At 54.5% G+C, this 84,664-nt stretch carries 79 protein-coding genes, 3 tRNA genes and 4 rRNA genes (1 of these 86 only partly in view); 49 read left to right on the top strand and 37 right to left on the bottom strand.

Annotated features, from left to right (window positions below; all coding sequences use genetic code 11):
- The 5 genes from FNY10_RS22445 to rrf (FNY10_RS22425) form a co-directional block, all read left to right on the top strand.
- Positions 1-402, top strand: a 16S ribosomal RNA gene (locus FNY10_RS22445); the annotation flags it as partial.
- Positions 403-633: 231 nt separating this feature from the next.
- Positions 634-3,540 (top strand): 23S ribosomal RNA (locus FNY10_RS22440).
- A gap of 198 nt (positions 3,541-3,738) precedes the next feature.
- Positions 3,739-3,854: ribosomal RNA gene (gene rrf / locus FNY10_RS22435) — 5S ribosomal RNA — on the top strand.
- 130 nt (positions 3,855-3,984) lie between these two features.
- Positions 3,985-4,060: transfer RNA gene (locus tag FNY10_RS22430), tRNA-Thr, on the top strand.
- A 35-nt stretch (positions 4,061-4,095) separates the two neighbouring features.
- A 5S ribosomal RNA gene (gene rrf / locus FNY10_RS22425) occupies positions 4,096-4,211 on the top strand.
- 235 nt (positions 4,212-4,446) lie between these two features.
- Here the strand turns inward: rrf (FNY10_RS22425) and FNY10_RS22420 are convergent.
- The 12 genes from FNY10_RS22420 to FNY10_RS22365 form a co-directional block, all read right to left on the bottom strand.
- Positions 4,447-4,668, bottom strand: coding sequence for a lipoprotein (locus FNY10_RS22420; protein WP_160704347.1), 222 nt, complete (start codon positions 4,666-4,668; stop codon positions 4,447-4,449).
- A gap of 908 nt (positions 4,669-5,576) precedes the next feature.
- The gene (gene fis / locus FNY10_RS22415) at positions 5,577-5,873 is read right to left on the bottom strand and encodes a DNA-binding transcriptional regulator Fis (RefSeq protein ID WP_000462905.1); all 297 of its coding nucleotides are present in this window, start codon (positions 5,871-5,873) and stop codon (positions 5,577-5,579) included.
- A gap of 25 nt (positions 5,874-5,898) precedes the next feature.
- Positions 5,899-6,864 (bottom strand): tRNA dihydrouridine synthase DusB, encoded by a 966-nt coding sequence (gene dusB / locus FNY10_RS22410; RefSeq protein WP_032690532.1) that lies wholly within the window; start codon positions 6,862-6,864, stop codon positions 5,899-5,901.
- A 359-nt stretch (positions 6,865-7,223) separates the two neighbouring features.
- A complete protein-coding gene (gene prmA, locus FNY10_RS22405; protein ID WP_141963270.1) occupies positions 7,224-8,105 on the bottom strand; it encodes a 50S ribosomal protein L11 methyltransferase in 882 nt (293 codons plus the stop codon).
- A gap of 11 nt (positions 8,106-8,116) precedes the next feature.
- Positions 8,117-9,568: a sodium/pantothenate symporter gene (gene panF / locus FNY10_RS22400; protein WP_160704349.1), complete on the bottom strand. Its 1,452-nt coding sequence runs from the start codon at positions 9,566-9,568 to the stop codon at positions 8,117-8,119.
- Entirely contained in the window at positions 9,558-9,800 is a 243-nt protein-coding gene (locus FNY10_RS22395; RefSeq protein WP_100684890.1) for a YhdT family protein, read from the bottom strand. The genes panF and FNY10_RS22395 overlap by 11 nt, the downstream gene beginning before the upstream one ends.
- 111 nt (positions 9,801-9,911) lie before the next feature.
- Positions 9,912-11,261 carry an acetyl-CoA carboxylase biotin carboxylase subunit gene (gene accC / locus FNY10_RS22390; protein WP_100684889.1) on the bottom strand — a complete coding sequence of 450 codons (1,350 nt, stop codon included), beginning with the start codon at positions 11,259-11,261 and terminating at the stop codon, positions 9,912-9,914.
- 10 nt (positions 11,262-11,271) lie between these two features.
- Positions 11,272-11,736 carry an acetyl-CoA carboxylase biotin carboxyl carrier protein gene (accB, locus tag FNY10_RS22385; RefSeq protein WP_100684888.1) on the bottom strand — a complete coding sequence of 155 codons (465 nt, stop codon included), beginning with the start codon at positions 11,734-11,736 and terminating at the stop codon, positions 11,272-11,274.
- Between the two features lie 22 nt (positions 11,737-11,758).
- Positions 11,759-12,211 (bottom strand): type II 3-dehydroquinate dehydratase, encoded by a 453-nt coding sequence (aroQ, locus tag FNY10_RS22380; protein WP_100684887.1) that lies wholly within the window; start codon positions 12,209-12,211, stop codon positions 11,759-11,761.
- Positions 12,212-12,444: 233 nt separating this feature from the next.
- On the bottom strand, positions 12,445-13,044 hold the full coding sequence (gene msrQ / locus FNY10_RS22375; protein ID WP_160704351.1) for a protein-methionine-sulfoxide reductase heme-binding subunit MsrQ: 600 nt from the start codon (positions 13,042-13,044) through the stop codon (positions 12,445-12,447).
- Positions 13,044-14,045 (bottom strand): protein-methionine-sulfoxide reductase catalytic subunit MsrP, encoded by a 1,002-nt coding sequence (gene msrP / locus FNY10_RS22370; protein ID WP_100684885.1) that lies wholly within the window; start codon positions 14,043-14,045, stop codon positions 13,044-13,046. The genes msrQ and msrP overlap by 1 nt, the downstream gene beginning before the upstream one ends.
- Before the next feature lie 77 nt (positions 14,046-14,122).
- Positions 14,123-15,097: an MDR family oxidoreductase gene (locus tag FNY10_RS22365; protein ID WP_131048447.1), complete on the bottom strand. Its 975-nt coding sequence runs from the start codon at positions 15,095-15,097 to the stop codon at positions 14,123-14,125.
- Between the two features lie 219 nt (positions 15,098-15,316).
- Between FNY10_RS22365 and csrD the strand changes: the two genes are divergently transcribed.
- From csrD to tldD, 8 genes are all read left to right on the top strand, one after another.
- A complete protein-coding gene (csrD, locus tag FNY10_RS22360) occupies positions 15,317-17,257 on the top strand; it encodes an RNase E specificity factor CsrD (protein WP_131048448.1) in 1,941 nt (646 codons plus the stop codon).
- A 304-nt stretch (positions 17,258-17,561) separates the two neighbouring features.
- Complete coding sequence (gene mreB, locus FNY10_RS22355; RefSeq protein ID WP_002918653.1) at positions 17,562-18,605, top strand: rod shape-determining protein MreB; 1,044 nt, start codon at positions 17,562-17,564, stop codon at positions 18,603-18,605.
- 70 nt (positions 18,606-18,675) lie between these two features.
- Positions 18,676-19,668, top strand: a complete 993-nt coding sequence (mreC, locus tag FNY10_RS22350; RefSeq protein WP_141963280.1) for a rod shape-determining protein MreC — start codon at positions 18,676-18,678, stop codon at positions 19,666-19,668.
- Positions 19,668-20,156, top strand: coding sequence for a rod shape-determining protein MreD (gene mreD, locus FNY10_RS22345; RefSeq protein WP_004868276.1), 489 nt, complete (start codon positions 19,668-19,670; stop codon positions 20,154-20,156). The genes mreC and mreD overlap by 1 nt, the downstream gene beginning before the upstream one ends.
- 7 nt (positions 20,157-20,163) lie before the next feature.
- Positions 20,164-20,745 (top strand): Maf family protein, encoded by a 582-nt coding sequence (locus FNY10_RS22340; protein WP_100684881.1) that lies wholly within the window; start codon positions 20,164-20,166, stop codon positions 20,743-20,745.
- A 2-nt stretch (positions 20,746-20,747) separates the two neighbouring features.
- Entirely contained in the window at positions 20,748-22,217 is a 1,470-nt protein-coding gene (rng, locus tag FNY10_RS22335) for a ribonuclease G (RefSeq protein WP_032690542.1), read from the top strand.
- A gap of 127 nt (positions 22,218-22,344) precedes the next feature.
- A complete protein-coding gene (yhdP, locus tag FNY10_RS22330; protein ID WP_160704354.1) occupies positions 22,345-26,139 on the top strand; it encodes an AsmA2 domain-containing protein YhdP in 3,795 nt (1,264 codons plus the stop codon).
- 88 nt (positions 26,140-26,227) lie between these two features.
- Positions 26,228-27,673 carry a metalloprotease TldD gene (tldD, locus tag FNY10_RS22325; RefSeq protein ID WP_100684879.1) on the top strand — a complete coding sequence of 482 codons (1,446 nt, stop codon included), beginning with the start codon at positions 26,228-26,230 and terminating at the stop codon, positions 27,671-27,673.
- Positions 27,674-27,747: 74 nt separating this feature from the next.
- On the opposite strand, the gene aaeR is transcribed toward tldD, so the two are convergent.
- Positions 27,748-28,677 (bottom strand): HTH-type transcriptional activator AaeR, encoded by a 930-nt coding sequence (gene aaeR / locus FNY10_RS22320; protein ID WP_100684878.1) that lies wholly within the window; start codon positions 28,675-28,677, stop codon positions 27,748-27,750.
- 130 nt (positions 28,678-28,807) lie between these two features.
- Between aaeR and aaeX the strand changes: the two genes are divergently transcribed.
- The 4 genes from aaeX to FNY10_RS22300 all read left to right on the top strand — a co-directional run bounded on the left by aaeX (position 28,808) and on the right by FNY10_RS22300 (position 32,359).
- The gene (aaeX, locus tag FNY10_RS22315) at positions 28,808-29,011 is read left to right on the top strand and encodes a p-hydroxybenzoic acid efflux pump operon protein AaeX (RefSeq protein WP_004868260.1); all 204 of its coding nucleotides are present in this window, start codon (positions 28,808-28,810) and stop codon (positions 29,009-29,011) included.
- Between the two features lie 7 nt (positions 29,012-29,018).
- The gene (aaeA, locus tag FNY10_RS22310) at positions 29,019-29,951 is read left to right on the top strand and encodes a p-hydroxybenzoic acid efflux pump subunit AaeA (protein WP_100684877.1); all 933 of its coding nucleotides are present in this window, start codon (positions 29,019-29,021) and stop codon (positions 29,949-29,951) included.
- A gap of 5 nt (positions 29,952-29,956) precedes the next feature.
- A complete protein-coding gene (aaeB, locus tag FNY10_RS22305; protein ID WP_141963284.1) occupies positions 29,957-31,924 on the top strand; it encodes a p-hydroxybenzoic acid efflux pump subunit AaeB in 1,968 nt (655 codons plus the stop codon).
- A gap of 159 nt (positions 31,925-32,083) precedes the next feature.
- Positions 32,084-32,359 (top strand): barstar family protein, encoded by a 276-nt coding sequence (locus FNY10_RS22300; RefSeq protein ID WP_160704356.1) that lies wholly within the window; start codon positions 32,084-32,086, stop codon positions 32,357-32,359.
- A 49-nt stretch (positions 32,360-32,408) separates the two neighbouring features.
- Here the strand turns inward: FNY10_RS22300 and yhcN-B are convergent, their stop codons facing one another.
- The 3 genes from yhcN-B to argR all read right to left on the bottom strand — a co-directional run bounded on the left by yhcN-B (position 32,409) and on the right by argR (position 33,865).
- Positions 32,409-32,675 (bottom strand): DUF1471 family stress response protein YhcN-B, encoded by a 267-nt coding sequence (gene yhcN-B / locus FNY10_RS22295; protein WP_160704358.1) that lies wholly within the window; start codon positions 32,673-32,675, stop codon positions 32,409-32,411.
- A gap of 102 nt (positions 32,676-32,777) precedes the next feature.
- The gene (yhcN, locus tag FNY10_RS22290) at positions 32,778-33,041 is read right to left on the bottom strand and encodes a peroxide/acid stress response protein YhcN (protein ID WP_100684874.1); all 264 of its coding nucleotides are present in this window, start codon (positions 33,039-33,041) and stop codon (positions 32,778-32,780) included.
- 353 nt (positions 33,042-33,394) lie between these two features.
- On the bottom strand, positions 33,395-33,865 hold the full coding sequence (gene argR, locus FNY10_RS22285) for a transcriptional regulator ArgR (RefSeq protein ID WP_100684873.1): 471 nt from the start codon (positions 33,863-33,865) through the stop codon (positions 33,395-33,397).
- A gap of 414 nt (positions 33,866-34,279) precedes the next feature.
- Here argR and mdh point away from each other — a divergent pair, with 414 nt between their 5' ends.
- Positions 34,280-35,218 carry a malate dehydrogenase gene (mdh, locus tag FNY10_RS22280; protein ID WP_100684872.1) on the top strand — a complete coding sequence of 313 codons (939 nt, stop codon included), beginning with the start codon at positions 34,280-34,282 and terminating at the stop codon, positions 35,216-35,218.
- Between the two features lie 57 nt (positions 35,219-35,275).
- Here the strand turns inward: mdh and degS are convergent, their stop codons facing one another.
- The 3 genes from degS to zapG all read right to left on the bottom strand — a co-directional run bounded on the left by degS (position 35,276) and on the right by zapG (position 38,362).
- Positions 35,276-36,334: an outer membrane-stress sensor serine endopeptidase DegS gene (gene degS, locus FNY10_RS22275; protein WP_100684871.1), complete on the bottom strand. Its 1,059-nt coding sequence runs from the start codon at positions 36,332-36,334 to the stop codon at positions 35,276-35,278.
- Positions 36,335-36,421: 87 nt separating this feature from the next.
- Entirely contained in the window at positions 36,422-37,789 is a 1,368-nt protein-coding gene (degQ, locus tag FNY10_RS22270) for a serine endoprotease DegQ (RefSeq protein ID WP_141963286.1), read from the bottom strand.
- 174 nt (positions 37,790-37,963) lie between these two features.
- Complete coding sequence (zapG, locus tag FNY10_RS22265) at positions 37,964-38,362, bottom strand: Z-ring associated protein ZapG (RefSeq protein ID WP_100684869.1); 399 nt, start codon at positions 38,360-38,362, stop codon at positions 37,964-37,966.
- A 192-nt stretch (positions 38,363-38,554) separates the two neighbouring features.
- Here zapG and zapE point away from each other — a divergent pair, with 192 nt between their 5' ends.
- From zapE to sspB, 5 genes are all read left to right on the top strand, one after another.
- Positions 38,555-39,682 carry a cell division protein ZapE gene (gene zapE / locus FNY10_RS22260; RefSeq protein ID WP_141963288.1) on the top strand — a complete coding sequence of 376 codons (1,128 nt, stop codon included), beginning with the start codon at positions 38,555-38,557 and terminating at the stop codon, positions 39,680-39,682.
- Between the two features lie 277 nt (positions 39,683-39,959).
- On the top strand, positions 39,960-40,388 hold the full coding sequence (gene rplM, locus FNY10_RS22255; RefSeq protein ID WP_004868222.1) for a 50S ribosomal protein L13: 429 nt from the start codon (positions 39,960-39,962) through the stop codon (positions 40,386-40,388).
- A gap of 15 nt (positions 40,389-40,403) precedes the next feature.
- Positions 40,404-40,796: a 30S ribosomal protein S9 gene (gene rpsI / locus FNY10_RS22250; RefSeq protein ID WP_003025138.1), complete on the top strand. Its 393-nt coding sequence runs from the start codon at positions 40,404-40,406 to the stop codon at positions 40,794-40,796.
- 313 nt (positions 40,797-41,109) lie between these two features.
- Positions 41,110-41,748 carry a stringent starvation protein SspA gene (gene sspA, locus FNY10_RS22245; RefSeq protein ID WP_004868218.1) on the top strand — a complete coding sequence of 213 codons (639 nt, stop codon included), beginning with the start codon at positions 41,110-41,112 and terminating at the stop codon, positions 41,746-41,748.
- Positions 41,749-41,751: 3 nt separating this feature from the next.
- Positions 41,752-42,249, top strand: a complete 498-nt coding sequence (sspB, locus tag FNY10_RS22240; RefSeq protein ID WP_004868216.1) for a ClpXP protease specificity-enhancing factor — start codon at positions 41,752-41,754, stop codon at positions 42,247-42,249.
- Positions 42,250-42,572: 323 nt separating this feature from the next.
- On the opposite strand, the gene FNY10_RS22235 is transcribed toward sspB, so the two are convergent.
- Both FNY10_RS22235 and gltB read right to left on the bottom strand, forming a co-directional pair.
- Positions 42,573-43,991: a glutamate synthase small subunit gene (locus tag FNY10_RS22235; protein WP_160704360.1), complete on the bottom strand. Its 1,419-nt coding sequence runs from the start codon at positions 43,989-43,991 to the stop codon at positions 42,573-42,575.
- 9 nt (positions 43,992-44,000) lie between these two features.
- A complete protein-coding gene (gene gltB / locus FNY10_RS22230; RefSeq protein ID WP_160704362.1) occupies positions 44,001-48,461 on the bottom strand; it encodes a glutamate synthase large subunit in 4,461 nt (1,486 codons plus the stop codon).
- A gap of 672 nt (positions 48,462-49,133) precedes the next feature.
- Here gltB and FNY10_RS22225 point away from each other — a divergent pair.
- The 4 genes from FNY10_RS22225 to mtgA all read left to right on the top strand — a co-directional run bounded on the left by FNY10_RS22225 (position 49,134) and on the right by mtgA (position 54,101).
- Positions 49,134-50,069, top strand: coding sequence for a TIGR01212 family radical SAM protein (locus FNY10_RS22225; protein WP_100684894.1), 936 nt, complete (start codon positions 49,134-49,136; stop codon positions 50,067-50,069).
- Positions 50,070-50,153: 84 nt separating this feature from the next.
- Positions 50,154-52,493: an aerobic respiration two-component sensor histidine kinase ArcB gene (gene arcB, locus FNY10_RS22220; protein WP_160704364.1), complete on the top strand. Its 2,340-nt coding sequence runs from the start codon at positions 50,154-50,156 to the stop codon at positions 52,491-52,493.
- Between the two features lie 232 nt (positions 52,494-52,725).
- On the top strand, positions 52,726-53,379 hold the full coding sequence (gene elbB, locus FNY10_RS22215; RefSeq protein ID WP_160704366.1) for an isoprenoid biosynthesis glyoxalase ElbB: 654 nt from the start codon (positions 52,726-52,728) through the stop codon (positions 53,377-53,379).
- Positions 53,376-54,101: a monofunctional biosynthetic peptidoglycan transglycosylase gene (gene mtgA, locus FNY10_RS22210; protein WP_160704368.1), complete on the top strand. Its 726-nt coding sequence runs from the start codon at positions 53,376-53,378 to the stop codon at positions 54,099-54,101. The genes elbB and mtgA overlap by 4 nt, the downstream gene beginning before the upstream one ends.
- A gap of 61 nt (positions 54,102-54,162) precedes the next feature.
- On the opposite strand, the gene npr is transcribed toward mtgA, so the two are convergent.
- The 11 genes from npr to FNY10_RS22155 all read right to left on the bottom strand — a co-directional run bounded on the left by npr (position 54,163) and on the right by FNY10_RS22155 (position 62,061).
- Positions 54,163-54,435 (bottom strand): PTS phosphocarrier protein NPr, encoded by a 273-nt coding sequence (npr, locus tag FNY10_RS22205; RefSeq protein ID WP_004868176.1) that lies wholly within the window; start codon positions 54,433-54,435, stop codon positions 54,163-54,165.
- Positions 54,432-55,286, bottom strand: coding sequence for an RNase adapter RapZ (gene rapZ, locus FNY10_RS22200; protein WP_004868172.1), 855 nt, complete (start codon positions 55,284-55,286; stop codon positions 54,432-54,434). The genes npr and rapZ overlap by 4 nt, the downstream gene beginning before the upstream one ends.
- A 45-nt stretch (positions 55,287-55,331) precedes the next feature.
- Positions 55,332-55,820, bottom strand: coding sequence for a PTS IIA-like nitrogen regulatory protein PtsN (ptsN, locus tag FNY10_RS22195; protein WP_015585655.1), 489 nt, complete (start codon positions 55,818-55,820; stop codon positions 55,332-55,334).
- 72 nt (positions 55,821-55,892) lie between these two features.
- Positions 55,893-56,180 (bottom strand): ribosome hibernation promoting factor, encoded by a 288-nt coding sequence (gene hpf / locus FNY10_RS22190; RefSeq protein WP_004868168.1) that lies wholly within the window; start codon positions 56,178-56,180, stop codon positions 55,893-55,895.
- A gap of 22 nt (positions 56,181-56,202) precedes the next feature.
- A complete protein-coding gene (rpoN, locus tag FNY10_RS22185; RefSeq protein WP_131048464.1) occupies positions 56,203-57,636 on the bottom strand; it encodes an RNA polymerase factor sigma-54 in 1,434 nt (477 codons plus the stop codon).
- 47 nt (positions 57,637-57,683) lie between these two features.
- Entirely contained in the window at positions 57,684-58,409 is a 726-nt protein-coding gene (gene lptB, locus FNY10_RS22180) for an LPS export ABC transporter ATP-binding protein (protein WP_004206203.1), read from the bottom strand.
- Between the two features lie 6 nt (positions 58,410-58,415).
- On the bottom strand, positions 58,416-58,961 hold the full coding sequence (gene lptA, locus FNY10_RS22175) for a lipopolysaccharide ABC transporter substrate-binding protein LptA (protein ID WP_100684859.1): 546 nt from the start codon (positions 58,959-58,961) through the stop codon (positions 58,416-58,418).
- A complete protein-coding gene (lptC, locus tag FNY10_RS22170) occupies positions 58,930-59,505 on the bottom strand; it encodes an LPS export ABC transporter periplasmic protein LptC (protein WP_100684858.1) in 576 nt (191 codons plus the stop codon). The genes lptA and lptC overlap by 32 nt, the downstream gene beginning before the upstream one ends.
- Entirely contained in the window at positions 59,502-60,068 is a 567-nt protein-coding gene (gene kdsC / locus FNY10_RS22165; protein ID WP_131048465.1) for a 3-deoxy-manno-octulosonate-8-phosphatase KdsC, read from the bottom strand. The genes lptC and kdsC overlap by 4 nt, the downstream gene beginning before the upstream one ends.
- A gap of 14 nt (positions 60,069-60,082) precedes the next feature.
- Positions 60,083-61,087: an arabinose-5-phosphate isomerase KdsD gene (gene kdsD, locus FNY10_RS22160; protein WP_407081244.1), complete on the bottom strand. Its 1,005-nt coding sequence runs from the start codon at positions 61,085-61,087 to the stop codon at positions 60,083-60,085.
- Entirely contained in the window at positions 61,084-62,061 is a 978-nt protein-coding gene (locus tag FNY10_RS22155) for a calcium/sodium antiporter (protein ID WP_100684855.1), read from the bottom strand. The genes kdsD and FNY10_RS22155 overlap by 4 nt, the downstream gene beginning before the upstream one ends.
- 211 nt (positions 62,062-62,272) lie before the next feature.
- Between FNY10_RS22155 and mlaF the strand changes: the two genes are divergently transcribed.
- From mlaF to murA, 7 genes are all read left to right on the top strand, one after another.
- On the top strand, positions 62,273-63,091 hold the full coding sequence (gene mlaF / locus FNY10_RS22150) for a phospholipid ABC transporter ATP-binding protein MlaF (protein WP_100684854.1): 819 nt from the start codon (positions 62,273-62,275) through the stop codon (positions 63,089-63,091).
- Positions 63,091-63,873 carry a lipid asymmetry maintenance ABC transporter permease subunit MlaE gene (mlaE, locus tag FNY10_RS22145; protein WP_032690569.1) on the top strand — a complete coding sequence of 261 codons (783 nt, stop codon included), beginning with the start codon at positions 63,091-63,093 and terminating at the stop codon, positions 63,871-63,873. Before mlaF ends, mlaE begins: the two co-directional genes overlap by 1 nt.
- A gap of 4 nt (positions 63,874-63,877) precedes the next feature.
- A complete protein-coding gene (mlaD, locus tag FNY10_RS22140) occupies positions 63,878-64,429 on the top strand; it encodes an outer membrane lipid asymmetry maintenance protein MlaD (protein ID WP_100684853.1) in 552 nt (183 codons plus the stop codon).
- 18 nt (positions 64,430-64,447) lie between these two features.
- A complete protein-coding gene (gene mlaC, locus FNY10_RS22135) occupies positions 64,448-65,083 on the top strand; it encodes a phospholipid-binding protein MlaC (RefSeq protein ID WP_100684852.1) in 636 nt (211 codons plus the stop codon).
- Entirely contained in the window at positions 65,083-65,373 is a 291-nt protein-coding gene (gene mlaB / locus FNY10_RS22130; RefSeq protein ID WP_100684851.1) for a lipid asymmetry maintenance protein MlaB, read from the top strand. Before mlaC ends, mlaB begins: the two co-directional genes overlap by 1 nt.
- Before the next feature lie 136 nt (positions 65,374-65,509).
- Positions 65,510-65,764: a BolA family iron metabolism protein IbaG gene (ibaG, locus tag FNY10_RS22125; protein WP_015585657.1), complete on the top strand. Its 255-nt coding sequence runs from the start codon at positions 65,510-65,512 to the stop codon at positions 65,762-65,764.
- Between the two features lie 54 nt (positions 65,765-65,818).
- Positions 65,819-67,078, top strand: coding sequence for a UDP-N-acetylglucosamine 1-carboxyvinyltransferase (gene murA, locus FNY10_RS22120; protein WP_131048467.1), 1,260 nt, complete (start codon positions 65,819-65,821; stop codon positions 67,076-67,078).
- A 79-nt stretch (positions 67,079-67,157) separates the two neighbouring features.
- Here murA and sfsB read toward each other — a convergent pair whose 3' ends face one another.
- Entirely contained in the window at positions 67,158-67,430 is a 273-nt protein-coding gene (gene sfsB / locus FNY10_RS22115) for a DNA-binding transcriptional regulator SfsB (protein ID WP_100684849.1), read from the bottom strand.
- A gap of 199 nt (positions 67,431-67,629) precedes the next feature.
- Positions 67,630-68,601, bottom strand: coding sequence for an octaprenyl diphosphate synthase (gene ispB / locus FNY10_RS22110; protein ID WP_100684848.1), 972 nt, complete (start codon positions 68,599-68,601; stop codon positions 67,630-67,632).
- Positions 68,602-68,861: 260 nt separating this feature from the next.
- Here ispB and rplU point away from each other — a divergent pair, with 260 nt between their 5' ends.
- The 4 genes from rplU to cgtA all read left to right on the top strand — a co-directional run bounded on the left by rplU (position 68,862) and on the right by cgtA (position 71,705).
- Positions 68,862-69,173, top strand: a complete 312-nt coding sequence (gene rplU / locus FNY10_RS22105; RefSeq protein ID WP_004106123.1) for a 50S ribosomal protein L21 — start codon at positions 68,862-68,864, stop codon at positions 69,171-69,173.
- 19 nt (positions 69,174-69,192) lie between these two features.
- Entirely contained in the window at positions 69,193-69,450 is a 258-nt protein-coding gene (rpmA, locus tag FNY10_RS22100; protein WP_003861831.1) for a 50S ribosomal protein L27, read from the top strand.
- A gap of 95 nt (positions 69,451-69,545) precedes the next feature.
- Entirely contained in the window at positions 69,546-70,511 is a 966-nt protein-coding gene (locus FNY10_RS22095; protein ID WP_131048469.1) for a DMT family transporter, read from the top strand.
- A gap of 15 nt (positions 70,512-70,526) precedes the next feature.
- Positions 70,527-71,705, top strand: a complete 1,179-nt coding sequence (cgtA, locus tag FNY10_RS22090) for an Obg family GTPase CgtA (RefSeq protein ID WP_100684846.1) — start codon at positions 70,527-70,529, stop codon at positions 71,703-71,705.
- 110 nt (positions 71,706-71,815) lie between these two features.
- Here cgtA and dacB read toward each other — a convergent pair whose 3' ends face one another.
- Positions 71,816-73,249 carry a serine-type D-Ala-D-Ala carboxypeptidase gene (dacB, locus tag FNY10_RS22085; RefSeq protein ID WP_100684845.1) on the bottom strand — a complete coding sequence of 478 codons (1,434 nt, stop codon included), beginning with the start codon at positions 73,247-73,249 and terminating at the stop codon, positions 71,816-71,818.
- 235 nt (positions 73,250-73,484) lie between these two features.
- On the opposite strand from dacB, the gene greA reads away from it, so the two are divergent.
- Entirely contained in the window at positions 73,485-73,961 is a 477-nt protein-coding gene (greA, locus tag FNY10_RS22080) for a transcription elongation factor GreA (protein WP_004868107.1), read from the top strand.
- Positions 73,962-74,113: 152 nt separating this feature from the next.
- On the opposite strand, the gene yhbY is transcribed toward greA, so the two are convergent.
- The gene (gene yhbY / locus FNY10_RS22075; protein ID WP_004139797.1) at positions 74,114-74,407 is read right to left on the bottom strand and encodes a ribosome assembly RNA-binding protein YhbY; all 294 of its coding nucleotides are present in this window, start codon (positions 74,405-74,407) and stop codon (positions 74,114-74,116) included.
- Between the two features lie 124 nt (positions 74,408-74,531).
- On the opposite strand from yhbY, the gene rlmE reads away from it, so the two are divergent.
- The 6 genes from rlmE (at position 74,532) to FNY10_RS22045 (ending at position 80,212) form a co-directional block, all read left to right on the top strand.
- Entirely contained in the window at positions 74,532-75,161 is a 630-nt protein-coding gene (gene rlmE / locus FNY10_RS22070; protein WP_004106110.1) for a 23S rRNA (uridine(2552)-2'-O)-methyltransferase RlmE, read from the top strand.
- A 99-nt stretch (positions 75,162-75,260) separates the two neighbouring features.
- A complete protein-coding gene (gene ftsH / locus FNY10_RS22065; RefSeq protein WP_100684843.1) occupies positions 75,261-77,195 on the top strand; it encodes an ATP-dependent zinc metalloprotease FtsH in 1,935 nt (644 codons plus the stop codon).
- Between the two features lie 103 nt (positions 77,196-77,298).
- On the top strand, positions 77,299-78,147 hold the full coding sequence (folP, locus tag FNY10_RS22060) for a dihydropteroate synthase (RefSeq protein WP_141963304.1): 849 nt from the start codon (positions 77,299-77,301) through the stop codon (positions 78,145-78,147).
- Positions 78,140-79,477 carry a phosphoglucosamine mutase gene (glmM, locus tag FNY10_RS22055; protein ID WP_100684842.1) on the top strand — a complete coding sequence of 446 codons (1,338 nt, stop codon included), beginning with the start codon at positions 78,140-78,142 and terminating at the stop codon, positions 79,475-79,477. Before folP ends, glmM begins: the two co-directional genes overlap by 8 nt.
- 304 nt (positions 79,478-79,781) lie before the next feature.
- The gene (secG, locus tag FNY10_RS22050) at positions 79,782-80,111 is read left to right on the top strand and encodes a preprotein translocase subunit SecG (RefSeq protein ID WP_100684841.1); all 330 of its coding nucleotides are present in this window, start codon (positions 79,782-79,784) and stop codon (positions 80,109-80,111) included.
- A 14-nt stretch (positions 80,112-80,125) separates the two neighbouring features.
- Positions 80,126-80,212, top strand: a tRNA-Leu gene (locus tag FNY10_RS22045).
- 358 nt (positions 80,213-80,570) lie between these two features.
- On the opposite strand, the gene argG is transcribed toward FNY10_RS22045, so the two are convergent.
- The gene (gene argG / locus FNY10_RS22040) at positions 80,571-81,914 is read right to left on the bottom strand and encodes an argininosuccinate synthase (RefSeq protein ID WP_160704370.1); all 1,344 of its coding nucleotides are present in this window, start codon (positions 81,912-81,914) and stop codon (positions 80,571-80,573) included.
- Positions 81,915-82,368: 454 nt separating this feature from the next.
- On the opposite strand from argG, the gene FNY10_RS22035 reads away from it, so the two are divergent.
- The 4 genes from FNY10_RS22035 to infB form a co-directional block, all read left to right on the top strand.
- Positions 82,369-82,445, top strand: a tRNA-Met gene (locus tag FNY10_RS22035).
- Positions 82,446-82,651: 206 nt separating this feature from the next.
- Positions 82,652-83,104 carry a ribosome maturation factor RimP gene (rimP, locus tag FNY10_RS22030; protein ID WP_004868075.1) on the top strand — a complete coding sequence of 151 codons (453 nt, stop codon included), beginning with the start codon at positions 82,652-82,654 and terminating at the stop codon, positions 83,102-83,104.
- 27 nt (positions 83,105-83,131) lie between these two features.
- Positions 83,132-84,619: a transcription termination factor NusA gene (gene nusA, locus FNY10_RS22025; protein ID WP_032690584.1), complete on the top strand. Its 1,488-nt coding sequence runs from the start codon at positions 83,132-83,134 to the stop codon at positions 84,617-84,619.
- A 24-nt stretch (positions 84,620-84,643) separates the two neighbouring features.
- Positions 84,644-84,664, top strand: the 5' end (the start) of a protein-coding gene (gene infB, locus FNY10_RS22020) for a translation initiation factor IF-2 (RefSeq protein ID WP_100685546.1). It continues 2,664 nt past the right edge of the window; the window shows 21 of its 2,685 coding nt (coding positions 1-21); it begins with the start codon at positions 84,644-84,646; its stop codon lies off the right edge, out of view.

Genomic DNA, 84,664 nt, shown 5'->3' with positions numbered 1-84,664 from the left:
CGGGAACTCAAAGGAGACTGCCAGTGATAAACTGGAGGAAGGTGGGGATGACGTCAAGTCATCATGGCCCTTACGAGTAGGGCTACACACGTGCTACAATGGCATATACAAAGAGAAGCGACCTCGCGAGAGCAAGCGGACCTCATAAAGTATGTCGTAGTCCGGATTGGAGTCTGCAACTCGACTCCATGAAGTCGGAATCGCTAGTAATCGTAGATCAGAATGCTACGGTGAATACGTTCCCGGGCCTTGTACACACCGCCCGTCACACCATGGGAGTGGGTTGCAAAAGAAGTAGGTAGCTTAACCTTCGGGAGGGCGCTTACCACTTTGTGATTCATGACTGGGGTGAAGTCGTAACAAGGTAACCGTAGGGGAACCTGCGGTTGGATCACCTCCTTACCTGAAGAACCTGCCTTTGTAGTGCTCACACAGATTGTCTGATGAATGATAAATTTCAAAATGTACTGCGAAGTGCATTGTGAAATTTTGCTCTTTAAAAATCTGGATCAAGCTGAAAATTGAAACGACACACTGTTTCCTTTCTCCGTAATAAGAAAGGAAGAAAGGTGTGTCCGAGTCTCTCAAATTTTCGCAACACGAACCGTTTTACGAAACAGTTTCGGGTTGTGAGGTTAAGCGACTAAGCGTACACGGTGGATGCCCTGGCAGTCAGAGGCGATGAAGGACGTGCTAATCTGCGATAAGCGTCGGTAAGGTGATATGAACCGTTATAGCCGGCGATTTCCGAATGGGGAAACCCAGTGCAATTCGTTGCACTATCGTTAAGTGAATACATAGCTTAACGAAGCGAACCGGGGGAACTGAAACATCTAAGTACCCCGAGGAAAAGAAATCAACCGAGATTCCCCCAGTAGCGGCGAGCGAACGGGGAGCAGCCCAGAACCTGAATCAGTTTGTGTGTTAGTGGAAGCGTCTGGAAAGTCGCAGGGTACAGGGTGATACTCCCGTACACTAAAATGCATATTCTGTGAGTTCGAAGAGTAGGGCGGGACACGTGGTATCCTGTCTGAATATGGGGGGACCATCCTCCAAGGCTAAATACTCCTGACTGACCGATAGTGAACCAGTACCGTGAGGGAAAGGCGAAAAGAACCCCGGCGAGGGGAGTGAAAAAGAACCTGAAACCGTGTACGTACAAGCAGTGGGAGCCTACTTGTTAGGTGACTGCGTACCTTTTGTATAATGGGTCAGCGACTTATATTCTGTAGCAAGGTTAACCGAATAGGGGAGCCGCAGGGAAACCGAGTCTTAACTGGGCGTTAAGTTGCAGGGTATAGACCCGAAACCCGGTGATCTAGCCATGGGCAGGTTGAAGGTTGGGTAACACTAACTGGAGGACCGAACCGACTAATGTTGAAAAATTAGCGGATGACTTGTGGCTGGGGGTGAAAGGCCAATCAAACCGGGAGATAGCTGGTTCTCCCCGAAAGCTATTTAGGTAGCGCCTCGTGAACTCATCTTCGGGGGTAGAGCACTGTTTCGGCTAGGGGGTCATCCCGACTTACCAACCCGATGCAAACTACGAATACCGAAGAATGTTATCACGGGAGACACACGGCGGGTGCTAACGTCCGTCGTGAAGAGGGAAACAACCCAGACCGCCAGCTAAGGTCCCAAAGTCATGGTTAAGTGGGAAACGATGTGGGAAGGCACAGACAGCCAGGATGTTGGCTTAGAAGCAGCCATCATTTAAAGAAAGCGTAATAGCTCACTGGTCGAGTCGGCCTGCGCGGAAGATGTAACGGGGCTAAACCATGCACCGAAGCTGCGGCAGCGACACGATGTGTTGTTGGGTAGGGGAGCGTTCTGTAAGCCGTTGAAGGTGGCCTGTGAGGGTTGCTGGAGGTATCAGAAGTGCGAATGCTGACATAAGTAACGATAAAGCGGGTGAAAAGCCCGCTCGCCGGAAGACCAAGGGTTCCTGTCCAACGTTAATCGGGGCAGGGTGAGTCGACCCCTAAGGCGAGGCCGAAAGGCGTAGTCGATGGGAAACAGGTTAATATTCCTGTACTCGGTGTTACTGCGAAGGGGGGACGGAGAAGGCTATGTTGGCCGGGCGACGGTTGTCCCGGTTTAAGCATGTAGGCGGAACGATTAGGTAAATCCGGTCGTTTATTCAACGCTGAGGTGTGATGACGAGGCACTACGGTGCTGAAGTGACAAATGCCCTGCTTCCAGGAAAAGCCTCTAAGCATCAGGTAACATCAAATCGTACCCCAAACCGACACAGGTGGTCAGGTAGAGAATACCAAGGCGCTTGAGAGAACTCGGGTGAAGGAACTAGGCAAAATGGTGCCGTAACTTCGGGAGAAGGCACGCTGATGGTAAGTGAAGTGACTTGCTCATGGAGCTGAACTCAGTCGAAGATACCAGCTGGCTGCAACTGTTTATTAAAAACACAGCACTGTGCAAACACGAAAGTGGACGTATACGGTGTGACGCCTGCCCGGTGCCGGAAGGTTAATTGATGGGGTTATCCGTAAGGAGAAGCTCTTGATCGAAGCCCCGGTAAACGGCGGCCGTAACTATAACGGTCCTAAGGTAGCGAAATTCCTTGTCGGGTAAGTTCCGACCTGCACGAATGGCGTAATGATGGCCAGGCTGTCTCCACCCGAGACTCAGTGAAATTGAACTCGCTGTGAAGATGCAGTGTACCCGCGGCAAGACGGAAAGACCCCGTGAACCTTTACTATAGCTTGACACTGAACACTGGTCCTTGATGTGTAGGATAGGTGGGAGGCTTTGAAGCGTGGACGCCAGTCTGCGTGGAGCCAACCTTGAAATACCACCCTTTAATGGCTGGTGTTCTAACGTAGACCCGTCATCCGGGTTGCGGACAGTGTCTGGTGGGTAGTTTGACTGGGGCGGTCTCCTCCCAAAGAGTAACGGAGGAGCACGAAGGTTAGCTAATCCTGGTCGGACATCAGGAGGTTAGTGCAATGGCATAAGCTAGCTTGACTGCGAGCGTGACGGCGCGAGCAGGTGCGAAAGCAGGTCATAGTGATCCGGTGGTTCTGAATGGAAGGGCCATCGCTCAACGGATAAAAGGTACTCCGGGGATAACAGGCTGATACCGCCCAAGAGTTCATATCGACGGCGGTGTTTGGCACCTCGATGTCGGCTCATCACATCCTGGGGCTGAAGTAGGTCCCAAGGGTATGGCTGTTCGCCATTTAAAGTGGTACGCGAGCTGGGTTTAGAACGTCGTGAGACAGTTCGGTCCCTATCTGCCGTGGGCGCTGGAGAATTGAGGGGGGCTGCTCCTAGTACGAGAGGACCGGAGTGGACGCATCACTGGTGTTCGGGTTGTCATGCCAATGGCATTGCCCGGTAGCTAAATGCGGAAGAGATAAGTGCTGAAAGCATCTAAGCACGAAACTTGCCCCGAGATGAGTTCTCCCTGACTCTTTGAGAGTCCTGAAGGAACGTTGAAGACGACGACGTTGATAGGTCGGGTGTGTAAGCGTAGCGATACGTTGAGCTAACCGATACTAATGAACCGTGAGGCTTAACCTTACAACGCCGAAGCTGTTTTGGCGGATTTGAGAGAAGATTTTCAGCTTAGATTCAGGGTTGAGTACGCAATAATTTGCGCAGCAGCAAGGCGACAAGCGAAGTAAAGGAAGGAGCATACTGAAGTATGTGACTGACTTTACGAGCGCAGGCAACGCGGCTGATGCGATAAAGAATTGCGTATTGAGCACCAAGAATTTGCCTGGCGGCACTAGCGCGGTGGTCCCACCTGACCCCATGCCGAACTCAGAAGTGAAACGCCGTAGCGCCGATGGTAGTGTGGGGTCTCCCCATGTGAGAGTAGGGAACTGCCAGGCATCAAATTAGCAGTATGGCACTGAATTTCGAGGCAGTTTGCTATTCGACAGAGTAGCAGAGCAAAAGCGAAAGCTTTTGAACGTTGCGAAGCAACGGCCCGAAAATTATGCCCGGTACCAAATTAAGCGTGCTGATATGGCTCAGTTGGTAGAGCGCACCCTTGGTAAGGGTGAGGTCCCCAGTTCGACTCTGGGTATCAGCACCACTTTTTAAGTTAGAAATAGTATTTTAAAGAATTTGCCTGGCGACAACAGCGCGGTGGTCCCACCTGACCCCATGCCGAACTCAGAAGTGAAACGCCGTAGCGCCGATGGTAGTGTGGGGTCTCCCCATGTGAGAGTAGGGAATTGCCAGGCATCAAATAAAGCAGAAGGCTCAGTCGAAAGACTGGGCCTTTTTGCTTTTCAGTTTTATCACGCCGAGAGCAATACTTTTACAGTAGATCGGCGATCTCTATCTCTGTACTGCCTGGTGAATGGCTGCCGAGAATCGTAGGAAACGGACGGTTATCGAACAAAAAGGGCTCAGTCTTCGACTGAGCCCTTTGTTTTGGCGGCAGTTTATTCGCGCTACGTGATGCCAGGGGGGGATTTAGCGGGTCAGGGCCACAATGCCCAGCGTCAGGCCTGCAACCGCTGCAGCGCCTCCTGCAATGGCGCCAGCGGTCTCCCAGTTATCCTGGGTGGTGCCTTTCATACAGGTATTTGTATGGACTAATCGCCCCTGAGAATCATAGACCGGTACGCAGGGAGAGTCATGGGCACAGCCGGCGAGAAATGTTGTCAGCAGCGTCACTAAAATAAATTTTTTCATGGTAGGCCTCTATAATCCGTCGGGTTGTACCGGTGTCGATATATGACGGCATAGCCTATTTTACCATTGGCCATATAAAGGCCTGTGGCCGAAATAATATCAATTTATGATCAGCGTAAATATCATGGAGAACACGCGGGAATGATGAGGAAAATATGCAGAATAAAATAACGAAAGAGAAGTGAGAGCCGTATTATTCATCGGCTGATAATCTAACAAATTGATTTTTAACTTGTCCGTCTACGGGTTGACTGGCGGAAAAGGTGCGAAGTGGCTCCCGCTCGTGAACGGAGATCTTACTCATGTCGGCGGCATTGTCCATCCCGTTTACTGTCCGTAACTTAACGCCAAAGCCAAATGTAACCCCCATAAATAGCGGCGCAGACGCTACCACAACAGGACGCCAGGTCTGAGATGAAATCTGCATCGAAGGCAGACCATCAGCGCGCTACGGGCGTATCAGAGAGGGTTTTATTGCACCTGGAGAGCAAGGGTTGTTCCTGGCGGATATCAAACCGGAGAGACGGCGTGTCCTCAATCCCTTTTAGCGAGCGGGCCTGCTATTCCGTGACGTTGATTACAGGCGCTGTGTCAGCGCGGTAAGACTGGTTACGCGAGCGATAAGCTTAAGGGACAGACTGGCGAGAGATGTGCAGCAGCTTCTGCTTTCGCGTCATCTTCGATGAGGTTCGGGAAGGTGGCAGGTGCAATTTGATAAAACGGCTGCCCGGATTTGCAATCATACTCTTCGACAAAGCAGTCATGCCGCTGACCAGTATCCACATTCCAGCGATGCGCAATGCCGATGTCCGCTCTGGCAGTCGGAGACGTTCGCTATATCAGAGAATAAAAAGGCGCTTCCCCATGCCGAAGAGCGCCTTTTATAACAAGCAATTAACTGATTAGTATCAGTTCATGCCGTATTTTTTCAGTTTCTTACGCAGAGTACCGCGGTTGATGCCCATCATCAGGGCCGCGCGGGTCTGGTTACCACGGGTGTATTGCATCACCATGTCCAACAGGGGCTGTTCAACTTCAGCCAGTACTAGCTCATACAGGTCATTCACATCCTGACCATTCAGTTGAGCAAAATAGTTCTTCAGTGCCTGTTTAACCGAGTCACGCAGGGGTTTTTGAGTTACCTGATCCTGAGAGTTAACGGTAGAAACGGTCAGTACGTCAGAATTTACGCGTTGTTCGAACATAGTTCTGTCAGCTCTTTATTTCTGTTTACGCAAAATTTTCGAAGTATGCCTCCAACGCCTCCAGCTGATCGCTGGCATCCTCTATGGCGTTGAATGTGCGCCGAAACTGGTCATTTGGGGCGTGCTCCTGTAGATACCAGGAGACGTGTTTACGTGCAATTCGGTACCCTTTTGCCTGGCCATAAAAGTCATGCAATTCCCGAACATGCGCGCAAAGCAAACGCTTAACCTCTGCCAATGGCAGCGGGGGCAGCAGCTCCCCAGTGTCCAGATAATGCTGGATTTCCCGAAAGATCCAGGGTCTTCCCTGAGCTGCGCGGCCTATCATAAGGGCATCAGCCCCCGTATAGTCGAGCACAGCTCTGGCTTTAAGCGGGTCAGTAATGTCACCATTCGCGATAACCGGAATGGAAACTTTCTGCTTAACTGCCCGAATACTGTCGTATTCAGCGTCTCCGTTAAACAAGCAGGCGCGGGTGCGTCCGTGAATAGTCAGAGCCTGAATGCCACACTCTTCAGCCAGTTGGGCAATTTCTACACAGTTACGGTGTTCCGGCTCCCAACCGGTGCGAATCTTGAGTGTCACGGGAACGTCCACTGCCTTGACGACCGCCGTCAGGATTAACTTCACCTGATCGGGATACTGCAAGAGGGCTGAACCTGCGAGCTTACGATTCACCTTTTTCGCCGGGCACCCCATATTAATATCAATAATCTGGGCACCGCTTTCCACGTTAATACGGGCGGCTGCGGCCATCTCTTCCGGTACGCTCCCGGCGATTTGCACGGTACGAATACCGGGCTCATCCACGTGCACCATCCGTAAACGGGATTTGTCGCTCTCCCAAACCTGCGGGTTAGAGGACATCATCTCGGAAACGGTTAAACCTGCTCCCATCTCGTAGCACAGCGTCCTGAATGGTCTGTCAGTAATGCCAGCCATAGGCGCTGCGATCAGGCGATTTCTGAGCTGATAGTGTCCGATGCGCATGAGTTAAGAAATGACCATACTGTGACTGCAAGGCGGCGTATATTACGCATTTTTTGCACGAGATGAAAGGCCAAACTTTGAGCAATCCTCTGTCACAGATCAATGAACCCAACACTGCCAGAAAAGAGATGGTTAAATTATTATATTAATCATCACCTTAGTTGGTGGTGAATAATTTGTGTCCATTTATAAAATCACAAAACTTCTCGATTTTTCTTAGAAAAAGGGGACTGTTAGCGGTATAAAACGCTGTTTTTGTAGTCAAAAAAGCGCATCGTAATGCGATCTGGCTCCCATTTCTTGACGTCATTCAGCGGCTACTGGAAACAAAAATGCGGCCCGCAGACCGCATTCGAGGGTTACTTTCTGCGGCCGGTGATCCGACACCACTCTTCTTTCTCCACCACCGGGTCGAGGGCAAAGCGATCGGCATAGGCTTCGCAGACGCTTTCAGCCTGGCTGGCGAGAATACCGGAAAGGCCCAGCAAACCGCCTGAAACGGGCAGCACGCTGATTAACGGGGCCAGCTCACGTAATGGCCCTGCCAGGATGTTGGCGACCACCACATCGGCGCTGAGCGCTTCTGGCTGGTCCTGCGGTAAATAGAGCTCCAGACGATCGGAGACGCCGTTACGTTCGGCGTTATCGCGACTGGCCTGAATCGCCTGCGGATCGATATCGATACCGATAGCTTTTGCGGCACCCAGTTTCAGCGCCGCAATCGCCAGAATGCCCGAACCACAGCCGAAATCGATAATCGTTTTGCCCGTCAGATCCAGTCCGTCCAGCCATTGCAGACAGAGAGAAGTGGTCGGGTGCGTGCCGGTACCAAACGCCAGACCCGGGTCGAGCATGACGTTGACCGCGTTGGCATCCGGTACTTCGCGCCAGCTTGGGCAGATCCACAGGCGCTCGCCGAAACGCATTGGGTGGAAATTATCCATCCATTCACGTTCCCAGTCTTTATCTTCCAGCTGCTCGATTTTATGCGTGAAACCGGCGCCCAGCAGCGGATGCTGCTCGAGAATCGCCACGACCTCATGCATATCGCTTTCAGCATCGAACAGGCCGATAACATCGGTGTCTCCCCACAGGCGGGTTTCACCCGGCAGTGGCTCGAACACTGGCGTATCGTGGGTATCCTGGAAGGTGATGGAGACCGCGCCGGCCTCCATTAGCGCGTCGCTGAGCTCTTCAGCATGTGCGCCGGTGGTATTCAGTTTCAGTTGGATCCATGGCATAGCAAAACTCTTTATTTGTCAGTAGTGATAACAGGGGCTGGTGGAACGGGCTGACCAAAACGGTTTCCCACGACAAAAGCCAGCAAACTTAGCAGTAGCGAGGGCACAATAGGATGAAAGCCCAGGTACTGAACATTAAACGTAGCGAGCAGGGCATATAATACCCCGCCCACCAGCATAGCGCTGAGTGCGCCGGCGGCATTAGCACGCTCCCAGTACAAACCCAGCACCAGTGGCCATAAGAACACCGCTTCCAGGCCGCCGAAGGCCAGCAGATTCAGCCAGATGATCATTTCAGGTGGCCGCCAGGCTGCGAGGATCATCAGGATCCCGATGACCAGCGTCGTGGCCGTGGAGATCCGCTTCAGCTTCAGTTCATTGTGCTTTTTGGCGGGCTGCGCGCTTAACCAAAGATCTTTAATGATCGTAGCCGATGCCTGCAATAAATGGGCATTAACGTTTGACATGATCGCTGCCATCGGTGCGGCGAGGAACAGGCCCGCGGCCCACGGCGGCAAAACCTGCACCATCAATGTCGGGATGACCTGATCCGGGACGGTCAGATGTGGCAGAACCGCGCGACCAAGCGCGCCGGCCAGATGCATGCCAAACATCAGCAACGCCACAACCACGGTACCGATGATAATGCCGCGGTGGACGGCTTTACTGTCTTTGTAGGAGATGCAGCGCACGGCAGTATGCGGCAGGCCGATCACCCCGAAGCAAACCAGCACCCAGAACGAGGTCATAAAGGTCGGCGTGAGGATACCATCAACACCTTCTGGCGATATCAGCTGCGGGTCAATCTTTTGCAGCGTGTCTACTGCGCTGTGCAGCCCGCCAGCGGCGTGTACGACGCCGACCAGCAGCACGATGGTCCCTATCAGCATGACCATACCTTGCATGGTGTCGTTCAGGACGCTGGCGCGAAAACCACCGAATGCCGTATACAGCGCAATAGTAATCCCAAAGATCAACAGGCCTGTCTCATATTTTATGCCTGCCGCGGTCTCCAGCAGTCGCGCGCCGCCGATAAACTGTACGGCAATGGCCCCCACGAAGGCGACCAGCAGGCTGATACTGGCAATCCAGGCCACCGCCCGGCTCTGGTAGCGAGCCTGCAACATATCGTTGAGGGTGATGGCGTTGTAGCGACGGGCCAGGATCGCAAATTTTTTACCGAGGATCCCCAGTGAGAGCCAGATTGTCGGCACCTGAATCATGGCCAGCAGGACCCAGCCGAGCCCGTATTTATACGCGGCTCCCGGCCCACCGATAAATGAGCTGGCGCTGATGTAGGTGGCGGTGAGCGTCATAGCCAGCACGAAACCGCCCATTGAGCGGCTGCCGAGGAAGTACTCGCTCAGAAAGCTGCCGTTGCTGCGTTGACGCATGGCATAGATTGACAGCCCGAATACCACGAACAGGTACGCAATCAGGACGACGATGATTTCAAGCTGCATCGTTATCCTCCAGAGGAATATCGCGGAAGATAAAGCGTACCATCGCCCAGCACAGCAAAGTAAACAGCAGGGGTACCAGCAGGCAGGCCATTTCGAACCAGTGCGGCAGCCCGGTGATGCCGATGCCGTTATTCGGCAAATAAGCTGCTGCCAGCCAGGCGGCAAGATAGAGAAAGGTCAGCCACAGCGCCCAGCGCGCTTCTTTGTGGGCCTGAACAAACCGTTTGTCCATTTTCGTGTCCCGGGAGGATGAAGAAAGCGGGGATTGTACCGCATGGTAAAGATGAGGGGAGAGAAAAAGAAAAAAGGCCGGATTATCCGGCCTTCTGCTGTGAATACAGGATTATTTTTCCTGCATACCGAGTTTTTTCTCCAGATAGTGGATGTTGGTGCCACCATGCTGGAAATGCTCGTCATTCATGATGCGAATCTGCAGATCGACGTTGGTTTTGATGCCGTCGATGATCAGCTCCTGCAGCGCATTTTTCATGCGTGAAATCGCCACATCACGGTTTTCGCCGTAACAAATCAGCTTGCCAATCATTGAGTCATAGTACGGAGGTACGGTGTAGCCTGCGTAGATATGAGACTCCCAGCGTACACCAAAACCACCCGGCGCGTGGAAGCGGGTAATTTTACCCGGGCTCGGCAGGAAGGTGTTCGGGTCTTCGGCGTTGATACGGCATTCCACCGCATGGCCGCGAACCTGGACTTCTTCTTGCTTGATGGACAACGGCTGGCCAGCCGCGATGCGCAGCTGTTCTTTGATCAGGTCAACGCCGGTAATCATTTCGGTTACCGGATGTTCAACCTGAATACGGGTGTTCATTTCAATGAAGTAGAACTCACCGTTTTCAAACAGGAACTCAAAGGTGCCTGCGCCGCGATAGCCGATGTCGATACACGCTTTAGAGCAGCGTTCGCCGATGTAGCGACGCAGTTCCGGGGTAATGCCCGGCGCCGGTGCTTCTTCGACCACTTTCTGGTGACGACGCTGCATGGAGCAGTCGCGTTCCGCCAGATAGATAGCATTGCCCTGGCCGTCAGCCAGTACCTGGATCTCAATGTGACGCGGATTTTCCAGGTATTTTTCCATATATACCATGTCGTTGCTGAATGCAGCTTTTGCTTCAGCTTTGGTCATGGAGATGGACTGGGCCAGTTCGGCATCGCTGCGTACAACGCGCATACCGCGTCCGCCGCCGCCGCCGGAGGCTTTGATGATAACCGGATAGCCGATGCGTTTTGCATGAGCGCGGTTCGCATCCATATCGTCGCCCAGCGGGCCGTCAGAACCCGGAACGGTCGGTACGCCCGCTTTCTTCATCGCGGTGATCGCAGACACTTTATCGCCCATCAGACGAATGGTGTCGGCTTTCGGGCCGATGAAGATGAAGCCGGAACGTTCAACCTGCTCAGCAAAGTTGGCGTTCTCGGACAGGAAGCCATAACCCGGGTGGATAGCCACCGCGCCGGTAATTTCCGCTGCGCTGATGATTGCCGGGATATTCAGATAGCTTTTTACGGACGGAGCCGGACCGATACAGACCGTCTCATCCGCTAACAGTACGTGTTTTAAATCGCGATCCGCAGTGGAGTGCACAGCGACGGTCTTGATGCCCAGTTCTTTACAGGCACGCAGGATACGCAGTGCAATCTCGCCTCGGTTAGCGATAACAATTTTATCCAGCATGTTCGCCTCGTTACTCGATGACTACCAGCGGCTCATCAAATTCTACCGGTTGGCCGCTTTCGATCAGAATGGCTTTCACCACGCCGGATTTATCGGCTTCGATCTGGTTCATCATTTTCATCGCTTCTACGATGCACAGGGTGTCGCCCACGTTAACTTTCTGACCGACTTCCACGAACGCTTTTGCGTCCGGGCTCGGGGTGCGGTAGAAAGTACCGACCATCGGGGAACGTACGATGTGACCGCTGATTTCAGCTTTCGCCGGCGCGTCTGCCTGAGCGGAGGCCGGTGCTGCTGCAACCGGTGCCTGGGCCTGCATCATCGGCGCGGCATAAGCCTGCTGCATGACCGGGTAGCCCGCATTCGGCGCGGCACGGCTGATGCGTACAGACTCTTCGCCTTCAGAAATTTCCAGTTCGGAGATGCCTGATTCTTCAACCAGCTCGATCAGCTTTTTAATCTTACGAATATCCATGAGTGGGTTCCGTACTCTTTGTTTAGTGTGATTGTGACAGGCGTTTTACCGCCGTCTGTAAAGCGTATGAATAGCCGTCCGCACCGAGTCCGCAGATGACGCCCGAGGCGATATCCGACAGATAGGAGTGGTGACGGAACGGTTCGCGTGCATGTACGTTGCTCAGGTGAATCTCGATAAACGGGATACTGACCGCAAGCAATGCATCGCGGATAGCCACGCTAGTGTGCGTAAACGCGGCCGGATTAATCAGGATATAGTCTACAGTGTCTTTAGCCTGATGAATTCGGTCGATGAGCGCGAACTCCGCATTGGACTGCAGGTGATCCAGCGCCACGTTCAGAGCCGAAGCTTCTGATTGCAGACGGTTAACAATCTCAGAAAGCTTAAGGGTGCCATACTTCTCAGGCTCACGGGTGCCGAGCATGTTAAGATTGGGTCCGTTTAAAAGCAAAATGCGAAACTTGTCAGCCATTGTGTGGCTATCTCCTGCCATTCTCGGATAAAAAACAAAATATACCTTCGAAGCGCGCTTGTCACCTTTTCAGGGCCCGAAAACCCCGTCAGGAAAACCAAAGTCGCACATTATAACGATTTCGTAGCATTTGGCAGCTAAATACTGGTCTTATCAGGGAAGATTATCAACTGCTATCGTTCAAAGCGTCGCGGTTGATAAAAGAACTGCGGGAAACTGCACATATCCGATGATTATCGCCACCACTGACGGAACTTCTTGTAACGCCATGCTAAAAGCAACACGGCCAGCACGGCATAAATCACCGGCTGCGGGGATAAGATCTTCACCGACCACAGATAGTGAATGGGGGCAAGGATTGCCACCAGATAAACAAAGTTGTGCAAAGTTTGCCAGCGGCGACCCAGTTTTCTCTGCAACACCTGTGTTGAGGTGGCGGCCAGCGCCAGCAAAATCAACCAGCTGATAAAACCCAACGTCAGGTAAGGTCTGCTGACTAACTCCGAGCCCAGCAGCGCCAGATTGTGGATACCCAACTCCAGCAGCGTGTAGCTGGTGAGATGCAGCGTTGCCCAGGCAAAACACCACAGCCCGAGTAAACGCCGGGTACGAATCAACAACGGTTGTTTAGCGTAGCGCGCGAGCGGTGAGACGAGCAAGGTCGCCAGCAAAAATTTAAGAGCCATCCTACCGGTAAAGTGCTGGATATCTTTTGCCGGGTCGGCGCTAAAGTAGCCCTGTTGTCCGGCCCAGAAGAGCCAGATAAAGGGTGAAAAGCCGGCCAGATGGAGCCCCACCTTCAGCCAGGTAATCTGTTTTACGCTCAGACGCACTAGTAGTACTCCCGCAGATTCAGTCCCCGATAGAGGGATGCCACCTCATCAGCATAACCGTTAAATAACAGCGTCGGCTGGCGCTTAACATCGAGCACGCCGCCAGAGCCGATAAAACGCTCTGTGGCCTGCGACCAACGCGGATGATCGACGTGCGGATTGACGTTAGCGTAAAAGCCATATTCCCCCGGCCCGGCCAGATTCCAGGTGGTGGGGGGCTGCTCGCGCGTCAGCTCGATGCTGACGATGGATTTGATACCTTTAAAACCGTATTTCCACGGGACGGTCAGCCGGACAGGCGCGCCGTTTTGCGGCGGCAGCGCTTTACCGTAAACGCCGACGCTGAGCAGCGTCAGAGGGTGCATGGCTTCATCCAGCCGCAGACCTTCTACATAAGGATAAGCCAGCCCCCCGCCGATAAAGCGATCTTTTTGTCCCGGCATCTGGTCCGGTGCATAAATGGTTTTAAACGCGACAAAACGGGCGTTGCTGGTGGGCTCAACCAGCGCCAGCAGTTTATGTAGCGGGAAGCCGATCCAGGGTACTACCATTGACCAGGCCTCTACGCAGCGCATCCGGTAAATGCGTTCTTCCAGCGGAAAGCGCCGGGTCAGGTCGTCATGATCGAGCGTCAGCGGTTTGGCCACTTCCCCGCCGATGGTCAGCGTCCACGGGTCGGTGCGTAGACTGCCGGCATTGGCGGCCGGATCGGCTTTATCGAGGCCAAATTCATAGAAGTTATTGTAGCCGGTGACTTTATCTTCCGGCGTCAGCGCGAGCTTACTTTGCCATTCGGCGGGTTTATTGAAAGTGAGCGGCTTCCCGGCCGGCGCCGGCGGGCGGTCATGGCCTTTAAACCAGTCCAGCAGATCGGCTCGCGCCGTGGGGGAAAGAGAAAGGGCCGTTGCGGTGATCCCGAGTGACTTCAGAACCTGACGGCGCTGCAGCATAAAAACGGATTCTGCCGTGACATCGGCTTCCGTGAGTTTTTTGGCTTTCATGACATCCTCCGGCATGCTTTTTCCTAAGCATGACGGAGGCGGCGACTTATCGCGAATATGTCACGAAAAATTGCAGATTAGGCGATCTTCACCAGCGTCCGCCCCTGGATCTGATTATTCATCATCTTATCGGCGAACGCCGGGGCCTCGGCCAGCGTAATTTCCGTGGCGCTCGCGGCATAGAACGATTCCGGCAGGTCACGCACCAGACGTTGCCAGGCCTCAGCGCGACGCGCGGACGGCGTCATGACGGAATCGACGCCCTGCAGGCGAACATTACGCAGAATAAACGGCATCACCGTCGTCGGCAGCGCGAAGCCCCCGGCCAGACCACAGGCGGCGACGCAGCCGCCGTAATTCATCTGCGCCAGTACTTTCGCCAGCACCTTGTCCCCGACGGTATCAATCGCGCCAGCCCACAGCTGTTTTTCCAGCGGACGGGTTTCGGCAAACTCTTCGCGGCCGAGAATGCGCTGCGCGCCGAGGCTTTTCAGATACTCATGAGTGCTGTCGCGGCCAGAGACCGCGACGACCGAATAGCCGAGCTGATGCAGCAGGGCAATGGCGGTGCTACCGACGCCGCCGCTGGCGCCCGTCACAATGATTTCCCCGTCCTGCGGACGGATGCCGGCATCTTCCAGCGCCATGACGCACAGCATCGCGGTGAAACCGGCGGTACCGATCGCCATCGCTTTACGGCCATCAAGACCTTCCGGCATCGCGACCAGCCAGTCGCCTTTCACGCGTGCACGTTCGGCCAGGCCGCCCCAGTGGTTTTCACCGACGCCCCAGCCGGTCAGCAGCACTTTCTGCCCGCTGTGGAAACGCGGATCTTCGCTGGAGTGAACGGTACCGGCGAAATCAATGCCAGGAATCATCGGAAAGTTGCGGATGATTTTTCCCTTGCCAGTGATCGCCAGCGCATCTTTATAGTTAAGGCTGGACCAGTGAATATCGACGGTGACATCACCCTGCGGCAGCTGGTTGGCGTCGATGGTTTGCACGGAAGAGATTGTTTTGCCATCCTGCTGTTCTAATATTAAAGCCTGCATAAGCGGCTCCTTATTTGTACAAAGATTGGAAAAATTTTTCTGCAGACTATACTCGCTATCGACATTATTACGCCGATATAACGCAATAAATTGCCAGAAACGTCAGCTTTGATAGTATGCCTCGCGCTTTAGAAAGTTAGTGCTTACTTTAGGTAAAGCGCCAGTACAGGAGCCCGAAAATCTATCGGGCGGTCATTCACTCGCGGAGTTAACACAGGGATGCGATTAACGACGAAGTTCTCAGCATTTGTCACGCTGCTTACCAGCCTGACCATCTTTGTCACGCTCATAGGTGCTTCGCTGAGTTTTTATAACGGTATCCAGCTGAAAATGGAGAATCGTGTCCAGGCCGTGGCGACGATGCTGGATAACCGCCTGATCTCATCCTCGTTCGATAAGCTCGAACCGCAAATGGATGAGTTGATGACGCCGGTGGAGATTGTGCAGGTCGATTTTTTGCTCAACGGAAAGCCGGTGTACGATCACTCGCGTAGCGACAGCTACCGTCCGCCGGGGAGTAAGAATCAGTATCGTGAAATAACGGTGCCGTCGTTAAAACACCCCGGTATGACAATTCACCTGGTCTATCTCGACCCGATGGTGAATTATTTCCGCTCGCTGCATATCACCGCGCCCTTATCGATAGCCATCGGCTTTATGGTTCTGGTTATCTTTTTCTCCGTGCGCTGGATTCGCCGTCAGTTGGCGGGTCAGGAGCTGCTGGAGGTGCGCGCCGCGCGGATCCTCAACGGCGAACGCGGGCCGCAGGTACGAGGGTCGGTACATGAGTGGCCGGCAAGCACCAGCAGCGCGCTGGATATGCTGCTTTCCGAGCTGCAGTTTGCCAGCGATCAGCGCAGCCGCATGGATACGCTGATTCGTTCTTATGCTGCGCAAGACTCGAAGACCGGGCTGAATAATCGCCTGTTTTTTGATAATCAGCTGGCAATGTTGCTGGAAGATCCGGAAAAGGTGGGTTCGCACGGTATCGTGATGATGATTCGCCTGCCGGAGTTCGATCTACTGCGTGATAACTGGGGGCGGGCCGCAGCCGAAGAACACTACTTCACGCTTATCAACCTGCTGTCGACTTTTATTATGCGCTATCCTGGGGCGCTACTGGCACGCTACCACCGCAATGATTTTGCCGTACTCCTTCCTCACCGTACCTTAAAAGAGGCCGATAGCATCGCCGGGTTGCTGTTAAAAGCGGTGGATGCGCTGCCGCCGACGCGGATCCTTGATCGCGATGACATGATGCATATTGGCCTTTGCGCTTTCCGCAGCGGGCAGACGACGGCGCTGGTAATGGAACGCGCCGAGGCAGCGACACGCAATGCGGTGCTGCAGGGCAGCAATAGCTGGGCAGTCTACGATGACTCGTTACCGGAGAAAGGGCGCGGTAACGTCCGCTGGCGTACGCTGATTGAACAAATGCTAAGTCGCGGCGGACCGCGACTGTACCATAAGCCAGCCGTTACCCGCGACGGGCGCGTCCATCATCGTGAACTGATATCGCGATTGTATGACGGGAAGGAAGAGGTGAGCGCGGCAGAATATATGCCAATGGTGCAACAGTTTGGTCTGGCGGAAGAGTACGACCGCCTGCAGATCACGCGATTGCTGCCTTTTTTAAGTTTTTGGCCGGAGGAAAACCTTGCGCTGCAGGTGACGGTGGAATCATTGATCCGGCCGAGATTTCAGCGTTGGCTGCGTGATAGCTTGATGCAGAGTGAAAAATCGCAACGTCGACGGATTATTTTTGAACTTGCAGAGGCAGATGTTTGTCAATATATCGGCCGCCTACAACCGGTAATGCGCCTGGTCAACGCTCTGGGTATTCGCGTTGCCGTTGTGCAGGCCGGATTAACGCTGGTTGGAACCAGTTGGATCAAGCAGTTGGATGTCGAAGTCATTAAGCTGCATCAGGGACTGTCGCGCAATATCGAAAAGCGCAGTGAGAACCAGCTGCTGGTTCAGAGCCTGGTAGAGGCCTGTAAGGGCATGCCGGTCCAGGTTTTTGCAACCGGCGTTCGCAGTCGCAGTGAGTGGCAGGTGCTGTCTCAATGCGGTGTTACGGGTGGGCAGGGGGAATTTTTTGCCGCCTCACAGCCACTTGACACTAATGTGAAAAAATATTCGCAAAGATACTCGGTTTGATCTGCCGTTTAGCGTGATTTCACGTAGAATAATGCGCGCCATAGTGAAGGGGGTGTGCTTGTCTACCTGCCGGATTATCGCAATGTAAATGCCAGCAACTGACCTTTGACGGGTTATGGATTCAGGCGCGGAGCGCTGTTGACGATTTCGCCACTGAATGAACCCGGTCAATTTGTAACAAAGGAAATGCGCTGCACTAATTTTCACCGTAGCAGATGATTTTTGCGCCTTGTCGCTGCTGCGTGTGGTTGGTAAAGTAAGCGGATTTTGTTTTCCGCCCCAGCTTTCAGGATTATCCCTTAGTATGTTAAAAAAATTTCGTGGCATGTTTTCCAATGACCTGTCCATTGACCTGGGTACCGCGAATACCCTGATTTACGTAAAAGGACAAGGCATCGTATTGAATGAGCCTTCCGTTGTGGCCATTCGTCAGGATCGTGCCGGCTCGCCGAAAAGCGTCGCTGCTGTTGGTCATGAAGCGAAGCAGATGCTCGGGCGTACACCGGGCAACATCGCGGCGATTCGCCCGATGAAAGACGGCGTTATCGCCGACTTCTTCGTTACCGAAAAAATGCTCCAGCACTTCATCAAGCAGGTACATAGCAATAGCTTCATGCGCCCAAGCCCGCGCGTTCTGGTGTGCGTACCGGTCGGTGCAACCCAGGTTGAGCGTCGTGCGATTCGTGAATCCGCTCAGGGCGCTGGCGCTCGTGAAGTCTTCCTGATTGAAGAGCCGATGGCGGCTGCGATCGGCGCAGGCTTACCGGTTTCTGAAGCGACCGGTTCTATGGTGGTGGATATTGGTGGCGGTACCACAGAAGTGGCGGTTATCTCCCTGAACGGCGTGGTTTACTCCTCTTCCGTACGTATCGGCGGTGACCGTTTCGATGAAGCCGTGATTAATTATGTGCGTCGTAACTACGGCTCCCTGATCGGTGAAGCGACGGCTGAACGTATCAAGCATGAAATCGGTTCGGCGTATCCGGGCGATGAAGTGCGTGAAATCGAAGTTCGCGGCCGTAACCTGGCAGAAGGCGTGCCACGCGGCTTTACTCTGAACTCGAACGAAATTCTCGAAGCGCTGCAGGAACCGCTGACCGGTATCGTTAGCGCGGTGATGGTAGCGCTGGAACAGTGTCCGCCGGAGCTGGCTTCCGATATCTCCGAGCGCGGTATGGTTCTGACTGGCGGTGGCGCCCTGCTGCGCAACCTCGACCGTCTGTTGATGGAAGAGACAGGTATTCCTGTCGTAGTTGCAGAAGATCCACTGACTTGCGTCGCGCGTGGCGGCGGTAAAGCGCTGGAAATGATCGACATGCACGGCGGCGACTTGTTTAGCGAAGAGTAGTCAGCCGAAGGTCCAGGGTAGCCTCAAAAGCTACCCTTGGTCTTAACTGACACGAGAATACGCATAGCCTATGAAGCCAATTTTTAGCCGTGGCCCGTCGCTACAGATTCGCCTTATCCTGGCGGTTTTGGTGGCGCTTGGCGTGATTATCGCCGACAGCCGCCTGGGTACGTTCAGTCAGATCAGAACGTACATGGACACTGCCGTCAGCCCTTTCTACTTTATCTCAAATGGTCCCCGGGAATTGCTGGACAGCGTATCGCAAACGCTGGCAACCCGCGATCAGCTCGAACTGGAAAACCGCGCGCTGCGTCAGGAACTGCTGCTGAAGAACAGCGATTTGCTGATGCTGGGCCAGTACAAACAGGAGAACGCGCGTCTGCGCGAGCTGCTGGGCTCGCCGCTGCGCCAGGATGAGCAAAAAATGGTGACTCAGGTCATCTCGACGGTTAACGATCCTTACAGTGACCAGGTTGTCATCGATAAGGGCAGCGTGAACGGCGTGTACGAAGGCCAGCCGGTGATCAGCGACAAAGGCGTTGTGGGTCAGGTCGTCGCGGTGGCGAAGTTAACCAGCCGCGTGTTGCTCATCTGCGATGCGACGCATGCGTTGCCGATTCAGGTTCTGCGCAATGATATTCGCGTGATTGCAGCGGGTAACGGGTGCACTGACGATTTGCAGCTTGAGCACCTGCCGGCGAACACCGATATTCGCGTCGGCGATGTGCTGGTGACCTCCGGTCTCGGTGGCCGCTTCCCGGAAGGCTATCCGGTCGGCGTGGTGTCTTCGGTGAAGCTCGACACGCAGCGCGCGTATACGGTCATTCAGGCGCGCCCGACGGCGGGTCTGCAGCGTCTGCGCTATCTCCTGCTGCTGTGGGGGGCCGATCGTAACGGGGCCAACCCGATGACGCCGGAAGAAGTGCACCGCGTCGCCAATGAGCGCCTGATGCAGATGATGCCGCAGGTTCTGCCGGCACCGGATGCCATGGGGCCGCAAATGCCGGCGCCAGCAACCGGCGTGGCGTCGTCCGCGCAACCTCTGCCTGCTGGGGGGCAATAGTGGCAAGTTATCGAAGCCAGGGACGCTGGGTTATCTGGCTCTCGTTTCTTATCGCACTATTGCTGCAGGTTATGCCCTGGCCGGCGGACCTGACCGTCTTCCGGCCAAACTGGGTATTCCTGATCCTGCTTTACTGGATCCTCGCCTTACCGCATCGGGTGAACGTAGGCACCGGTTTCGTCATGGGGGCTATCCTCGATCTCATCAGTGGGTCGACACTGGGCGTTCGCGCGCTATCGTTAAGTATCATTGCTTATCTGGTGGCGCTGAAATATCAGCTGTTTCGCAACCTGGCGCTCTGGCAGCAGGCGCTGGTGGTGATGATGCTATCCCTTGCCGTGGATATCGTTGTTTTCTGGGCCGAGTTTTTAGTGATCAACGTCTCTTTCCGTCCGGAAGTGTTCTGGAGTAGTGTAGTAAACGGTGTGCTCTGGCCATGGTTATTCCTGCTGATGCGGAAAGTCCGTCAGCAATTCGCGGTGCAATAAGGTTGATATGACAACTCTGTATCTCGCTTCAGGCTCTCCGCGTCGGCAGGAACTGCTGACGCAACTGGGGCTCTCTTTTGAACGTCTGGTTCCCGGCATTGAAGAACGGCGCCTGCCACAGGAGAGCGCCGGGCACTATGTTGTGCGTCTGGCGCGCGAGAAGGCACAGGCGGGCGTCGCACTGGCAGCGCGCGATCTGCCGGTGCTGGGGGCGGATACCATTGTCATCCTGAACGGCGAAGTGCTGGAAAAACCACGCGACGCCGGGCACGCTGCAGAGATGCTGCGTATGCTTTCCGGTAAGACGCATCAGGTCATGACGGCCGTGGCGCTGGCGGATAAGCAGCTGACGCTGGATTGCCTGGTGGTGACGGAAGTGACCTTCCGTCTGCTCTCAGAACAGGACATTGCCAGCTATGTGGCCAGCGGCGAACCTCTGGACAAAGCAGGCGCATACGGTATTCAAGGGTTGGGTGGCTGTTTCGTCAGGAAGATTAATGGCAGCTATCACGCCGTGGTCGGCTTACCGCTGGTAGAAACGTATGAGTTGCTGAGTAACTTTAACTCACTGCGTGAAGAAAAGGGATAAAGATGACGGCAGAATTATTAGTTAACGTAACGCCATCTGAGACGCGCGTTGCGTACATCGATGGCGGTATTCTTCAGGAAATTCATATTGAGCGTGAAGCGCGGCGCGGAATCGTAGGCAATATCTACAAAGGTCGTGTCAGTCGTGTACTGCCGGGGATGCAGGCGGCTTTTGTAGATATTGGCCTGGATAAGGCCGCGTTTCTGCATGCGTCAGATATTATGCCGCATACTGAATGCGTCGCCGGGGAAGAACAAAAGCAGTTTACCGTGCGCGATATTTCTGAACTGGTTCGTCAGGGCCAGGACCTGATGGTTCAGGTAGTGAAAGATCCGCTCGGCACGAAAGGCGCTCGCCTGACGACGGACATTACGCTGCCTTCCCGCTATCTGGTCTTTATGCCCGGGGCTTCTCACGTCGGTGTGTCGCAGCGTATCGAGAGTGAAGCTGAACGCGAACGGTTAAAGAAGGTGGTGGCCGACTACTGCGATGAGCAGGGCGGTTTTATCATCCGTACCGCCGCAGAAGGGGTGCACGAACAGGAGTTAGCCGCCGATGCGGCCTACCTCAAGCGCGTATGGACTAAGGTCATGGAGCGCAAAAAACGGCAACAGACCCGTTATCAGCTGTACGGTGAACTGGCGTTGGCTCAGCGCGTGCTGCGCGATTTTGCCGATGAGCATCTGGACCGTATTCGCGTTGATTCTCGCCTGACGTATGAATCGCTGGTCGAGTTTACCGCCGAATATATGCCGGAAATGACCAGCAAGCTGGAGCACTACAGCGGCCGTCAGCCGATTTTCGATCTCTTTGACGTCGAGAACGAAATTCAGCGCGCGCTGGAGCGTAAGGTGGAGCTGAAATCCGGCGGCTATCTGGTTATCGATCAAACCGAAGCGATGACCACCGTGGATATCAATACCGGGGCATTTGTCGGCCACCGCAATCTCGACGATACGATTTTTAATACCAATATTGAGGCGACCCAGGCGATCGCCCGCCAGCTGCGTCTGCGCAATCTGGGCGGGATTATCATTATTGATTTCATCGATATGAATAATGAAGATCACCGCCGCCGGGTATTGCATTCACTGGAACAGGCGTTGAGTAAAGATCGGGTCAAAACCAGCATTAACGGCTTCTCCCAGCTTGGCCTGGTAGAGATGACCCGTAAGCGGACTCGTGAAAGCGTTGAGCACGTATTGTGTAAGGATTGCCCTACCTGCCACGGACGCGGTACGGTGAAATCGGTGGAAACGGTGTGTTATGAAATCATGCGTGAGATTGTGCGTGTGCATCATGCCTACGATTCCGATCGTTTCCTGGTCTATGCTTCTCCTGCGGTTGCGGAAACCCTGAAAGGGGAAGAGTCGCACGCGCTGGCGGAAGTCGAAATCTTTGTCGGCAAACAGGTCAAAGTACAAATTGAACCGCTCTATAATCAAGAGCAGTTCGATGTCGTTATGATGTAAGCATCTGGTTTGCCTCTGTTCTGGAGCCCGGGAGTATGGCTAAACGACGCCTTATCCCGGAAGTCAACGCCGCTGACGCGGAGGCAAATAGACGGATGACGTGTAAAGGTCAGACAAGGAGAGAGGCGTGAGGCGACTGCCCGGGATATTACTGCTCACCGCGGCAACATTGACAGTTGTCGTCGCGCTGCTGGTGAGCGGCCTGCGTCTCGTTCTGCCGCAGCTGGACGCATGGCGCCCGCAGCTGCTGGAAAAAATCTCGGCGATTTCCGGCTCGCCGGTCAATGCTTCACAGCTCACGGCCCGCTGGGAAAATTTTGGCCCGACGCTCGACGTGCGTGATGTCTCCGCGGGTCTGAAGGACGGCGGTCAGCTCTCTGTTAAACGGGTTACTCTGGCGCTGGATGTCTGGCAAAGTCTGCTGCACATGCGCTGGCAGTTCCGCGATCTCACCTTCTGGCAGTTGAAAATCCATACCAATTCGCCTATCCAGACCAACGATGGCGGCGATAGCCTGAAAACCGACCATATTGGCGATCTCTTCCTGCGCCAGTTCGACCACTTTATTCTCCGCGATAGCCATTTGAGTTTCGTAACCATTTCCGGGCAACGCGCGGAATTAGCGGTCCCGCAGCTCACCTGGCTGAACACCAATAACCGCCATCGCGCAGAAGGGCAATTGAGCCTCTCCAGCCTCAACGGCCAGCATGGGGTGATGCAGGTACGCATGGATCTGCGTGATGAAAATGGCCTGCTGAACAAAGGGCGCGTATGGCTGCAGGCGGACGATATTGACGTGAAGCCGTGGCTGGGCCGCTGGATGCAGGACAATATTGCGTTGCAAAATGCCCGCTTTAGCCTCGAAGGCTGGATGACCATCGACAAAGGCGATATCGCCAGCGGCGACGTCTGGTTGAAGAAGGGCGGCGCCAGCTGGCAGGGGGATAGTCAGCCCCATCGATTGACGGTGGATAATCTGACGGCCCATGTCTTCCGCGAGAAGCAGGGCTGGGGCTTCCATATCCCGGATACCCGGATCTCGATCGACGGCAAAGCCTGGCCGCGCGGCGCGCTGGCAATGGCGTGGATCCCGGCGCAGGATGTCGGCGGCAATGACCACTCGCGCAGCGATGAGCTGCGTGTCCGCGCCAGTAACCTTGATTTGAATGGCCTGACCGGGCTGCAACCTATTGCCGATAAGCTGGCCCCTGAGCTGGGCGAAGTCTGGCGCACCACGCAACCTGCCGGCAAAATCGATCTGCTGGCGCTGGATATCCCGCTGCAGGCGGCGGAGAAGTCCCGTTTCCAGGCTAGCTGGAGCTCTCTCTCCTGGAAGCAGTGGAAGCTGCTGCCTGGGGCCGAGCATTTCTCCGGTAGCGTTGCCGGAAGCGTGGAGAACGGTATGCTGCACGCCAGTATGAGCGAGGCAAAAATGCCTTATGCCACGGTCTTCCGCGCCCCGCTGGAAATCGCCAAAGGTGATGCCACCCTCAACTGGGTGAAGAATGACAAAGGTTTTATGCTCGACGGGCGCAACATTGACGTGCAGGCGACCGGGGTCCGCGCGCGAGGAGGATTCCGCTATTTACAGCCGCAGGGTGATGAACCGTGGCTGGGGATTCTGGCGGGGATCAGCACCAATGACGGTGGTCAGGCATGGCGCTATTTCCCGGAGAACCTGATGGGCAAAGAGCTGGTGGATTATCTCAGCGGCGCGATAAAAGGCGGGCAGTCAACCAACGCGACTCTGGTTTACGGCGGTAATCCGCACCTGTTCCCGTATCTGCATAATGAAGGCCAGTTCCAGGTTTCGGTGCCATTAACTAACGCCACTTTTGCCTTTCAACCCGACTGGCCGGCATTAACCGGTCTGGATATCAACCTCGACTTCATCAACAACGGTTTATGGATGAAGGCCGATAAGGCGATGCTCGGTAACGTTACCGCCAGCAACCTTGATGCGGTTATCCCCGATTATTCGCAGGAAAAACTGCTTATTGATGCCGATATCAACGGTCCTGGGAAAGATGTCGGCCCCTATTTTAAAGAGACGCCGCTGAAAGAGACGCTGGGTTCGGCACTGGATGAGCTACAGCTGAATGGGAATGTAAGCGCTCGCTTACATCTTGATATTCCGCTGGATGGCGAGCTGACCACCGCCAGAGGCGATGTCAATCTGGTGAACAACAGCCTGTTTATCAAACCGATTGATGCAACGTTGAAGGGTCTGACCGGTAAGTTCAGCTTTATCAATGGCGCTCTGAAGAGCGAGCCCCTGAAAGCCAGCTGGTTTAATCAGCCGCTGAATCTCGATTTTTCCACCACCGAGGGACCTAAGGCTTTCCAGGTCAACGTTGGAATGAATGCCAGCTGGCAGCCGTCGCGTACCGGTCTCCTGCCTAAAGCGGTCAATGATGCCGTGAGCGGTAGCGTGCCGTGGGACGGTAAGGTGGCCATTGAGCTGCCGTATCATGGGAATGCGAGCTATAAGGTTGATATTAATGGCGATCTGAAAAATGTAAGTAGCGACTTACCTTCTCCGGTCAATAAAAAGGCGGGTGAGCCGCTTGCGGTAAAAATTAATGTCGAAGGCGGGTTAAACAGCTTCGAGTTGACCGGCGCTATCGGCGGCAAAAATCATTTCAACAGCCGCTGGTTGCTGAACCGTAAGCTGACGCTGGATCGGGCGATTTTAACCTCTGACAGCAAAGCCATTTCTCCGCTGCCGGATCAGGCTGGCGTTGAACTGAATATGCCGCCGATGGATGGCGCGCAGTGGCTGGCGCTTTTCCAGGGCGGCGCCGTCAATGAAGTCAGCAGCAATATTCTCTTCCCGGAACGTATGACGTTGCGCACGCCGTCGCTGACGTTTGCTGGCCAAAACTGGAACAACGTGAGTCTGGTGAGCCAACCGGATGCCGGTGGTTCGAAGATTGAAGCCCAGGGGCGGGAAATCAACGCCTCTTTGACCATGCGGCAAAATGCCCCCTGGCAGGCCGCCATTCGCTATCTGTATTACAACCCGGCGGCCGCTCAGAAGAGTGCGTCCAGCGAGACGAGTCCGCTTGCCAGTAACCGCCTTGATTTTCGCGGTTGGCCGGATCTCCAGCTGCGCTGCGCAGAGTGCTGGTTATGGGGGCAAAAATATGGACGGATCGACGGTGATTTCTCCATTAAAGGCGATACCCTGGCGCTGGCTAACGGGCTGGTGGATACCGGTTTTGGCCGTCTGACTTCCGACGGCGTATGGGTCAATGCCCCCGGCGGCGTGCGCACGTCGCTGAAAGGTAAACTCCATGGGAATAAAACGGATGCCTTTGCCAGCTTTTTCGGTATTTCAACGCCGGTGAAAGGGTCGTCGTTCGATATCGATTATGATTTGCACTGGCGCGCACCGCCGTGGCAGCCGGACGTGGCGTCGCTCAATGGGGTGCTGAAAAGCCATCTCGGAAAAGGCGAATTTACCGACATCAGCACCGGTCATGCCGGGCAGCTGTTGCGTCTGCTGAGCGTCGATGCGCTGCTGCGAAAACTGCGTTTCGACTTTAGCGATACCTTTAGCGAAGGCTTCTATTTTGATTCGATCAACAGCACGGCATGGATTAAAGACGGTGTGCTGAATACGGATGATACGTTGGTGGATGGCCTTGAGGCGGATATCGCTATGAAAGGCTCGATCGACCTGGTACGTCGCCAGCTGGATATGCAGGCGGTCGTGGCCCCGGAAATTTCGGCGACCGTTGGTGTGGCGACAGCGTTTGCGATTAACCCGATAGTCGGCGCCGCGGTGTTTGCCGCCAGCAAAGTGCTGGGGCCGCTGTGGAACAAAGTGTCAATCCTGCGCTATCGCATCACTGGCCCTATCGATCAGCCGCAGATCAATGAAGTCCTGCGCCAGGCGCGTAGCGACAAAAAGCAATGATTTGACGATTGCGGGGAATTACCGCACTCTCAATAGATAGCGTTTTTTATTTCCGCCTGACAGGCGGCAACAAACGAGTAGCATAACGATGAGTCTGAACCTGGTAAGTGAACAATTACTGTCAGCAAATGGCCTGAATCATCAGGATCTTTTTGCCATTCTTGGCCAGTTGGCCGAGCGCCGTCTGGATTACGGCGATCTCTATTTTCAGTCGAGCTATCACGAATCCTGGGTTCTGGAAGACAGCATCATTAAAGATGGTTCGTACAATATCGACCAGGGCGTCGGCGTTCGTGCGGTCAGCGGCGAGAAAACGGGTTTTGCTTATGCCGACCAAATCAGCCGGCTGGCGCTGGAACAGAGCGCGCAGGCGGCCCGTACCATCGTGCGCGATAGCGGCGACGGTAAAGTGCGTACCCTGGGAGCGGTAGAATACGGCGCGCTGTATACCAGTATCGATCCGCTGCAAAGCATGAGCCGCGAAGAGAAACTGGATATCCTGCGTCGCGTCGATAAAGCCGCCCGCGCTGCGGATAAACGGGTGCAGGAAGTGTCCGCCAGCCTGAGCGGCGTGTATGAATTGATTCTGGTTGCGGCGACCGATGGGACGTTAGCGGCGGACGTTCGTCCGCTGGTGCGCCTGTCGGTCAGCGTGCTGGTAGAAGACGACGGTAAACGCGAGCGCGGCTCCAGCGGCGGCGGTGGTCGTTTTGGCTATGACTATTTCCTGGCCGCCGAAGACGGTGAAGTCCGCGCCGATGCCTGGGCGAAAGAAGCGGTGCGCATGGCGCTGGTGAATTTGTCCGCCGTTGCCGCCCCGGCGGGCATGCTGCCGGTGGTGCTGGGCGCCGGCTGGCCTGGCGTGTTGCTGCATGAAGCGGTAGGACACGGTCTGGAAGGCGACTTCAACCGTCGCGGGACCTCGGTATTCAGCGGCCATATGGGCGAACTGGTGGCTTCCGAACTGTGCACCGTGGTGGATGATGGCACCATTGCCAATCGCCGCGGCTCGCTGGCCGTGGATGACGAAGGGACGCCGGGTCAGTACAACGTGTTGATTGAGAACGGTATCCTGAAAGGCTATATGCAGGACAAACTCAACGCGCGTCTGATGGGGGTTGCGCCGACCGGTAACGGCCGTCGCGAGTCGTACGCCCATCTGCCGATGCCGCGCATGACCAACACCTACATGCTGGCAGGTAAATCGACGCCGCAGGAAATTATTGAATCGGTCGATTACGGTATCTATGCCCCTAACTTTGGCGGCGGTCAGGTCGATATCACCTCCGGTAAGTTTGTGTTCTCCACTTCAGAAGCCTACCTGATCGAAAAAGGGAAGGTCACAAAAGCGGTGAAGGGCGCGACCCTGATTGGTTCCGGGATTGAAGCGATGCAGCAGATTTCCATGGTCGGTAACGATCTGAAGCTTGATAGCGGTGTCGGCGTGTGCGGTAAAGAGGGCCAGAGCGTGCCGGTAGGCGTTGGCCAACCGACGCTGAAAGTCGATAACCTTACCGTTGGCGGAACCGCCTGAGTGTTCTGAATGCGCCTTCGCATCTTGCGAAGGCGCAGCCTGCACCGGCGACACTCCTGCTTTGTGGGTCGCCGCTAGCGGCAAATTCCCCGGCCGTGCATCCCCTGGTAAATTTTTGCCACCTCGACAAAATACTCCGTCAGTGAATTAATGCAGACCTGAACCTTCAGCGGCAGCTTGTCTTTCTCGGTATACACCGCGTACACCGGGCGAGGATCGGACTGGTAGCTTGGCAGCAGGATCTCCAGCTCGCCGCGGTTGATCTCTTCTATTGCCCACATCAGCGGAACGTAAGCCACGCCAACGCCAGCGGTCAGCCAACGTACCAGCGTCATGGGGTCGTTGGTGACAAAGCGGCCCTGCGGAATCAGTTTGGTTGAGATCCCTTCCGGGGCGATGATTTCAAATTCATTATCAGGGCGCACGCTATACTCAAGCCACGAATGGCTGGCGAGATCGGCTGGTTTTTCCGGGATCCCCGCCTGCTGCAGATAGCTTTTCGCCGCGCAGAGCACCATCGGCATCGAGCCAAGCCGGCGTGAAAAGAGACTGGAATCCTGCAATGCCCCGACACGAATCACCACATCCAGGCCGTCAGCAATCAGATCCGGCGCCGGAATGCCGGTGACCAGGTTAACGGATAAGCCCGGGTACTCTTTCAGCATTCCGGCGGTAATGTGGGCCAGCACATTCTGTGCCATAGTTGAAGAGCAGCCGACGCGCAGCGTACCGATGGGCGTATTATTAAACGCGTACAGTTGCTCATGGACATCCTGCGCTTCGAACAGCATGCGTCGGCAGCCCTGGTAATAGATCTTACCGGCTTCTGTTAAGCCAAGCCTGCGGGTGCTGCGGTTAAGCAGCTTCACCTGGAGTTCATCTTCCAGTCTGGAGACAGTCTGGCTGATGGATGAAACGCTCATCTGGAGCTGGTGTGCCGTGGCGGTAAATGAACCAAGTTCAACCACTTTGGCAAAAACGGACATGCGTTTTAATCGTTCCATTATTCACTCTGACTTAAAAGTGATTTAGATCACATAATATAGATCATGCTGCAATTATTACGTTACTATATTGTTAGCTACATAATAAACGCTTCACTACATCACCTGTACGCTTCTTACCAAGGTCATCATGAGTCTGTTTCCTGTCATCGTGATTTTCGGCTTGTCGTTTCCGCCGATCTTCTTTGAGCTGCTAATCTCGCTGGCCATCTTCTGGCTGGTACACCGACTGCTGGTTCCCACCGGCATCTATGATTTTGTCTGGCACCCTGCACTGTTTAATACCGCGTTATATTGCTGCCTTTTTTATCTGATATCGCGTTTGTTCGTTTGAGGTCGATGTGAAAACACTAACAAGAAATATCTTCCGTACCGCAATCACTGTGATACTGGTTATCCTGGCATTTGTCGCGATTTTTCGCGCCTGGGTCTATTACACCGCGTCTCCCTGGACGCGCGACGCGCGATTCAGCGCCGACATCGTGGCGATCGCACCCGATGTTTCGGGGCTGATTTCGCAGGTAAATATCAAGGATAACCAACTGGTTAAGAAAGACCAGGTTTTGTTTGTGATTGATCAGCCGCGTTATCAGAAAGCCCTCGAAGAAGCTCAGGCCGATGTTTACTACTACCAGACTCTGGCGCAGGAAAAACGTGTTGAAGCCGGCCGCCGTAATAAGCTGGGCGTACAGGCGATGTCTCGTGAAGAGATAGACCAGGCCAATAACGTCTTACAAACGGCAGAGCATCAGCTGGCGAAAGCCGTGGCCAGTCGGGATCTGGCGAAGCTCGATCTGGAACGCACGGTTGTACGCGCACCAGCCGATGGTTGGGTGACCAACCTCAATGTTTACAGCGGTGAATTTATTACCCGCGGTTCGACAGCCGTGGCGCTGGTTAAACAAGGTACCTTTTACGTGGTGGCCTACCTGGAAGAGACCAAACTGGAAGGGGTACGCCAGGGCTACCGCGCGGAAATTACCCCGCTGGGAAGCAGCCACTCGATTAAAGGTACGGTGGACAGCATCGCCGCCGGGGTAACCAACGCCAGCAGCAGCAGCGATGCCAAAGGGATGGCTTCCGTGGACTCTAACCTTGAGTGGGTTCGTCTGGCCCAGCGCGTGCCGGTTCGTATTCGACTCGATGAGCAGCAGGGCAATCTGTGGCCTGCGGGGACAACCGCGACGGTGGTGATTACCGGTAAACAAGACCGCGATACAACCCAGGCGAACTTCTTCCAGAAACTGGCGATGCGCCTGCGTGAGTTTGGTTAATCGCTATGGGGATCTTCACCATTTATCCCCGGCACCTTCGCTTCGCGATTAAATTAGCGTGCGCGGTGGTGCTGTCGCTTTTTGTCGGCTTCCATTTTCAACTGGAAACGCCGCGCTGGGCGGTACTCACCGCGGCCATTGTCACCGCCGGTCCGGCGTTCGCCGCCGGTGGAGAGCCCTATTCTGGCGCGATCCGCTATCGCGGGATGCTGCGTATCGCCGGGACGTTTATCGGCTGTATTGCGGCGCTGGCGATAATCATTCTGATGATTCGTGCGCCGCTGTTGATGCTGCTGGTATGTTGTCTGTGGGCGGGCTTCTGCACCTGGATCTCCTCGCTGGTTCGCGTCGAAAACTCCTACGCCTGGGGGTTGGCCGGCTATACTGCGCTTATCATTGTTATCACCATTCATACTGACCCGATGCTGGCGCCGCAGTTTGCCGTTGAGCGTTGCAGCGAGATTGTGGTGGGTATTGTCAGCGCCATCATGGCGGATCTGCTATTTTCCCCGCGCTCGATTAAGAAAGAGATCGATCTTGAACTGGATAACCTGCTGGTAGAACAGTACCGCCTGATGCAGCTTTGCGTGGCGCATGGCGACAGCGAAGTGGTCGATAAAGCATGGGGTTCACTGGTGCGGCGGACCAGCGCGCTGGAAGGAATGCGCGGCAACCTGATTATGGAATCCTCGCGCTGGGCGAAGGTGAACCAGCGCCTGAAGGCGATTAATACTCTTTCTTTAACCCTGATTACCCAGGCCTGCGAAACGTACCTGATCCAGAATTCGCGCCCGGAAATCGTCACCAATGATTACCGCGAGCTGTTTGCCGAACCGGTTGAAACCGTGCAGGACGTCCATCGACAGCTGAAAAGAATGCGCCGCTTTCTGACCTGGAAGGGGGAGCACAATACGCCGGTAACGATTTACAGCTGGGTTGGCGCCGCGACGCGCTATCTGCTGTTGAAGCGCGGCGTGGTCGGCAATACCAGGATTAGCCGGGTTGAAGATGAAGTGCTGCAGGGGGAAGTGGTGATAAAGGCGGGTTCCGCCGAGCATCATCATGCGATGGTCAACTTCTGGCGCACCTCCATTTCCTGCATCCTTGGGACGCTGTTCTGGCTGTGGACCGGCTGGACTTCCGGCAGCGGGGCGATGGTGATGATCGCGGTAGTGACGTCGCTCGCCATGCGCCTGCCTAACCCACGCATGGTGGCGATAGACTTTCTCTACGGTACGCTGGCGGCCTTACCGCTGGGGGCGCTGTTCTTCCTGGTGATTATGCCCGCCACGCAGCAGAGTATGCTGCTGCTGTGTATCAGCCTGGCGGCGATGGCGTTCTTTATCGGAATTGAGGTGCAAAAGCGGCGGCTGGGATCGCTGGGCGCGCTGGCGAGTACCATCAATATTCTGGTACTGGATAACCCGATGCAGTTTCAGTTCAGCCAGTTTCTCGATAGCGCGCTGGGCCAGATTGTCGGCTGTTTTCTTGCGCTGATGGTGATTCTGCTGGTGCGGGATAATTCACAAGCGCGTACCGGGCGTGTGCTGCTGAATCAGTTTGTTTCGGCCGCGGTGTCATCGCTGACGACCAATACCGCGCGTCGCAAAGAGAACCATTTGCCGGCGCTGTATCAGCAGCTGTTCCTGCTGCTGAATAAGTTCCCCGGTGATATTGCCCGTTTCCGCCTGGCGCTGACCCTGATTATTGCCCATCAGCGTCTGCGCGATGCGCCTGTGCCGGTAAACGACGATCTGTCGGCATTTCACCGCCAGCTGCGACGCACCGCGGACCATGTCATTTCCGCAGTCAGTGATGATAAACGACGTCGCTATTTCGCTCGTTTGTTAGAAGAGCTCGACGTTTATCAGGAAAAACTGCAGGTCTGGGAGGCGTCGCCGCAGGTGACGGAACCGGTCCGGCGGCTGGTGGAGATGCTGCGTAAGTACCAGCATGTCTTGACCAATAGCTAAACCTGAACCGACGCGGAAGCGTCGGTTTTTTTATCACTATACTTAATCGTCGGGGATATTCGCGTTTCGTTCAGGGAAGCAGGGAGAGAACCCCCGGCACGTGGAGGCATGGACAGTATTGGCGGGTGATAATAGCGCGATGTTGACAGGGTGTGGGCGATGACTATCTATACATTTGATTTTGATGATATAGCCGATCAGCAGGATTTCTATCGTGAGTTTTCACAGAGCTTCTCGCTCAACCGCGAGCAGGTGAACAATCTGGATTCATTGTGGGAAGCCGTAACCGGCGGTCTGCTGCCGTTGCCGCTGGAGATTGAGTTTATTCACTTAAACGATAAGCAGCGTCGGCGCTTTGGCGCCTTGATATTGTTGTTCGATGAAGCGGAAGAAGAACTGGAAGGGGAGCTGCGGTTTAACGCCAGGCAGGTATAAAAAAGCCCCCGACAGGCGGGGGCAAGTCGTCGGACAAGACGACGAGGGTTTATTTGTACAACTCAGCGGTAGCGTGCCAGCTATCGCCGGTACGGGCTTCGATAATACGGTAGCTGCTGGCGCCTTCTTTTTCGGCTTTAGCCGCCAGTTCGTGGCGCATATCCATCGGGGCGCTGCCTACCTGTGAAACAGAGATAGTGCCCATCGACTGCAGGTTTTGAGCTTGTTCCGCGTTGACCTGATGTACGGCGGCGCTGGCGCCTAAGGAGAGAACGGAAGCCAGGCCCAGGGATGCGATGATCATTGAACGTTTCATAATCTTTACTCCAACCATTTGTTGCAGCGGCGGGAGGCTTTGAATGGACCTGGGCCGCTGGAAATTATTCGTATTCAGTAAGTAACCGGCAATCGTTACGTCTTATTTATAAAGCTCTGCCGTAGCGTGCCAGTGGTCACCGGTACGGGCTTCGATAATGCGATAAGAAGATGCCCCTTCTTCCTGGGCTTTCTTGTTCAGCATTTCATGCATACTCATCGGGGAAGAACTCACCGCGCCGACGGAAATGGTACCGATTGACTGACGGCCTTGCGCCTGATCGCTGTTGATAGAGTCAGCGGCGAAAGCGCCAAAGGACAGAACGGACAGGATGCTTAGTGCAGCTACAGTGGTTTTGATTTTCATGATGTTCACCTCGTCGAATCTTATTATTGAGGGCTCTTCGTTTCGTGACCCTCATCACAAAATCAAGTATACACTAATCACCAAAAATATTAATACTCTGCTAATTGTTATTTGAGTAAATAATTACAAAGAATTGTCTTTTTTATAACATATAAGAATTAGAAATGTCATTTACTCGCTACGCAACTCTAATATAGCGATTAAAATCATATGGATAGGGGGTATTGATGTTTTGTGCGCTTATGGCCGGCACATTCGGTAAAAGTATGTATAGAGGGCGAAAACCACACTAACTGTTAAAGAAATGCAATATTTTTGCAACGGCCCTCTGGCAGGAACCAGAGGGGGGGCCCTCAGAGTTCCTGTTCAAACAGAACGAGAATGGCGTCGTACAGATCTTTGACGGTGAAGCCTCTGGCCGGGGTCGTAAAGATGGTGTCATCGCCGGCAATGCTGCCGAGAATGCCTTCCGTTTTGCCGAGAGAGTCCAGCAGGCGAGCAATCAACTGCGCAGCGCCCGGGCTGGTATGGATAACCACGACGGCATCGTTATAGTCGATATCGAGCACGAGGTTTTTCAGCGGGCTGGAGGTCGTCGGAACACCAAGCTCGGCAGGCAGGCAATAGACCATCTCCATTTTGGCGTTACGGGTACGAACCGCGCCAAATTTAGTCAACATGCGGGAGACTTTCGATTGGTTGATATTATCGAAACCTTCTTCCTGCAGCGCCTGGACGATTTCACCCTGAGAGCTGAACTTTTCTTCTTTAAGCAGCAGTTTAAACGCTTTAACCAGTTCTTCTTGTTTTGCCGAACTTCGCATAAGTCACCCAATTATGGTGGTAAAAATACCATCATTATGCATAGAAATGAATTTTTATGCAAATAATCCGCAGAAGGATAAAGTAAATAATGTTATGAAGGGGGCATATTTTAGCAAATAACCCTGCTGAGGAACATGCCTTCATCACAGCGCGTAAATCACCGTAAAAGTAAACCAAATGTTATGAGAATGATGTTGTTTTGCCGAGCGAGCTGGGTGTATTGTAACCAACAGTCGATCCGGTACTACGCTTTGCTGGATGGTCAGTCTCAGGGATGAAAATGTGAAGCGGATGCATCGCTGCGCAACAGAACGCATTCTTCAACCAAACCTATTGTAATTGTTCATCTTGTGAATTAAGGTCCAGGCGACGGAGTAACGAAAGACTATATTAACCATAATAAGGAGTTTAGGATGAAAGTTGCAGTCCTCGGCGCCGCTGGTGGAATCGGCCAGGCGCTTGCCCTACTACTTAAGACCCAACTGCCTTCAGGTTCAGAACTCTCGTTGTACGACATTGCTCCGGTCACGCCGGGCGTGGCGGTTGATCTTAGCCATATCCCTACCGATGTAAAAATCAAAGGTTTCTCCGGTGAAGACGCAACTCCGGCGCTTGTCGGGGCTGATGTGGTGCTGATTTCTGCTGGTGTCGCCCGTAAGCCAGGCATGGATCGCTCCGATTTATTTAACGTTAACGCGGGTATCGTGAAGAACCTGGTACAGCAGATAGCGAAAACCTGCCCGCAAGCCTGCATCGGTATCATTACTAACCCGGTGAACACGACGGTGGCCATTGCGGCAGAGGTGCTGAAAAAAGCGGGCGTTTACGATAAGAACAAACTGTTTGGCGTCACTACGCTGGACATCATCCGTTCAAATACCTTTGTGGCTGAGCTGAAAGGTAAATCCGCATCTGACGTTGAAGTGCCGGTTATTGGCGGCCACTCCGGCGTGACCATCCTGCCGTTATTGTCGCAGATTACGGGCGTAAGCTTCAGCGAGCAAGAAGTCGCCGATCTGACAAAACGCATCCAGAACGCCGGCACCGAAGTTGTTGAGGCCAAAGCCGGTGGCGGTTCGGCCACGCTCTCGATGGGTCAGGCGGCCGCACGCTTTGGTCTTTCCTTAGTGCGCGCGATGCAGGGCGAGAAAGGCGTGGTCGAATGCGCTTATGTTGAAGGCGATGGCCAGTACGCGCGTTTCTTCTCGCAGCCGTTACTGCTGGGCAAAAACGGCATCGAAGAGCGTCGGCCTTTCGGTAAGCTGAGCGCATTTGAGCAACAGGCGCTGGAAGGGATGCTGGATACGCTGAAGAAAGATATCGCTATGGGCGAAGAGTTCGTCAATAAATAACATGGCGATGCGATAAAAAACCGGAGCAGTTGAGTGGCTCCGGTTTTTTTATGGCGGTTAGTTGGTCGCCGGATATTCCTGAACAGCGATATGCAGCGTGATTTTTTTGTCATCGCGCATGATAACCACCGGAATTTCTGAGCCAGGGCGGATTTCCGCGACCTGGTCCATGGTTTCGAGGGCGGAGACCGCCGGTTTGTCATTCACCGAAATGATCACGTCGTTGGCGCGGATACCGGCCTGAGCCGCCGGACCATCCGGGGCGACGTCATTCACCACAATCCCCTGCAGCTGATCGATGCCGCCGCCCTGAGCATGCAGCGGCGCAATTTCGCGGCCGCTGATACCGATATAACCACGGATCACGCGGCCATCGCGGATCAGCTTATCCATGATCTTGGTTGCCAGCTGGAAGGGAATCGCAAAGCCGATCCCTTCCGGCGTTTCACCATCGTTGCTTTTATCAAATGACAGCGTGTTGATGCCCATCAGTTCGCCCAGTGAGTTCACCAGCGCGCCGCCGGAGTTACCGTGGTTGATTGAGGCATCGGTTTGCAGGAAATTTTGTCGCCCGGTAGGGTTCAGGCCAATACGACCGGTGGCGCTGATAATCCCCTGAGTAATCGTCTGACCGAGGTTGTAAGGGTTACCAATTGCAAGGACCACATCGCCGATATGCGGCACCCGTTTCGGGTTGATAGGGATGACCGGCAGGCCGGCGTTGGCGTTAATTTTTAGAACCGCCAGGTCAGTCAGGGTATCAGAGCCAACCAGTAAGGCTTCAAAAACGCGGCCATCCTGCAGGGCGACAATAATCTGATCCGCATCATTGATGACGTGTTTATTGGTCAGGATGTAACCACGCTGGTCCATGATAACGCCGGAGCCCAGAGTCAGCTGATTATGACTGGTGCTGTTCAGCGCGCGGTTATAGACGTTGACCACCGCAGGTGCGGCGCGGCGAACGGCAGAATTATAGCTGGCGGGCGATTCGTCCGCGCTATCGTACTGGGTCGCCGTCGACAGATGCCATTGACGCAGCGAAGGCATCAAGGCCAGAAGCAGGCCGCCGACGAGTAACCCCATGAGTACAGAACGTAAAAGCTTTCCAGGCATGATACCGGTATCGTTGATGGATGGACATGCGCAGCATAGCACGAGTTATCCGGACATCGCACGGCGGGCGATGTCCGGAAATACGCGTTATCGCAGCAACAGATAGATGCTTTCGTTACCGCGCACGATGTTCAGGGCGATGACAGCCGGTTTGCTCTCCAGCACTTTACGTAGTTCGGCAATAGAGTGCACGCGCTCGCGGTTAAGGCCAATAATGATATCGTCCTTATGCAGGCCAACCTGCGCCGCCGGGCTTCCTTTGTCGACGTTGTCGACGGTGACGCCTTTGGTGCCGTCTTTCATTTGACCGTCGCTCAGCGATGCCCCCTGCAGCGCGGGGATGATAAGATCGGCGCTGGCGGTAGACGAAGTGCTCTTATCCAGAGTGACTTCGACATCCAGCGGTTTCCCGTCACGCAGCAGGCCCAGCTTCACTTTGGTGCCAGGCTCCGTCGTGGCAATGCGCGAACGCAGCTCGGCAAAGCTGCTCAGCGGTTTACCGTTCATGCTGACAATCACGTCGCCGGATTTAATCCCGGCTTTCGCCGAACCTGAATTCGCTAAGACTTCGCTGACGAAGGCCCCGCGCTGAGCGTCGATATTCATCGCTTTAGCGATATCTGCGCTCATTTCCATGCCTTTAATTCCCAGCAGACCGCGTTTGATTTCGCCAAACTGGATCAGCTGTTGAGCGAGGGTTTTCGCCATATTACTCGGAATGGCAAAGCCAATGCCGATGCTGCCGCCGCCTGGCGCCAGAATCGCGGTGTTGATACCAATCAGCTCGCCGTTCAGGTTCAGCAGCGCGCCGCCGGAGTTACCCCGGTTGATAGAGGCATCGGTCTGGATAAAGTTCTCCAGCCCTTCAAGGTTCAGCCCGCTGCGACCGAGCGCGGAGATAATACCGGATGTGGCGGTCTGCCCGAGGCCAAACGGATTCCCGACGGCCACGGCGAAATCGCCAACGCGAAGTTTATCGGAGTCGGCGATGGCGATTTGCGTCAGATGGCTGGGATTTTGTAGTTGCAGCAGGGCGATATCGCTCTGATCGTCGCTGCCGACCAGCTTCGCATCGAATTCGCGGCCATCGTTGAGCTGAACGCTGATTTTCTGTGCCTGGCTGATCACGTGATTATTAGTCAGTACATAGCCTTTGGCGGCATCGATGATGACCCCGGAGCCCAGACCTTCAAAAGGCTGAGCCTGCTCCTGCGGCGCATTGTCGCCAAAGTACTTTTTCAACTCTTCCGGCATGTTTTGCGCGGGGGCGGCGGTCCCTTCAACCTGTACGCTTACGACCGCAGGCAGCACTTTTTCCAGCATCGGCGCAAGGCTTGGCAACGCCCCCTGGCCGGGTACCTGCGTGGGTAACGATGCCGTCGCCGTAGGTAAAACCGACAACGATAACCCGATGCTTAACGCTAACGCACTCAACAGCAAAGTCTGTTTCTTCATTAGATGCTGGCTCTCGTAACCTGAGGTGTATGGAAAAACGTCCCGGATGGCCTGATGTTATTGAATTTTCAACCGGCTAACAATGCGGTCAATGATTAAATAATAGCTGGGATGTGGGGTTGAGGCGGGCGCAGAGTGCGCGCCCGGGTAATATTTTTTGCCGGCAGGGATAAATCAGTCGCGTTTTGCGCCACCGCGCAGCAGGCCGGATGCGCCTTCAGAATAGTCGCGCGGCATCTGAACCGGCGCCTGATCGTTACTGGCCTCCGATTCTGCAAGACGGTTGCGGAACGGATTGGCTTCCGCCATCGCATCCGGCAGCAGACTGCTGGAGCTTTTCGCCATGTGTTGATACAGCTGACGGTAGTCATCCGCCATGTTGTCCAGCAGTTCAGCGCTGCGGGCAAAATGGCTGACCAGCTCTTCACGATACTCTTCAAGCTCTGTTTTATTCTTTTCCAGTTCGAACTGCAGCGCCTGTTGTTGACGTAATTTGCGGTTGCCAAAACGCATGGCGACGGCACCGATGATGATACCGACAACTAGCCCAATTAGCGCATATTCCCAGGTCATGTACATCTCCCGTTGTTTTGTGGTTCCGTAGGGTGTGGCTGTAAGGCTCTCCGCCTGCGCCCGATAGTGCCACTATAACCGCTAATTCCACAGAAGTGGAATCCTGGCGTATCATCGCGTAGTGTAGAACGGCCTTTTTTTCGTCAATCGTGAGCTTCAGCATTACGGTTTTCAAGGAATAACAATAAGATCATGCAAAGCCTGTCCCCAACATCGCGTTACCTTTTAGCCCTCAAAGAGGGCAGCCATCAACCTGACGACGTCCAGCAAGAAGCGGTAAACCGCCTCGATACGATTTATCATGAACTGCAGAATAAACCCGCTCCGGCACCGCAAAGCAGCGGCCTGCGGGCAAAATTCGGCAAGTGGCTGGGTAAGCGCGAACCTGCCGTCGAGCCTGCAGCGGTGCGCGGCCTGTACATGTGGGGGGGCGTCGGGCGAGGGAAAACCTGGCTGATGGACCTGTTTTATCATAGCCTGCCCGGCGATCGTAAGCAGCGCCTGCACTTCCATCGCTTTATGCTGCGTGTCCATGAAGAGCTGATTACCCTGCAGGGACACAGCGATCCGCTGGAAATCCTCGCCGACCGCTTCAAGGCGGAAACCGACGTTCTCTGTTTCGATGAGTTCTTTGTCTCCGATATTACTGACGCCATGCTGCTGGGCGGCCTGATGAAAGCCCTGTTCGCGCGTGGCATCACGCTGGTGGCCACCTCGAACATCCCGCCAGATGAGCTCTACCGCAACGGTCTGCAGCGCGCCCGCTTCCTGCCCGCAATCGATGCGATTAAACAGCATTGCGACATTATGAACGTCGATGCGGGCATTGATTACCGTCTGCGCACGCTGACGCAGGCCCATCTGTGGCTGTCGCCCCTCAATGCGCAGACGCAGCAGCAGATGGATAAACTGTGGCTGGCATTAGCGGGAGCGAAACGCGAGCAGACGCCGACGCTGGAAATTAACCATCGACCGCTGCCGACATTAGGCGTCGAAAACCAGACGCTGGCGGCCTCGTTTGCCACACTGTGCGTGGATGCGCGCAGCCAGCACGATTACATCGCGCTTTCGCGCCTGTTCCATACCGTCATGTTATTTGATGTCCCGGTAATGACCACACTGCTGGAGAGCGAAGCCCGGCGGTTTATCGCCCTGGTGGATGAGTTCTACGAGCGGCACGTTAAGCTGGTCGTCAGCGCCGCGGTGCCGCTGTATGACATTTATCAGGGGGAGCGACTGAAGTTTGAGTTTCAGCGCTGCTTATCGCGCCTGCAGGAAATGCAAAGCGAAGAGTATTTGAAACGCCCGCATATGCCTTAACGGCACGCGTCGTGTTGCCATGACGCAAGGGTATCGCGTGGCAACGCGCCGCCGAAAAAAGCCGGTTCAAATCACATAAAGGGGTCGATCTTTGGCCCCGACTTCTCTATAATCTTGCGACCCCACGTTACAAGAAGGTTTTTTTCCCAAAACTTTCTATAGTGCCGGCATAGGCTATTCGAAGGGGTAGGTTTGCTGGACAATGTCGTGTGAACCTCAACTGACTAAACGTTTGGGTGTTCACCAACGTGTAACTTATTATTTGGGTAAGCTTTTAATGAAAACTTTTACAGCTAAACCAGAAACCGTAAAGCGCGACTGGTATGTTGTTGACGCGACCGGTAAAACTCTGGGCCGTCTGGCTTCTGAACTGGCTCGTCGCCTGCGCGGTAAGCATAAAGCGGAATACACTCCGCACGTCGATACTGGTGATTACATCATCGTTCTGAACGCAGAAAAAGTTGCTGTAACCGGCAACAAGCGCGAAGACAAAATGTACTACCATCACACCGGCCACATCGGTGGTATCAAAGAAGCGACCTTTGAAGAGATGATTGCTCGCCGTCCTGAGCGTGTGATTGAAATCGCGGTTAAAGGCATGTTGCCAAAAGGCCCGCTGGGTCGTGCTATGTACCGTAAACTGAAAGTTTACGCGGGTAACGAGCACAACCACGCGGCACAGCAACCGCAAGTTCTTGACATCTAATCGGGATTATAGGCAATGGCTGAAAATCAATATTACGGCACTGGTCGCCGCAAAAGTTCCGCAGCTCGCGTTTTCATCAAACCAGGCAGCGGTAAAATCGTTATCAACCAGCGTTCTCTGGAACAGTACTTCGGTCGTGAAACTGCCCGCATGGTAGTTCGTCAGCCGCTGGAACTGGTCGACATGGTTGAGAAACTGGATCTGTACATCACCGTTAAAGGTGGTGGTATCTCTGGTCAGGCTGGTGCGATCCGTCACGGTATCACCCGCGCTCTGATGGAGTATGATGAGTCCCTGCGTGGCGAACTGCGTAAAGCTGGCTTCGTTACCCGTGATGCTCGTCAGGTTGAACGTAAGAAAGTCGGTCTGCGTAAAGCACGTCGTCGTCCTCAGTTCTCCAAACGTTAATTGTTTTCTGCTTACGCAGAACAATTTGCGAAAAAACCCGCTTCGGCGGGTTTTTTTATGCATAAACCTGCGGTTATCCACAAGGAAATCGCCTGTTCTTACCACTTTTTCAGCATTTCCAGAATCCCCTCACCACAATGCCTTCAAGATCTGGTAAACTATCATCCAATTTTCTGCCCAAATGCTGGTGATTGTTCGTTTTTTGTTTTTTTGCATAAACAATAATGACTTCACGCGAATGGGGTTTTTACATCTGGCTGGCCATACGTGGCTGGCAGCAGTACAAAAATTCTGAATATACCTGGAGGTTTTCATGGCTGTCGCTGCCAACAAACGTTCGGTAATGACGCTGTTTTCTGGTCCTACTGACATCTATAGCCACCAAGTCCGCATCGTGCTGGCAGAAAAAGGTGTTAGTTTTGAGATAGAGCACGTGGAGAAGGACAACCCGCCTCAGGATCTGATTGACCTCAACCCGAATCAAAGCGTACCTACGCTGGTGGATCGTGAGCTCACTCTGTGGGAATCCCGCATCATTATGGAATATCTGGATGAGCGTTTCCCGCATCCACCGTTAATGCCGGTCTATCCGGTCGCGCGTGGAGAAAGTCGTCTGTACATGCAGCGTATCGAGAAAGACTGGTATTCGTTGATGAATACCATTCAGACCGGTACCGCAGCGCAAGCGGATACCGCACGCAAACAGCTGCGTGAAGAGCTGCAGGCGATTGCGCCTGTCTTCACTCAGAAACCTTACTTCCTGAGCGATGAGTTCAGCCTGGTTGATTGCTATCTGGCGCCGCTGCTGTGGCGTTTGCCGGTTCTCGGTGTTGAAGTTATTGGTGCCGGCGCGAAAGAGCTCAAGGGCTATATGACTCGCGTCTTCGAACGTGATTCTTTCCTCGCTTCTTTAACTGAAGCCGAGCGTGAAATGCGTCTCGGTCGGGGCTAACCGATGGATGTATCGCAGCTAACGCCGCGTCGCCCGTACTTACTGCGGGCGTTCTATGAGTGGCTGCTGGATAACCAGCTGACTCCGCACCTGGTTGTGGATGTGACACTGCCAAATGTGCAGGTTCCGATGGAGTACGCGCGCGACGGGCAAATCGTTCTGAATATTGCTCCGCGCGCCGTGGGTAATCTGGAACTGGCGAATGACGAAGTGCGCTTCAACGCGCGCTTCGGCGGTGTCCCGCGTAATGTTTCCGTGCCGATGGCTGCCGTACTGGCTATCTATGCTCGTGAAAACGGTGCGGGCACCATGTTCGAACCGGAAGCGGCTTACGATGAAGATGTCACCACCCTGAATGATGACGATGCATCGGTAAGCAATGAAAGCGAGACGGTCATGTCGGTGATCGACGGCGATAAGCCGGATCATCATGATGATGACCCGGATGATACGCCGCCGCCGCCGCGCGGTGGGCGTCCGGCGCTGCGCGTCGTGAAGTAATAAGAATTGGTTTGTTCCCGGTAGCGGGTATAGAAGGGCCCCATGTTTAGCATGGGGCCCTTTTTAAATGGCCAGCCGTGGTGTTCGTGTCAACGGCGGTTCGGGGAAGAGGGTTCTGGTTGGATTGCGCTTAAGTTCGATGGCATATTCCACCGTCACCCGGCATATAGCCATCCCCTTTTTCCCTCGAACCACCCTATAAAAGACTCTCATACCAACCGGCAAGAAAACCGTTGCCACAATTCCAGCCCCCATGCGCAAAAAGCCCGATGGTTTGCACCATCGGGCTTTATCTCATAACCGGTATAAACGTTTATCCGGTATTACACTTCCAGGTAGTTCAGGATCCCGTCAGCCGCTTTACGACCTTCGGCAATCGCCGTTACCACCAGATCGGAACCGCGCACGATATCGCCGCCGGCAAAGATTTTCGGGTTACTGGTCTGGAACGCATTTTCATGGCCTTCCGGCGCAATAATACGGCCCTGGGAATCCAGCTCAACGTTGTGCTTCGCCAGCCACTCCATGCTATGCGGACGGAAACCAAACGCCATGACCACCGCATCCGCCGGGACAACGTGCTCGGAGCCCGCGACGATCTCCGCACGACGACGGCCTTTGGCATCCGGCTGGCCCATCTCGGTACGCGCCATTTTCACGCCGCACACTTTGCCGTTAGCATTCACTTCCACGCCCAGAGGCTGAACGTTGAACTGGAACTCGACGCCCTCTTCGCGCGCGTTTTTCACTTCGCGTTTGGAACCCGGCATGTTTTCTTCGTCGCGACGGTAGGCGCAGATAACGTGAGTTGCGCCCTGGCGTACGGAAGTACGCACGCAGTCCATCGCGGTGTCGCCACCGCCAAGCACGACCACGCGTTTACCTTCCATATTGACGTACGGCTGGTGCGCCGTTTCGCCAAAGCCCATGGTCTGCCTGGTGTTGGCAATCAGGAACGGCAGCGCATCAAAGACACCATTTGCCTCTTCGTTTTCCAGCCCACCGCGCATGGACTGATAGGTCCCCACGCCAAGGAAGACGGCGTCGTAATCTTTCAGCAGATCGTCAAGCTGAACGTCACGGCCCACTTCGACATTGAGTTTGAACTCAATACCCATGCCGGTGAAAATTTCACGGCGACGGGTCATCACCTCTTTTTCCAGCTTAAAGGCAGGGATACCGAAGGTCAGCAGGCCACCGATTTCCGGATGGCGATCGAATACCACCGCTTTGACGCCGTTGCGGGTCAGGACATCTGCGCAGGCCAGTCCCGCCGGACCGGCACCAACAATTGCCACGGTTTTACCGGTGGGTTTCACGCCGGAGAGATCCGGGCGCCAGCCCATCTCGAACGCTTTATCGTTGATATAGCGCTCGATGTTACCGATAGTCACCGCGCCAAACTCGTCGTTCAGCGTACAGGAGCCTTCGCACAGACGGTCCTGCGGGCAGACGCGCCCGCAGACTTCCGGCAGGGTGTTGGTCTGATGCGACAGCTCTGCCGCTTCAAAAATACGTCCTTCATTGGCGAGCTTCAGCCAGTTAGGGATGTAGTTGTGGACCGGACATTTCCATTCACAGTACGGGTTGCCGCAGGACAGGCAGCGATCTGCCTGAGCTTTGGCCTGGCCTTCTGAAAACGGCTCATAAATTTCGACAAATTCAATTTTACGGATCTTCAGCGGTTTCTTTGGCGGATCAACGCGCTGTAAGTCGATAAACTGGTATACGTTCTGGCTCATCTGAATTCCTTACTGCGCCTGCACACGCAGCTCTGCCGCGCTACGACTACGGTGACCCAACAGTGCTTTAACATCACTGGACTTTGGTTTAACCAGCGCGAATTTCGCGGCAAAAGCCGGCCAGTTGGCCAGGATCTCTTCGCCACGAGACGAACCGGTAAGCTGCACGTGTTCGGTAATCAGACCGCGCAGGTGCTCTTCATGGATAGCGAGAGAGTCAACGTCCAACACTTCCACCAGTTCCGGGTTCACACGTTTACGGAAATCGCCGTCTTCATCCAGGACGTAAGCAAAGCCGCCGGTCATCCCTGCGCCAAAGTTGACGCCGGTTTTACCCAGTACGCAGACGATGCCGCCGGTCATGTATTCGCAGCCGTTATCGCCGATGCCTTCTACCACGGTGATGGCACCGGAGTTACGCACCGCAAAACGCTCGCCTGCGCGGCCCGCTGCGTACAGACGACCGCCGGTCGCGCCGTACAGGCAGGTGTTACCGATGATGCTCGCTTCGTGGCTACGGAAGGAAGAACCTACCGGAGGACGAATGGCGAGCAGGCCGCCAGCCATCCCTTTACCCACATAGTCGTTCGCGTCGCCGGTCAGGTGCAGCTCCACGCCGCCGGCATTCCACACGCCGAAGCTCTGGCCTGCGGTACCGCTGAAGTGCGCGATAATCGGGTCTGCTGCCAGCCCCTGATCGCCATGGGTCTGGGCGATATAGCCAGACAACGAAGCGCCAACGGAACGATCGGTGTTACGGATATCGAACCAGAAGGTTTTGCTCTGCTTGCTGTCCACGAACGGTTTTGCCTGCTGCAGCAGCTGCGCGTTCAACACCCCGTTATCAAACGGTGGGTTGCTTTCGGTGCAGTACAGCGCTTTACCTGGATGCGGCTCGGCGGTTTCCAGCAGTTTGCTCAGATCCAGCTTCTGCTGCTTCGCGGTAAAGCCATCCAGCACTTTCAGCAGGTCGGTGCGGCCAATCAGGTCCACCAGACGCTTCACGCCAAGCTCAGCCATCAGCTCGCGGGTTTCGCGGGCGATAAATTCAAAGTAGTTGGTCACTTTGAACGGCAGGCCGTGATAGTGATTCTTACGCAGTTTTTCATCCTGAGTTGCTACGCCGGTTGCGCAGTTGTTCAGGTGGCAGATACGCAGATATTTACAGCCGAGCGCAACCATCGGACCGGTGCCGAAGCCGAAGCTTTCTGCGCCGAGAATCGCCGCTTTGATGATATCAAGGCCGGTTTTCAGGCCGCCGTCCACCTGCAGGCGAATCTTATGACGCAGGCCGTTAGCCACCAGTGCCTGCTGGGTTTCAACGAGGCCCAGTTCCCACGGGCAGCCCGCATATTTCACTGAAGAGAGCGGGCTGGCGCCGGTACCGCCGTCGTAGCCGGCGATGGTGATAAGATCGGCATAGGCTTTGGCCACGCCGGTGGCGATGGTGCCGACGCCCGGTTCGGAAACCAGCTTCACGGAAATCATCGCTTTCGGGTTGACCTGTTTAAGGTCAAAAATCAGCTGCGCCAGATCCTCGATAGAGTAAATATCGTGGTGCGGCGGCGGCGAAATCAGGGTCACGCCCGGGACCGAATAGCGCAGTCTGGCGATATACGGCGTGACTTTGTCGCCCGGCAACTGCCCGCCTTCGCCTGGCTTCGCGCCCTGGGCGACTTTAATCTGGATAACGTCGGCGTTGACCAGGTAAGCCGGAGTCACGCCGAAGCGGCCAGAAGCGACCTGTTTAATACGCGACACTTTATTGGTGCCATAGCGCGCCGGGTCTTCGCCGCCTTCGCCGGAGTTAGAGAAGCCGCCGATGCTGTTCATCGCTTCCGCCAGCGACTCATGGGCTTCCGGGCTTAACGCACCGATAGACATGGCGGCGGTATCGAAGCGTTTGAACAGCTCTTTGGCCGATTCAACGTGGTCGATGCTGATGGCGTCATCGCCAGGATTCAGCGCCAGCAGATCGCGCAGCGTTGCCGCCGGGCGGTCATTCACCAGATTCGCATATTGCTGATAGTCCTGGTATTCGCCGCTCTGTACCGCTTGCTGCAACGTGCGAACGACATCCGGGTTGTAGGCGTGATATTCGCCGCCGTGAACGTATTTCAGCAGGCCGCCCTGATCCAGCGGTTTACGGACCAGCCAGGCGCGTTTGGACAGATTCAGCAGATCCTGCTGGAAGTCATCAAAGCCCGCGCCGCCGATGCGGCTGACAACGCCGAGGAAGCACAGGTCGGAAACTTCACGATGCAGGCCAACCGCTTCGAACAGCTTCGAGCAGCGGTAGGAGGCGATGGTCGAGATCCCCATCTTGGACATGATCTTGTACAGGCCTTTGTTGATGCCGTTACGGTAGTTCAGCATCACTGTACGGTAGTCTTTCTCAATGGCCTTGTTATCGACCAGTTTCGCCAGCGTTTCATAGGCCAGGTACGGATAGATAGCCGTGGCGCCGAAGCCCAGCAGCACCGCGAAGTGGTGCGGGTCACGGGCGCTGGCGGTTTCAACGATAATGTTGGCATCGCAGCGCAGGCTCTTATCCACCAGGCGGGTTTGAATCGCGCCTACCGCCATCGGTGCCGGAACCGGCAGACGATCTTTCGCGATATTACGATCGGAGAGCACCAGCAGCACGGTACCGTTACGGACCATCTGTTCGGCTTTATCACACAGCGCTTTCACCGTGTCGGCCAGCGAGGTTTCCGCGGCGTTAAAGGTGATATCCAGCGTATCGGCGCGATAGTGCTCCTCTTTCATGGTGGTGAGCTGTTTGAAATCGGAGTACAGCAGGATCGGTGATTTGAAGCTCAGGCGGTGGGCCTGGCCTTCCGCTTCGCAGAAGACGTTCATTTCACGACCGATGCTGGTAGCCAGCGACATTACGTGGGCTTCACGCAGCGGGTCGATCGGCGGGTTAGTGACCTGCGCGAACTGCTGACGGAAGTAGTCGTAAATGATACGCGGCTGGCTGGAGAGCACGGCAAATGGGGTATCGTCGCCCATTGAACCGACGGCTTCCTGGCCGTTTTCGCCCAGTACGCGCAGGACGGAGTCCAGCTCTTCTGCGCTGTAGTTGAACTGTTTCTGGAAGCTGGCGAGGGTATCGTCATCCAACTGACGGCTGCCGACGTCTTCGTCCGGCAGGTCTTCAAACGGCACCAGGCGACGAACGTTCTTCTCCATCCACTCTTTGTAAGGGTGGCGGCTTTTCAGGTCGTCATCGGTTTCCGCGGAGTGCAGAATGCGTCCGCCGCGGGTATCGATAACCATCAGTTCACCCGGTCCAACGCGGCCTTTTTCGACCACTTCGTCAGGCTGGTAATCCCAAATCCCCACTTCTGAAGCGCAGGTGATCAGCTTGTCTTTAGTGATGACGTAGCGCGCCGGGCGCAGACCGTTACGATCGAGGTTACAAGCGGCGTAGCGACCGTCGGACATCACGATGCCCGCCGGGCCGTCCCACGGCTCCATATGCATGGAGTTAAAATCGAAGAAGGCGCGCAGCTCCGGATCCATATCCGGGTTGTTCTGCCAGGCTGGCGGAACGAGCAGACGCATGGCGCGCACGATATCCATACCGCCGGCCAGCAGCAGCTCAAGCATGTTATCCATGGAGCTGGAGTCGGAGCCCGTTTCGTTGACGAACGGTGCCGCATCGTGCAGGTCCGGAATTAATGGCGTCTGGAACTTGTAGGTACGCGCGCGCGCCCACTGGCGGTTGCCGGTGATGGTGTTGATTTCGCCGTTGTGCGCCAGGTAGCGGAACGGCTGCGCCAGCGGCCAGCGCGGCACGGTGTTGGTGGAGAAGCGCTGGTGGAACAGGCAGATTGCCGACTCCAGACGCAGGTCCGCGAGGTCCAGGTAGAAGCGCGGCAGGTCAGCCGGCATACACAGACCTTTGTAAATGTTCACCAGATTCGACAGGCTGCAAACGTAGAAATCTTTATCTTCCTGCAGACACTTTTCAATGCGGCGACGGGCGATGAACAAACGACGTTCCATATCGCGCGGGCGCCAGCCTGCCGGGGCGTTAACAAAAATTTGTTCAATACGGGGCAGCGAGGAGAGGGCGATTTCACCGAGAACCCCTTCGTTGGTCGGCACTTCGCGCCAGCCGACGATAGACAGGGTTTCACGTTGTAGTTCTTCTTCAACGATGCGGCGTGCCGTCTCTGCCAGTTCAGGATCTTTATTAAGGAATAACATCCCGACGGCGTAATTTTTGGCTAAACGCCAGCCGCGCTCTTCCGCAACGATACGGAAGAAACGGTCAGGTTTTTGCAGCAGCAAGCCACAACCGTCGCCGGTTTTACCATCGGCAAGGATCGCGCCGCGGTGCTGCATTCGGGCCAGTGCGTGTATAGCGGTTCGCACTACCTTGTGGCTAGGTTCGCCTTCTATGTGGGCGATCAGGCCGAAACCACAGTTATCCCTCTCAAGGGATTTATCGTACAACATATCAGTGAACCTCCCCAGGCTCTACGGGACACCCTCCGATACCGATTGCGCACGGGCACAGAAAGAGCATGGCGACGGGGTTTGCACCTCGCATTCGCCCTCTTTAAATCCTTTTCGCATCGGTACGCAAGTTTGAGGACTTGCTGTAAGAGGGAATCTCAATTACTGCATAAATATGATGAGCAGAGTGCTCATCCAGAAAGCTTCCAGCGGATTCCCAACTTATCGGGAATCCGCACTTACGTCAAATGGCAATCTTATTTATGCAAAAATGTGCTATACAGCGTTTAACATCATGATTATTAAAATAATAGTTGCGTTTTAAGCGGTGCTGAAACGTAGCGGAAAGCATAATCTAGTGTGATCTGTCTCACTATATCGATAGCGTAACATTATCGTTCTGTGCTGAACTGCCCGTTTATCGCAGAGTATTTATCTGCTTGTTTCCTTTGAGGTGGTAAATAACACTGTTTTTTGCCCTGATGAAGATAATGGCAAACCTGAGGTTAAGTATAAGGAAAACTCATCACAGAGTGAGTGAATGAAATTGCAGTTATCTTGAGTGTTTATGCAATGAGCTGAACGGCCGCGCTGACGATTGATCCAGGTCATCGCCGTCGGTGGCTAAAAATGGCAGGCTTGGCCCCTTTCTTCAGGCCGGTCTATCAGATTATGCAGTTACAAAAATTAGTCAATATGTTTGGTGGGGATCTTTCGCGGCGCTATGGCGAAAAGGTCCATAAACTGACGCTGCATGGCGGGTTTAGCTGCCCGAATCGCGATGGCACCCTCGGCCGCGGAGGCTGCACGTTTTGCAACGTCGCCTCTTTTGCTGACGAAGAGCAGCAGCACCACTCCATTGCTGAACAGCTGGCGCACCAGGCGCAGCGGGTTAATCGCGCAAAGCGCTATCTGGCTTATTTTCAGGCTTACACCAGTACCTTTGCCGAAGTTCAGGTGCTGCGCGCGATGTATCAGCAGGCGGTCAGTCAGGCTAGTATCGTTGGGCTGTGCGTGGGGACTCGTCCTGACTGCGTTCCGGAGGCGGTATTAGATCTGCTCAGCGGCTATCGGGAACAGGGCTACGAAGTGTGGCTGGAGCTTGGCTTACAGACCGCGCATGACAAAACGCTGCGGCGGATTAATCGCGGTCATGATTTTGCCTGTTATCAGCGCACGACCCGTCTGGCGCGAGAGCGCGGGCTGAAGGTCTGCACACATTTGATTGTCGGGTTACCGGGCGAGGCGCAGAGCCATTGCCTGCAAACGCTGGAACAGGTTGTGGATACCGGCGTGGATGGCATCAAACTGCATCCGCTGCATATTGTCACCGGCAGTACGATGGCCAAAGCCTGGCAGGCGGGGCGGTTGACGGCGATTGCGCTGGATGAGTATACGGTCACGGCCGGGGAGATGATTCGCCACACCCCGCCTGAGGTTATCTATCACCGCATTTCCGCCAGCGCCCGGCGTCCGACGCTACTGGCCCCCCTGTGGTGCGAGAACCGCTGGACCGGGATGGTTGAACTCGACCGCTATCTCAATCAACATGGCGTGCAGGGCTCGGCGCTGGGACGAGCCTGGGTGCCGCGCGCGGTTTTAGAGTAGTGGCGCCCGCATTTTTCGCACAACTTACAGCGTATTGCTCAGAATTGAGTATTATTGTGCGGAGTTGTCGCGAAGGAATCCCTTATGAAGCAAATTCGTATGCTGGCGCAGTACTATGTCGACCTGATGATGAAGCTGGGTCTGGTGCGTTTTTCCATGCTGCTCGCCCTCGCCCTGGTGGTGCTGGCGATTGTGGTACAGATGGCCGTCACGATGGTTCTGCATGGCCAGGTTGAGAGCATCGACGTTATCCGCTCTATCTTCTTTGGTCTGCTGATAACCCCCTGGGCGGTCTACTTTTTGTCGGTGGTGGTGGAGCAACTGGAAGAGTCGCGGCAGCGTCTTACCCGGCTGGTGGAAAAACTCGAGGAGATGCGTGAGCGCGACCTGCAGCTTAACGTGCAGCTCAAAGATAATATCGCGCAGCTCAATCAGGAGATTGGCGAACGTGAGAAAGCGGAAGCTGAGCGCGAGACGACGCTGGAACAGCTGAAAATTGAGATGAAAGAGCGCGAAGAGACGCAAATTCAGCTGGAGCAGCAATCCTCCTTCCTCCGTTCTTTCCTTGATGCTTCGCCGGATCTGGTATTCTATCGCAATGAAGACAAAGAGTTTTCTGGCTGCAACCGGGCAATGGAACTGCTGACCGGGAAAAGCGAAAAGCAGCTTATCCACCTGAAACCTCAGGATGTCTATAACGAAGAAGCGGCGGTTAAAGTGCTGGAGACTGACGAAAAAGTTTTCCGCCATAATGTATCGCTGACCTACGAGCAGTGGCTGGATTATCCGGACGGGCGTAAAGCCTGTTTTGAAATCCGCAAGGTTCCTTACTATGACCGCGTCGGCAAGCGCCGTGGACTGATGGGCTTTGGCCGCGATATTACCGAACGTAAGCGCTACCAGGATGCGCTGGAGCGCGCCAGCCGTGATAAGACCACCTTCATCTCAACGATCAGCCACGAACTGCGCACGCCGCTTAACGGCATCGTGGGACTGAGCCGTATCTTGCTGGATACCGAGCTGAGCGGCGAGCAGGAAAAATACCTCAAAACCATCCATGTCTCCGCGGTGACGCTGGGGAATATCTTCAACGATATTATCGACATGGATAAAATGGAGCGCCGTAAAGTCCAGTTGGATAACCAGCAGGTCGATTTCACCGGTTTCCTTGCCGATCTGGAAAACCTCTCCGGCCTGCAGGCGCAGCAGAAAGGTCTGCGCTTCCTCCTGGAACCGACGCTGCCGCTGCCACATAAAGTGGTGACCGACGGGACGCGTCTGCGGCAGATTTTGTGGAACCTCATCAGTAATGCGGTGAAATTCACGCCGCAGGGGGGAAATGTCACCGTCCGCGTTCGCTACGATGAAGGTGATATCCTGCATTTTGAAGTGGAAGACTCCGGTATCGGCATTCCCGAAGCCGAGCAGGATAAGATCTTCGCCATGTATTATCAGGTGAAAGACAGCCACGGCGGCAAGCCTGCGACGGGCACCGGGATCGGTCTTGCCGTATCGCGTCGTCTGGCGCGCAATATGGGCGGCGATATTAATGTCTCCAGCCAACCGGGTCTGGGAGCCACATTTACGCTGACCGTGCATGCGCCGGCGGTAGCGGAAGAAGTGGAAGATATGCTGACTGAAGATGAGATGCCCCTGCCGGCGCTGAACGTGCTGCTGGTCGAGGATATCGAGCTCAACGTGATTGTGGCGCGCTCGGTGCTGGAGAAGTTGGGTAACAGCGTCGATGTGGCGATGACCGGTAAGGCCGCGCTGGAGATGTTTAAACCAGGCGAGTACGACCTGGTGCTGCTGGATATCCAGCTGCCGGACATGACGGGCCTGGATATTTCGCGTCATCTTAAGCAGCACTTTGCCGCCGATGACCTACCGCCGCTGGTGGCCCTCACCGCCAACGTGCTGAAGAATAAAAAAGAGTATCTCGATGCCGGAATGGACGACGTCCTGAGTAAACCACTATCGGTACCGGCGCTGACGGCCATGATTAAAAAATTCTGGGATTCGCCGGAGGAGGATGAGTGCGAAATGCCGGCCGTGGATGTGAGTAAATCGGCGTCCGTGCTGGATATTCCGATGCTTGAGCAGTATATCGAGCTGGTGGGGCCAAAGCTTATCAACGATGGCCTTGCGGTTTTCGAGAGGATGATGCCGGGCTATATGGCGGTGCTGGAGTCCAACCTGACCGCCCGCGACCAGAAAGGGATCGTCGATGAAGGGCATAAAATTAAAGGCGCGGCGGGGTCGATTGGCCTGCGGCATATTCAACAGCTGGGACAGCAGATCCAGACTCCGGACCTGCCGGCATGGTCAGATAACGTTGGTGAATGGGTTGAAGAGATGAAATCCGAGTGGCAGAACGATGTGGCGGTGCTGAAAGCATGGGTTGCGGCGGCACATAAAAAATGACCCCGGATAAACCGGGGTGCGCGAATACTGCGCCAACACCAGGGAACTGCTTGTTGCGCCAGAATTTTTAGAGATATTTTTACGTAGCGCAACCTGAGGATTTAGTTTGCTCGCTCATTAAGATAGCAAACCTTAAATAATTTGTTACGTGAATCAGTAAAATATGTGAAGCAATGCGTGTAAATCAAAATTTTTGACTGGTTTCAGCAAGTTGCACTAAGGAGCTGGCGGTATGAAAAAGATTGGCGTGGTATTGAGCGGCTGTGGCGTCTATGACGGAACGGAGATCCATGAAGCGGTCATCACCCTGTTAGCGATCGCCCGTAGCGGCGCACAGGCCGTCTGTTTCGCGCCGGATAAAGCGCAAACGGACGTGATCAATCACCTGACCGGTGAGCCGATGGCTGAAAGCCGCAACGTTCTGGTTGAGGCCGCGCGTATTGCCCGTGGCGATATCCAGCCTCTGGCCGCGGCCCGTGCTGAAGACCTGGATGCGTTGATTGTCCCCGGTGGATTTGGTGCGGCGAAGAACCTCAGCAATTTTGCCTCGCAAGGGGCTGAATGCGTGGTCGATAGCGACCTGAAAGCGTTGACGCTGGCGATGCACGAGGCGGGCAAACCCCTGGGCTTTATGTGTATCGCCCCGGCGCTGCTGCCAAAAATTTTCCCGACCCCGCTGCGGATAACCATCGGCACCGATCTTGATACCGCTGAGGTGGTGGAGGAGATGGGCGCAGAACACGTTCCTTGCCCGGTCGATGATATCGTCGTCGATGAAGAGCATAAGGTGGTGACGACCCCGGCCTGGATGCTGGCGCAGAACATTGCGGAAGCGGCAAGCGGGATTGAGAAGCTGGTGGCCCGTGTACTGGTTCTGACTGCATGAGCGTGCGTTCGGCCCCGTTGCGAATGATTAAACGTCTTTTATTGCGCATTCTGCTGATTGCGGCGGCTTTTTGGGGAGGCGGCATTGCGCTCTTTAGCATTCTGCCGGTGCCGTTTTCAGCCGTGATGCTCGAGCGGCAAGTTGGCGCATGGCTGAGCGGTAATTTTCAGTATGTTGCCCATTCCGACTGGGTCGGGATGGACGAGATCTCGCCGTGGATGGGGCTGGCGGCCATCGCCGCGGAGGATCAAAAATTCCCCGAGCACTGGGGTTTTGATGTCTCGGCGATAGAAAAAGCGCTGGCGCACAATGAACGTCAGGAAAACCGCGTGCGCGGCGCCTCCACGCTCTCGCAGCAAACGGCGAAAAACCTGTTCTTGTGGGATGGCCGCAGCTGGTTGCGCAAAGGGCTGGAGGCCGGGTTAACGGTAGGCATCGAGACGGTGTGGAGTAAAAAACGGATTCTGACCGTCTACCTGAATATCGCTGAGTTTGGTGAAGGTACGTTCGGCGTCGAAGCGGCGTCACAGCGCTACTTTCATAAGCCTGCGAGTCAGTTAACCGCTTCTGAAGCGGCGCTCCTGGCGGCGGTATTACCCAATCCGATCCGCTTTCGCGCCGATGCGCCGTCCGGCTATGTTCGCAGTCGGCAGGCGTGGATCCTGCGTCAGATGCGTCAGCTAGGCGGAGAAGGATTTATGCAGGTGAACAGGCTGAAGTGAGGCGGCAGCGGAAACAATAGCCCCGGTCAGCGTCGCGCCGCCGGGGACGAGGCAGGAATGCTTAGTCTTCGTCAAAACCGGCGTTGAACAGCGCAATAACCGCCGCCAGCGCCTCGACTTCCTGCGGGCCGTTGGCTTCAATCTCGATTTGCCGACCTTTGGCTGAGTCGAGCATGAGTAGGGCAATCACGCTATTGGCTTCCGCTTCCGTCCCCTCGTCGTTGCGCAGCAGGACTTCCGCATCATAATTTTGCATCAGTTCAAACAGCTTCATCGCCGGGCGGGCATGCATCCCCAGCTTATTGGTGATTTCAACGATCTGCTTTACGGTCATGATTTGCGTTTTTCCAGCGTCCGATGGCGAGACTGCACGTTCTTACCGCGCGAGCGGAAGTAATCAGCCAGCTGTTCGGCAATGTAGACCGAACGGTGTTTACCGCCGGTACAACCAATCGCCACCGTCAGATAGCTGCGATTATTGGTCTCCAGCATCGGTAACCATAGCTCAAGATAGCTGCGGGTCTGGTAAATAAAATTGTGAACTTCCGTGTGTCGGTCAAGGAAGGCGGCCACCGGCTTATCCAGACCGGTCATTGGACGCAGTTTCGGATCCCAGTGCGGGTTTGGCAGGAAGCGGACGTCAAAGACATAATCGGCATCAATCGGGATACCGTGCTTAAAGCCAAAGGATTCAAAGACCATAGTCAGCTCACGTTCGCGCTTGCCGAGCAGGCGGGTACGTAGCATTTCTGCCAGCTCATGTACCGACATCTCTGAAGTGTCGACGATCAGGTCGGCGCGGGAACGCAGCGGTTCCAGCAGCGCGCTCTCTTCGTCAATGGCGCTTTCCAGCGACAGGTTTTTACTTGAGAGCGGATGCAGACGACGGGTGTCGCTGTAGCGGCGGATCAGCGTATTGCGGTCAGCATCAAGGAACAGTAGCTGAGGGGAAAATGCCTCAGGCAGGTTTTTCATCGCCTGTTCAAAGATCTCTGGCGATTCCGGCATGTTACGCACATCAATGCTGACGGCGGCAGAGATGTTTCTGTCGGCCAGCGATCTCGCCAGTTCAGGCAACAGCACTACCGGCAGGTTATCCACGCAGTAGAAGCCCATATCTTCCAGCGCCCGCAGAGCGACGGATTTCCCCGAGCCTGAGCGGCCGCTGACGATCATCAGTACCATGTACCGTTTCTCCTCAGTACGATAAAGGGTAGGGGGCGACGGCGGTTATACGTCATCGTTGCTTCCTGCTTCGGTGATGATCTCATACAGCTCTTCATCGCTTTGCGCCGCGCGCAGGCGCCGGCAAATGGTTTTATCCGCCAGCCGTTTGGCAACCAGCGAGAGCGTATGCAGATGGGTTTTGGTCTGATCGGCCGGAACCAGAAGCGCAAACAGCAGATCGACCGGCTGGTTGTCGATGGCATCAAATGCGATCGGTGTCTCCAACTGGACAAACACGCCGACGGCGCGCAGCGTATCCTCTTCGAGTTTACCGTGCGGAATAGCAATCCCGTTGCCAATCCCGGTACTGCCCATTTTCTCGCGGGTGAGGATCGCCTCAAACACCACCTGCGGCGGCAAACCTAACTGTTTCGCTGCCAGCTCACTGATGATTTCCAGCGCGCGCTTTTTGCTCTGGCAGTGAACCTGGCTACGGGTACATTCCTGATTAAGGACATTGCTCAGTTGTAGAGCCGAATCGTTGTTCATCATAATTTCACCTGAGCGCGTCCCTTGCCGGCTACCGATAAAAGCCGGCAGCAGGCAAGGGCGACGCCCGGACAATTAGTGTTGTTTTAGTTTATCTTTATGTTTTGTTAGCTGTCTTGCCAGCTTATCGATGAGTCCATCGATAGCGGCATACATATCCTGCCCTTCCGCACTGGCATGGATTTCGCCACCGTTGACATGCAGATTGGCGTCCGCAATTTGCGTCACCTTCTCTACTTTTAACACAATATAGACCTGATTGATCCTGTCGAAAAACTGCTCCAGTTTGCTGAACTTCGCATTAACGAATTCACGCAGTGCAGGGGTTATTTCGACGTTGTGTCCTGTAATGTTGAGCTGCATAGTGTCTTCCTTATCGGTTGTATCAAACCAGTTGTTTACGCTGGTTAGATGGCGGAATGGATAAAGACTCTCGGTACTTAGCGACGGTACGACGTGCCACCATAATACCCTGTTCAGACAGGAGGGTGGTCAGCTTACTGTCACTCAACGGCTTCGCGGGATTCTCCGCGGCGATTAACTTCTTCACCAGCGCCCGAATGGCCGTCGACGATGCCTCGCCGCCGCCCTCCGTATTGACGTGGCTGGAAAAGAAATATTTCAGCTCAAAAATACCGCGCGGACTGTGCAGATATTTTTGGGTGGTCACGCGTGAAATAGTGGATTCATGCATTTCGACGGCCTGGGCGATATCGGCCAGTACCATCGGTTTCATGAACTCCTCTCCTTGTTCGAAGAAGGACTGCTGCTGTTCAACGATGCAGCGGCTAACGCGCAGCAGCGTATCATTGCGGCTTTCCAGACTCTTGATTAGCCAGCGAGCTTCCTGCAGGTTGCTGCGGATAAACTGGCTATCTGCATCATTGCGCGCGCTGTTGCCCATGGCCGCATAATGCTGGTTGATCTTCAGGCGTGGGATGCTGTCGGAGTTAAGCTCCACGACCCAGCGGCCGCCGACCTTACGTACCAGTACGTCGGGAATGACGTATTCCGGCTCGCCGGTCTGGATCGACTGACCGGGGCGCGGATCGAGCGACTGGATCAGATTAACCGCCTCTTTCAGCACCTCTTCTTTCAGTCGGGTGACGCGCATCAGGGAGCGGAAATCGTGGTTGGCGAGCAGATCGAGATGATCGCTGATGATAAGCCGGGCTTCTTCCAGCCACGGCGTCTCTTTGGCATATTGTGAAAGCTGAACCAGCAGACAGTCGCGCAGATCTTTTGCCGCGACGCCGACCGGGTCAAAGCGCTGGATGCGCTTAAGTACCGCTTCAACTTCTTCGAGACCAATTTCGTCATCGTCGATACTCTCGACAATATCTTCCAGCCGAATGGTGAGGTAGCCGGTGTCATCGACGGCATCGACAATCGATGTGGCAATCGCGCGATCGGTGTCGGTAAACGGCGTCAGTTCAACCTGCCACATCAGGTAATCCTGCAGGCTTTGGGTCGTTTCGCCTTGATAAACAGGTAGCTCGTCGTCCTGGTAATCAACGCCGTTTCCGGACGGCGTGCCGGCGGTGTAGATTTCATCCCAGCTGGCGTCGAGCGGCAGCTCTTCCGGCATATCTTTTTGTTCAAGAGCGTCGACGGTGTCCAGCGATTCGCGGTCCTCAACCTCTTTGGTTTCTACCTCATCGTGAAGATCGGTTTGCTCAAGCAACGGATTACTCTCCAGCGCCTGCTGGAGTTCTTGCTGGAGTTCTAACGTGGACAGCTGCAGCAAGCGAATAGCCTGTTGCAGTTGTGGCGTCATGGCAAGCTGTTGGCTTAGCCTTAATTGCAAACCTTGCTTCATATTCAGGGCTAATATCTCCGGCTAAAACGTCTGTAACCTCTACCCTATCAGAGTCTGAAGTCTTCCCCAAGATACACGCGCTTAACCTGCTCGTCTTCAAGGATTTGTTGCGGTGTGCCGTGGGCTATCAGGTGACCCTGGCTGACGATATAGGCGCGTTCGCAGACGGCCAGCGTCTCCCTGACGTTATGGTCGGTGATCAGCACGCCAAGACCGCTGTCACGCAGATGCTCGATTATCCGTTTGATATCGATAACGGAAATGGGGTCAACGCCAGCGAAGGGCTCATCCAGCAGAATGAATTTTGGATTAGCGGCCAGCGCGCGGGCTATCTCAACGCGGCGGCGTTCACCGCCGGAAAGCGCCTGCCCCAGGCTGTCGCGCAGATGCTCAATATGAAATTCTTCCATCAGCTCTTTCGCGCGGTCTTCACGCTGCTCGCTGCTGAGATCGTCACGGATCTGCAAAACCGCCATTAAATTATCGTACACGCTCAGACGGCGGAAAATAGAGGCTTCCTGCGGCAGATAGCCGATACCCCGACGCGCGCGGGCATGCAGCGGCAGCAGGCTGATATCTTCATCGTCGATGATAATGTTGCCAGCGTCGCGCGGCACAATGCCGACCACCATGTAGAAGGTCGTGGTTTTACCGGCGCCGTTTGGCCCGAGGAGGCCAACGATCTCGCCAGAGTTCACGGTCAGACTGACATCTTCCACCACGCGGCGGCCTTTATACGCCTTGGCGAGATTCTTTGCGGTTAATGTTGCCATAACGAATTAGTTACCCTTCTTTTGCTGGTTGGTGCTTTTGTCTTGCAGCTGCGAAGGGACCAGAATCGTCGTCACGCGTCCGCCCTTATTGCTGAACGCCTGCATTTTCTGCTCTTTGACCAGGTAGGTGATTTTGTCGCCCTGGATGTTGCTGTCGAGCTGCTCAAGGTACGCGTTACCGGTCAGAACCACAAAATCATTCTGTAATTCATAACGCATTTTTGACGCGTGGCCTTTGACCGGCTTACCGTTATCCTGCATCTGGTAGAAGGTCGCCGGATTACCATAACCGTCGATAACCTCTTTGCCTTTTTCTCCGCCTGGACGGGTTACCACCACCTTATCGGCGTTAATTTTGATGGTGCCCTGGGTGACGACCACATTGCCGGTAAACGTGACAACATTGCCCTGCATATCCAGCGACTGCTGATCGGATTCAATGTGAATCGGCTGATCGGTGTCGCCGGTTTTTGCCAGTGCCGGCAGGCTGGCGGCCAGTAATGCGCTGGCGAGCGCAATTTTAAGGCTGAGTTTGTTTGTTCTGAATTTCATAAGAGGTTCTAACCTTTTCAATCAGCTCGGCATTTTTGCTGCGTAAATTTCCGCGCATTTTCAGGCCGCTGGAATTAAATGTCGTCCCATACAACGTCACCAGGTCATCAGAGGTAACATCTTGCGTCACCAGGTTTATCTGGGCGTTATCCGTCGTAATTTTTTGCAGTTGAGAGTCAGCGGTCAACGCATTGACTTCGACGTGTCCGTAAAGATACAGCATGCGATCGTTGGTCAGTTTGGCTTTATCCGCTTTGATAGACCAGGTGGGTACCTTGTTGGTATCAAACGTGGTCATCACCGGTCGGGTGAACCACGATACCTCCTGGGCGGAAAAATAGGCCACATGTTCAGCGATTAAGCGATAATTAAGCGCCCCTTCCGGGCTGTAAACAACGGTGTCGGTATGTTCACTGGTATAGGTCGGGTCATCAGGATTGATCTCCTGCACGGTGGTATCGTCCGTACCCGCCAGATTCAGGCCGATCAGAATAAGCGCGACCAGCGATAGTAAAATGATAACCCAACGTCTGGTTTTACTCATATTGATTGCCCTTTGGCCTCATCCAGCTTGCCCTGTGCCAATAGTAACAAATCGCAGACTTCGCGTACCGCCCCGCGTCCACCGTCGATTCGTGTAACATAATCCGCTCGCGGCAGCAGCAACGGGTGCGCATCCGCCACCGCCACGCTTAAGCCGACCTCGGCCATCACCGGCCAGTCGATCAGGTCATCGCCGATGTAGGCCACTTCCTCCGGGCGAACGGCCAGCTTGCTCAATAATTCGCGGAATGCCAGCAGTTTATCGGACTGGCCCTGATACAGGTGCGTGATGCCCAGCGTCTGACAACGATCTTCTACCAGTTTAGCTTTTCGTCCGGTAATAATCGCCACTTCAATACCTGATGTCAGCGCGCAGCGAATTCCGTAGCCGTCGCGAACGTTAAACGCCTTCAGCTCTTCACCGTTGTTGCCCATGTAGATCAGGCCATCGGACAGCACGCCGTCTACGTCGAGGATCAATAAACGGATCTTCGCCGCCCGATCGATAAATTCAGGGCTTACTGGCCCATAGCAGGTTTCCTGCAGAGCATCAGCATTATTCATTATTTTATCCTTACTTACACTACGCCTGCGCGCAGGAGATCGTGCATATGTACCACACCCAACAGACGGTCGCCATCGGCAACTAACACGCAGGTGATATGGCGAGATTGCATCAGGTTCAGCGCATCGACGGCAAGGATACCGGGACGAATGCGAATACCGCCCGGCGTCATGACGTCGGCGATACGGGCATTACGCATATCGACGCCGGTATCAAACACCCGGCGCAGGTCGCCATCGGTGAAAATACCGATGATGTTCATGTCATCATCGCAGATAGCCGTCATGCCTAAATTTTTACGTGTGATTTCCAGCAGCGCATCACGCAGGGTGGCCTGCACATTGACGTGCGGGATTTCATCACCCGTATGCATAATATCATTGACCCGCAACAGCAGCTTACGACCCAGTGCGCCGCCGGGGTGGGACAGCGCAAAATCTTCGGCGGTAAAGCCGCGCGCCTCCAGCAGGGCAACCGCCAGCGCATCGCCCATAACCAGTGCGGCAGTCGTGCTGGAGGTCGGCGCCAGCCCTAACGGACAGGCTTCTTTCTCTACCTTCACGCAAAGGTGGATGTCCGCCGCGCGCCCCATGCTGCTTTCCGGGCGGCTGGTCATGCAGATAAGCGACACCTGCTGGCGTTTAAGTACCGGAATCAGCGCCAGGATCTCGTTCGACTCGCCGGAGTTCGAGAGCGCGATAACCACATCCTTCGGTGTCACCATGCCTAAATCGCCGTGGGCCGCTTCGCCGGGGTGAACGAAAAACGACGGCGTACCGGTGCTGGCAAAGGTGGCCGCCATTTTACGCCCGATATGGCCGGATTTGCCCATCCCCATCACCACGACTTTCCCCGCGCAGCGGAAGATCTTCTCGCAGGCATGGGTGAAATCTTCATTAATGTATCGATCGAGCTGAGCCAGACCTTCACGTTCAATTTCCAGAACTTCACGTCCTACCCGTTGAAAGTCAAAATCCGTTGGCAAATCTATCTGCGACATAATCTTATCCCGATTCATTCAACGAAGAGCGGTGCTGCCCAGTACAGCATCGCCAACCAAACCACAAAACCGCCGACCAGCAGCGCGCCGACCAGGCGACCGGGTTGCCATTTGCGACGCCAGCATAGCAGGGCGAATATCACGCTGACGAACAGCATCACGGCGTAGTCACGCGTAAAGGCCTCCGGCGCGAACGCTCCCGGGGCGATCAGTGCCGGTAATCCGAGAACGAGGGCGATATTCAGGATATTCGCGCCAATAATATTCCCGATAGCGATATCGTCTTCCCCTTTTCGCGCCCCAGCTATCGTCGTCGCCAGTTCCGGCAGGCTGGTGCCGATCGCCACCACCGTTAAGCCGACGGTGAGTTCGCTGATAGCGAAGTAGTTTGCCAGCACGGTAGCATTATCCACGACCATGCGGGTTGCCATGGGCATCACAATCATGGCTACGCCCAGCCAGAGCAGGGCCACGGGAAGCGAGCCTTCCCGCGGAAGCTCCGCCATCTGTTCCCGGGTCAGGCTATCGCTACCCTGACGCTCCGACAGCCGGGCGATTTTAATCGTAAACAGCAGCCACAGCAGGGCGAGCGCCAGTAAGAAAAGGCCGTCCATACGCGACAGTTGCCCATCGTACAGCACAAAGCTTGCCAGCAAACTGACCAGCAACATTAACGGTAACTCGCGGCGCAGGATATCAGAATGCACGGTAAATGGACGCAACAAGGCAGCGAGGCCGAGTATTAATAATATATTGGTAATATTGGATCCGAGCGCCGTGCCGATCGCCAGATCGGTCTGTCCGTGCAGAGATGCGGCGGCGGAAACGATGATCTCCGGCAGGCTGGTACCGATACTGACCACCGTCATGCCGATGATAAGCGGCGGGATCCCTATCATGCGGCAAAGTATTGAAGCGGCGTAAACCAGACGATCGGCGCTGTAGACTACCAGCAGTAAACCAATTATTAACAGAGCCGTCGCTAAAAGCATCTAAAGTCCTTTCTTCAGGTATAATCGTCGATTCGCTGTACCGATCCATCTGCAGCGTAACGAATTCTTAATTTTGACTTTATGTTTGTCAAAAGTAAAACAAATGCCAGCTTTCGCTAACCCGTGCAGGTAAGATTCTGTAAAAATGTTGGGTTTGTGGCGAAGGTACGCGCCATGCTTAGCCCGGGGGATGTTTAGTAAGGATGATTTTATGAGCCAAACTCTGGCGAATTTGGTCGAAGTACGCGGTATCCGCTTCTCTCGCGGCGATCGTGTCATCTTCGACGATATCTCGCTGTCAGTGCCGCGCGGTAAGATCACGGCGATTATGGGACCATCGGGGATCGGTAAAACGACGCTGCTGCGCCTGATCGGTGGGCAGATCCCGCCGGATAAAGGTGAGATCCTGTTCGATGGTGAAAACGTGCCGCAGATGTCACGCTCGCGCCTGTATACCGTGCGTAAGCGTATGAGCATGCTGTTTCAGTCCGGAGCGCTGTTCACTGATATGGACGTGTTCAATAACGTAGCCTACCCGCTACGCGAACATACGCGTTTGCCGGAGGCGCTACTGCATACGACGGTGATGATGAAGCTGGAGGCGGTCGGCCTGCGCGGGGCAGCGAAATTAATGCCTTCTGAACTCTCAGGCGGTATGGCGCGCCGTGCCGCCCTGGCCAGGGCCATCGCGCTGGAGCCGGACCTGATTATGTTCGACGAACCGTTTGTCGGGCAGGATCCCATCACCATGGGGGTGCTGGTTAAGCTGATTTCAGAGCTCAACAGCACGCTGGGCGTGACCTGTATCGTGGTGTCACATGACGTGCCGGAAGTGCTGAGCATTGCTGATTACGCGTATATCGTGGCGGACAAAAAAATCGTGGCTCACGGCAGCGCGCAGTCGCTGCGTGAAAACGGCGATCCTCGGGTTCGCCAGTTCATTGATGGTATTGCCGATGGTCCGGTACCGTTCCGCTATCCGGCCGGTGACTATCAGCATGATTTATTAGGCAAGGGAGCGAGCAACTGATGCTGCTAAACGTGCTGGCATCACTCGGACACCGGGGAATTAAAACGACCGCGGCTTTCGGGCGTGCCGGATTAATGCTTTTCAATGCGGTGGTGGGCAAGCCGGAATTTCGTAAGCATGCGCCGCTGCTGGTTCGCCAGCTCTACAACGTCGGCGTGCTATCGATGCTGATTATCATCGTGTCGGGGCTGTTTATCGGCATGGTGCTGGGGCTGCAGGGCTATCTGGTGCTCACCACTTATAGTGCGGAAACCAGTTTAGGCATGCTGGTGGCGCTATCCCTGCTACGCGAACTGGGGCCGGTGGTCGCTGCGCTGCTGTTTGCCGGCCGTGCAGGCTCCGCGCTGACCGCGGAAATTGGCCTGATGCGCGCGACCGAGCAGCTCTCCAGCATGGAAATGATGGCGGTCGATCCGCTGCGTCGCGTGATTTCGCCTCGCTTCTGGGCCGGGGTTATCTCGCTGCCGCTGTTGACCATTATTTTTGTCGCCGTGGGTATCTGGGGCGGTTCGCTGGTGGGCGTAAGCTGGAAGGGCATCGACAGCGGCTTCTTCTGGACCGCGATGCAAAATGCCGTTGACTGGCGAATGGATCTGGTTAACTGCCTGATTAAGAGTCTGGTGTTCGCCATTACGGTGACATGGGTTGCGTTATTTAATGGTTATGACGCTATCCCCACTTCCGCCGGGATTAGCCGGGCAACGACGCGTACCGTGGTGCATTCGTCGCTGGCGGTTCTGGGGCTGGATTTTGTGCTGACTGCGCTGATGTTTGGGAATTGAGTTCATGCAAACGAAAAAAAGTGAAATCTGGGTAGGTGTGTTCTTACTGGTTGCGTTGCTGGCGGCGTTGTTTGTCTGTCTCAAAGCCGCCAACGTGACCTCTTTACGTACCGAGCCGACGTATCGGATCTATGCCACCTTTGACAATATTGGCGGACTGAAGGCGCGTTCTCCGGTCCGTATTGGCGGTGTGGTCGTGGGCCGGGTGGCGGATATCACGCTTGACCCGAAAACCTACCTGCCGCGCGTGGCGCTCGATATTGATGAGAGCTACAACCATATTCCTGATTCCAGCTCGCTGGCTATTCGTACCTCAGGTCTGCTGGGAGAGCAGTATCTGGCGCTGAATATCGGTTTCGACGATCCGGAACTGGGGACGTCTATCCTTAAAGACGGCAGCACGATTCAGGACACCAAGTCCGCCATGGTTCTGGAAGACCTGATTGGTCAGTTCCTTTATAGCAGTAAGGGCGGTGACAATAAGAATTCTGGCGATGATCCGGCAGCGGCAGAGAGTCATACTAGCGCGACGCCACCGGCCGCCACGACGCATTAATTTCAGGAGAGACACCCTATGTTTAAACGCTTACTGATGATCGCCATGCTGGTGATTGCTCCCTTGACGGCTGCTACGGCGGCGGATCAGTCCAACCCCTATAAACTGATGAACGAAGCGGCGCAGAAAACCTTCGATCGTCTGAAAAATGAACAGTCGAAGATTCAGGCTAACCCGAACTATCTGCGTGATATCGTTGACCAGGAACTGATGCCGTATGTTCAGGTGAAGTATGCCGGCGCGCTGGTTCTGGGCCGCTATTATAAAGATGCGACGCCGGCGCAGCGCGAAGCCTACTTTGTCGCCTTTCGCGAATACCTGAAGCAGGCCTATGGCCAGGCGCTGGCGATGTATCATGGCCAGACCTATCAGATTGCTCCGGAACAACCGCTGGGCGATGCGACGATCATCCCTATCCGCGTGACGATCGTCGATCCGAATGGCCGCCCTCCGGTACGGCTGGATTTCCAGTGGCGTAAAAACACCCAGACCGGTAACTGGCAGGCTTACGATATGATTGCCGAAGGGGTCAGCATGATTACCACCAAACAAAATGAGTGGAGCGATCTGCTGCGCACCAAAGGCGTTGATGGCCTGACCGCGCAACTGAAAGCGATCTCCGCGCAGCCGATCACGCTGGAACAGAAAAAATAATGACCGGGCAGCTGAGCTGGACTCGCGACGGCGAGCGACTGGCGCTGCACGGGGAGCTGGACCAGGATCTGCTGGTCCCGCTGTGGGAAGCCCGTGCGCAGGCGACCGAGGGCGTGTCGACTATCGACCTGAGCGCGCTGACCCGGGTGGATACCGCCGGCCTGGCGCTGCTGGTGCATTTTGTGGCGTTAATTCGCCACCAGGGTCTGGAAGCGACACTGACTGGCAAGAGCGACAACCTGCAAACTTTAGTCAGTCTTTACAACCTTCCCGCCGATATGATCCCATAATTTTTCAGCGTGTTACTGCTGAGGTTATCCTGAAAGCCCCATCAATATCTTCGATGGGGCTTTTTGCTTATTTAAGACCGCGTCACTTTCCTCTAAGATGTTGGGCTATTTTCACTACCAGATAAAATTTGAACCCATGGAAAATCATGAAATTCAGACCGTGCTGATGAACGCACTCTCCCTTCAGGAAGTCCACGTCTCTGGCGATGGCAGTCACTTTCAGGTTATTGCTGTGGGTGAGATGTTTGACGGCATGAGCCGGGTAAAAAAACAGCAGGCTGTCTACGCTCCGCTGATGGAATACATTGCCGACAACCGCATTCATGCTCTGTCGATCAAAGCGTTTACCCCGCAAGAATGGGCCCGGGACCGCAAACTCAACGGCTTTTAAGCTGCAGGGATGTTCCCCGCAGCGTATGTGAATTCTTAACAGAGAACAGAATCAATGGATAAATTCCGTGTTCAGGGGCCGACACGCCTCCAGGGGGAAGTCACCATCTCCGGTGCGAAAAATGCCGCCCTGCCGATCCTCTTTGCCGCACTGCTGGCAGATGAGCCGATTGAGATCCAGAACGTACCTAAACTGAAAGACATCGATACCACGATGAAACTGCTGAGCCAGCTCGGTGCCAAAGTGAAGCGCAATGGCTCAGTCTGGATCGATGCGGGCCCGGTCGACGTCTTCTGCGCGCCGTACGATCTGGTCAAAACGATGCGTGCTTCTATCTGGGCGCTGGGCCCGCTGGTGGCACGCTTTGGTCAGGGTCAGGTTTCTCTGCCGGGCGGTTGCGCTATCGGCGCGCGTCCGGTCGATTTGCATATTATTGGCCTTGAGCAACTGGGCGCAGAGATCAAACTGGAAGAAGGTTATGTGAAGGCGTCGGTTAATGGACGTCTTAAAGGCGCGCATATTGTGATGGATAAGGTCAGCGTTGGCGCGACCGTGACCATTATGAGCGCGGCGACGCTGGCGGAAGGCACCACCGTTATTGAAAACGCCGCACGCGAGCCGGAGATCGTCGATACGGCGAACTTCCTCAACACGCTGGGCGCGAAAATTAAAGGTCAGGGAACTGACCGTATCACCATCGAAGGCGTAGAGCGTCTGGGTGGCGGCGTATACCGCGTTCTGCCTGACCGTATCGAAACCGGTACCTTCCTGGTCGCTGCGGCAATATCCGGCGGTAAAATTGTGTGCCGCAACGCACAGCCTGATACCCTGGATGCCGTACTGGCCAAGCTGCGCGATGCGGGCGCTGATGTTGAAACCGGCGAAGACTGGATTAGCCTGGATATGCACGGCAACCGTCCGAAAGCTGTTAATGTGCGCACCGCGCCACACCCGGGATTCCCGACCGACATGCAGGCGCAGTTCACGCTGCTGAACCTGGTGGCGGAAGGGACCGGCGTGATTACCGAAACGATCTTTGAAAACCGTTTCATGCACATTCCGGAACTGATCCGTATGGGCGCGCACGCGGAGATCGAAAGCAATACGGCGATATGCCACGGCGTGGCGCAACTCTCCGGTGCTCAGGTGATGGCGACCGATCTGCGAGCGTCAGCAAGTCTGGTCCTCGCTGGCTGTATCGCGGAAGGGACCACGATTGTCGATCGTATCTACCACATCGATCGTGGATACGAGCGCATTGAAGATAAACTGCAGGCGCTGGGCGCGAATATCGAACGCGTAAAAGGCGAGTAAATCTGTAGTGATAACAGCCCCTTGACGTGTGTCCTGGGGCTGTTTTTTATTCCGTTCTGTTTCACTTAGCGAACCGTCTTCATACACTCTCTTTCTTCTGGCGTATCATCTGCGTTCTGTCGATAAACTGATGTGTCTCCGGGTCATGATAGCGTGAGGGCCAGATAACCCACGGCTTGGTATCCAGCGCATGAGCAATGATCAGCTCGCCTTTTGGCCATGGCCGGGTCAATGCATTCGCCAGCGTTGAAGAACTCAAACCGTTACGCCGCGACTCCGCTGCCAGCGACGTCCCTTTTTTGCGCAGTCCGGCAATGATGTCTGCCGGATGCCAGTCGATGAACTTTTCCATAAATTCTCCTGGTGGTGATAATCCCGTTTGCCTGATATGTGAGCAACGGAATGACTATACTCCCAGGTTTAATTAAGTTCTAACAAGTTCTTGTAAGGTGTCTCAATATTCGGAATATACCAGGATAAAAGACATTTCGTGAATTTTACTGGAACTTCTGGGGCGTTCCCGCGCCGGGCACGGGAACGGGGCAGGGGGATCAGTGGTCGCGCTGAACCGCGATATGGGCAAGACCGATAAGCGCTTCACGCCACGGGGAATCCGGTAATACCTGAAGTACAGCAATGGCTTTGTCCGCTTCCTCTTCCGCGCGTTTACGGGTCCACTCCAGGGAACCGCAGGTCGCCATCGTCTCGAGAACCGCCTCAAGAAGGTGACGCCCGTTGCCTTGCTCAATCGCGCCGCGAATCATCGCTGACTGCTCCGGAGTACCGTGACGCATGGCATGCAATAACGGTAAGGTCGGTTTGCCTTCGTTCAGGTCATCACCCACGTTTTTGCCGAGGCGCTCGCCGTCAGAACTGTAGTCCAGTAAATCGTCGATCAGCTGGAATGCCGTGCCGAGATAACGACCATAATCCTGCAGCGCTTGCTCCTGTTCGGCGGTACAACCCGCCAGGATGCCGGAACACTGCGCGGCGGCTTCAAACAGGCGGGCAGTTTTGCTGTAAATGACCCGCATATAGTTTTCTTCAGTGATGTCGGGGTCGTTGACGTTCATCAACTGCAGCACTTCGCCCTCGGCAATGACGTTAACGGCTTTAGACATCACTTCCAGCACTTTTAGCGAGCCGAGGCTGGTCATCATCTGGAAAGAGCGGGTATAGATAAAATCACCAACCAGCACGCTGGCCGCGTTGCCAAAAGCGGCGTTTGCCGTCGCCTTGCCGCGGCGCATATCGGATTCATCAACGACATCATCATGCAGCAAGGTGGCGGTATGAATAAATTCGATCAGTGCGGCAATAGTGACATGCGCCTCGCCCTGGTAACCCACTGCCCGGGCGGCAAGAACCGCAATCATCGGACGAATACGTTTACCGCCTCCGCTAACGATGTAATAGCCTAATTGATTGATAAGCTGAACATCTGAGTCAAGTTGCTCAAGGATTGTCGCATTGACACCCGCCATATCCTGCGCGGTTAACTCATTGATTTTTTCTAAATTCATCGCAAAAGCCGGGCCACATGTCCTGTTACCGCGAATCCAGGTGGGTTCACAGAAGGATTAAGATAGAATTAAACGAAGCTATGATTGTACTGAAAAATTGCCATAGATAAACGTTAGCGTGAAAGTTGTGTTTTTTTTCTGCGTTGATCGCTAATCGCTCTTGTCAAAGGCTCGCGTTTTGCGTAATATTCGCGCCCTATTGTGAATATTTATAGCGCACTCTGAATCACACGAAGAGGTGCGCGGAAGCGGAGTTTTATATGTACGCGGTTTTCCAAAGTGGTGGTAAACAACACCGAGTAAGCGAAGGTCAGACCATTCGCCTGGAAAAGCTGGACATCGCAACTGGCGAAGCTGTTGAGTTCGCTGAAGTGCTGATGATCGCAAACGGTGAAGAAATCAAGATCGGCGTTCCTTTCGTTGAGGGCGGCGTAATCAAAGCTGAAGTTGTTGCTCACGGTCGTGGCGAGAAAGTTAAAATCGTTAAGTTTCGTCGTCGTAAACACTACCGTAAGCAGCAGGGCCATCGTCAGTGGTTCACTGATGTGAAAATTACTGGCATCAGCGCCTAAGACCTGAGGAGAGATTTAAATGGCACATAAAAAGGCTGGCGGCTCAACTCGTAACGGTCGCGACTCAGAAGCTAAACGCCTGGGCGTTAAGCGTTTCGGTGGCGAATCCGTTCTGGCGGGTAGCATCATCGTTCGTCAGCGTGGCACCAAATTCCACGCAGGCACCAACGTAGGTTGCGGTCGTGACCACACTCTGTTTGCTAAAGCAGACGGTAAAGTGAAATTTGAAGTTAAAGGCCCGAACAACCGTAAATACATCAGCATCGTTGCTGAGTAAGTTTTTCGTGGTCCGGTAACGGATTAAAGCCCCGCAACGTGTTGCGGGGCTTTTTACATTAGAATCCCGGATATTTTTCTGCAGGGAAAACGGGTATGAAGCAGCAGGCCGGCATTGGCATTGTTTTGGCGCTCACCACCGCGATGTGCTGGGGGGCACTGCCCATTGCCATGAAGCAGGTCCTTGAAGTGATGGAACCGCCGACGGTGGTGTTTTATCGCTTTCTGATGGCAAGTATCGGCCTTGGCATAATCCTCACTATCAGAGGTAGGCTGCCGCCGCTGCGCCTGTTTCGCAAACCGCGCTGGCTGGTGCTGCTGGCCATTGCGACGGGCGGCCTGTTTGGTAACTTCATTCTGTTCAGCTCTTCCCTGCAATATCTTAGCCCCACGGCGTCTCAGGTGATCGGCCAGCTATCTCCGGTCGGCATGATGGTGGCCAGCGTATTCATCCTTAAGGAGAAAATGCGCGGTACCCAGGTTGTGGGAGCCTTGATGTTGATTTGCGGGCTGGTGATGTTCTTTAACACCAGCCTGATTGAGATTTTTACCCGCCTGACGGATTACACGTGGGGGGTAATTTTTGGCGTTGCAGCGGCTGCGGTCTGGGTCAGCTACGGCGTCGCGCAAAAGGTGTTATTACGCCGCCTGGCGTCACAGCAGATCCTCTTTTTGCTGTACACTTTATGTACGATAGCGTTGCTGCCGCTGGCGACGCTCTCGCAAGTTCTGGCGTTAAGCCACTGGCAGCTGGCGTGCCTGATTTTCTGTGGGTTAAATACCCTGGTAGGCTACGGTGCGCTGGCGGAAGCCATGGCGCGCTGGCAGGCAGCTCAGGTGAGCGCGTTGATTACCTTAACGCCTTTGTTTACGCTGCTTTTTTCAGATTTATTATCACTGGCCTGGCCCGATGTTTTCGCCAGACCGATGTTAAACCTGTTAGGTTATCTCGGTGCGTTTGTCGTGGTTGCGGGCGCGATGTATTCCGCCATAGGCCACCGTCTTTGGGGTGGCTTACGTAAGCGTGAAGCGGTTGTACCGCTGCCCCGCTCAGGCGAATGATTTTCGGAGAGTAAAATGAAGTTTGTTGATGAAGCAACAATCCTGGTCGTAGCAGGTGATGGCGGCAATGGTTGCGTTAGCTTCCGCCGTGAAAAATATATCCCGAGAGGCGGCCCGGACGGCGGCGACGGTGGTGATGGCGGTGATGTCTGGCTGGAAGCGGACGAAAACCTGAACACCCTGATCGACTACCGTTTTGAAAAATCTTTCCGCGCCGAGCGTGGACAGAATGGTCAGAGCCGCGACTGTACCGGCAAACGCGGTAAAGACGTGTCGATCAAAGTGCCTGTAGGGACCCGTGTTATCGATCAAGGGACCGGCGAAGTCATGGGCGATATGACTCAGCATGGTCAGCGTCTGATGGTCGCTAAAGGCGGCTGGCACGGTCTGGGCAACACCCGTTTCAAATCGTCCGTCAACCGTACTCCGCGTCAGAAAACGATGGGGACGCCGGGTGACAAGCGCGATCTGCAGCTGGAGCTGATGCTGCTGGCAGACGTCGGGATGCTGGGTATGCCGAATGCCGGTAAATCTACCTTCATTCGCGCCGTTTCTGCGGCGAAGCCGAAAGTGGCCGATTATCCGTTTACCACGCTGGTGCCGAGCCTTGGCGTTGTGCGTATGGATAACGAGAAGAGCTTCGTTGTCGCCGATATTCCTGGGCTTATCGAAGGCGCAGCGGAAGGCGCAGGCCTCGGTATTCGCTTCCTGAAGCACCTTGAACGCTGCCGCGTGCTGCTGCACCTCATCGATATCGAGCCGATTGATGGTTCCGATCCGGTTGAGAACGCGCGCATTATCATCGGTGAGCTGGAGAAATACAGCGAGAAGCTGGCTGAGAAGCCACGCTGGTTAGTCTTCAACAAGATTGACCTGATGGATAAAGCGGAAGCTGAAGCGAAGGCGAAAGCCATTGCCGATGCGCTGGGCTGGGAAGAGAAGTTCTACCTGATCTCCGCGGCAAGCCAGCAGGGCGTCAAAGATCTGTGCTGGGACGTGATGACCTTTATCATCGAAAACCCAATCGTGCATGCAGCGGAAGAGAAAGCGCCTGAAAAAGTCGAGTTTATGTGGGATGACTACCACCGCCAGCAGCTTGAAGAAGCCGAAGTTGCAGTCGAAGACGACGAAGACTGGGATGACGACTGGGACGAAGACGACGAAGAAGGCGTCGAGTTCATCTATAAGCGTTAAGTTGCTGGAGCGCCCCGGTATATTGCCGATCGGGGCGACGCTGCCCGGATATGCCGAAAAGCGCTTCAGAACGCACGAAAAAGGGCCGCATCTGATGCGGCCCTTTTGTCTTAGTTGTTCTGGTACAAATCCTTATATAACCGACTCTCGAAGCGTACCAGCGGGATCCGGCGGTTGCGCTGATCCGCAGGCGGTACCGCATATCCTGACAGATATTGTACGAAGGCGATTTTTTGCCCGCTGGCGGCGGTGATGAAGCCTGCGAGGTTGTAAACGCCCTGCAGAGAACCGGTTTTGGCCGACACTTTACCATCAACGCCTGCCTGATTCAGGCCTGCGCGATACTGTAGCGAGCCATCGTGGCCAGCCAGCGGCAGCATCGAGATGAAGTTGAGTTCATTATCGTGCTGGGCGATATATTGCAGCACCTGCATCATGGTCGCCGGCGCAATCAGGTTATGCCGCGACAGACCGGAACCGTCGGCGATAATCGTATTACCCAGATCGATGCCGGCCTGTTGGCGCAGGATCTGGCGTACCGCATCCGAACCGGCGCGCCAGGTTCCCGGTACGCCGAGACGAGCGTGACCGATGGTGCGAAAGACGGTGTCCGCAATCATGTTGTCTGATTTTTTTAACATGATCCGCAGGAGATCGTGCAGCGGAGCTGATTGTGTGGTAGCCAGCACGGTTCCCGGATCGTTCGCCAGAGTCTGGCGCAGCAGCGTCCCGCTATAGGTAATCCCCGCCTGGGTCAGTTCGGACTTCAGGATCGCGCCAGCATAGCTCGCGCCGTCCTGAATGGCGAAAGCCAGCGGTAAAGGCTCACTACGCTGTGGCAGACAACCCGTCAGGGTGTAACGGTTCAGGTCGCCCGTCACCACGTCGAGTTCGCAGTACTGAGCCTCGGCGGAGCCGCGGGCCAGCGTTCTCACCTGGCTAAACATCGTCACCGGGTAGTACGACGCGACGCGAATAAAGGCCAGATCGCCAGGTTTCTGTGCGCTATAAAGTGAGATAGAAAAACAGTTACGATCGACGATAGCGGCCGCAGGTGGGGCGCTAAAGCATTGGGTCATGTCGTTCCACGGCCAGCCTGGGGCCATGTCATGGCTGGCGAAGACCGAGGTATCAATCAACACGTTCCCCTCGATCCGCTGGACGCCTGCTTTTTTTAGCGTTGCCACCATATTGCGAATATCCTGACGTTTCAGCGTCGGATCGCCGCCAAAACGGGCTATCAGGTCGCCTTTTAGCACGCCGCCTTCAAGGCTGCCTTTGGTTTCCAGCGTGGTGGTAAAACGAAAGTTCGGCCCGAGCTGCAGCAGAGCGGCCAGCGCGGTTATCACCTTCTGGGTACTGGCGGGGAGCGCCATTTGCTGACTGTGGAAGTCTATCTCCGGCGTCGGGGAGCCAACCTTCTGCGCCATGAAGGCGAGGTTAGCACCTGCAGGAAGCTGGGTGATATATTCGTCAATGTTCGCTGCCTGAGCGCTGAGCGCTATACCGGCAGTCAATCCGATGATAAATCTGGGAAATCGCATAATCTCGCGCTAACAACCTGAAACCGAGCCGTCATACTACGGTGCAATACCCTGTAAAGTAAACGATGACCCATAGTGAACTTCAGGGTAAAATACGTATCAAATTGAAAATTGCTGCTGACCTGGGGAATGTTTTCCGGGTTGGTTTTCTTTTTGCTCCTGTCCTGCCCAAGGCCTGACTGGTGGCGGAACGGCGGCGTCCGTTCCATGAAGGAATGATAAAGAGGTATAACAAATGCAAGCTATTCCGATGACCTTACGTGGTGCTGAAAAACTTCGCGAAGAACTGGATTTTCTGAAGTCCGTTCGTCGTCCTGAAATCATCGCTGCTATTGCCGATGCGCGCGAACATGGCGATCTGAAAGAGAACGCTGAGTACCACGCAGCCCGCGAACAGCAAGGTTTCTGCGAAGGCCGTATTAAGGATATTGAAGCTAAACTGTCCAATGCGCAGGTTATCGATATCACCAAAATGCCGAACAACGGGCGGGTGATTTTTGGTGCGACGGTCAAGGTCCTGAACCTCGATACCGATGAAGAACAGACTTACCGCATCGTGGGTGATGATGAGGCTGATTTTAAGCAAAATCTGATCTCGGTGAATTCACCGATTGCTCGTGGTTTGATCGGTAAAGAACAGGATGATGTAGTGACAATCCGCACACCAGGCGGCGAAGTAGAATACGAAATTATCAAGGTCGAGTACCTTTAGTTCGTATTTCCCGCTACCATGTTGATGGATTGTAAAGAAAGGAAAAAGGCCGCATAGCGGCCTTTTATCAACGTCCGGAGCATGGCATTTTGCTCGTCTACCCGTAGAAATCCCTCGTTTTACACAAAGTTGTGTCGAGATTCAGGATATTCTTAGCGTGGCAGCGAGATTTTACGCTCTTTAGTTGGGCGATACAGGACCAGCGTTTTACCGATGACCTGTACGTTACAGGCGCCGGTTTCGCGCACGATAGCTTCCACGATCAAGGTTTTAGTTTCGCGGTCTTCCGATGCGATTTTCACCTTGATGAGTTCATGGTGCTCTAACGCTTGTTCGATCTCGGCCAGTACCCCTTCGGTCAAACCATTGTTGCCAAGCATAACTACCGGCTTGAGCGGATGTGCCAGACCTTTCAGGTGCTGTTTTTGTTTAGTACTCAGATTCATCGTATTTTTTTGCTTACGTTGGGATTGAAAACGGTTCATTCTACCGCCATCTCCCATATATCGCCAAACTACCGTGTCGATTTTTACGTCGCAAAGTATGATGAACCCGAAACGGGAATGTTAAATGACAGGTAAAAAGCGTTCTGCCAGCTCAAGCCGCTGGCTTCAGGAACACTTTAGCGATAAATATGTTCAACAGGCGCAGAAAAAGGGGTTACGTTCCCGTGCCTGGTTTAAACTTGATGAAATACAGCAAAGTGACAAGATTTTTAAACCGGGGATGACCATTGTTGACCTCGGCGCTGCACCCGGTGGCTGGTCGCAATATGCGGTTACGCAAATCGGAAACAGCGGTCGCATCATCGCTTGCGATCTTTTACCGATGGATCCAATTGTTGGTGTGGACTTCCTTCAGGGCGACTTTCGTGATGAATTAGTTCTGAAAGCGTTACTTGAGCGCGTAGGTGACAGTAAAGTGCAGGTTGTCATGTCCGATATGGCACCAAACATGTGTGGAACACCGGCGGTGGATATTCCCCGGGCCATGTATTTGGTGGAGCTGGCGCTTGGAATGGCTCGTGATGTATTAGCGCCGGGTGGTAGTTTTGTAGTGAAGGTGTTCCAGGGCGAAGGCTTCGATGAGTATCTAAGAGAAATTCGCTCCCTGTTTACGAAGGTCAAAGTTCGTAAGCCGGACTCTTCTCGCGCACGTTCGCGTGAAGTGTACATTGTAGCGACCGGGCGTAAACCATAACCGGTAGATTTCAAACGAAAGTTTGAAAGACGCTGGATATAGAGTATCCTGACGCTGTTTTTAACACAGTTGTAATAAGAGGTTAATCCCTTGAGTGACATGGCGAAAAACCTAATACTCTGGCTGGTCATTGCCGTTGTGCTGATGTCAGTATTCCAGAGCTTTGGGCCCAGCGAGTCTAATGGCCGTAAGGTGGATTATTCAACCTTCCTGCAAGAGGTCAATCAGGACCAGGTTCGCGAAGCGCGTATCAACGGACGTGAGATCAACGTTACCAAGAAAGATAGTAACCGTTACACGACTTACATTCCGGTCAACGATCCGAAGCTGCTCGATAACCTGTTGACGAAAAACGTCAAAGTGGTTGGCGAACCGCCGGAAGAACCGAGCCTGCTGGCTTCCATCTTTATTTCCTGGTTCCCGATGCTGTTGCTGATCGGCGTCTGGATCTTCTTCATGCGGCAAATGCAGGGCGGCGGCGGAAAGGGCGCGATGTCCTTTGGCAAAAGCAAAGCCCGTATGCTGACGGAAGACCAGATCAAAACCACTTTTGCCGATGTCGCCGGTTGCGATGAAGCGAAAGAGGAAGTCGGTGAGCTGGTTGAATACCTGCGTGAACCGAGCCGCTTCCAGAAGCTGGGCGGTAAAATCCCGAAAGGCGTCCTGATGGTCGGCCCTCCGGGTACCGGTAAAACGCTCCTGGCGAAAGCTATCGCCGGTGAAGCGAAAGTGCCGTTCTTCACCATTTCTGGTTCTGACTTCGTTGAAATGTTCGTCGGCGTGGGCGCATCTCGTGTGCGTGACATGTTCGAACAGGCCAAGAAAGCGGCACCGTGCATTATCTTCATCGATGAAATCGACGCCGTCGGTCGCCAGCGTGGCGCTGGTCTGGGTGGCGGTCACGATGAACGCGAACAGACGCTGAACCAGATGCTGGTTGAGATGGATGGCTTCGAAGGTAACGAAGGCATTATCGTTATCGCGGCGACCAACCGTCCGGACGTGCTTGACCCGGCGCTGCTGCGTCCAGGCCGTTTTGACCGTCAGGTTGTCGTGGGGCTGCCGGATGTGCGCGGTCGTGAACAGATTCTGAAAGTTCACATGCGTCGCGTCCCGCTGTCGCCGGATATCGACGCGGCAATTATCGCGCGCGGTACCCCGGGCTTCTCGGGCGCTGACCTGGCGAACCTGGTCAACGAAGCCGCTCTGTTTGCTGCCCGTGGCAACAAGCGCGTGGTATCGATGGTCGAGTTCGAAAAAGCGAAAGACAAAATCATGATGGGCGCGGAACGTCGCTCCATGGTGATGACGGAAGCGCAGAAAGAATCTACTGCTTACCACGAAGCGGGCCATGCGATTATCGGTCGCCTGGTGCCGGAACACGATCCGGTGCACAAGGTGACGATTATCCCACGCGGTCGTGCGCTGGGTGTGACGTTCTTCCTGCCGGAAGGCGATGCTATCAGCGCCAGCCGTCAGAAGCTGGAAAGCCAGATTTCGACCCTCTACGGCGGTCGTCTGGCGGAAGAGATTATCTACGGTGTGGAACATGTTTCTACCGGTGCGTCGAACGATATTAAAGTCGCGACCAACCTGGCGCGTAACATGGTGACGCAATGGGGCTTCTCCGACAAACTCGGTCCGCTGCTGTACGCGGAAGAAGAGGGGGAAGTGTTCCTCGGCCGTTCCGTCGCGAAAGCGAAACATATGTCCGATGAAACGGCACGGATCATCGATCAGGAAGTGAAAGCGCTGATTGAACGTAACTACGGTCGTGCGCGTCAGATTCTGAATGACAACATGGACATCCTGCATTCGATGAAAGATGCGCTCATGAAATATGAGACCATCGACGCACCGCAGATTGATGACCTGATGGCCCGTCGTGAAGTTCGCCCACCTGCGGGATGGGAAGATCCGAACGGCACCAATAACTCTGGCAATAATGGCACCCCGAGTGCGCCGCGTCCGGTCGATGAACCGCGTACGCCGAACCCGGGTAATACCATGTCAGAGCAACTGGGCGACAAATAAGTTAGCTGCTGCTGTTGATGTTGTTGTGTATATCGAAACCCCGGGGCGCTTGCCGCTCCGGGGTTTTTCTTTTTATTAACCTTCCGGATTTATGGATTTCGCGATGAAACTCGTAGCCCAAGGCTCAACCCTCGACCTCTCCCATCCGCATGTGATGGGGATCCTTAACGTCACGCCAGATTCATTCTCCGATGGCGGCACACATAACTCGCTCGTGGAGGCGGTTAAGCATGCCAATCTGATGATTAACGCGGGAGCGACTATCATTGACATCGGCGGCGAATCGACCCGCCCGGGAGCGTTGGATGTGAGCGTCGAAGAAGAACTGGCGCGTGTGATTCCGGTCGTGGAAGCCGTTGCTCAACGTTTTGAAGTCTGGATCTCGGTAGACACCTCGAAGCCAGAAGTGATCCGTGAGTCCGCGCGGGCAGGCGCGCATATTATTAACGATATCCGTTCGCTGACCGAGCCTGGGGCGCTGGAAGCCGCTGCGCAAACCGGCCTGCCGGTGTGTCTGATGCATATGCAGGGACAGCCAAAAACGATGCAGGAAGCGCCGAAATACAATGATGTCTTTGCCGATGTCGCCCGCTTTTTTACCGAGCATATCGTGCGCTGTGAGCAGGCGGGTATCGCAAAAGAGAAATTGTTACTCGACCCAGGATTCGGTTTCGGTAAAAATCTTACCCATAATTATGAGCTACTTGCTCGACTCGGCGAGTTCCACCGGTTCGGTCTCCCGTTGCTGGTCGGTATGTCGCGTAAATCGATGATTGGCCAACTGCTTAACGTCGGGCCGACGGAACGCCTCAACGGCAGCCTGGCGTGTGCAGTGATTGCAGCGATGCAGGGCGCGCAGATTATTCGCGTCCATGACGTCAAAGAAACGGTAGAAGCGCTACGCGTGGTGGAAGCCACTCTGAGCACAAAGGAAAATAAACGTTATGAGTAACCGCAAATATTTTGGCACCGATGGTATCCGTGGCCGCGTGGGTGATGCGCCAATTACCCCGGAATTCGTGCTCAAACTGGGCTGGGCTGCGGGCAAGGTGCTGGCGCGCCACGGTTCACGCAAAATCATTATTGGTAAAGATACCCGTATCTCCGGCTATATGCTGGAATCGGCGCTGGAGGCGGGACTGGCTGCGGCGGGGCTTTCTGCTTCTTTCACCGGCCCGATGCCGACTCCGGCGGTGGCTTACCTGACGCGAGCCTTCCGTGCTGAAGCAGGGATTGTCATTTCAGCTTCGCATAACCCGTTCTATGACAACGGGATCAAGTTCTTTTCTATTGAAGGCACAAAGCTGCCGGATAACGTAGAAGAGGCGATTGAAGCGGAAATGGAAAAAGAGCTGACCTGCGTCGATTCGGCCGAACTGGGCAAAGCCAGCCGGATTGTCGATGCCGCTGGTCGTTATATTGAATTCTGCAAAGGTACTTTCCCGAACGAACTGAGCCTGAATGCGCTAAAAGTGGTGGTCGACTGCGCGCATGGCGCGACCTATCACATTGCGCCGAATGTGTTCCGCGAGTTGGGTGCAAAGGTGATTGCGATGGGTTGTGAGCCGAACGGGCTCAATATCAACGAAGAAGTGGGCGCGACCGACGTTCGCGCCCTGCAGGCGCGCGTACTGGCCGAAAAAGCCGATCTGGGTATCGCCTATGATGGCGATGGCGACCGGGTCATTATGGTCGACCATGAAGGTAACAAGGTCGATGGCGACCAGATTCTGTATATCATCGCCCGCGAAGGTCTGCGGCAGGGCCAACTGCGCGGCGGCGCGGTGGGAACGTTAATGAGTAATATGGGGCTGGAGCTGGCGCTCAAACAGCTGGGCATTCCGTTTGTCCGGGCTAAAGTGGGTGACCGCTATGTCCTTGAGAAACTGCAGGAGAAAGGCTGGCGTATCGGGGCGGAAAACTCTGGCCACGTTATCCTGTTGGATAAAACCACCACCGGTGACGGTATCGTCGCGAGTCTGCAGGTTGTGGCGGCGATGGTGCGTAACCATATGAGTCTGCATGACCTGTGTAGCGGTATGAAAATGTTCCCGCAAATCCTGGTCAACGTTCGTTTCACTGAAGGTAGCGGTAACCCGCTGGAACATGAAAATGTGAAAGCGGTCATGGCTGAAGTGGAAGCGGCATTGGGCAACCGTGGCCGTGTGCTGCTACGCAAATCAGGTACCGAGCCACTCATTCGCGTCATGGTCGAAGGCGAGCACGAAGAGCAGGTACATGAGTTCGCGCATCGTATCGCCGATGCGGTGAAAAACGCCTGATTAAGCCGATGATTGATTTTCTCGTCTGCGCAGTGGTGCCGTCAGCGCCGGGCAGCGTGAAATAATCATGCGGACTGACAGGGCGCTAAGTGTTTAAAAAGGCGGCGCTTGCCGCCTTTTCTTCGCCCCAAAATCGTTTTTTGCTGTTTTTTTCCGCAGTTGATACAATGCGCTGAAATTGCCCTTGCGAAGGTCATTCGCTTTGGTTAGTATTCACACCCGCTTCAGTGGGAAACATTAAAACCTCCCGCTTTATTGGTTGAAGCAATTGGTATGCGGCGAATCCGCAAGGAACAGGTTGATTATGCAAGAAGCTCTTTTAGTTGTTTTCCTTATTGTAGCGATTGGCCTCGTGGGTCTGATCATGCTGCAGCAAGGTAAAGGCGCTGATATGGGAGCCTCCTTCGGAGCAGGCGCTTCCGGCACGTTGTTTGGATCCAGCGGTTCTGGTAACTTCATGACCCGCATGACCGGTATCCTGGCTGCGTTGTTCTTCATCATCAGTCTGGTGCTGGGCAATATCAACAGCAACAAGACCAATAAAGGAAGTGAGTGGGACAATCTGAGCGCGCCGAAAACCGAGCAGACTCAGCCAGCAGCTCCGGCACAGCCGAGCAGCGATATCCCGCACTGATAAGCAGTATCCGTACCGAGGTGGTGGAATTGGTAGACACGCTACCTTGAGGTGGTAGTGCCCTAACGGGCTTGTGGGTTCGAGTCCCATCCTCGGTACCAATATTCCGCAAGAAAGACGCTGAAAAGCGTCTTTTTTTGTATTTCGATTAAGCTCATCATTTCGCCATGAGTTCCGCCATACCCTCCCTTCGTCGTGATGAAAACCGTATTTATTCCGCAGAGATAAAATGATGCGATAAGGTATCGCTGGTTATCATTTGCTGTGTGAATGCTTTATCAGTTGCCGTCCGGCGAGCATTAATACGTAAGAAATAAATGATGAGGCAGCGTGATCCACGTTTCTGTGGCGGAGCGTTCGTTTTGTGAATAACCGCAGGGCCTGATTTTTATCGTCAGATTTCAGGCTTAAAAAAAAGCCGACGGGTTAGCGTCGGCTGAGAGTGTCGATGAACGGAGATTATTTGTCTCTGTTTTCCAGGTTTTCAACCTGCGGCAGGCCGGTAGCCGAAGAGGCGATCAGCAGGCCAGATTGCGCGTAACCAAACAGCTTGTCACGGGTATCGGTGATATCCAGGTTACGCATTGTCAACTGGCCGATACGATCTTCTGCGGAGAACATGGAGTCGCCTTTTTCCATCGTCAAACGCTCTGCCTTGTAGGTCAGATTATCGGAGACGGTGTTCAGGATGGAGTAATCATTGCCGCGACGCAGCTCCAGCGTCACTTCGCCGGTAATCTGGCTGGCCACCCAACGTTGCAGGCTATCACGCAGCATCAGCGCCTGGGAATCAAACCAACGGCCCTGATACAGCAGACGGCCCAGCTGACGACCATGGGCATGGTACTGCTCGATAGTATCTTCGTTGTGAATGCCGGTCAGCAGACGCTCGTAAGCGATATGCAGCAGCGCCATCCCCGGGGCTTCATAGATCCCACGGCTTTTCGCTTCGATAATACGGTTTTCAATCTGGTCGCTCATGCCCAGACCATGACGGCCGCCGATGCGGTTTGCTTCCAGCATCAGCTCGACGTCATCGCTGAAGGTTTTACCGTTCAATGCCACCGGGTGACCCTGCTCGAAACGGATAGTCACTTCCTCGGCCGGGATTTTAACGCTTTCGTCCCAGAACTTGACGCCCATGATCGGGTTAACGATTTTCACGCTGGAGTTGAGGAACTCCAGATCTTTCGCTTCGTGCGTTGCGCCCAGCATATTGGAGTCGGTGGAGTAGGCTTTTTCAACGGACATTTTATAGTCAAAGCCGCAGGCAATCATGAACTCGGACATTTCCTGACGACCGCCCAGCTCATCGATAAAGTTGCTATCCAGCCACGGTTTGTAAATTTTCAGCTCGGCATTGGTCAGCAGGCCATAGCGATAGAAACGTTCGATATCGTTGCCTTTATAGGTACTGCCATCGCCCCAGATGTTGACGCCATCTTCTTTCATCGCGGCAACCAGCATGGTGCCGGTTACCGCGCGGCCCAGCGGGGTGGTGTTAAAGTAGGTTAAACCGCCGGTGGTATTGTGGAAAGCACCGCACTGAATCGCGGCGATGCCTTCTGCGACCAGCTGCTTACGGCAGTCGATCAGACGAGCGCCTTCTGCACCGTACTCTTTGGCGCGACGAGGGATGGCATCGTAATCGTCTTCGTCAGGCTGGCCCAGGTTTGCGGTATAGGCATAAGGAACTGCGCCTTTTTTGCGCATCCACAGCAGTGCGGCGCTGGTATCCAGACCACCGGAGAAAGCGATACCAATACGTTGACCAACCGGGAGGTGCTTAAGAATCGTCGTCATAAAATAAAACCCTGCTAGATAGACTGTTGTGAGTTCGGTTTATCAAGTCGTAGAACCTGTCCCATTTGACTATTCTGCCTGCCGGTTTTTCTCCGGACAAAGAGCATAATCTTCACGAGCTTTGACGCTGCGCTGGTGACTGCGCGCTTTCCGTAGCCAAAGAGGCGGTAACAATGGCGTCAAATGGAATAGGTTTTTATTGCATGTTTATGCATTAATTGTGAGTTTTCATTTAATCATCTTTTGCGGATGACAGGAAGTGCTTCATTGCTTTTTTGCTAAAAAAGAGCGAGATGGCAGCACAAACGAGAACAGGAGAAGATAAAATACGTGTTGACAAAATATAGAGTTTATCAATAAACTTTACCACGATTTTATGTCCCGTCCTCGGTACCAAATCCCAGCAGTATTTGCGTCTTTTGCTCAATAAGAGTAAAATATGCCACGTTTCAGGCGCGGGGTGGAGCAGCCTGGTAGCTCGTCGGGCTCATAACCCGAAGGTCGTCGGTTCAAATCCGGCCCCCGCAACCACTTTCCCATTGAGTACTTTTTCAAATATACTGTGAGGACCTGGTCCTTCGTATCCGAATTTGAAAGAATTCTCCTGGAAGGTGTTCCAGATCGCAGTTGCGATCGCAGGGTTCAGTTATCTAAAACCCCGATTTATCGGGGTTTTTTGTTATCTGACTTCAGAATAACTGGGCTATACGCCCTTTTTTTATGTCTTGGGGGTGGGTTTGTCCACATTAGAGCAAAAATTAACAGAGATGCTCACGGCGCCGGTTGAGGCGCTTGGCTTTGAGCTGGTCGGCATCGAATTCATTCGCGGTCGCACATCCACACTGCGCATCTATATTGATAGTGATGATGGCATCAATGTTGATGATTGTGCTGATGTGAGCCACCAGGTCAGCGCTGTCATGGATGTCGAAGATCCAATCACCGTAGCTTACAACCTGGAAGTGTCTTCACCTGGTCTCGATCGCCCGATGTTTACCGCCGAACACTATGAGCGTTTTTCCGGTGAGGAAGTCGCGCTGGTATTGCGTATGGCGGTACAGAACCGTCGCAAATGGCAGGGCATTATCAAAGCGGTAGACGGTGAAATGATCACGGTAACCGTCGAAGGCAAAGATGAAGTGTTCGCGCTGAGTAACATCCAGAAGGCGAACCTGGTTCCCCACTTTTAACAGTCTGGATTGAGGTGAAAGGCCCCGATGAACAAAGAAATTTTGGCTGTTGTTGAAGCCGTTTCCAACGAAAAGGCGCTGCCGCGCGAAAAGATTTTCGAAGCGCTGGAAAGTGCTCTGGCAACGGCTACCAAGAAAAAATATGAACAAGAGATCGACGTTCGCGTAGAGATTGACCGTAAAAGCGGTGATTTCGACACTTTCCGTCGCTGGCTGGTCGTTGAAGAAGTGACCCAGCCGACGCGCGAAATTACGCTGGAAGCGGCGCGCTACGAAGACGAAAGCATGAATCCCGGTGACTACGTTGAGGACCAGATTGAATCTGTCACCTTCGACCGTATCACTACGCAGACCGCGAAACAGGTTATCGTACAGAAAGTGCGTGAAGCTGAACGCGCCATGGTTGTCGATCAGTTCCGCGAGCACGAAGGTGAAATCATCACCGGCGTGGTGAAGAAAGTAAACCGCGATAACATCACTCTCGATCTGGGCAGCAATGCTGAAGCCGTGATCCTGCGTGAAGATATGTTGCCGCGTGAGAACTTCCGTCCGGGTGACCGTATTCGCGGTGTCCTGTATGCGGTTCGTCCGGAAGCGCGCGGCGCTCAGCTGTTCGTGACCCGTTCTAAGCCGGAAATGCTGGTTGAACTGTTCCGTATTGAAGTACCGGAAATCGGCGAAGAAGTTCTCGAAATCAAAGCTGCCGCTCGCGATCCGGGTTCCCGTGCCAAGATTGCGGTGAAAACCAACGATAAGCGTATCGACCCGGTTGGTGCTTGCGTCGGCATGCGTGGCGCACGCGTTCAGGCGGTTTCGACCGAACTGGGCGGCGAGCGTATCGATATCGTCCTGTGGGATGATAACCCGGCGCAATTCGTGATTAACGCGATGGCACCGGCTGACGTCGCATCTATCGTGGTGGATGAAGATAAACACACCATGGATATCGCGGTTGAAGCGGGCAATCTGGCGCAGGCGATTGGCCGTAACGGTCAAAACGTTCGTCTGGCCTCACAGCTGAGCGGCTGGGAACTCAACGTAATGACCGTTGACGACCTGCAGGCGAAGCATCAGGCCGAAGCCCACGCGGCTATCGATACCTTCACCAAATATCTTGATATTGATGAAGATTTCGCCACGCTGTTGGTTGAAGAAGGCTTCGCGACGCTGGAAGAACTGGCCTATGTGCCGGTGAAAGAACTGCTGGAAATCGACGGTCTGGATGAAGCCACCGTTGAAGCACTTCGCGAGCGTGCGAAAAACGCGCTGACCACGCTGGCGCTGGCTCAGGAAGAAAGCCTGGGAGATACTAAACCTGCCGATGATTTATTAAATCTGGAAGGTTTAGAACGTTTGATGGCTTTCAAACTGGCTGCCCGTGGTGTTTGTACGCTGGAAGATCTCGCCGAGCAGGGCATTGATGATCTGGCTGATATCGAAGGGTTGACCGACGAAAAAGCCGGAGAGCTCATCATGGCCGCCCGTAATATTTGTTGGTTCGGCGACGAAGCGTAATAAACTGTAGCAGGAAGGAACAGCATGACAGATGTGACCATTAAA

Origin of the sequence: Klebsiella sp. Lac1, from assembly GCF_009825425.1 — a bacterium.
GTDB classification, from domain to species: domain Bacteria; phylum Pseudomonadota; class Gammaproteobacteria; order Enterobacterales; family Enterobacteriaceae; genus Klebsiella; species Klebsiella electrica.
Note: the sequence above shows the minus strand (reverse complement) of the source record. Positions and strands in the feature narration are given on the sequence as shown.

Coding starts and splice junctions, on each gene's coding strand:
- FNY10_RS22420 (WP_160704347.1), bottom strand. CDS start 4,668: ATGAAAAAATTTATTTTAGTGACGCTGCTGACAACATTTCTCGCCGGC.
- fis (WP_000462905.1), bottom strand. CDS start 5,873: ATGTTCGAACAACGCGTAAATTCTGACGTACTGACCGTTTCTACCGTT.
- dusB (WP_032690532.1), bottom strand. CDS start 6,864: ATGCGCATCGGACACTATCAGCTCAGAAATCGCCTGATCGCAGCGCCT.
- prmA (WP_141963270.1), bottom strand. CDS start 8,105: ATGCCATGGATCCAACTGAAACTGAATACCACCGGCGCACATGCTGAA.
- panF (WP_160704349.1), bottom strand. CDS start 9,568: ATGCAGCTTGAAATCATCGTCGTCCTGATTGCGTACCTGTTCGTGGTA.
- FNY10_RS22395 (WP_100684890.1), bottom strand. CDS start 9,800: ATGGACAAACGGTTTGTTCAGGCCCACAAAGAAGCGCGCTGGGCGCTG.
- accC (WP_100684889.1), bottom strand. CDS start 11,261: ATGCTGGATAAAATTGTTATCGCTAACCGAGGCGAGATTGCACTGCGT.
- accB (WP_100684888.1), bottom strand. CDS start 11,736: ATGGATATTCGTAAGATTAAAAAGCTGATCGAGCTGGTTGAAGAATCA.
- aroQ (WP_100684887.1), bottom strand. CDS start 12,211: ATGGCTGACAAGTTTCGCATTTTGCTTTTAAACGGACCCAATCTTAAC.
- msrP (WP_100684885.1), bottom strand. CDS start 14,045: ATGAAAGCCAAAAAACTCACGGAAGCCGATGTCACGGCAGAATCCGTT.
- FNY10_RS22365 (WP_131048447.1), bottom strand. CDS start 15,097: ATGCAGGCTTTAATATTAGAACAGCAGGATGGCAAAACAATCTCTTCC.
- csrD (WP_131048448.1), top strand. CDS start 15,317: ATGCGATTAACGACGAAGTTCTCAGCATTTGTCACGCTGCTTACCAGC.
- mreB (WP_002918653.1), top strand. CDS start 17,562: ATGTTAAAAAAATTTCGTGGCATGTTTTCCAATGACCTGTCCATTGAC.
- mreC (WP_141963280.1), top strand. CDS start 18,676: ATGAAGCCAATTTTTAGCCGTGGCCCGTCGCTACAGATTCGCCTTATC.
- FNY10_RS22340 (WP_100684881.1), top strand. CDS start 20,164: ATGACAACTCTGTATCTCGCTTCAGGCTCTCCGCGTCGGCAGGAACTG.
- rng (WP_032690542.1), top strand. CDS start 20,748: ATGACGGCAGAATTATTAGTTAACGTAACGCCATCTGAGACGCGCGTT.
- tldD (WP_100684879.1), top strand. CDS start 26,228: ATGAGTCTGAACCTGGTAAGTGAACAATTACTGTCAGCAAATGGCCTG.
- aaeR (WP_100684878.1), bottom strand. CDS start 28,677: ATGGAACGATTAAAACGCATGTCCGTTTTTGCCAAAGTGGTTGAACTT.
- aaeX (WP_004868260.1), top strand. CDS start 28,808: ATGAGTCTGTTTCCTGTCATCGTGATTTTCGGCTTGTCGTTTCCGCCG.
- aaeB (WP_141963284.1), top strand. CDS start 29,957: ATGGGGATCTTCACCATTTATCCCCGGCACCTTCGCTTCGCGATTAAA.
- FNY10_RS22300 (WP_160704356.1), top strand. CDS start 32,084: ATGACTATCTATACATTTGATTTTGATGATATAGCCGATCAGCAGGAT.
- yhcN-B (WP_160704358.1), bottom strand. CDS start 32,675: ATGAAACGTTCAATGATCATCGCATCCCTGGGCCTGGCTTCCGTTCTC.
- yhcN (WP_100684874.1), bottom strand. CDS start 33,041: ATGAAAATCAAAACCACTGTAGCTGCACTAAGCATCCTGTCCGTTCTG.
- argR (WP_100684873.1), bottom strand. CDS start 33,865: ATGCGAAGTTCGGCAAAACAAGAAGAACTGGTTAAAGCGTTTAAACTG.
- mdh (WP_100684872.1), top strand. CDS start 34,280: ATGAAAGTTGCAGTCCTCGGCGCCGCTGGTGGAATCGGCCAGGCGCTT.
- degS (WP_100684871.1), bottom strand. CDS start 36,334: ATGCCTGGAAAGCTTTTACGTTCTGTACTCATGGGGTTACTCGTCGGC.
- degQ (WP_141963286.1), bottom strand. CDS start 37,789: ATGAAGAAACAGACTTTGCTGTTGAGTGCGTTAGCGTTAAGCATCGGG.
- zapG (WP_100684869.1), bottom strand. CDS start 38,362: ATGACCTGGGAATATGCGCTAATTGGGCTAGTTGTCGGTATCATCATC.
- zapE (WP_141963288.1), top strand. CDS start 38,555: ATGCAAAGCCTGTCCCCAACATCGCGTTACCTTTTAGCCCTCAAAGAG.
- rplM (WP_004868222.1), top strand. CDS start 39,960: ATGAAAACTTTTACAGCTAAACCAGAAACCGTAAAGCGCGACTGGTAT.
- rpsI (WP_003025138.1), top strand. CDS start 40,404: ATGGCTGAAAATCAATATTACGGCACTGGTCGCCGCAAAAGTTCCGCA.
- sspA (WP_004868218.1), top strand. CDS start 41,110: ATGGCTGTCGCTGCCAACAAACGTTCGGTAATGACGCTGTTTTCTGGT.
- sspB (WP_004868216.1), top strand. CDS start 41,752: ATGGATGTATCGCAGCTAACGCCGCGTCGCCCGTACTTACTGCGGGCG.
- FNY10_RS22235 (WP_160704360.1), bottom strand. CDS start 43,991: ATGAGCCAGAACGTATACCAGTTTATCGACTTACAGCGCGTTGATCCG.
- gltB (WP_160704362.1), bottom strand. CDS start 48,461: ATGTTGTACGATAAATCCCTTGAGAGGGATAACTGTGGTTTCGGCCTG.
- FNY10_RS22225 (WP_100684894.1), top strand. CDS start 49,134: ATGCAGTTACAAAAATTAGTCAATATGTTTGGTGGGGATCTTTCGCGG.
- arcB (WP_160704364.1), top strand. CDS start 50,154: ATGAAGCAAATTCGTATGCTGGCGCAGTACTATGTCGACCTGATGATG.
- elbB (WP_160704366.1), top strand. CDS start 52,726: ATGAAAAAGATTGGCGTGGTATTGAGCGGCTGTGGCGTCTATGACGGA.
- mtgA (WP_160704368.1), top strand. CDS start 53,376: ATGAGCGTGCGTTCGGCCCCGTTGCGAATGATTAAACGTCTTTTATTG.
- npr (WP_004868176.1), bottom strand. CDS start 54,435: ATGACCGTAAAGCAGATCGTTGAAATCACCAATAAGCTGGGGATGCAT.
- rapZ (WP_004868172.1), bottom strand. CDS start 55,286: ATGGTACTGATGATCGTCAGCGGCCGCTCAGGCTCGGGGAAATCCGTC.
- ptsN (WP_015585655.1), bottom strand. CDS start 55,820: ATGATGAACAACGATTCGGCTCTACAACTGAGCAATGTCCTTAATCAG.
- hpf (WP_004868168.1), bottom strand. CDS start 56,180: ATGCAGCTCAACATTACAGGACACAACGTCGAAATAACCCCTGCACTG.
- rpoN (WP_131048464.1), bottom strand. CDS start 57,636: ATGAAGCAAGGTTTGCAATTAAGGCTAAGCCAACAGCTTGCCATGACG.
- lptB (WP_004206203.1), bottom strand. CDS start 58,409: ATGGCAACATTAACCGCAAAGAATCTCGCCAAGGCGTATAAAGGCCGC.
- lptA (WP_100684859.1), bottom strand. CDS start 58,961: ATGAAATTCAGAACAAACAAACTCAGCCTTAAAATTGCGCTCGCCAGC.
- lptC (WP_100684858.1), bottom strand. CDS start 59,505: ATGAGTAAAACCAGACGTTGGGTTATCATTTTACTATCGCTGGTCGCG.
- kdsC (WP_131048465.1), bottom strand. CDS start 60,068: ATGAATAATGCTGATGCTCTGCAGGAAACCTGCTATGGGCCAGTAAGC.
- kdsD (WP_407081244.1), bottom strand. CDS start 61,087: ATGAATCGGGATAAGATTATGTCGCAGATAGATTTGCCAACGGATTTT.
- FNY10_RS22155 (WP_100684855.1), bottom strand. CDS start 62,061: ATGCTTTTAGCGACGGCTCTGTTAATAATTGGTTTACTGCTGGTAGTC.
- mlaF (WP_100684854.1), top strand. CDS start 62,273: ATGAGCCAAACTCTGGCGAATTTGGTCGAAGTACGCGGTATCCGCTTC.
- mlaE (WP_032690569.1), top strand. CDS start 63,091: ATGCTGCTAAACGTGCTGGCATCACTCGGACACCGGGGAATTAAAACG.
- mlaD (WP_100684853.1), top strand. CDS start 63,878: ATGCAAACGAAAAAAAGTGAAATCTGGGTAGGTGTGTTCTTACTGGTT.
- mlaC (WP_100684852.1), top strand. CDS start 64,448: ATGTTTAAACGCTTACTGATGATCGCCATGCTGGTGATTGCTCCCTTG.
- mlaB (WP_100684851.1), top strand. CDS start 65,083: ATGACCGGGCAGCTGAGCTGGACTCGCGACGGCGAGCGACTGGCGCTG.
- ibaG (WP_015585657.1), top strand. CDS start 65,510: ATGGAAAATCATGAAATTCAGACCGTGCTGATGAACGCACTCTCCCTT.
- murA (WP_131048467.1), top strand. CDS start 65,819: ATGGATAAATTCCGTGTTCAGGGGCCGACACGCCTCCAGGGGGAAGTC.
- sfsB (WP_100684849.1), bottom strand. CDS start 67,430: ATGGAAAAGTTCATCGACTGGCATCCGGCAGACATCATTGCCGGACTG.
- ispB (WP_100684848.1), bottom strand. CDS start 68,601: ATGAATTTAGAAAAAATCAATGAGTTAACCGCGCAGGATATGGCGGGT.
- rplU (WP_004106123.1), top strand. CDS start 68,862: ATGTACGCGGTTTTCCAAAGTGGTGGTAAACAACACCGAGTAAGCGAA.
- rpmA (WP_003861831.1), top strand. CDS start 69,193: ATGGCACATAAAAAGGCTGGCGGCTCAACTCGTAACGGTCGCGACTCA.
- FNY10_RS22095 (WP_131048469.1), top strand. CDS start 69,546: ATGAAGCAGCAGGCCGGCATTGGCATTGTTTTGGCGCTCACCACCGCG.
- cgtA (WP_100684846.1), top strand. CDS start 70,527: ATGAAGTTTGTTGATGAAGCAACAATCCTGGTCGTAGCAGGTGATGGC.
- dacB (WP_100684845.1), bottom strand. CDS start 73,249: ATGCGATTTCCCAGATTTATCATCGGATTGACTGCCGGTATAGCGCTC.
- greA (WP_004868107.1), top strand. CDS start 73,485: ATGCAAGCTATTCCGATGACCTTACGTGGTGCTGAAAAACTTCGCGAA.
- yhbY (WP_004139797.1), bottom strand. CDS start 74,407: ATGAATCTGAGTACTAAACAAAAACAGCACCTGAAAGGTCTGGCACAT.
- rlmE (WP_004106110.1), top strand. CDS start 74,532: ATGACAGGTAAAAAGCGTTCTGCCAGCTCAAGCCGCTGGCTTCAGGAA.
- ftsH (WP_100684843.1), top strand. CDS start 75,261: ATGGCGAAAAACCTAATACTCTGGCTGGTCATTGCCGTTGTGCTGATG.
- folP (WP_141963304.1), top strand. CDS start 77,299: ATGAAACTCGTAGCCCAAGGCTCAACCCTCGACCTCTCCCATCCGCAT.
- glmM (WP_100684842.1), top strand. CDS start 78,140: ATGAGTAACCGCAAATATTTTGGCACCGATGGTATCCGTGGCCGCGTG.
- secG (WP_100684841.1), top strand. CDS start 79,782: ATGCAAGAAGCTCTTTTAGTTGTTTTCCTTATTGTAGCGATTGGCCTC.
- argG (WP_160704370.1), bottom strand. CDS start 81,914: ATGACGACGATTCTTAAGCACCTCCCGGTTGGTCAACGTATTGGTATC.
- nusA (WP_032690584.1), top strand. CDS start 83,132: ATGAACAAAGAAATTTTGGCTGTTGTTGAAGCCGTTTCCAACGAAAAG.